The sequence below is a fragment of the Trichodesmium erythraeum IMS101 genome (genome assembly GCF_000014265.1).
Lineage (GTDB): Bacteria > Cyanobacteriota > Cyanobacteriia > Cyanobacteriales > Microcoleaceae > Trichodesmium > Trichodesmium erythraeum.
Map to the genome: position 1 here is coordinate 3,806,319 of NC_008312.1, position 115,343 is coordinate 3,921,661.

Annotated in this window: 73 protein-coding genes and 9 pseudogenes (2 of these 82 cut by a window edge); 37 read left to right on the forward strand and 45 right to left on the reverse strand. The window is 35.5% G+C overall.

Annotated features, from left to right (window positions below; translation table 11 throughout):
• The 8 genes and pseudogenes from TERY_RS11800 to TERY_RS36845 form a co-directional block, all read right to left on the reverse strand.
• On the reverse strand, positions 1 to 876 hold the 5' portion of the coding sequence (locus TERY_RS11800) for a succinate dehydrogenase/fumarate reductase flavoprotein subunit (protein WP_011612047.1). Its footprint begins 852 nt before the window's first position; the window shows 876 of its 1,728 coding nt (coding positions 1–876); the start codon lies at positions 874 to 876; its stop codon lies beyond the left edge, outside the window.
• Positions 877 to 1,950: 1,074 nt separating this feature from the next.
• Positions 1,951 to 2,259 (reverse strand): hypothetical protein, encoded by a 309-nt coding sequence (locus TERY_RS11805; RefSeq protein ID WP_011612048.1) that lies wholly within the window; start codon positions 2,257 to 2,259, stop codon positions 1,951 to 1,953.
• A gap of 212 nt (positions 2,260 to 2,471) precedes the next feature.
• Positions 2,472 to 4,022, reverse strand: a complete 1,551-nt coding sequence (locus TERY_RS11810) for a hypothetical protein (protein ID WP_011612049.1) — start codon at positions 4,020 to 4,022, stop codon at positions 2,472 to 2,474.
• Between the two features lie 616 nt (positions 4,023 to 4,638).
• On the reverse strand, positions 4,639 to 6,006 hold the full coding sequence (locus TERY_RS11815) for a UDP-glucose dehydrogenase family protein (protein WP_044137458.1): 1,368 nt from the start codon (positions 6,004 to 6,006) through the stop codon (positions 4,639 to 4,641).
• 193 nt (positions 6,007 to 6,199) lie between these two features.
• On the reverse strand, positions 6,200 to 6,661 hold the full coding sequence (locus tag TERY_RS35000) for a GDP-mannose 4,6-dehydratase (protein ID WP_370497205.1): 462 nt from the start codon (positions 6,659 to 6,661) through the stop codon (positions 6,200 to 6,202).
• Positions 6,641 to 7,936 (reverse strand): annotated as a pseudogene (locus tag TERY_RS35005) (NAD-dependent dehydratase); the annotation flags it as partial. The gene TERY_RS35000 and the pseudogene TERY_RS35005, both read right to left, overlap by 21 nt.
• A pseudogene (locus TERY_RS36840) lies at positions 7,916 to 8,011 on the reverse strand (SDR family NAD-dependent epimerase/dehydratase); the annotation flags it as partial. The pseudogenes TERY_RS36840 and TERY_RS35005, both read right to left, overlap by 21 nt.
• A gap of 999 nt (positions 8,012 to 9,010) precedes the next feature.
• A pseudogene (locus tag TERY_RS36845) lies at positions 9,011 to 9,442 on the reverse strand (GDP-mannose 4,6-dehydratase); the annotation flags it as partial.
• Between the two features lie 1,140 nt (positions 9,443 to 10,582).
• On the opposite strand from TERY_RS36845, the gene TERY_RS25230 reads away from it, so the two are divergent.
• A complete protein-coding gene (locus TERY_RS25230; protein WP_011612052.1) occupies positions 10,583 to 11,590 on the forward strand; it encodes a hypothetical protein in 1,008 nt (335 codons plus the stop codon).
• A gap of 582 nt (positions 11,591 to 12,172) precedes the next feature.
• On the opposite strand, the gene TERY_RS11830 is transcribed toward TERY_RS25230, so the two are convergent.
• The 3 genes and pseudogenes from TERY_RS11830 to TERY_RS11845 form a co-directional block, all read right to left on the reverse strand.
• Positions 12,173 to 12,652: a hypothetical protein gene (locus TERY_RS11830; RefSeq protein WP_044136754.1), complete on the reverse strand. Its 480-nt coding sequence runs from the start codon at positions 12,650 to 12,652 to the stop codon at positions 12,173 to 12,175.
• Positions 12,653 to 12,830: 178 nt separating this feature from the next.
• Positions 12,831 to 17,274 (reverse strand): annotated as a pseudogene (locus tag TERY_RS25240) (tetratricopeptide repeat protein).
• 1,552 nt (positions 17,275 to 18,826) lie between these two features.
• The gene (locus TERY_RS11845) at positions 18,827 to 19,048 is read right to left on the reverse strand and encodes a hypothetical protein (protein WP_011612054.1); all 222 of its coding nucleotides are present in this window, start codon (positions 19,046 to 19,048) and stop codon (positions 18,827 to 18,829) included.
• Positions 19,049 to 19,733: 685 nt separating this feature from the next.
• Here TERY_RS11845 and TERY_RS11850 point away from each other — a divergent pair.
• The 7 genes and pseudogenes from TERY_RS11850 (at position 19,734) to TERY_RS32940 (ending at position 26,461) form a co-directional block, all read left to right on the forward strand.
• Entirely contained in the window at positions 19,734 to 20,840 is a 1,107-nt protein-coding gene (locus TERY_RS11850) for a chlorophyll a/b binding light-harvesting protein (RefSeq protein ID WP_011612055.1), read from the forward strand.
• 380 nt (positions 20,841 to 21,220) lie between these two features.
• Positions 21,221 to 22,252 (forward strand): chlorophyll a/b binding light-harvesting protein, encoded by a 1,032-nt coding sequence (locus TERY_RS11855; protein WP_011612056.1) that lies wholly within the window; start codon positions 21,221 to 21,223, stop codon positions 22,250 to 22,252.
• Between the two features lie 2 nt (positions 22,253 to 22,254).
• Positions 22,255 to 23,823, forward strand: a complete 1,569-nt coding sequence (locus TERY_RS11860) for a chlorophyll a/b binding light-harvesting protein (RefSeq protein ID WP_011612057.1) — start codon at positions 22,255 to 22,257, stop codon at positions 23,821 to 23,823.
• A 1,230-nt stretch (positions 23,824 to 25,053) separates the two neighbouring features.
• Positions 25,054 to 25,146: pseudogene (locus tag TERY_RS36850) on the forward strand (hypothetical protein); the annotation flags it as partial.
• A 24-nt stretch (positions 25,147 to 25,170) separates the two neighbouring features.
• Positions 25,171 to 25,359 carry a hypothetical protein gene (locus tag TERY_RS36855; RefSeq protein ID WP_370497123.1) on the forward strand — a complete coding sequence of 63 codons (189 nt, stop codon included), beginning with the start codon at positions 25,171 to 25,173 and terminating at the stop codon, positions 25,357 to 25,359.
• A gap of 52 nt (positions 25,360 to 25,411) precedes the next feature.
• Complete coding sequence (locus TERY_RS11870; RefSeq protein ID WP_011612058.1) at positions 25,412 to 26,122, forward strand: phycobilisome rod-core linker polypeptide; 711 nt, start codon at positions 25,412 to 25,414, stop codon at positions 26,120 to 26,122.
• 135 nt (positions 26,123 to 26,257) lie between these two features.
• Positions 26,258 to 26,461 (forward strand): hypothetical protein, encoded by a 204-nt coding sequence (locus tag TERY_RS32940; RefSeq protein WP_155994404.1) that lies wholly within the window; start codon positions 26,258 to 26,260, stop codon positions 26,459 to 26,461.
• A 209-nt stretch (positions 26,462 to 26,670) separates the two neighbouring features.
• Here the strand turns inward: TERY_RS32940 and TERY_RS27895 are convergent, their stop codons facing one another.
• The 10 genes from TERY_RS27895 to sppA all read right to left on the reverse strand — a co-directional run bounded on the left by TERY_RS27895 (position 26,671) and on the right by sppA (position 36,971).
• Positions 26,671 to 26,949 (reverse strand): transposase, encoded by a 279-nt coding sequence (locus TERY_RS27895; protein WP_071820685.1) that lies wholly within the window; start codon positions 26,947 to 26,949, stop codon positions 26,671 to 26,673.
• The gene (locus tag TERY_RS11875; RefSeq protein ID WP_052845783.1) at positions 26,894 to 27,097 is read right to left on the reverse strand and encodes a helix-turn-helix domain-containing protein; all 204 of its coding nucleotides are present in this window, start codon (positions 27,095 to 27,097) and stop codon (positions 26,894 to 26,896) included. Before TERY_RS11875 ends, TERY_RS27895 begins: the two co-directional genes overlap by 56 nt.
• Positions 27,098 to 28,058: 961 nt before the next feature.
• Entirely contained in the window at positions 28,059 to 29,216 is a 1,158-nt protein-coding gene (locus TERY_RS11880; RefSeq protein ID WP_011612059.1) for an alpha-hydroxy-acid oxidizing protein, read from the reverse strand.
• 124 nt (positions 29,217 to 29,340) lie between these two features.
• The gene (locus TERY_RS36860) at positions 29,341 to 29,559 is read right to left on the reverse strand and encodes a hypothetical protein (RefSeq protein WP_370497127.1); all 219 of its coding nucleotides are present in this window, start codon (positions 29,557 to 29,559) and stop codon (positions 29,341 to 29,343) included.
• Positions 29,560 to 29,604: 45 nt separating this feature from the next.
• Positions 29,605 to 29,808, reverse strand: coding sequence for a hypothetical protein (locus TERY_RS36865; RefSeq protein WP_370497129.1), 204 nt, complete (start codon positions 29,806 to 29,808; stop codon positions 29,605 to 29,607).
• A 114-nt stretch (positions 29,809 to 29,922) separates the two neighbouring features.
• Complete coding sequence (gene hisI / locus TERY_RS11890; RefSeq protein ID WP_011612061.1) at positions 29,923 to 30,408, reverse strand: phosphoribosyl-AMP cyclohydrolase; 486 nt, start codon at positions 30,406 to 30,408, stop codon at positions 29,923 to 29,925.
• 312 nt (positions 30,409 to 30,720) lie between these two features.
• The gene (locus tag TERY_RS36870; RefSeq protein WP_011612062.1) at positions 30,721 to 31,200 is read right to left on the reverse strand and encodes a hypothetical protein; all 480 of its coding nucleotides are present in this window, start codon (positions 31,198 to 31,200) and stop codon (positions 30,721 to 30,723) included.
• 128 nt (positions 31,201 to 31,328) lie between these two features.
• Complete coding sequence (gene metH, locus TERY_RS11900; protein ID WP_011612063.1) at positions 31,329 to 35,003, reverse strand: methionine synthase; 3,675 nt, start codon at positions 35,001 to 35,003, stop codon at positions 31,329 to 31,331.
• A gap of 734 nt (positions 35,004 to 35,737) precedes the next feature.
• Positions 35,738 to 36,115, reverse strand: coding sequence for a chorismate mutase (aroH, locus tag TERY_RS11905; RefSeq protein ID WP_011612064.1), 378 nt, complete (start codon positions 36,113 to 36,115; stop codon positions 35,738 to 35,740).
• 37 nt (positions 36,116 to 36,152) lie between these two features.
• Positions 36,153 to 36,971, reverse strand: a complete 819-nt coding sequence (gene sppA, locus TERY_RS11910) for a signal peptide peptidase SppA (protein WP_011612065.1) — start codon at positions 36,969 to 36,971, stop codon at positions 36,153 to 36,155.
• A 257-nt stretch (positions 36,972 to 37,228) separates the two neighbouring features.
• Between sppA and TERY_RS11915 the strand changes: the two genes are divergently transcribed.
• Positions 37,229 to 38,239 carry an EamA family transporter gene (locus TERY_RS11915; RefSeq protein ID WP_011612066.1) on the forward strand — a complete coding sequence of 337 codons (1,011 nt, stop codon included), beginning with the start codon at positions 37,229 to 37,231 and terminating at the stop codon, positions 38,237 to 38,239.
• 241 nt (positions 38,240 to 38,480) lie between these two features.
• On the forward strand, positions 38,481 to 42,500 hold the full coding sequence (locus TERY_RS11920) for a HEAT repeat domain-containing protein (RefSeq protein WP_011612067.1): 4,020 nt from the start codon (positions 38,481 to 38,483) through the stop codon (positions 42,498 to 42,500).
• Here TERY_RS11920 and TERY_RS32945 read toward each other — a convergent pair.
• Both TERY_RS32945 and TERY_RS11925 read right to left on the reverse strand, forming a co-directional pair.
• Complete coding sequence (locus TERY_RS32945) at positions 42,456 to 42,692, reverse strand: hypothetical protein (protein WP_155994405.1); 237 nt, start codon at positions 42,690 to 42,692, stop codon at positions 42,456 to 42,458. The two genes, TERY_RS11920 and TERY_RS32945, sit on opposite strands and share 45 nt — an antisense overlap.
• A gap of 45 nt (positions 42,693 to 42,737) precedes the next feature.
• A complete protein-coding gene (locus tag TERY_RS11925; protein ID WP_011612068.1) occupies positions 42,738 to 43,667 on the reverse strand; it encodes an Rpn family recombination-promoting nuclease/putative transposase in 930 nt (309 codons plus the stop codon).
• 780 nt (positions 43,668 to 44,447) lie between these two features.
• Between TERY_RS11925 and TERY_RS11930 the strand changes: the two genes are divergently transcribed.
• Positions 44,448 to 48,497, forward strand: a complete 4,050-nt coding sequence (locus tag TERY_RS11930) for a HEAT repeat domain-containing protein (RefSeq protein ID WP_011612069.1) — start codon at positions 44,448 to 44,450, stop codon at positions 48,495 to 48,497.
• Positions 48,498 to 48,919: 422 nt separating this feature from the next.
• Here the strand turns inward: TERY_RS11930 and TERY_RS32950 are convergent, their stop codons facing one another.
• The 7 genes from TERY_RS32950 to TERY_RS11955 all read right to left on the reverse strand — a co-directional run bounded on the left by TERY_RS32950 (position 48,920) and on the right by TERY_RS11955 (position 57,960).
• On the reverse strand, positions 48,920 to 49,072 hold the full coding sequence (locus TERY_RS32950) for a hypothetical protein (RefSeq protein ID WP_155994406.1): 153 nt from the start codon (positions 49,070 to 49,072) through the stop codon (positions 48,920 to 48,922).
• A gap of 428 nt (positions 49,073 to 49,500) precedes the next feature.
• Positions 49,501 to 51,105 (reverse strand): putative bifunctional diguanylate cyclase/phosphodiesterase, encoded by a 1,605-nt coding sequence (locus tag TERY_RS11935; RefSeq protein ID WP_196797279.1) that lies wholly within the window; start codon positions 51,103 to 51,105, stop codon positions 49,501 to 49,503.
• 1,589 nt (positions 51,106 to 52,694) lie between these two features.
• A complete protein-coding gene (locus TERY_RS36875) occupies positions 52,695 to 52,820 on the reverse strand; it encodes a hypothetical protein (protein WP_370497134.1) in 126 nt (41 codons plus the stop codon).
• 51 nt (positions 52,821 to 52,871) lie between these two features.
• Entirely contained in the window at positions 52,872 to 53,618 is a 747-nt protein-coding gene (locus TERY_RS11940; RefSeq protein WP_011612071.1) for a hypothetical protein, read from the reverse strand.
• A gap of 455 nt (positions 53,619 to 54,073) precedes the next feature.
• Positions 54,074 to 55,042, reverse strand: a complete 969-nt coding sequence (locus tag TERY_RS11945; RefSeq protein ID WP_011612072.1) for a BadF/BadG/BcrA/BcrD ATPase family protein — start codon at positions 55,040 to 55,042, stop codon at positions 54,074 to 54,076.
• Between the two features lie 437 nt (positions 55,043 to 55,479).
• Entirely contained in the window at positions 55,480 to 56,394 is a 915-nt protein-coding gene (locus TERY_RS11950; RefSeq protein WP_011612073.1) for a S1 RNA-binding domain-containing protein, read from the reverse strand.
• 828 nt (positions 56,395 to 57,222) lie between these two features.
• Positions 57,223 to 57,960, reverse strand: coding sequence for a dienelactone hydrolase family protein (locus TERY_RS11955; RefSeq protein WP_011612074.1), 738 nt, complete (start codon positions 57,958 to 57,960; stop codon positions 57,223 to 57,225).
• Positions 57,961 to 58,798: 838 nt separating this feature from the next.
• Here TERY_RS11955 and TERY_RS11960 point away from each other — a divergent pair.
• The 4 genes and pseudogenes from TERY_RS11960 (at position 58,799) to TERY_RS11975 (ending at position 65,639) form a co-directional block, all read left to right on the forward strand.
• On the forward strand, positions 58,799 to 59,782 hold the full coding sequence (locus TERY_RS11960) for a GntR family transcriptional regulator (protein ID WP_011612075.1): 984 nt from the start codon (positions 58,799 to 58,801) through the stop codon (positions 59,780 to 59,782).
• Positions 59,783 to 60,181: 399 nt separating this feature from the next.
• Positions 60,182 to 62,137 carry a hypothetical protein gene (locus TERY_RS11965; RefSeq protein WP_011612076.1) on the forward strand — a complete coding sequence of 652 codons (1,956 nt, stop codon included), beginning with the start codon at positions 60,182 to 60,184 and terminating at the stop codon, positions 62,135 to 62,137.
• A gap of 1,433 nt (positions 62,138 to 63,570) precedes the next feature.
• Positions 63,571 to 64,840, forward strand: a pseudogene (locus tag TERY_RS11970) (IS701 family transposase).
• A 598-nt stretch (positions 64,841 to 65,438) separates the two neighbouring features.
• Positions 65,439 to 65,639, forward strand: coding sequence for a hypothetical protein (locus tag TERY_RS11975; RefSeq protein WP_044136758.1), 201 nt, complete (start codon positions 65,439 to 65,441; stop codon positions 65,637 to 65,639).
• A 710-nt stretch (positions 65,640 to 66,349) separates the two neighbouring features.
• On the opposite strand, the gene TERY_RS11985 is transcribed toward TERY_RS11975, so the two are convergent.
• A complete protein-coding gene (locus TERY_RS11985) occupies positions 66,350 to 67,288 on the reverse strand; it encodes a hypothetical protein (RefSeq protein ID WP_011612077.1) in 939 nt (312 codons plus the stop codon).
• A gap of 302 nt (positions 67,289 to 67,590) precedes the next feature.
• On the opposite strand from TERY_RS11985, the gene TERY_RS35020 reads away from it, so the two are divergent.
• The gene (locus TERY_RS35020) at positions 67,591 to 68,517 is read left to right on the forward strand and encodes a tetratricopeptide repeat protein (RefSeq protein WP_011612078.1); all 927 of its coding nucleotides are present in this window, start codon (positions 67,591 to 67,593) and stop codon (positions 68,515 to 68,517) included.
• A gap of 664 nt (positions 68,518 to 69,181) precedes the next feature.
• Here the strand turns inward: TERY_RS35020 and fetB are convergent.
• Complete coding sequence (fetB, locus tag TERY_RS11995; protein ID WP_011612079.1) at positions 69,182 to 69,958, reverse strand: ABC transporter permease; 777 nt, start codon at positions 69,956 to 69,958, stop codon at positions 69,182 to 69,184.
• Positions 69,959 to 70,502: 544 nt separating this feature from the next.
• Between fetB and TERY_RS12000 the strand changes: the two genes are divergently transcribed.
• The 4 genes from TERY_RS12000 (at position 70,503) to TERY_RS12015 (ending at position 75,700) form a co-directional block, all read left to right on the forward strand.
• On the forward strand, positions 70,503 to 71,684 hold the full coding sequence (locus tag TERY_RS12000) for a DegT/DnrJ/EryC1/StrS family aminotransferase (RefSeq protein ID WP_011612080.1): 1,182 nt from the start codon (positions 70,503 to 70,505) through the stop codon (positions 71,682 to 71,684).
• Positions 71,685 to 72,247: 563 nt separating this feature from the next.
• Entirely contained in the window at positions 72,248 to 73,957 is a 1,710-nt protein-coding gene (locus TERY_RS12005) for an AarF/UbiB family protein (RefSeq protein WP_011612081.1), read from the forward strand.
• Positions 73,958 to 74,214: 257 nt separating this feature from the next.
• Positions 74,215 to 74,568 (forward strand): hypothetical protein, encoded by a 354-nt coding sequence (locus tag TERY_RS12010; RefSeq protein WP_011612082.1) that lies wholly within the window; start codon positions 74,215 to 74,217, stop codon positions 74,566 to 74,568.
• A gap of 181 nt (positions 74,569 to 74,749) precedes the next feature.
• A complete protein-coding gene (locus TERY_RS12015; protein ID WP_011612083.1) occupies positions 74,750 to 75,700 on the forward strand; it encodes a GDP-mannose 4,6-dehydratase in 951 nt (316 codons plus the stop codon).
• 103 nt (positions 75,701 to 75,803) lie between these two features.
• Here the strand turns inward: TERY_RS12015 and TERY_RS12020 are convergent, their stop codons facing one another.
• Positions 75,804 to 77,288 (reverse strand): asparagine synthase-related protein, encoded by a 1,485-nt coding sequence (locus tag TERY_RS12020; RefSeq protein ID WP_155994408.1) that lies wholly within the window; start codon positions 77,286 to 77,288, stop codon positions 75,804 to 75,806.
• A gap of 24 nt (positions 77,289 to 77,312) precedes the next feature.
• Positions 77,313 to 77,645: a hypothetical protein gene (locus TERY_RS12025; RefSeq protein WP_011612085.1), complete on the reverse strand. Its 333-nt coding sequence runs from the start codon at positions 77,643 to 77,645 to the stop codon at positions 77,313 to 77,315.
• A gap of 787 nt (positions 77,646 to 78,432) precedes the next feature.
• Between TERY_RS12025 and TERY_RS12030 the strand changes: the two genes are divergently transcribed.
• Both TERY_RS12030 and TERY_RS12035 read left to right on the forward strand, forming a co-directional pair.
• Positions 78,433 to 78,720: a hypothetical protein gene (locus TERY_RS12030; RefSeq protein ID WP_370497207.1), complete on the forward strand. Its 288-nt coding sequence runs from the start codon at positions 78,433 to 78,435 to the stop codon at positions 78,718 to 78,720.
• Positions 78,721 to 78,786: 66 nt separating this feature from the next.
• On the forward strand, positions 78,787 to 79,557 hold the full coding sequence (locus TERY_RS12035; protein ID WP_011612087.1) for a class I SAM-dependent methyltransferase: 771 nt from the start codon (positions 78,787 to 78,789) through the stop codon (positions 79,555 to 79,557).
• A gap of 727 nt (positions 79,558 to 80,284) precedes the next feature.
• Here the strand turns inward: TERY_RS12035 and TERY_RS12040 are convergent.
• The 5 genes and pseudogenes from TERY_RS12040 to TERY_RS12060 form a co-directional block, all read right to left on the reverse strand.
• On the reverse strand, positions 80,285 to 81,064 hold the full coding sequence (locus TERY_RS12040; RefSeq protein WP_011612088.1) for a hypothetical protein: 780 nt from the start codon (positions 81,062 to 81,064) through the stop codon (positions 80,285 to 80,287).
• Between the two features lie 111 nt (positions 81,065 to 81,175).
• On the reverse strand, positions 81,176 to 82,102 hold the full coding sequence (locus TERY_RS12045) for an Npun_R2821/Npun_R2822 family protein (protein WP_011612089.1): 927 nt from the start codon (positions 82,100 to 82,102) through the stop codon (positions 81,176 to 81,178).
• 11 nt (positions 82,103 to 82,113) lie between these two features.
• On the reverse strand, positions 82,114 to 83,112 hold the full coding sequence (locus TERY_RS12050; protein WP_011612090.1) for an Npun_R2821/Npun_R2822 family protein: 999 nt from the start codon (positions 83,110 to 83,112) through the stop codon (positions 82,114 to 82,116).
• 302 nt (positions 83,113 to 83,414) lie between these two features.
• Positions 83,415 to 84,314, reverse strand: coding sequence for a hypothetical protein (locus TERY_RS12055; RefSeq protein ID WP_011612091.1), 900 nt, complete (start codon positions 84,312 to 84,314; stop codon positions 83,415 to 83,417).
• 55 nt (positions 84,315 to 84,369) lie between these two features.
• Positions 84,370 to 85,335: pseudogene (locus TERY_RS12060) on the reverse strand (glycosyltransferase family 10 domain-containing protein).
• Between the two features lie 325 nt (positions 85,336 to 85,660).
• Between TERY_RS12060 and TERY_RS12065 the strand changes: the two are divergent.
• On the forward strand, positions 85,661 to 86,839 hold the full coding sequence (locus TERY_RS12065; protein WP_011612092.1) for a glycosyltransferase: 1,179 nt from the start codon (positions 85,661 to 85,663) through the stop codon (positions 86,837 to 86,839).
• 472 nt (positions 86,840 to 87,311) lie between these two features.
• Positions 87,312 to 88,226 (forward strand): hypothetical protein, encoded by a 915-nt coding sequence (locus TERY_RS12070; RefSeq protein WP_370495339.1) that lies wholly within the window; start codon positions 87,312 to 87,314, stop codon positions 88,224 to 88,226.
• Between the two features lie 821 nt (positions 88,227 to 89,047).
• Here TERY_RS12070 and TERY_RS12075 read toward each other — a convergent pair.
• Complete coding sequence (locus TERY_RS12075; RefSeq protein WP_011612094.1) at positions 89,048 to 92,512, reverse strand: tetratricopeptide repeat protein; 3,465 nt, start codon at positions 92,510 to 92,512, stop codon at positions 89,048 to 89,050.
• A gap of 594 nt (positions 92,513 to 93,106) precedes the next feature.
• On the opposite strand from TERY_RS12075, the gene rpiA reads away from it, so the two are divergent.
• Both rpiA and TERY_RS12085 read left to right on the forward strand, forming a co-directional pair.
• On the forward strand, positions 93,107 to 93,820 hold the full coding sequence (gene rpiA, locus TERY_RS12080) for a ribose-5-phosphate isomerase RpiA (protein WP_011612095.1): 714 nt from the start codon (positions 93,107 to 93,109) through the stop codon (positions 93,818 to 93,820).
• Positions 93,821 to 95,182: 1,362 nt separating this feature from the next.
• The gene (locus TERY_RS12085; protein ID WP_044137466.1) at positions 95,183 to 96,760 is read left to right on the forward strand and encodes an NAD(P)H-quinone oxidoreductase subunit N; all 1,578 of its coding nucleotides are present in this window, start codon (positions 95,183 to 95,185) and stop codon (positions 96,758 to 96,760) included.
• 459 nt (positions 96,761 to 97,219) lie between these two features.
• Here the strand turns inward: TERY_RS12085 and TERY_RS12090 are convergent, their stop codons facing one another.
• Positions 97,220 to 97,654 (reverse strand): hypothetical protein, encoded by a 435-nt coding sequence (locus TERY_RS12090; protein WP_011612097.1) that lies wholly within the window; start codon positions 97,652 to 97,654, stop codon positions 97,220 to 97,222.
• A gap of 1,517 nt (positions 97,655 to 99,171) precedes the next feature.
• On the opposite strand from TERY_RS12090, the pseudogene ltrA reads away from it, so the two are divergent.
• Positions 99,172 to 101,077, forward strand: a pseudogene (gene ltrA, locus TERY_RS32955) (group II intron reverse transcriptase/maturase).
• Between the two features lie 23 nt (positions 101,078 to 101,100).
• Here the strand turns inward: ltrA and TERY_RS12105 are convergent.
• Together TERY_RS12105 and TERY_RS12110 are read right to left on the reverse strand one after the other, a co-directional pair.
• On the reverse strand, positions 101,101 to 103,527 hold the full coding sequence (locus tag TERY_RS12105; protein ID WP_011612098.1) for a UvrD-helicase domain-containing protein: 2,427 nt from the start codon (positions 103,525 to 103,527) through the stop codon (positions 101,101 to 101,103).
• 53 nt (positions 103,528 to 103,580) lie between these two features.
• Positions 103,581 to 104,684 (reverse strand): ATP-binding protein, encoded by a 1,104-nt coding sequence (locus TERY_RS12110; protein ID WP_011612099.1) that lies wholly within the window; start codon positions 104,682 to 104,684, stop codon positions 103,581 to 103,583.
• Between the two features lie 1,583 nt (positions 104,685 to 106,267).
• On the opposite strand from TERY_RS12110, the gene ffh reads away from it, so the two are divergent.
• The 8 genes and pseudogenes from ffh (at position 106,268) to TERY_RS27900 (ending at position 112,018) form a co-directional block, all read left to right on the forward strand.
• Positions 106,268 to 107,719, forward strand: coding sequence for a signal recognition particle protein (gene ffh / locus TERY_RS12115; protein ID WP_011612100.1), 1,452 nt, complete (start codon positions 106,268 to 106,270; stop codon positions 107,717 to 107,719).
• A gap of 222 nt (positions 107,720 to 107,941) precedes the next feature.
• Complete coding sequence (locus TERY_RS12120) at positions 107,942 to 108,175, forward strand: hypothetical protein (protein ID WP_044136762.1); 234 nt, start codon at positions 107,942 to 107,944, stop codon at positions 108,173 to 108,175.
• A pseudogene (gene rpsP, locus TERY_RS36880) lies at positions 108,172 to 108,441 on the forward strand (30S ribosomal protein S16); the annotation flags it as partial. The gene TERY_RS12120 and the pseudogene rpsP, both read left to right, overlap by 4 nt.
• A gap of 85 nt (positions 108,442 to 108,526) precedes the next feature.
• Complete coding sequence (locus tag TERY_RS30630; RefSeq protein ID WP_370495345.1) at positions 108,527 to 109,015, forward strand: KH domain-containing protein; 489 nt, start codon at positions 108,527 to 108,529, stop codon at positions 109,013 to 109,015.
• 348 nt (positions 109,016 to 109,363) lie between these two features.
• Positions 109,364 to 110,317 (forward strand): PhoH family protein, encoded by a 954-nt coding sequence (locus TERY_RS12135; RefSeq protein ID WP_011612103.1) that lies wholly within the window; start codon positions 109,364 to 109,366, stop codon positions 110,315 to 110,317.
• 23 nt (positions 110,318 to 110,340) lie between these two features.
• A complete protein-coding gene (locus TERY_RS12140; protein ID WP_011612104.1) occupies positions 110,341 to 110,754 on the forward strand; it encodes a ChuX/HutX family heme-like substrate-binding protein in 414 nt (137 codons plus the stop codon).
• A 296-nt stretch (positions 110,755 to 111,050) separates the two neighbouring features.
• Positions 111,051 to 111,554, forward strand: a complete 504-nt coding sequence (locus TERY_RS12145; RefSeq protein ID WP_011609939.1) for a helix-turn-helix domain-containing protein — start codon at positions 111,051 to 111,053, stop codon at positions 111,552 to 111,554.
• 8 nt (positions 111,555 to 111,562) lie between these two features.
• Positions 111,563 to 112,018 (forward strand): IS630 family transposase, encoded by a 456-nt coding sequence (locus TERY_RS27900; RefSeq protein WP_081432519.1) that lies wholly within the window; start codon positions 111,563 to 111,565, stop codon positions 112,016 to 112,018.
• A gap of 328 nt (positions 112,019 to 112,346) precedes the next feature.
• Here the strand turns inward: TERY_RS27900 and TERY_RS12150 are convergent, their stop codons facing one another.
• Positions 112,347 to 112,784 (reverse strand): hypothetical protein, encoded by a 438-nt coding sequence (locus tag TERY_RS12150; RefSeq protein ID WP_011612105.1) that lies wholly within the window; start codon positions 112,782 to 112,784, stop codon positions 112,347 to 112,349.
• Positions 112,785 to 112,993: 209 nt separating this feature from the next.
• Positions 112,994 to 114,070, reverse strand: coding sequence for a hypothetical protein (locus TERY_RS12155; RefSeq protein WP_011612106.1), 1,077 nt, complete (start codon positions 114,068 to 114,070; stop codon positions 112,994 to 112,996).
• Between the two features lie 282 nt (positions 114,071 to 114,352).
• Between TERY_RS12155 and TERY_RS12160 the strand changes: the two genes are divergently transcribed.
• The gene (locus TERY_RS12160; protein ID WP_011612107.1) at positions 114,353 to 114,988 is read left to right on the forward strand and encodes a hypothetical protein; all 636 of its coding nucleotides are present in this window, start codon (positions 114,353 to 114,355) and stop codon (positions 114,986 to 114,988) included.
• A 153-nt stretch (positions 114,989 to 115,141) separates the two neighbouring features.
• On the forward strand, positions 115,142 to 115,343 hold the 5' portion of the coding sequence (locus TERY_RS12165; protein WP_370495349.1) for a dynamin family protein. The gene runs 1,265 nt beyond the window's last position; only the first 202 of its 1,467 coding nucleotides appear in the window; its start codon is at positions 115,142 to 115,144; the stop codon falls past the right edge of the window.

Here is a 115,343-nt window from a genome sequence, read left to right on the forward strand (position 1 = left end):
CCGACCAGCGCGAATTTCCAAAGTAATAGCACGGGAAGTAATATCACGAGGTGCCAACTCCATACGACTAGGAGCATAATTTGCCATAAAGCGATCGCCCTCGCTATTGATCAGATAAGCACCCTCACCCCGCACTGCCTCCGAAATTAAAACCCCTGCTGGATATAACCCAGTAGGATGAAACTGCACAAACTCCATATCTTGAAGAGGCAACCCAGCCATAGCCGCCATTGCCAAACCATCCCCAGTCGAAGCATAATCATTAGAAGTAGTATTAAATACCCGACCATAACCACCAGTAGCAAACATTACCACCTTAGCCCGAAGTACAACTATGTCCCCATCCCAAATATGATACATAACTACACCCTTCGCCTGAGTATCTTCCAATATCAGGCGCATTACATACCATTCCTCATAAATATGTACTCCATAACGGCGAAGGTTATTAACTAACTCATGAAGAATAGCATGACCAGTTTTATCCGCAGCATAACAGGTACGGTTGTGAGAGTGACCGCCGAAAGCACGTTGAGCGATGCGACCATCTGGCAACCGGGAGAATAACACTCCTAGATGTTCCAAGTCAATAATTACATCTGGTGCCTCCTTCGCTAAAATTTCTACTGCGTCTTGGTCTGCTAAATAGTCCGAACCCTTAACAGTATCAAAAGCATGAGCTTCCCAGCTATCTTTAGTATCTACATTTCTCAGAGACGCCGCTATCCCCCCTTGAGCAGCCACAGAGTGGGAACGAATAGGGTGAGTTTTGGCAACTACTGCCACATTTAAACTAGGATTTTTTCGAGCTATTTCTACAGCAGCGCGACAGCCAGCAAGACCGCCACCAACTATAATTATATCATGTTCTAACATTATAGGTAAATATCAAATAATTTTCAACTTATATTATCTTACATTTATGATAGTAGACTTCTAAAGAACAATTTAGTTTTATATTTTCCCAAAATCAAGTTCCAGTAACGGATGTAGGATTCTTATCATCAATGATTCTACATTCACCCATATGGTTTAAATTAACAATATTTCTATCATCAACCCAGTAAGTAAACTCTCCTGTAGCGCATATAACCTCCTTCCACTATAGGATCAGGCTTTTGACCCCAACTTCCCAATACCCCTCCCCAAGTTTTAACTATTGTTCCCCAGATTTTTAAACTTTAAGCTAAAATATTTCTTGCTCCATTGTCGTCTCTATCAACAATATAACCACAGTGTGGACATTATACGATATCATGGTGCTGGCCTTCTAGTAATTTTAGGTCAAACTTTTACGATACATTAGGATACATATTTACAGCTAAAATTTAGACTAGGAAAAAGATTTAACCTATCCATAACCTAGTGATAGTAAAAATCTTGAATATTTTTCAACAAAAGCTTAACTTACCAAAAATATTATCTACAATTCTATACAAAAAATCTTTTACATGCAGACATCCAAAAACCTACCTGTCATTATCCAGGTAGGTTTTTCACCCTTGTTTGCTGATAAACTCTGAAAGCGTTAACTGATATTGGCAAGTGCATTTTCTTTTTTGTCTTCAAAAAAGTGCCAGCTTTTCAGCTCCACTTAGCTCACCCACAGAACATATTTTAGACTCACCATGCTAGAAGGCAACAAGAGGCAAATATATCCTATCCTACTACCTCCTAATTAATTTCCATTTCTCCTGAGCTTTAAGTTTAACCCCAACCCATCCATACTTTTTCAGCCAGCCCTAACTAGCTATCAACTTTTAGCATTGAGCTAGCTTCCTAATTCGAGCAAACCCCAAGCGCCAAATGCTTGAGTCGGAGTTAAAAAAATACTCTTATAGTATGTTATGAAAATTATCCTACTAATTGCAAACCGCTTTTTTAATACTTTGAGATTCTTGATTAATTGAGAAAATTATTCACTATCACCATCCCAAAGACTCCGAATATTTAACCTAGAAATGTAGCTGTTTGCTGACCAGGTATTAGCATTTGAAGCTGTTCTTCCTCATTAGGCTCTACTGCAGAAAGTTCAACATGATTTAATAGGGTCGTTACAAAAGCAAATAGCAAAAAAGGTAGAGATAGAACTACCACTAGAGCAATAGCCCCCAGAGCATAGGCTTGGCTGCTGCTAGTCCAAAGAGCAACCCCTCCAGCAATACTCAAAAATACTACTATTAACCAAACAATAATTTGGCCATAAATATCACCGAAGGTAAGGGTACAACTAAGCCGATATTTTTTTGTATTATTCATCACTTTACCTCGTTTTTTAATTTATAGGTTAAACTACTTGTTAAACTAGGGTAAGATTGCTTAATATCTTTTATCGTAATTGTTACGATACTTTACATTAATATTCAACAACTTTATGTCTATACTTAAATTATTACATATAAGAAATAGTATAGTTAAGAAAAAAATATTTTATTTTCTCTTGGAAAATAATAAGCATATCCTAAAAATGACTAAGGTGCCCAGTGAGGACTCAAACCAGTCAGAGGTAATTCTTCTGGTTTAAGTTGCCATTTTGAATCATTCTCTAGTATTTTAACGTCTAAAGGTAACATCCATAAACGACTGATTTTTTCCAAATTTTCAGGTCCTTTCCCTTTTATTAATCTAGTCACCATCTGGTCAAATAATAATACTAAGCCATCTGGTGATAAATCCATATTAACTGACCTTTGATTTGGCAAAATAATTAAAGGTATTAAATAATTTTTCTTAAGATCAAATGCTGCAATATAAAGTTGTTTTTTATCTTCCTCTGTATTCTCAATTCCTTCCGTTAATAAGCAATATAAAATAGTTTTCGTCGGGTCAAATTCTGTACTCAGAATATTATCATAAGGACGAGTTCGTAATAGCTCTTTTTCTTCACCTTGATTCGTCACAATATATAGAGATCGTGTACCATCTTGATTATATTTTACCATTGTTGCCATAGAACCATCTTTGCTGAAGCTTAAGACCCTGCCAAACTTTGGTAAAAATATTAAATCTTCTGAATCCGTTTCAGGATTTATAGGTATAATAGACGTACCTTCCCCTTGTAAAATTACTAAACTCTGGCTATCTGGAGTAATTAAAAAGTCTCCACCTTTTTGAACTTCTCCATCTTTATTCGTTAGGGGTCTGACTTTTTTTCCTAATTCTAATACCCAAGGACCAGCATCAAATACATCTTTTCTATTTACTCGTTGAATTACAATTATTTTACCATCAAGAGATAAGTCAAATTTCAAATTTTGGTACTCTGAATTATCCAGAAGTTTTTCAATTTTACCTACCACTTTTTCTGAAGATTCTGATTTTTCTATTGAATATTGATCATTAACACCAGTTGTGACAGTATATATTTTTTGTTCCAAAGAACTTGGGACACCATTGAACTTTTCAACTGCTGAAAACACAACCTTTTTTCCCTCTGGAAAAAACTTAAAATCTAACACTTCTAGATTTTCAGGAGTTAGGAATATTCCCTGTTGCTGTTCAGTTAAATTAACTAAAACTAACCTACCTTTTTCTTTCCCTTCAATACCTATATAAGCAAATGCGCGATCGCGACTTTGAAACGAACCTTCAAAAGGTTCCATTACCTCTCCCTTATCTAACCCATAAAACTTTTCTTTCGCCCCAGATAATTTTAAAGTATATTTATTACCATAGGGAACAGAACTTAAAACAGTATAAGCCATTCTCCGACCTGCCCAACTTACCTTTCCTGGTAAAGGCGGCTCAATTTGTAAATGTTTCTCAACACTAGCATGGTTCATAGGCCGATTAAAATTTAGTATAAAAGCCGTATCTTCAAAACCTATCTTTTGATCTTGCCAACTAAAATCTCTAACTTTTGGAGCTATATTTCCTCCTACTACAAGTACCAGGCAAATTAACAAGGTTATACAAATAATTAAACTAATAGCAACTCGGTCAAGAGGTTCTCGTAATTCCTCTAAAATAATAGTTTGAGCTTCGCGAAATAGGTAGTTGATTTTTTTTCTTAAATTCACCATTAGTTTTACCCTTGTATTTCACAAAAAAATATCCTATTTTTATTGGGAAAATCCTATTTATTATGTTGAACAAAAAAATACATTAAAAAAAATAAAAACAACCATGATCATAGAATATCATAATTGTTTTGTCAATTTTAGGAAATAACCTTTCTCGGGAATTTTTTTGACCAGTAGGTGTAGGCATAAATAAATCAGAACTTACCCAAATATGTGAAATTATACACCATTTGTAGAAGTAGCTTTACTATATAATAGTAAATAAGTAAGTCCTGTAAACATTAAAACAAAAAATATCAAAAAGAAGCCAAAAGTTACCTTTCAAACACTTGGTTTTTATAATTTTTTTAGGCTTCGATAGTATTTAGAGTAAACTTTTGCACTTCCCTTTTCAGGAAAATGCAAAATAGTTTAGATAAAGTTCAATAGCTTTGTGATTCTTTCCATCCCTCCTTATAAGCTCCTTAGCTTTTATAAAATAGTGACTCAATAAAAATCAAACCCCGAAAAATTAGGATTAATTTCTATTGCTTGACTTAACAATAAAATGTAGGGAAATTTATAAAATATTCCTACATTATAGCATGACAAAAATTCTCAAGTTTCAACCACAAAATTAATGCCCAATTCCCACATACTGAAAACCAGCAGCTTCCAACTGTTTACGATCGCAGAAATTCCGACCATCAACAAACAAATTATGCTCCATCGACTTCACCATCTTCCCATAGTCTAACTTTTGAAACTGTGCCCAGTCCGTCACCAAAACCAAAGCATCACAAGTATCAGCAAGCCTTTCTGAGTCAGTCTCCACAAGTACACCTGTTAAACCATCACGTATACCAGACTGAGAAATAATTGGATCATAAGCCTTCACCTTTGCCCCCAACCTATTCAACTCTTGAATCAAATCTAGAGAAGGTGCATCCCGCATATCATCAGTATCAGGTTTAAAAGTCAAACCCAATAACCCAATAGTCTTACCCTTGAGAATTTTCAAATACTGCTGTAACTTATCCACCACTATCATCCGTTGACGCCTGTTCACCTCAACTGCTGCTTTCAACAAATGTGCTTCACAACCATAGTCATCAGCAGTATGAACCAAAGCAGAGATATCTTTCGGGAAACAGGAACCACCCCAACCAAGACCAGCCTGTAAAAACTTATTACCAATACGAGAATCTAATCCGATACCCTTAGCAACCTGAGTCACATCTGCACCTACGCGATCGCATATATTAGCAATCTCATTCACAAAACTAATCTTAGTTGCCAAAAAAGAATTAGCAGCATACTTAATCATTTCTGCAGAGCTCAAATCTGTAATTACCACTGGCACTGGTGGCAGAGACTGTTCATCACCATACTTGCGTGTTACTAAAGGCCTATAAAGTTCCTGCATCATATCTAATGCCTTTTGACTATTACTTCCCAACACAATTCTATCTGGGTTAAAAGTATCAAAGATAGCCGAACCTTCACGCAAAAACTCTGGGTTACTAACTACATCAAACTCTACTTCAATCTCTGTACGAGTTCCCCCTTCTTCTTTTTTATGTTCCTCAACACCATCCAAAACAATTCTCCGTACCCAGTCACCAGATCCAATAGGTACAGTTGATTTATTAACAATTACTTTGTAACCTTTAATCATATGAGCACCTATACCCTTTGCTACTGCCTCCACATAACGAGTATCACTTTCTCCTGTCGGCAGTGGAGGAGTACCAACAGCGATAAATAAAATATCACCATGCTCGACCCCCACTTTCAAGTCAGATGTAAACTCTAGCAAACCAGTTTTAGTACTACTTTGCATCAACTCAGACAGTCCTGGTTCGTATATTGGAGACTGTCCTGATTTTAACAACTTAACTTTTTCTTCATTGTTGTCTATGCAAATTACATGGTGTCCTATATAAGACAAACAAACTCCCGTCACTAAACCAACGTAACCAGTACCAATAACACAAACACGCATATTTATATCCTCTAAAATTTTAACAACAGAAAGAAAAAATATTTTCATAAAGATTAAACTGTAATATTCTTTCTTGTTTATTGAGATCTAACTTAATTTTGCCAACTAGTAGCACAAAAAAGATAACTGAAAATTACTACAGGTAACACTAGATTTAAGCTAACAGTTACAAACTCCTCACACTCTTATCCTTTTAGTTTTTTGGCAATTCATTTTTGAGTCGCTCTCGAAAATCTTCTATAGTCAATTTTAACCCTTCTTCAAGAAAAACAGTTGGCTCCCAACCCAAATATTTTTTCCCACGAGTAATATCTGGTTGTCGTTGTTTTGGATCATCTTGTGGTAGAGGTTTATATATTATCTCTGTACCTGGGTTAACCATTGTTTGAATTTTCTGAGCTAATTCTAATATTGTATATTCTCTTGGGTTTCCCAAGTTAACTGGCCCGATAAAATCCTGATTCATTAACCGAATAAACCCTTCTATCAAATCTGAAACATAACAAAAACTTCTGGTTTGGGAGCCATCACCATAGACTGTTAGAGGTATCCCTTTTAAGGCTTGTACAATAAAATTGCTAACAACTCGACCATCATTTTCTAACATTCTAGGTCCATAAGTATTGTGAGCAAAAACATTGTAGCTTCCCCCTATAAAGTTCTCATAATTTGGCACGGAGAAATCATACACATAATCATCTATTTCAAACTCCTCAATACTTTCTATTTTTCCCCAAGCAATATCACCTGTAGTTAGAGCTGATATTTTCTGCTCAACCTTAGACAAATTATGAATATTTTTATCTTCTAATCCCTCTATTATTATTCGATAAATTTTGGCAATATCTTCCTCATTTACCTCTATTTCTGACACATCTGCTACCAACCCAAATTTAGATAAAATCAATACTAATTTTTCAGCAACTAACTGACTATCAGTTTTAAATTCGAGATAGAAATTTAGTTGATTTTCTAGGTTATTCCCAGCAACGAATCCCTTCAAAAATCTAATTAATTGTTGTTCAGGTAGTTGTAAAATCCAATTAGGAATATCTTTTTCTTGATTCCCAAAATTTAATCCATATCCGATTAAATCAACCAGAATTTTAGACTTAATACTTATATATCCTGAATCATTAATTTCCGACTTATATTCAAAGATTCTTTCTATTAATTCTATAACTTTTTCTAGTTGACTAGGTTCCCCTTTCAACACAACTTCATTTTTGATCAAACTTCCCCGAGCTACATAAAAGCCTAAGAACCATAATAATTCTTCTACATTGTCTATCCAATTTTTAATTGCCTTTTTAGATAAATAGCAAACTTTATCTTTTTCCGATAGAGGAAGTTCTAAATATTTCCATAGATGCCAAGGAATTTGATTTTTTGCTTCATAAGTTTTCAATATCGAATAAAATTGACTAGGGCTTAAACTTTTTGCCAATAAATACTCCCTCATCTTATCTCCATACTTTTCAATATAAGAGATTGTATCTTCACTTTCTACATATATTTCTTCTTGAATTAATATTTTATCTGTAATGTGGAATGGCTCTAAAGGCTGTTCCAAAAAACTGATATAACTAGGAATTCCTATTTCATCTCCTACCTTTATCTCATTTCCGAAAACTGCTTGAGGTTTATTATTTTCATTTCTCGTAAATAGACTATGATCTTCTGTGATTTTTATTTGTTTACCCCAAGTAATTTTTATCTTAAAACCCTTCTTCTTGACATGATGTTTCCAAATTGCAGAAATTGGTTTAATTACCGTTTGATAATTTTCATCAAAACAAGGCACTGATACACTTGATATATCCCCATTAATTCTATCATAGCATTCTGCAAAAGTTTCATAATACAGTTTTTTAGCAATATAATAAAGTACCTTTTGATCTCCAGTCAAACTATTAAAAATTCTAGCCACTCTAATATCAACATTATTTTGGCGATGGTAATCAAAAGCTAAAGTTTCTGCTACTCGCTTCCCCTCATCGTAACATTGACCGCACCAAGCAGCACGCCCATTTCGTCTTACAAAAACCACATGGTTTGTGACATTAACACAATAAACTTTTCCTACATAATGGAACCTTTCTGGCACAACTAAATTTGCATCCTCAGCAGGTCGAATATTAACTTGATAAAGGTCACGCCCCACTGCATGAGAAACTACTGTAGCCGCATAACCACAACGAAGTGCTAACTCTTGTATATCATCAGCTAATCGCTTAGATTTACTATAATAAGTGTAATGATTTTTTTGTTCTGAATTATCACCCATTATCAGTGCTTTAAATAGAATTAATAACTGTCGTTTTGATAGTTTCAATAATTCGCGAGGAATATATTTTTCACCAGACTTACCTAAAGGTAATAACATCTCAGCTAGCTGTTTACTACAAACCCGAAATTGATGTTTATCTGAATCAAATAAAATTTCACTAAAATTAAATCCTAAACGGCGTAAACAACTAGCTATTTTCAAAGCTAATTCAGAGTTTTCTTGACCAATTAATATATTATAGTCTGCTACATAAGCATCATTTCCCCCTACTACTCGCAAGCTTTTTTTTACATCAACTCTACCTTCAGAAATGTAATAACCTAAAAATTCTAGCCAGTCATCCATAAAGATTTTTTCTACTTTTCTATGAGAATTTATAGGGCTTTTTCTTAATTCCAACCATTCTTCTTTTTCTCCCTCAAAATCTCCTCCAGTTAACACCTCTAAACTCTGCCAAAGTTTAGCTTCATCTGCCCTAATAAACTCTAAATTACCAGTTTTATTACGCACATACATCCAGTGATTAGGAGTCACACAAAAATCAAAGTTAGTATTAGCAAAACGGTACATTTCTCCAATATATGATTGTACAATATACTCCTCAGGAATATGATATTCAACTTTACCTTCTGAGTTTAATGTTGCTACTTTAACTTCTGATTGTAGATTTGGAAAAGCTACCCAACCTGCTTCAGTCAAAATTTCAGTTTTAGAATCAAAACAGGAGCGAATTCCAATACAATTAACATTACCTCTATACTCTTCTGTTTGAGGATGTACATCTGGGTCGCCATATACTTCAGATGTAGAAGCCAAAAAGAATTTTGCTTTTACTCTTTTGGCTAAACCTAACATATTTAATGTCCCCATTACATTTGTTTTAATTGTCTTGACGGGGTTGTACTGATAATGTATTGGACTAGCAGGACAAGCTAGATGATAAATTTGATCTACTTCTAACCTAATGGGTTCTGTAATATCGTGGCGAATTAACTCAAAGCTAGGATTATTTAACCAATTATAAATATTATGTTTATTGCCAGTGTAAAAATTATCAAGGCACAGGACTTCATGGCCTTGTTCTATTAATCTATCAATAAGATGAGAGCCCAGAAAACCTGCGCCACCTGTTACTAATATTCTCATAATTTCCACTATTAAAAAATGTAATTTGTTATGGTTTTTAATGGGTGATTAAATAACCATACTAAATTTAATTATACACCAACAAGTACAGCTTCAAAATATAATTCAAAAGATAATTCAAAAGTATTAGATAAACTTATCAAAAACCTTTTATATTTATTGCTTATAGTTTAGTCATAAATTGTATTATCTCTTTGAGGATTATCTACTTTTCTCATGGAGGATTATCTACTTTTCCCATGATAGTTTTTCAACCAATTCTAGTTTCACCTGAACACCAAAATCTAATTCTATTATCATGTTTACCCTAGCCGTTCAATTTTTCAATTACTTTTTCATCCTTTCTGGCATTTTTTAGACTCCTAAACCCCTCTTCAATTTTGCTTCCTACTTACCAGACACCATAATTTTAATTTACCTTTTAAATTGTAATAGACATACCTATGCACCTTTGAATATCCTATATGCTTTAACCATATTTGTAATTCATTATAACTATTGAAGTCTTCTACTTATCTCGTTAGTCTCTGAGTTTTTTTTCCTCTGGAGAATATTTTTTTAGGTCAACTAACAATTTTTTTCTTGTTTAATAAACCTTCAACAGCAAGCTTTCACAACTTTAGCAAACCATAATGATATAGCTATAGGATGACATCCCAATAAAATTGATATATATTTAATAGTATCCCCTGCTCCTATTTTTAGCCTATTAACATACCTCTGCTTTTGGCTTCAGTTGGAATTGCTATCTGTTGAGATAACTTTTATCTCAGTTATTTACCTCATTCAAGAATATCTAGTTTAACAAGACAGACCATAACTATACTATCTACTGTTTTGACATCAGTTTAAATATAACATTCTTTTTCCTAAATTCTATAAGGTTATTTATTAAAAAACTTACCATTAAATGGGTAAGCAAAATAAATTACACACTTTAAAAGCTCAAATCCAACCCTTGCATAAAAATTCTTTGTGCTAATATTTTTTTCTAACTACCTACCAGTTATCTGATAATTACCTCTATTATAGAAGAGTGGATAATTTTTTTATCCACACATCATCTAGAAAAATTATCAGAGTCTCAAAAAAAAATACTTAGAGAAACGCCAGCAATATTTTGTAGAAGAACTAAAAACCATGGCAAATATTACAGAACTCCAAGCAAATCTCTTAAAAATGCAGCAACTACTAAACGCTGCCGACAATGAAACTAAAAAGAAAACTTTTCAAGATATTGTTAATAATTTATCTCAACAATTAGAAAACGAAAAATCTAAATTAAACCCTCTTACAGCAGAGGAATTAAAAGTTAATCAGCCTCCCAAAAGAAAGATAATTAAACAATCAACTCAGCAGGCACAAACTTCAACTCAAAAACCTCAAGAATTACATCCGAAATATAAATCTAAAATTGAACTTAAATCAGAAGTTAAACTAGAAGAAAAATCAGAAAACCAAGAATATGAAAGTTTATTACCAAAGCAGGATTATCTTTTTCAAGGTTTAGGAGTTCTATACGGTAAAATAATTCAAAGATATGAGAACAATGATAATTATTACAACGTAATTATCAACGATAAAACCTATGAATTAATTATTGTTTATCCTAGAGTTAGAGACTTTATTAAAAAACATTATAGCCCTGAAAAAGACAGATACTTAACTGTTTATCCCAACCTGGTACATTATCCACAAACTAGAGAAAAAAATAAGCCTCCTAAAATAAGTTTTACTATTATTGCTGCAAATGACTCACCATACTTAGAGTTGGAGCCCAATGAATTTAAATTATTTGGACTATGGCAATTTATAGCTGTGTCCAAATGTCCTGTAATGAGTATTCATAGAAATCGGGAAAAAGATGGAAACGATCGCGTATGGCCTCTCAAAACAAAATTCAAGGATAATAATAAGTTACACAAAAATCTAACTAGAGCTAATCATGTTCCTTTATTATGGAAAAATGCACCTGTTAAGCCTTTTAGGTTTAACCCTAGACTTGATAAGGATCAACAAGGCGATCGCTATTTCTGCCAAGTGAAAGCTAAATTTCTTGCTGATCGAAGTGTTTGGGGTTTCCACGAGTTACTTGCAGAACCTACTCTCGATATTCCCAAGTTCTATAAGCCTATAAAAGTAGTTTGAACTACCCAAAGTTGACCTAAAAATTTGGTCAATAGCTCACCTTTTCAAGGCTCGATAAAAAAAAATAAACTTTAGTACTTCAAGGCTCTCACTTGAGCCAGAAGTACTTCTAACTAATATACCTATGCTCAACAAGCAGGTAGCCACAGAAGTTGCTTTTTAATTTCAATTTTGTCAAATAACCCCAAGCTTCTCTAGATAGTTTATTTCTTTTTCGCGATCGCTTATTTTCTACTACCATAAGCGATCGCTTTTGAATTTCATTTTCTGAAGCTCAAAAAAAACTGCGGCATTTTCCCTTGCATTCACACAAAAATTTTGATATCATATAATTAGAGTGGAGTAACTCGGGCATTTGCATGATTTTTTCTTCAACCCACTTTTCAGCAACTTAAGAAAATCAAAACATTCAGGAATATGTTCCCGTGGATAATTCATAGTTCATAATTCATCCCCAGAAGTTTAGAGTCTGTTTACCAATAAATCATTGATAACTTCTCATTAGAGATAGTTTTGATTAAACTTTTCCATCTATAAACTCCCTACTGCTGGAAAATCACCAACATTTTCATTTTCTGAAGCTCAAAAAAAACTGCAGCATTTTCCCTTGCATTCACACAAAAATTTTGATATCATATAATTAGAGTGGAGTAACTCGGGCATTTGCATGATTTTTTCTTCAACCCACTTTTCAGCAACTTCAGAGATATTAATAAAAAACTTACTAAAAAAATAGAATAGGTGCAAAAACCGATGAGGAATGAGGAGCAGACGGTTACATTTAATCTTTTGTTTTTTAAAGATGTTATTTATTTGGGTAAGGAGGCGATCTATATTTAGTATCTTAGCTAGACCCTTGAGGTTAGGAGCTAAGTTATTTATCCATTGCTCTTTTTCCTGAAAATATCCTTTTAAATAGTTATTAGTCCAATTGATTAGAGTTTCTAAATCTTCAGCAGATGACTTTTCGACTATAGGATACTGACTATTAGCAGTAATAATAAACGTGATAATTTTGTCTCTGCTGATATACCACTCTATCATAGCAGTATCTTGTTCCATCAGGTTTTGAATATCCCTGAACAGAATAGGTTCTACTCTCTCAGTTAAGGTGAAACTGGGATCTATATCTTTAATTTGATTTAGTACCTCATCTAATTCCTGCCGTGATTTTTGTAATTCTTGCTGTAGGGGTTTTTGTGAAGTTTCAACAGTTGTTGTTCCTGGACTTCTGATTTACTTACCTACCTGATTTTGCTGAACGCTGTTTTATAACTATCTGTAATTGTCTTTCCAGCGATGGAATGTTTCGTCGCAGTCGATCTAGCTCCAGGAGAATTTCTTGAGGAATGTTACCTTTAGGATAGAGTTCGCGTTTGACAAGGAGTTCAACGAGGGTGAGGGCTTTGGTGCGTTCTGCTGTTTCTATGGCTTTATACTATTGCTCTAAATTGATGTATATTTGCACCAGATTTTGATAAACTGATATTACTTCTGCTATAATCTCTTGGTAGCGATCGTCGGTGGTTGCCCAACTGCAGCTGAGTTCCACTACAGTTATGGCTTTTTCATAGTTGTCGGCGGCAAGTTGCCAGTTTTGGTTGTCGAAATATAGGTCGCCTAAGTTGCAGGTAGTGATAAGATGTTGGATAGGGTCTTCTTCTTGGGTGCACACCTGCAAAGTTTGTTCGCATGCAGCAATGGCTGCTTCTATATTTTCAGTTTTGTCTCCCCTTATTCTGTATAAAGTAGGCAATGCCGAGATTATCTTGAGTTCTTGCCCAGTCGATAGGGAAGTCAGTTTGGGTATACACCAGCAAAGCTTGTTGGCATGCAGCAATGGCAGCTTCAATATTTTCGGCTTGGTCTCCCCTTATTCTGTTAATGTAGGCAGCACCGAGATTATTTTGAGTTTGTGCCCAGTCGATAGGGAAGTCAGTTTGGGTGCGCACCAGCAAAGCTTGTTGGAATGCAGCAATGGCAGCTTCAATATTTTCGGCTTGGTCTCCCCTTATTCTGTTAATGTAGGCAGCACCGAGATTATTTTGAGTTTGTGCCCATTCCATGGGGAAGTCAGTTTGGGTAAACACCAGCAAAGTTTGTTGCCATGCAGCAATGGCAGCTTCAATATTTTCGGCTTTGTCTCCCCTCATTCTGTTAATGTAGGCAGCACCGAGATTATTTTGAGTTTGTGCCCAGTCGATAGGGAATTCAGTTTGGGTGTACACCAGCAAAGCTTGTTGCCATGCAGCAATGGTGGCTTCAACATTTTCGGCTTGGTCTCCCCTCATTCTGTTAATGTAGACATTCCCGAGATTATATTGAGTTTGTGCCCATTCCATGGGGAAGTCAGTTTGGGTAAACACCAGCAAAGTTTGTTGCCATGCAGCAATGGCAGCTTCAATATTTTCAGCTTGGTCTCCCCTCATTCTGTTAATGTAGACATTCCCGAGATTATATTGAGTTTGTGCCCAGTCGATAGGGAATTCAGTTTGGGTGTACACCAGCAAAGCTTGTTGCAATGCAGCAATGGTGGCTTCAACATTTTCGGCTTGGTCTCCCCTCATTCTGTTAATGTAGGCAGCACCGAGATTATCTTGAGTTCTGGCCCAGTCGATAGGGAATTCAGTTTGGGTGTACACCAGCAAAGCTTGTTGCAATGCAGCAATGGCAGCTTCAATATTTTCGGCTTTGTCTCCCCTTATTCTGTTAATGTAGGCAGCACCGAGATTATTTTGAGTTCTGGCCCAGTCGATAGGGAATTCAGTTTGGGTGCGCACCAGCAAAGCTTGTTGCAATGCAGCAATGGCAGCTTCAATATTTTCGGCTTTGTCTCCCCTTATTCTGTAAAAGTAGGCAGCCCCGAGATTATATTGAGTTTGTGCCCAGTCGATGGGGAAGTCAGTTTGGGTATACACCAGCAAAGTTTGTTGCCATGCAGCAATGGCAGCTTCAATATTTTCGGCTTTGTCTCCCCTTATTCTGTCTCTGTAGGCAAGGCCGAGATTATTTTGAATAGTTGCCCATTCCATGGGGAAGTCAGTTTGGGTGTGCACCAGCAAAGCTTGTTGGCATGCAGCAATGGCAGCTTCAATATTTTCGGCTTTGTCTCCCCTTATTCTGTAAAAGTAGGCAGCCCCGAGATTATCTTGAGTTCTGGCCCAGTCGATGGGGAAGTCAGTTTGGGTATACACCAGCAAAGCTTGTTGGCATGCAGCAATGGCAGCTTCAATATTTTCGGCTTTGTCTCCCCTCATTCTGTTAATGTAGGCAAGGCCGAGATTATCTTGAGTTCTGGCCCAGTCGATGGGGAAGTCAGTTTGGGTATACACCAGCAAAGCTTGTTGGCATGCAGCAATGGCAGCTTCAATATTTTCGGCTTTGTCTCCCCTCATTCTGTTAATGTAGGCAACGCCGAGATTATTTTGAGTCATTGCCCAGTCGATGGGGAAGTCAGTTTGGGTGCGCACCAGCAAAGCTTGTTCGTATGCAGCAATGGCAGCTTCAATATTTTCGGCTTTGTCTCCCCTCATTCTGTTAATGTAGGCAACGCCGAGATTATTTTGAGTCATTGCCCAGTCGATGGGGAAGTCAGTTTGGGTGCGCACCAGCAAAGCTTGTTCGTATGCAGCAATGGCAGCTTCAATATTTTCGGCTTTGTCTCCCCTCATTCTGTTAATGTAGGCAAGGCCGAGATTATATTGAGTTTTTGCCCAGTCGATAGGGAAGTCAGCTTGGGTGCGCACCAGCAAAGCTTGTTGGCATGCAGCAATGGCAGCTTCAATATTTTCGGCTTTGTCTCCCCTCATTCTGTTAATGTAGGCAAGGCCGAGATTATCTTGAGTTCTGGCCCAGTCGATGGGGAAGTCAGTTTGGGTATACACCAGCAAAGCTTGTTGCAATGCAGCAATGGCAGCTTCAATATTTTCAGCTTTGTCTCCCCTTATTCTATAAATGTAGGCAAGGCCGAGATTATTTTTAGCTTTTGCCCAGTCGATAGGGAATTCAGTTTGGGTGTACACCAGCAAAGCTTGTTGGCATGCAGCAATGGCAGCTTCAATATTTTCAGCTTGGTCTCCCCTTATTCTATAAATGTAGGCAATGCCGAGATTATTTTGAGTCATTGCCCAGTCGATAGGGAAGTCAGTTTGGGTGCGCACCAGCAAAGCTTGTTGGAATGCAGCAATGGCAGCTTCAATATTTTCGGCCTTGTCTCCCCTCATTATGTTAATGTAGGCAGCACCGAGACTATTTTGAGTCATTGCCCAGTCGATAGGGAAGTCAGTTTGGGTGCGCACCAGCAAAGCTTGTTGGAATGCAGCAATGGCAGCTTCAATATTTTCGGCCTTGTCTCCCCTTATTCTGTAAAAGTAGGCAGCCCCGAGATTATATTGAGTTTGTGCCCAGTCGATGGGGAATTCAGTTTGGGTGTGCACCAGCAAAGCTTGTTGGAATGCAGCAATGGCAGCTTCAATATTTTCGGCCTTGTCTCCCCTCATTCTGTTAATGTAGGCAGCACCGAGATTATATTGAGTTTGTGCCCAGTCGATGGGGAAGTCAGTTTGGGTATACACCAGCAAAGCTTGTTGCCATGCAGCAATGGCAGCCTCAACATTTTCGGCTTGGTCTCCCCTCATTCTGTTAATGTAGGCAGCACCGAGATTATTTTCAGTTGCTGCCCATTCCATGGGGAAGTCAGTTTGGGTATACACCAGCAAAGCTTGTTGCCATGCAGCAATGGCAGCCTCAATATTTTCGGCTTTGTCTCCCCTTATTCTCTCAGTGTAGGCAGCGCCGAGACTATTTTGAGCTTTTGCCCAGTCGATGGGGAAGTCAGTTTGGGTATACACCAGCAAAGCTTGTTGCCATGCAGCAATGGCAGCTTCAATATTTTCAGCTTGGTCTCCCCTTATTCTATAAATGTAGGCAATGCCGAGATTAATTTTAGCTCTTGCCCAGTTTATCGGGAAGTCAGTTTGGGTGAACACCAGCAAAGCTTGTTGTAATGCAGCAATGGCAGCTTCAATATTTTCGGCTTTGTCTCCCCTTATTCTGTTAATGTAGGCAGCGCCGAGATTATTTTGAGTTTGTGCCCAATTTTCCCGTTGACTATCAGAGGTAAAGACTTTTAGCATTACTTCATAACCTGCAATACTAATTTCCATTTTGTTTGTTTTGTTACCCAGAGGAAATTGCTGAATGCGGTTACTGAAAATACCAATAGATATAGCTATATCTTCTGCTACATCCGCCTCCACTTCAGAAAATTTAGCAGTCGCCCAGTTTCGCAATATATCAGCAAAGCTATCATCAAGTTTATCTAAGTTTTGCTGTAGGAGTGGGTAGACAACTTTCGAGTCACCCTTGCTTTCTGCAGTTGCCTCCAATACCTCTTCTAAGAAATTCAAATATTCTGCCGATGAGTAATGAGTTGAGGGAGAAAATTCTGAAGTTTCTAGTAACTCTACAAGCTGACTCCTGAGATGGCGTAAAAAATTAGCAGCGTTTTGAGCATTTTCGTCATCATTTTCTGCCAGTTGTTGTGCACAAAGTTCCATTATTTCGAGTAACCCTTCATCTACCAACTCTTGGTTCGTTTGGAGGATTTTTTCTACCTCACTGCCAGGGGAATTTAGCAGTTGGTCGATGAGGTTGATGTATGCTTCTTTGCGTTTGTTGTCCATTTTTAGTTATTGGTTGGTTGATGTCTTTTGTTAGGTTTTAGGCCGCAGGTTTTAGGTAGCAGGTCTTAGGTGGTAGGTTTTAGGTGTTAAGCTTTTGTGCACTTAAATAACTAATTGTTCCATACCTCAGTTCAGAGAAAAAATCCTTCTAAATTCTCAGCTCTAAGTTCTAAGACTTGGCCACCAATATAAAAAACATAGAATTTTATCTCCATATCCTTATGTCCCATTTTGAAGTGAGATAGCTTCCAGAATGTTGATAGCCTTCCTATTAGTTATCTTCAAGATATTTTTTTTTGCAATTATATTATTTTACACAATTAAACAGAAAATATCAATAGTTACCTGCTGTCAAATACCTGTTTGTACATCCCTATAGCAAGAGCAAACTAATTCGTCGCTCTTACCTAAAATCAATATTACTGTTTTCAACCAAGCATTAGCTGACTTAGCTGAAAATTTTGGTGACAGAGAAAATAAGCACATGATATTAGTGCTAGACAGAGCAGGTTAGCACAGTAGTCAAAAACTGAAAAATCCAGAGAGTTTGCACTTGGAGTCAATACCTGCCAATACACCTGAAATACAACCAGCAGAAAGACTCCAGCTAATAATTAATGAACCTATAAGTAATCAAAACGAGTGAAAATTTATCTCAGATAGAAGATATAGTAAATGATCGATGTATCAACCTGATGAAACAGCGATATCGCTCCCAAACAGGTCTCACTTGTTTTCGTTGCTAGCCTACTGATGATTTTTTAAGTGCTTCAAGACTAGCCTTGCCTAGCAATATCGCTCCGGGTAATTATTTTTATTCCTTCCTACTCTATTATACACAAACGATATTACCCGACATGATATTATTTGTTCGGCTATGCCTAAGTTTCAACGTCTTAATGTAGAAGAAATTCCCCTTTTTTTATTAGTTGAGAGTAGAAATTTTAGATACCTTATTACCCCAACGAGTCTCTAAATATAATCTCAGAGTTTTCAGAAAACCTGTATCTAAATTTCGTTCTAAAAAACCAAAACACTGAGGTAATTCTCAGTAGATGGAAACTCCCTCTTTTCCTATTATTAATCATGCTTTGGTAGTGCCTCAGTAAAGCGTGGGAAAAGTAATTAAGTCGTTCCCACTCCAAAAAGCGATCGCGTTCCTCAGCTCTTTGGGCAGCAGTATTTTCTTTGCCACCATGAACCCACATCCAATTAAAGTAGCCATCGCCAACCTTACCGTTACCTCAGTTTGTTGCCAGAGCTTGCCAAATTTATTCTGTCAGCGACGCCACCGACCGAGCTACTGTCTGATAATTCCACTTGTGCGTTCCAATTGCTGTGTATGGTTTTTAGCAATAACGTGTTCTATTACAGAGCAATACTCATTCATACCCTCCCCCATCATCAGTTAGCCATTTTTGACAGCTAGTTTTTCCTTCTGTGTTCACGATCAATTCCTCAATAAACTAGTCAGTATATTTATCTACTCTAGCACTCAGAATTCATCCACTGGATAAAGCTTAGGTCATGCCAACCCAAGAATATCCTTTTATCAATTCCTGATACTGGCACTGTTTTTATTTTTTTGGACGAATGACCAAAACTCATCACTGCTCACTTGTGAAGTATTGATATTCTGGAAATGAGCATTATGGATCATTTGTCCTTTTTCAGAAGTAGCTCTCACCAAACTAACTACGGTATTATAGGCAAAATTCACTGTTCGACTAATCCCTCTTAAACCACAGCCCTCAACGTGAGCCCGTATTTCCATCCGCTGCTTTCAGCCTTAACTGAACCGTATTGACTTATAACAATTAGTAAATTAGACATAAAAATATATATTACATCAACTATTAATAATAATTATCAATAATTTAAATTATTCATACTTAATATTTGTCAAAAACATTGTAGTGTTTATGTTATGCAAAATGTAGGTTTTAATGGTCAACGTGAAATAAATAAATCTGTGAGGTATAAAACAACTTATTTATTTAGGACTTAAAGCACCACAAGGTATTATCCTGATGACTACAGACACCAAGACAATCTAAATCCTAACCTCATGGGTAAGCCCTGTTAGTATTTATTGTCCATTATGCCCTGGAAACAGTTAACTATCAATTGCTTAACCACCAATTTTGATTACTATTTTCTATATTTTTAATAACCTTTTTTTATGCTAATGGACTTTTCCTATGTTTCTTAACAAAAATTAATATTCTAATTATTGATAAAAATTCTGATTTATGTTGAAATAAAATTATTGAAAATAAAAGTCAATATAGTAGTCTAGTTTTAGCTGTGTATAAAAGGTTCTAAAATCAAAAAAAGGTTCATATAAAAGGAATCTAAGATTAAAGCTTAATGCTCTTATTAAGATTCTTTATTAATTGTAGAGGACTACTATTGATACTTTTTAAGTCAATATCCTTCAGATTGAGGATATAATTTATATGCAAACATTAGACAATGAAAACAGAAACACAGTTGAAAAGCCTGAATCTACTAACAGCAGAGGAATCTTCTGGATACCATTATGGCGATCGCTAGGCTGGTCTTTTGAAGCAACAGAAGATGAAGGCGCTCCACTGCTAAGAGGGAATATCAGGTTCAAAGACCTATCCGGGCAATTATTGGGAGCCCACGTAGCACATGCTGGCTTGATAGTGCTATGGGCAGGTGCAATGACCTTGTTTGAACTATCCCACCTTGATCCTAGCTTACCAATGTATGAGCAGAATCTAATTTTACTGCCCCATCTAGCAACATTAGGTATTGGTATAAAAGCAGGTGGGGAAGTAATTGACACCTATCCTTACTATGTTATCGGCATGCTGCATCTCATCAGCTCTGCTGTTTTGGGTGCAGGAGGTATTTATCATGCCGTTTTAGGTCCAAAAAAGCTTGATCCAAAAGGCTTTGGCTACAACTGGGAAGATGGCAATAAGATGACAACAATTCTAGGTATCCATCTAGTGTTGTTAGGACTTGGAGCAGCACTATTAGTGATAAAAGCAACAGCTTTAGGCGGTATTTATGATCCACTAGTAGAAAAGGTACGACTAGTACAGCCAAACCTAAATCCTGTCAGAATTTTCGGCTATCTATTTGGCTATAGCCCTAATGGCTGGACGATCACTGGTATGGCTAGCGTCGATAATCTCGAAGACGTTATCGGTGGTCATGTCTGGGTAAGCCTACTTTGTATTGTTGGCGGTCTATTTCACATTGTCTCCAAGCCTACAAGTTGGGCAAAAAAGATACTAATATGGTCGGGAGAAGCTTACTTATCTTATAGTTTGGGAGCACTAGCGATCGCAGGCTTCAGTGTAGCTGTATTCGTCTCCACAAACGAAATTGTTTATCCTAGCATATTTTATGGCCCTATTGGGGGTAACTATGCCCGGGTTAGTCTAGCCGGTGTTCATGCTACATTAGGTTTTCTAGCTTTACTAGGACATTTATGGCACGCCAACCGAGCTCGTGCTGCTAAACGTGGCGTATCTTATGGAACCTTCTTTAACTATATAGCTCTAAGGGCTCAAGTATCTACAACTTAATAGCTGAAAGTGCAGAAAGTGCAATAAGCGAAAAGGTTATAAAAAATGTGTAAGTATGCCAAAGCACACTTCTATATAGCTAATACCATTTTACTGAAGTCATAGGTTCATGCATTCATGCATGAATACTTTAAAATTTCAAAACTTTGACGCGCTCAATAATTTGAGAGAATTATTTGACACTTAAAATTAGAAACTATTTGTGACATCTTTAAAATGAAAGTGAATTAGTATAAGAAGCTCACACCTAAACCTATGCTGCACGAGCAAAAAGTAGAACTTCCCTCGTTAGTATAATCTAGTTTCAGCTATTCCATAAATACTAACCTTTGTAGTTAAACCAATAAATTCGATGATCTTAAACAAGGAGAAAAATCGCGATGACTGTCGCCACTGATGATAACGTGCAAATTCCTTGGCGAGCAGGTAATGCTCGGCTTGTTAACCTATCAGGAAAACTATTGGGCGCTCATGTAGCCCATGCTGGGTTAATTGTACTTTGGGCTGGTTCTATTACCTTATCTGAAGTCGGGAACTTTGATCCGTCTTTACCAATGTACGAACAAGGATTAATTGTAATACCAAATCTAGCTCGTTTAGGACTTGGAGTTAGTGAAGGGGGTGCGGTTGTAGATACCTATCCCTATTTTGTAATTGGGGTATTGCATTTAATTAGTTCGGCGTTTTTAGGAGCTGGTGGTATTTTCCACGCTCTCAAAGGCCCAGAAAAACTAGAAGAAAAATTTTCCTTTTTTGGTTATAGGTGGGATGATCCAGGCAAAATGACAACTATCCTGGGTATCCATCTCGTATTGTTGGGATTTGGTGCTTTGTTGCTTGTAGCAAAAGCAATGGCATATGGTGGATTATACGATCCAGTCATTCAGAATGTGCGGGTAATTTACGATCCAACTTTGAACCCCACAACCATTTTCGGCTACTTATTTGGTACACAAGGGCGTTTCTGGCTAGCTGGTGTCAACTCTTTAGAAGATGTAGTAGGTGGTCATATATGGATTGGTGCTATATGCATTGTGGGTGGTATCTGGCATATGAGAACCGTACCATTTAATTGGGCAAAAGGGTTATTTGTATGGTCAGGAGAAGCCTATCTATCTTATAGCATTGGAGCAGTAAGTTTAATGGCATTTATAGCCACACTATTTGTATCTGTTAACTCCCTAGTATTTCCTACAGAATTTTACGGACCCACCTTAACTCTAGTCTTTGATCGCTTTCCTGTATTTGTTAGTTCTGATGGAGCCTTAACTGCAAGGGTATGGTTAGCTAATGCCCACTTCTGGTTAGGCTTTTTCTTCCTACAAGGACACATATTCCATGCCTTACGAGCAGCAGGATATAGCTTTATCGAAGGCAGAGTCATTAATTCTACAAGAGGTCAAGTAAGTTAGTTATGAGTGTAACTCAATCAACAAATCCATTAAGGTTTTTAGGATTTTCCACAGACAATAATGTTGATGTTACGAACTATGTTGGTAATTCCCAAGAACCCTATTCCTGGTGGGCAGGTAATTTTCGCTTTGTTGACCTATCTGGGAAATTATTAGGCGCTCACATTGCCCATGCCGGCTTAATTGTACTCTGGGCCGGTGCTATGACTCTATTTGAGTTATCCAGATTCGACCCTAGTTTACCTATGTACAACCAGGGGCTAATTTTGCTTCCCCACATGGCTACTCTGGGTTTAGGAGTTGGAGCAAATGGGGAAATTATCGATACCTATCCTTATTTTGCTATTGGTGTTGTTCACCTAGTTAGTTCAGCAATTTTAGGAGCTGGTGGGATTTACCATGCCGTACTTGGACCTGAGAAACTCGACGAAAAAGGATTTGGCTATCAGTGGAATGATGGTAACAAAATGACTACTATTCTTGGCATTCATCTAGTACTACTAGGGATTGGAGCATTGATGCTGGTAGTCAAAGCCGTTTATGGTAGTGGTTTGTACGATCCGGCGATCGCCAATGTACGAGTGATTACTGAACCAACTCTGAATCCACAAACTATCTTCGGGTACCTGGTAGGTATCACTCCTGATGGCTGGACATTGAAGGGAATGGCTGCAGTCAATTCTTTAGAAGATGTAGTAGGCGGTCATATATGGATTGGCGTCATCTGCATTTTAGGAGGTTTGTGGCATATTAATACTGCCCCTACTAAATGGGCTAAAGGGTTATTTGTTTGGTCCGGAGAAGCATATCTTGCCTACAGTCAGGCAGCTCTAGCTTACATGGGCTTTTTCGCAGCTTACTTTGTCTGGGTAAATGATACAGTTTATCCCTCAGTATTTTATGGTCCTGTGGGAGTGACTAACGTTGATGGAACTATTACTCCTCGTACCTGGTTAATGTTGTTCCAACTTATTTTTGCCTGTCTGCTACTGGCGGGTCACTTTTGGCATGGCCTCAGATCCAGAGCGATCGCTAGTGGATTTGTCTTCAGTAGTCTGAAATTCAATCCCGGTGCTCTCTATGGAGACGCTCAATTCAATAACGAATCCCTAGTTACAGGTATTGTGCAGCCGTACCAAAACAACCCCCAGTTGGGTAACCTGGCAACCCCAATTAACTCCAGTCAGCTAACTCTAACTTGGGTCAGAAACTTGCCAATTTATCGCAATGGTTTATCTCCCATTGCACGAGGGTTAGAAATTGGCATGGCTCATGGATACCTGTTATTAGGACCGTTCTTGAAACTCGGACCATTGCGCAATACTGACCAAGCTCTTTTAGCTGGAGGTGGTAGTGCATCAGGATTAGTAGTAATTTTAAGTATCTGTCTGTTCGTTTATGGGATGGCAGTGTTTCAAGGTTCAAGTAAGCCAGTGGGTGTTTTACCAGAAAACCTACAAACTTATGGGCATTGGAGCATGTTTACATCTGGTTTCTTGATAGGCGGAATAGGTGGTGTAATTTTTGCCTGCTTTATTCTGTTAGAAATTGGCCGAGCAGGAATTGTTTGAGCAAAGAAAACATCAGCTAGAAGACAGGAAGCAGTAAGGGTTTATCCTGACACCGGAGGTACAATATCCTGACGAGCAAACATAGCAGGGTTTGAAATGAAATTTCCCCAAGCTCACTCCACTTCAGTGGCTCCCGTTCAGGAGGGCTCACCTTCTGCGTTTTGTCTCTTATCTCCCGCCTTTTCAATATATTTCTAAGAGTTCCTATGAGGTATGATATTAAATCTGGGTAGAAAAGCAAGCTTGTCACATCGCCTAATTCCTTATTTAGTAACAGTTGTAACTTTAAAAAATACCTTCTCACACTAGACGGGTTTGGTATGAATTGTATCTATACTACCGGAATTGATATTATTTCTGATATCAAATCCCTTGAGTTTAGAGTAGTATAATTTCTTTGCTACTCATACAATGTGTATAGACAAATTGCTATTTAACCCCCCTCTACGATAAAATATGGACTCTTTTCTTTAATAGAGTTGTTTGGTGTTGGAAAAATTAAAATCCTGAAAAGCTTACTATATAAGTTTTTCAGGATTTTTTTATCAAAAATACCCTTAAACTTGGACCTGTTTTGGGTTTTAGCCATGTTTTTAATTCCCAACAACTCTATTATATGCCGACCAATTGCTAAGACGGTACTTGGAGTTATATTTGGAATTGGACTGACTCATCTCTAATTTTGTGTAGGCTACCTAGCTACTTTATGGTGTCATTAGCTACAAGTTTCATTCACCAGTTCCTGTTAACATTAGTTTGTTATCAAAATTATCCTTAGCAAATAAAGGACTAAATGTTGAAATGCGAAATGTGTGTTCATTCGTCGGAGATAAACAAACAACTCTGTGTTAAGAAAGGTCAAAAGAAAGCTAATTTTTCTGTTACAAGTCTTTTCGCAATACTTATAAAACTTTATATATACCCAATTAGTTTTGGTATAAGATAAGTATTAGGACTTCTTGCTTTAATATTTAATCACATTAAAATCCTTGCAAAAGTGAAGGGTTAACAGTTATTAAAGATCCTGGGGAGCGCTGAAATGGTGTCAACTAGTTTCAAAACGAGAATTACTGAAAAGAAAGTAAATTTTTATCTAAATGTCTGCAGAAGACCCGTGCTCTCCCGTACGGAAGTTTCCGGATAAATACCAATCAATCTTGCGGTTTGAAAAATATCTGTTATGGTGTAAACATTGAAAATTAGGCAGCAAATGAATGTTGCTCTAATTGTAGTCATATAATAATAAAATTACCTTTAAATATTAGAAAGTGGAATTGCCTTGAATATCGTAATTACCATGACAGGGATATAAACCCAAGTATAAACATTTTGGCTGCAGGACTCGCAGTGTCAGTCTGGGTCGCGGTCTTTATCCCCGAAGAGAAAAAATCTTTGAAGGCGGGTGCTATGAAGCAGAAAACCCCTAACAGCAATAAAACGGGAATCCCTCGCTGTCTAAAATATAGCAGCGTCGGGAGGATGTCAACTGATGGCAGTATAAATAATAAGCCACTAGCCAAAATTGAGCAGTTTTAGTTTTCATTTTTCGCTAACATTAAGTTATTTTCCAACAACTCTACTAACTAAAATGACAATTCCTTTACTTTACTATCCACTCTCTAGTCAAAATCATCGGGTTCAAGGATTTGAGGTTCCAGGAGATGAACATCCCAGACAGCAAACTCTGGACAAGCTACCAACTGGTACAGAGATAGATGAAATCATCGGGGCAGCCTATCGGCAAATTTTCAACGAGCAGCAAACAATTACAGCTCATCAACAGCTTTATTTAGAGTCTCAACTTCGCAATGGTCAGATTACAATTAAGGATTTCATGCGAGGTTTACTGCTTTCAGACTCATTCCGGCGACTGATTTATGATACTAATAGTAACTATCGTTGTGTTGAACTATGTATTCAAAGAGTTTTAGGACGTCCCGTCTATAACAATAAAGAGAAACTTAGTTGGTCTATTATATTGGCAACGAAAGGACTCCAAGGTTTTGTTAATGCCTTGTTAGACAGCGAAGAATATGAAAAACACTTTGGCTATAATTGTGTTCCTTACCAACGTCGGCGGATTTTGCCCCAGCGCATTAAAGGGGAGTTACCCTTTGCTCGGATGGCTCGTTATGATAGTAATTATCTCAAACAGTTATATCGAACAGGGCAACTACGGAAGTTTAGTGAAGTAGTTGATGAAAGTGTTTATGTTTATCGCAAAGCCCTCATCTTTTTGTCTATATTATCTTTAGCAGTCTTATCTATTACTCTGGTTTTAGTTTTTTCAGCTAAATAATATCAACATGACTTACCCATTGGCATATCCTGACCGTGAGGGCGAATGCCATAAAGCCCCTACGGTTGAAGCTAGGTCAAGCATGGGTAAGTTTTAATAAATTTCCCTATTATAGAAAAGGAATTAGAGCAATGAATGCAAGGATGTGTCAACCGTACGAAAAAAACTGTAGAAAATCGTAACAGCTTTTATCAAGATAATTGGATTAACCTATACAGGCTCTACCGCACAGCTAACTATTCCCTCGGCAGTAAATGCCTCTGGGAATTTCTTGTCTTAAATTTGAAGACTGCCATTGATATCGGCATTAATGACTATACCAGTTGCACTCCTGAATAAACCACGTTTGATTTATTTACCCCCATAAGTTTCATGTTTAATTGGTAGCTCTTGCTCAAGTGCAGAAGTTTGACTGGTGTAACAATATCCGTTTCAATGACTTTGAGCCCAGCTAGTTGACATTTATAAGTTATCTGTTGAATTAGCTTATAGTGAGGTATTTGGGTAAAGTTTTGATGTTTTTTTTGACCGATGTTTGCACCTTGTTTCTAATTATCATTTTTGCCTATGACTACAGTACCAATATTATTTGTGGTTAAAGACTCAACGACTAAGGAATTGGTATTATGCAGATAATTCTCCACAAAACGATTTCGGTAATAGGTTAACGCTTCAAGCTTACGGCTAGTTTTTTTTCTGGCCTTTGAGCTTTGGTACTTAGCTTTACGCTTTTTATATAAGAAGCGCCTTTTTTTCTCCCAGGGCTGCTTCTCAAATAGGTTGTAAGGGATAAACCCAGTAATGTGACTGGCTACGGTCGATATCAAACAAGATACCAGCTAAATCAAAAGCCGGGTAACACTTAAAGTAGAAAAGAATGTAGAACAATTTCTCTTGATTGTTGCGTAAACGAGCCAACAGGCCTCCTCTAACAGAGCGTTGACAAGGTTTTAAGTGCAATGTTTGCTTATACATTTGATCAAAGGACTCCAACAAAAATTCAAATGCTTTACGGTTTAATCAGTGTTAATGCTCTGGGTAACCTATCTTGTTTTAAGGCTCGTTCAATATTTAGCATTTTTATGGCTAATTTATTCTTGAATGATTTTACCTGATTTCCCAACAACTCTAATATAAATGGGAGCCAAAAGTACCAGGTCGCCCCAATGAGAGACACTTAACATTAAGAATTACTTCCGATACTCTCTCTGGAGTAAAACAACTTACCAACTGGCAAGATCAGGCATGAGCCAAGTTAAAGGAATTGTTAGAAGAGAAAAGCGCGATCATCACTTCCACAGAAACATATCCATTAGGTGGCGGGGCAGTTACTGAAGCTAATTGTTAGAGGGGTACTCATACTATAAGTATTCTTTTTGTGTAGCAGCTGCTCCTAATGTTTCTACAGATCTATCCTTGGATCAGAAATATAGAAATTGATGGATCGATGGATCAGAATCTGTGGATCATGTACGATAAGGCTGAAAATCAGCTAGGGTTTCCCAACTATGGGTTTGTTTCTTAGAGAGCGATCGCTATTAAAAATCAAATCTATATCACGATGCCTGAATGCTTGAGTTATGCAATACTTCTTTACTAATGTTCACATTGCCGTTTGACTGCCCTCCCCAAACTTCCTTCAAAGAATTGGTTTTGAATGATTCTCCGACAACCCTCACTGTTGGAGAATTTGTTCTACAAACAATCACGGCACACTTCTTAATGAGATTCTCAGCCCAAGTATTATAGCCAATAACCAACAAATTACTGGCAATAAAATATTGATGCAAATTAGAGAGCTACTGGATTTAAGTGCCAGTCCATTGCTGATAGATTGTTGGGAAGATGGCTCTTTCTCGGTAGATTTATAGGGTAGGTAAGCCTATGGAGGAAAATTCTCAATTCTTTCATTATATCTTGCCCACCCTACGCAGCCTCATCGTGAGTGATGAAAGCGTAGATTATCTCTACTCAATTGATCCAGCTTGGTCACTCCCATCAATTTCATATCACGCTCAATTTCAGTGCGCATATTACCTAAAACACGCTCAACTCCTGCCCTCCCAGCAGCAGCCAATGCATAAAGATATAATCGCCCACCTGAACATGCTTTAGCTCCAACAGATAGAGCCTTGAGCACATGCGTACCGCGCTGAATACCACCTTCGCAAATGACATCAATTTTATCCCCAACAGCATCACAAATTTCTGCGAGTTGATCGAAGGGGCTACGGGAACCATCAAGCTGACGGCCACCGTGGTTAGAAACTATAATACCCGTACAACCAATATCAATAGCACGCTTGGCATCTTCCACACTCATTATCCCTTTCAGTGCAAACTGCCCGTTCCACTGTGCGCAGAGTTTTTCAGCATCATTCCAATTCATGGATTGATCTAGCATCGTTGAAAAATAATCACCAACAGAGACTGCTAAATTCGTTCCCTGGGAGACATACCCAGACAAATGCGGCATATCGAACTTTTCTTTTGTCAAAAAGTTCCAAGCCCATGCAGGGTGAGTCGCAAAACTCATAAAGGAGCCTAGTGTTAATTTTGGTGGTGAGGTAAATCCTGTACGTAAATCACGTTCGCGATTACCACCAGTAATCGTATCGACGGTTAATGCCAACACATTAAAGTTCGCAGCTCGTGCACGTTCAAGCAACGCATCATTTAAGCCGCGGTCTTTATGGAAGTAGAACTGAAACATCTTTGGAGTGTTTGTAATCTCTGCGATCTCTTCAACAGTTACTGTCGCCAGTGAAGACACTCCAAACATTGTGCCATATTTTGCAGCAGCTCTCGCAACCGCACGCTCTCCTTCGTGATGAAAAAGGCGTTGCAATGCTGTCGGAGCACAGTAGATAGGCATGTCTAGTTTTTGCCCCATCACTTCAACTGACATATCCACATTCTCCACACCGACAAGCACGTTCGGAATAAGATCGCATTCTCCATAGGCTTCAGTGTTACGCCGATAGCTCTGTTCATCATCGGCAGCTCCATCAATGTAATCAAAAATTGGTCCTGGTAATCTGCGTTTTGCTAATTTTCGGAAATCCTGAAAATTGTGACAGTCATTCAATTTCATAAAATACCTCAGTGAGATTTATGTTTACTAAGCAGTTCATACTATTCCATTTTGAGAAATATTCAACCTTCATCGCCAGTCTCTAGAGAATGAACTGTTCCAAAATCACCAGTTTATTCAGAACTCAGTTCTGACAGGTTATTGGAAGTTGTTCGTCTTGCCAAGTACTAACTCCTAGCTGGAATTCATCCCAGGTTTTATGTACTTGCTCGTAGCATTGAGATGGTGTAATGGGTAGGTTTTTCAAGTAAAAGAACATTGCTCCATAGAAAGACTCCAGCAACAATAAAATCTCTGTTGTTGGATAATAATTATCGACAGCTTCCAAGATGTAAGCAATCATAATCATGGGGCAAAATTGCAGTGTCAGGAGCCGCTAACCAGGCATTCAGGAATGGCAAAGGCGAGAACGTCTGACAAAATGGATTTTAAATGATTCTCTGCCAACTCCCACTGTTGTATAATTTGTGCTACAAACTATTGCGCTCTGCTTTTGACTGAGATAACTAGCCCAAGCATTATAGCCAATGACTAGCAAATTACTGGCAATAAAATCTTGATGCAAATTCGATCTATCGTTTATTTCACTCATTAGAGACCTCTATAGCTGAAAAAAAAAGTAGCGATCGCCCTGTTAATAATGCACTATATGTTATATATAGTGCATTTGCGTAATTCCTATAGGTGTTAAAGGATTGAAGTAAATTTACAATTGTGTTGGGTTGGGAGCATTACCATACACTGTTTTCGGGTCAAAAGTTTTCTCCGTTTCGGTAAAAGTTAACTGAATTGGTTCTTGGGAATCAATAGCACTTTTTCCCGTAGGAATACAGCGATAAAAACAAGAACGATAACCCACGTGACAACTAGCTCCCGAACCAGCTACTTCAACCTGCATCCACAGACAATCTTGGTCGTCATCAATAGCTAACTGCTGTACTTTTTGCACCAGTCCACTAGATTGACCTTTATGCCATAGTTGCTGACGACTGCGACTGTAATAGTGACCTTCTCCCGTTTCAATGGTTTTAACTAAAGCCTCTTCGTTCATATAAGCGTGCATCAGCACTTCACCCGTGTTGGCATCGGTGGTAACGACTGGAATCAAACCATTGCAGTCAAATTTGGGAGCAAGGAGCAAACCTTCTTCTACTTGTTCTACTGAATTTCTGGTACTAAATAGGGGATTCATATTAGCTCAACTTTTCAATTTTAATAATCATTATCCTGTGAAGTATCCCAACTAATTGTAAAGCAATATAGTTAGACGGTCATAGATCGCTCAAATCATTCTGAGAACACCTTAAAAGGTACGACCTTGGCTTCCTACCCTGAAAAACTACTGCTCCTGATACAGGATATTTCAGGATATTTCAATCATCTGCTTATGCGTAGATTTGGACACTTCCTACCCTACTATATCCGTCGGAAAATTGTAGCAGACTTTCACAAGCATTGATATCTCTGTCTTAATTTACTTGAGTTGGAACAAATAATAGTGACACTAACTAATGTGCTTGAGATCGATCTTTGGAAGGTGTTCATCTTGCAAATTACTAACTCCTAGCTGGAATTCATCCCAGGTTTTACGGACTTGCTCGTAGCATTGAGGTGGTGTTATGGGTAGATTTTTCAAGTAAAAGAACATTGCTCCATCGAAAGACTCCAGCAACAATACAACCTCTTTTGTTGGATAATAATTATCGACAACTTCCAAGATGTGAGCAATCATAAAATCATGGGGCAAAATTGCCGTGTCAGGAGCTGCTAACCAAGCATTCAGGAAAGGCGTAAGGCGAGAACGTCCGACAAAATGGGTTTTGAATGATTCTCCGCCAACCCCTACTGTTGGAGAATTTGTGCTACAAACTATCGCGCCGCGCTTATGACTAAGATGACCAGCCCAAGCATTATAGCCAATAACCAGCAAATTACTGGCAATAAAATCTTGGTGCCAATTCGATCTATCATTTATTTCACTCATTAGAGACCTCTATTTTGAAAGCAAATCCAGTTGAAGCTTAGGCTACAATAGCTATGCTGATGCCTAGCAATTATCAAGAAAAATTAGAGGCCGCCTAGATAGGGCGACCCCATTCCCAATTGATCTAACTAAGCACTAAAATATCTAGCAACAGGATGATAGATAACAAAAGCAGTAGTTGTTTGCTCTGGATAAAGCTGTTCGCTCTCATCAATTGATACCCCAATGCGATCAGCTCCCAATAATTGCAACTGTGGCACTTGATCGATAACTACCGGACAAGCTGGATAGCCAAAACTATACCGAGAACCCTGATACCTTTGAGCTAATATATCGCGAATGTTATCTGGCTCTAAATCCCCATAACCTAACTCCCGCCGAATCCTGGCGTGACTCCATTCTGCTAAGGCTTCCGCCAACTGCACCGCCATACCGTGGAAATAGAGATAATTGGTGTACTCGTTCCCTTGATAAAGTTCCTGTGCTTTCTGAGTAGCAATTTCTCCCATAGTTACTGCCTGCATAGGCAAAACATCAAATTGATCATGCTCAAGGGGGCGGATGAAATCAGCAATACACAGGCGACGCATGGATTTCTGACGGGGGAATGTCCAAGTGACAAACGGGGTTGCTGTTGTAGGTGTTAAGCCCTGCTCAATAACACTCGGATCGTAAACATGAACGGAATTGCCGATGGCTGCACAAGGGAAATAACCATAAACTAGAGTCGGCTCCAACCATTGTTCAGTGCGAACTTTTTGCTTCCATTCTTCCAAGATCGGATAAACCTTTGATGCCAGGAACCAATCATATTCCTCACGAGGTTGGCCTTTCGGTTTACGGAATTGCCATTGACCAGCGAACAGTGCCTGTAAATCCATGTACCAGAACAGTTCTTCTAGCTTTAGATCACCACTCTGAAGAATTTTCGTGCCCCAGAAAGGTGGTGCAGGACGTTCGATATCAATCGCTACGTCTGTCGAACGTTTAGTATCAATTACAGTGGGTTTATTGGGTTTCTTTCCATTACCATTGACTTCTCCATCGGATTTCTCCCCATCACCGTTGAGTTCTCGTTCTAAATCTTTGATTGCTTTGCGTCCCCTTTGGTTAAACTGAGCAAACTCCCCTGTAAAGCCTTCGGTATCGACCCAGCAATCCTTATCTTTGGCGGGCATCAGCCGATCCATAAAGGTCAAATCTGCAAAAGCATCTTTACCGTAAATGACCTGCCCTTGGTAAGTATCTTGACAATCACCATAAACAAATTTTGGTGTGAGTGCAGCACCACCTAAAATCACTGGTACTGTAATACCTTTAGCATTAAATGCTGCAAGATTTTCTTTCATGAATGCTGTAGATTTCACCAGCAAGCCACTCATAGCAATACAATCAGGTTTATGCTGCTCATAAGCTTCGACAATTGCCTCAATTGCTTGTTTAATGCCCAGATTGATGACCTTATAGCCATTATTGGTCAATATGATATCCACCAGATTTTTCCCGATATCATGGACATCGCCTTTAACCGTAGCAATCAGGAATTTACCTTTACCGCGATCTTCGTCCTCTCCTTCTATTTTTTCCATGTAGGGTTCAAGGAAAGCTACCGCAGATTTCATTGTTTCGGCTGACTGCAACACGAAGGGTAATTGCATTTGACCAGAGCCAAACAGTTCCCCTACAACCTTCATCCCATCCAGCAAGAAAGTATTGATAATCTCCAGGGCTTTATGACCGGCATCTAAAGCTACCTTTAACGCATCTTCCAATCCAATGCGCTCGCCATCAATAATATGTTGCTTCAAGCGTTGGTCGATGGGCAAATCTGCTAAGGAAGGGCCAGATCTAGCATCTTTTGCACTCACTCCCGCAAAAATTTCCGTTAGCTTCGTCAACGGATCGTAGGTGCAAATATCCCCTTCAAATTTGCGATTATCATAAATCAAATCGCAACAGATCTGTTGATGTTCTTCATCAATCTTTGATAACGGTAAAATCTTGGCAGCCGAGACAATTGCCCCATCCATCCCTGCTTTCATCGCTTCATTGAGGAAGATCGAATTTAAGGTGATGCGAGTGGCTGGACTCAAGCCAAAAGAAATGTTAGAGACCCCTAACATAAAATGGACACCGGGCAGATTTTCCCGAATCAGTCGAATTGATTCGATCGTTGCTTTAGCATTTTCCCGATCCTCCTCAATTCCAGTTGAAATTGGTAGAGCTAAGGTATCATAGAAAATTTCATGGGGTGGAATTCCAAACTTGAGGGCATCCTTATAAGCCCGTTGGGCAATCTCAAATTTTTTCTTGGCAGTTCTAGCCATTCCCTCTTCATCGATACAGCCGATGACAACTCCTGCACCATATTCTTTGGCCAATTCCAACACTTTAAAAAATCGCTCTTCTCCATCTTCATAGTTGGTGGAATTGAGCAAACATTTACCCCCAGCGACCTTAAGGCCTGCTTCCATTTTGGTCCATTCGGTGGAGTCAAGCATCAGTGGGAGGGTCGTATTAGTCACCAGTCGCGATACCAGTTCTCGCATATCCCGTTCTCCATCACGCCCGACGTAATCCACGTTTACATCTAGCATATGGGCGCCTTCTTTGACCTGGGATTTAGCGATCGCCAATAACCCATCCCAATCATCTTCATTCAAAAGCTTGCGGACTTTCTTAGAACCACTGGCATTTAATCGCTCGCCAACGATTAAAAAAGAATTATCCTGCTCATAGGTTTGGGCAGAATAAATGGAAGCTGCTGCTGGGGTATAGGAGAGAGGCGTTCTAACCTTACCCACAGCATTTTTTCGTACCGATCGCTCTTTTAGTGGGGTTTCTTCCACAGCATCGGCTAATGCTTGAATATGTGCTGGACGGGTACCGCAGCAGCCACCGACAATTTGAACTCCATACTGACCAATGAACTCAGACATGGACGTTTTAAATTCTAGCGGGGTCATTTTATAATGAGCCTGACCGCCAATATTTTCTGGTAGCCCCGCATTGGGAATACAAGAAATGGGGAATGGTGAATTTTCTGATAGATATTTGATATGAGAGGTCATCAAATTTGGACCTGTCGCACAATTTAGACCCAAAATATCAATGGGGAAAGGCTCCAGAATTGCTAACACCCCAGAGATATCTGTTCCCACCAACATAGTTCCCTGAATTTCCATGGTCACGGATACCATTAAGGGGAGTCTGGATCCTTTTTTGGCAAATACCGCCTCAAAGGCACTCAATGCTGCCTTAATTTGCAGAACATCTTGACAGGTTTCCACTATGAAAAGATCGGCTCCCCCGTCATAAAGACCTTCTGCTTGCACCATGAAGCTCGCTTTTAATTCATCATAGGTAATATGACCGAGGGTGGGTAGCTTGGTTCCTGGACCGATGGAACCTGCGACGAATCTAGGTTTTTCGGGACTCGTAAACTCATCCGCACAACTACGCGCCAATTCTGCTGCCTTTCTACTTAGCTCGTAGGCGCGATCGGCTAGATTGTACTCGGCGAGGACTAAGGGGCTAGATCCAAAGCTATCAGTCTCGACAACATCTGCCCCTGCTGCCAGAAAATCACGATGGACTTTCGCCACTGCTTCTGGCTTCGTGACGACTAAATATTCATTACAACCTTCATATTCCGCTCCACCAAAATCCTCGGCGGTCAAGTTTTGAGATTGGATGTTAGTTCCCATCGCACCATCAAAGATCAGTACTGGGCGATCTGGACTCTGGAGCCGTTGGAGAAATGAAGTCTTTAACTGAGGTTTTGGAATTTCAACACTTAGCATAGGCGTAATGGTTATAGTTGGTCTCAGACTTCTCCTGCAACCTTTTTATTTTTTACCCCAAAGCAAGTCAAAGAATTGCAGATTGCATTCTCGCAGATTACAGATTTACCCCTACTTAAAAGACGGTGGCAAGGGAAGTGTAGATTGTAATTTTTTGGTTAATTGTTAATTTTTGAGGGTAGATTTTAGATTTACCAATGCTTGAACGCAAAGGAACCTTTATCTACTCAATCTCCAATCTCCAATCTCCAATCTCCAATCTCCAATCTCCAATCTCCAATCTCCAATCTTCGGTCAGTTTGGAAGGCTGAGGAGAATATTTTTAAGAATAATAATCATTCTCAAACTTAATATAACATAAAAATACTTTATTATTCATTTACAATTATTTCTAGTTAGGAGCACCACAACCAATATTCATTGAAAAAAAATTTATATGATCAGGTCTCCAATAGTGAAAAGGTCAGAGGTGAGAGTTTGTCCCTTAACTTTTGGCTTTCTTCCTGTAATTGTTTAACTTTCGAGTTGAGTTATTTTACCAGATTTAGTATACTTTTAATTCTTGAAATACTCCGGCCTCTGCAATGTTTGCTGAGTAAAATGTGGGTAAAATGATTGCAGTAATTTGGCCGTTAATTTTTCTGATGATAGTTTTTGTGTCATGGTTTATCTTCTACAACACTAGCTGCACTCCTTCTCTTCTTACTCCGGTTTACGGAGGGGATATTTTTTTCTTATCCATTTACCAAGTCAGGTCTCAAATTTTTTGCCTCTCGTAAATAGGTATGCACAATTTTTTTTGGGTTAGCTTCCGGCATGTTGATATAAATTAAAAATCTAATACAACGTTTTAAACTACCTTTAACATACATTTGCTGCACATCTAATAAAGGTATATTATTCCAGTTGGGACGTTGGCGGGCGATCGCTGCTGGAAAAATAGCATCTAAGTCATGAGTCACAGAGAAAGTTGCACTAATAACTTGCTCTAGATCAAAATCATTCTTTTTTTCTAGCTCATTTAGTAATTCATTCACTGCCTCTCGAATTGCCTCTACAGAATTTTCTGAGACTGTAGTTGCTCCACGAATTGCTTGAACTCGCCACACCACACTAAAATCCTCCCCATTAAAAGCTTTATAGTTAAATTTAAGGTCGATACAGCCACAAAGGTAAGCCACTGGTAGAAACTTCAAATTCCACCCAGCTTTGAGCAGCCGATAATTTTGATGATACCTGATTATTGTTCAAAACTTTATTTAAGAAAGTTTTGGGTTTTTCTAGAGTAAAACTCTCGGTTTTTTCTGGGTCTAAGTCCACCAGATTACAGGCCCATTTCCTAGCATCTTCTTCTGTACCTAAACGGTCTACTACCCCTAATTCTAATGCTTGTTGTCCAGTAAAGATACGACCATCTGCAAAACTTTTAACAGTTTCTACAGCTAAATTTCGCGCTTCAGCCACTGTTTGGACAAATTGCTGATAACTAAAATCTATTAGATCTTGGAGAATTTGCTTTTCTGGAGCAGTCATTTCCCGGTCAAAGGCTAATATATCTTTATAAGGCCCAGATTTTACTACCTTAAAAGAAACCCCTACTTTTTCTAATAGACGTTCTATATTATTGCCTCGCAAAATTACCCCAATACTACCAGTTATCGTCCCCGGATTGGACATTATGTTTTGAGCACCCATACCAATATAAACACCACCAGAGGCAGAAATATTGCCGAAGCTCGCGACAATTTTTACTTTCTCTTGCAGCTTTTTCAGGGCATTGTAGATTTCTTGAGAGTCCGCTACAGTACCTCCGGGACTATCTATCCTAAGTAATAGGGCCGGAAATTTTCTTTCTTCTACTGTTTTAAGTGCTTCTAACACTTGTTTTCGGGTCTCGCTGGCAATGACACCATTAATCTCTATTCGGGCAATTTGTTTACGATATCGGGGCTTAAATGGCCAAATCATCCTGTTTTTTTTCTCTTAAGTCAAAATACAAAAGGCAAAAATAATAAGCAATAAGCAATAAATTTTTTTAGCTCATAGCATATTCAAGTGAAATTGTCAATCAAAATAGTACTAACGAATATTTTGAAATTATTAATATATCTTACTTTATAATTTAACAAATAAGTAACAATATATGTTTTTGCTTAAAGATTGTTATAATTTGTAAAAATATTTTAAGTAATTTAAAATACTAAACTTATAAATTATATAAACTTATGCAGCTAAAACTGACTAACTCAAAACTACCCTTAGCTCCACTTTTGCTAATTGCTCCCTTCTTCTTTTGGGGAACTGCAATGGTAGCAATGAAAGGTGTTATCCCTCAAACAACACCATTTTTTATGGCAGCAATACGTATATTGCCAGCAGGTATATTATTGTTACTTATAGGAATGCTTCAGGGAAGACCTCAACCACAAAATAAATTAGCTTGGTTGTGGATATTATTGTTTGCTTTAATAGATGGTGCTTTGTTTCAAGGGTTTTTGGCGCAAGGGTTAGTCAAAACAGGTGCTGGGTTGGGCTCAGTAATGATTGACTCTCAACCTCTAGCGGTAGCTATTTTATCATTGTGGTTATTTCAAGAGAGAATTAGATTTTGGGGTTGGCTAGGGTTAGGTATTGGTGTTTTTGGCATTAGCTTAATTGGTTTACCTGATGAATGGATATCAAGTTTACTGCACCCGGAAACAATACAAATATCTCTGGGTATGGATACTTTTTCTCAAAGTGGAGAATGGTTAATGTTATTAGCATCTCTGTCTATGGCAGTAGGAACAGTATTAGTGCGTTGGGTTTGCAAATACAACGACCCAGTTATGGCAACTGGTTGGCATTTAATTTTAGGTGGTATTCCATTGCTTGCTATTTCAGCAGGGGTTGAGTCTCAGCAATGGGTTAATATTGATCAGTATGGTTGGATAGCTATGGGTTATGCCGCTGTTTTTGGGAGCGCGATCGCTTATGGTTTATTTTTTTACTTTGCTTCTTCAGGAAATCTTACCAGTTTGAGTGCTTTAACTTTTCTCACACCAATTTTTGCTTTGTTATTTGGCAATTTATTTTTAGGAGAAATATTGAGTCGGCTACAGTCAATAGGAGTTGGTTTAACTTTAGTAAGTATTTATTTAATTAATCAGCGGGATGTATTAGCTGAGAGGTTAAATTTTAGTAGTTCAAGACAAGAAGTTTTTTCCAATATTACTACACGCAATTTATTAAAATAGTCTCAAAAGTAAGCAGTTGAATTGAGGCTACAACTTGAAGTTGAGATATTAGAAAAAAAGTTAACTAACAGAAAATTGGCAAAGCTAAAATGTAGCTACCGATTAGATTTGCCATAACTGAGTCTTTTCAGAGCTGTTCCCATCTCGATAATGAGAATAAACTACAACCAGATTTAGTTTGGCGACAACAGCGCTATGTTTTTTATTGGTAAGTTTTAATAATATCAAAGGTAAAATAATTATGCTTGAGTCTTTTGCAATAGTAGCCAGTGGACAATTAGTAGGTTTTCTCGCTAAAGAAGTTCTGGGAAAATTGGCTAAAGAAGCACTTGAAGATTATGTTAAAGATTTTTTTAAGCAATGTATTACTGATTTTAAAGATAGGATAAGCAATACCAAAAAAAAGCATTTAGAAAAAGCTACTGCAGAAGCTCTGAAAGAATTTTTAGAATTAGTACAGCAAGAGTTAGAAGATGCAGATTTAGAGGAAAATCAGTTACAAGAATATAATCAACCTTTGGAACAGTTTCTCAAAAATAAGTTAGTTAGAGAAACTTTGGGGAGTGCTTTTGATAATAATAGAAAAATTGTAGATACTAAGATATTAGCTAATATTGCTAAAGACATTGTTCCAGATTTGCCACCTAATTTTGACTGGCAAAGAGTCGCAAGAAGATATGGCAAAAAAGTTAAAAATATTAGGAATAATTATGATGAATTACGGAAAATATTAGATTCAGAAAACCTCGCTCAAATAGCAAATCAAAATTATAAAATTACACCAGAATTTGACCTCAGAAAATATCAAGAAGGTATCCAAGAACAATATGGAAAACTCAAATTAGAAAGTTTAGATACCAGTGGTTATGGTTATAATGAACTGAAATTATGGGGAATGTTTATTCCTCAAAATGTTCGAGAATCTCAAGAATTTAGGCCTCAATTATATGAGGTTCCTAAAGAATATCTCCAACAATTAAAAGAGACGGGGCAGTTAGAGGCAGAATTTTCTCTAGAACAATTGGAAACTGTCCGACGCAGATATTTAGAACAGCCGGCTCGCTCGGTTTTAGAACTAATAGAAAATACCAACTATAAATATTTAGTTATTCTGGGAGACCCTGGTTCTGGCAAGTCTACCTTATTACAATATATCGCTTTGGAATGGGCAGAATTACCTCTGAAAGATTTGCCTTTAAAACCAATTCCTCTATTAATTGAACTACGGACTTATGTGAGAAATCATGAGACTAATAAATGCCAAAGTTTTCTAGATTTTCTGGAAAAAGGTAGCGGTTTAAATTGCCATTTTCCTCAAAAAGAACTTCATGCAAAACTACAAAATGGTGATGCTATTGTGATGTTTGATGGGTTGGATGAAGTTTTTGAACCTGCTAAAAGAAAGGAAATAATTACTGATATTCATCGGTTTACAAATGATTATAAAAATGTCCGGGTTATTGTTACTTCTAGAGTAATTGGTTATCAGCCACAACAACTCCGGGATGCTGAATTTTATCATTTTATGTTGCAAGATTTGGGGTCGGAACAAGTTGAGGATTTTATTCAACGTTGGCATGATTTAACTTATCAAGATGAGCGGGAAAAAGAGCGGAAAAGGGAAAGGTTGAAACGGGCAATTAATGATTCTTCAGCTATTAAGCAATTGTCGGGAAATCCTTTGTTATTAACTATGATGGCTATTTTAAATCGTCATCAAGAATTACCGAGAGATAGGGCAGAACTTTATAATCAAGCTTCTCGGGTTTTATTACAGCAATGGGATATGGAAAGGGCTTTAGTTGATGCTAAGATTGACCCGATAACTATTGACTATAAAGATAAGCAAGAAATTTTGCGCCGAGTTGCTGATTTTATGCAACAAAATAAAGAAGGTTTGGCTGGTAATTTGATTGATGAAAGCAGCTTAGAAAGTATTATTAAAAAGTATCTAAAAAGTGTAGATATTAATGATGTGAGATTTGTGGCTAGGGCGTTGATGGAACAGTTGCGGGTTAGGAATTTTATTTTGTGTTTTGTTGGGGGTGGATATTATGCTTTTGTGCATCGAACTTTTTTAGAATATTTCTGTGCTTGGAGTTTTGTTTGGCAGTTTACGGTAACACAAACTCTGGGAAAAGATGGGTTGATAAATGATGTTTTTGGTGGTCATTGGCGGGATGAAAAATGGCATGAAGTATTACGGTTAATTTCTGGGATGATAGATGCTAAGTTTGTGGGAGATATTATTAGTTATTTGATGGAACAAGATGGGGAAGAGGAAAAGTTTCAGAATTTATTTTTGGCGGGCAAGTGTTTGTCTGAAGTTAGGAGTAGTCAGGGTATTGGTGATGTGGAAACTCGGTTATTAAATAGGTTAAAAGATTTGACTGGGTATGACCTTGGTTATTTTTATGAATCTTATGATGAAGATGATGAAGATGCAGAGTTAGTTCGTGAAATTCGTACTCAAGCTGTGGAAATAGTGGCTACATCCTGGAGGGATGACTCTTCAACTTATGCTTGGCTTAAAGAAAGGGTTGTGTCTGATGAAAGTTCGTTTGTGCGACGTGAAGCCGTCGGACAAATAGCTACTGGTTGGAAACACGAGCCCGGAATTTTAGAATTACTCAAACAAAGGGTTGTGTCTGATGAAAGTGAGGATGTGCGAGCTGAAGCCCTCCGACAAATAGCTACTGGTTGGAAACACGAGCCCGGAATTTTAGAATTACTCAAACAATGGGTTGTGTCTGATGAAAGTGAGTCTGTGCGAGCTGAAGCCCTCCGACAAATAGCAACTGGTTGGAAACACGAGCCGGGAATTTTAGAATTACTCAAACAATGGGTTGTGTCTGATGAAAGTCAGCTTGTGCGAGGTGAAGCCCTCCGACAAATAGCTACTGGTTGGAAACACGAGCCCGGAATTTTTGAATTACTCAAACAAAGGGTTGTGTCTGATGAAAGTTGGCTTGTGCGAGGTGTAGCCCTCCGACAAATAGCAACTGGTTGGAAACACGAGCCCGGAATTTTAGAATTACTCAAACAATGGGTTGTGTCTGATGAAAGTGAGGATGTGCGAGCTGAAGCCCTCCGACAAATAGCTACTGGTTGGAAACACGAGCCCGGAATTTTAGAATTACTCAAACAATGGGTTGTGTCTGATGAAAGTCAGCTTGTGCGACGTGAAGCCGTCCGACAAATAGCTACTGGTTGGAAACACGAGCCCGGAATTTTAGATTTACTCAAACAAAGGGTTGTGTCTGATGAAAGTTGGCAGGTGCGAACTGAAGCCGTCCGACAAATAGCTACTGGTTGGAAACACGAGCCCGGAATTTTAGAATTACTCAAACAAAGGGTTGTGTCTGATGAAGACTTGAATGTGCGAACTGAAGCCGTCCGACAAATAGCTACTGGTTGGAAACACGAGCCCGGAATTTTAGAATTACTCAAACAAAGGGTTGTGTCTGATGAAAGTCAGCTTGTGCGAACTGAAGCCGTCGGACAAATAGCTACTGGTTGGAAACACGAGCCCGGAATTTTAGAATTACTCAAACAAAGGGTTGTGTCTGATGAAAGTGAGGATGTGCGAGCTGAAGCCCTCCGACAAATAGCAACTGGTTGGAAACACGAGCCCGGAATTTTAGAATTACTCAAACAAAGGGTTGTGTCTGATGAAAGTGTGCGTGTGCGAACTGAAGCCCTCCGACAAATAGCAACTGGTTGGAAACACGAGCCCGGAATTTTTGAATTACTCAAACAAAGGGTTGTGTCTGATGAAAGTGAGGATGTGCGAACTGAAGCCCTCCGACAAATAGCAACTGGTTGGAAACACGAGCCCGGAATTTTAGAATTACTCAAAGAAAGGGTTGTGTCTGATGAAAGTGAGGATGTGCGACGTGAAGCCCTCCGACAAATAGCTACTGGTTGGAAACACGAGCCCGGAATTTTTGAATTACTCAAACAAAGGGTTGTGTCTGATGAAAGTTGGGATGTGCGACGTGAGGCAGTCAAACAAATAGCAACTGGTTGGAAACAGGAGCCCGGAACTTTTGAAATATTTTATGACAACGCCCTCAACGATCCCTTTGAACGTAAACATGAATTTCAAGACAACCCTCGACAAACAGCACTAGAAGCAATAGTCAAACAATACCCAGACCATCCCCAAACCCTCCCACTATTACAAGACAGAGCCGAAAACGACCCAGACAAAAAACTACAGAAATGGGCAAAAAGGATATTGCAGCAATATACAACATAGCCATTCCCACAGTTCTGATACACATTTACGATCGCCCTCAAAATGCCACTCAGCTCTCAGCAGGAGACAGGACGATAAAATTGGCACTTCAGTGTCATCTAGGGAAATTCCTGCATTACCTAACTCTTGTCTGAGGTCTTCTATTGCTTTAATTACTTCTTCCTTGAAACTACTACAGTAACAAAAAGTCACCTGAAACTTTGTATCTATCTCAAACTTTTTAGCTCTTGACTTATATTAAAAATCCTCAAATAAATGCAACCAACTCAACAAATCTTCCAAATTATTAAAATCTAAAGAGTCTTCCCCTAAATTATCCAAATGTGCAACTGATAAACCCTCAATTTGACTAGTTATTGCCTCCGGAACTTCTCCAAAACGCTTTTTAAGTTGACGTATTATTAATTGCCCTCTCCCTTTTTGTTCGCCTTTTTGTTCCCCTCTTCGCTCTCCTTGTTGTTCCGCATAAGTTATCCGTCCTCTTTCATCTTGCATTGCTATTCCTCGACGCTCAACTATGTCTAACTCTTCCGCTGTCATGTTAATTTTATTAGCAATATTTAAAGCCTTTTCTATTTCCGAAACTTCTCTTAAATTCTCCGGTATCTCATCTAAACGGCTAGCACTTTTGAGAAAATAAATCCACTTATCACTTAAAGTATGTAACTCAGACAAATTTTTCTTAAACTTGGGTAATTCTACAAAAAATAGTTGTAATTCTTGTTCCAGAAACTTAAATTTTTTAGTCTCTTGTTGAAAGACAAACTTATTAATTATATCCTCATTATTTTCAAACAAAATAAAGTCTGTAATTGTTACCCCTATAGCTGGATTCAGCAAGAGATAATCTTCTCCTGTTTCTAATTGATTTGCATAAGCTTTAGCTAGGTTATAAGCTACTCGTTTATTAAAACCAGTCATTCTAGCAACCTGCATTTCAATCACTACAATAGAACCATCTACTAAAACAGCTTTGATATCTAAATATGTATCTTTTAAACTCAGCAATTGACCAGGATTAAAAGGATTAGCAATTGTCAAAGACTGAATAATTTTTTTCCCCCCATAAATTATGGCATTGAGAAAGCTAATCAAGATATCTTGACTTTGTTGCGAACCGAAGATTTTTTTAAAAGCATAATCTATTTTAGGACTAACAAATTTCATGATTTTTTTCTCCTAATTAATAATTAAAATTGTCAAATAGTTATCTACAGACTTTATATTTACTAACATTTTTATGATTCTCGTGTACACCATAATTATAACATTTATAGCTGGAATATGTCACAATTTTTTAGAGACAACTTGAGGATATAATCTCCTAAAATATCAATTAGGTAATTAACAATTAATAGTACACTTTCTCTCGATATATCTACTACTAAATTATCAATTAAAATCATTAATAGTTAATGTGAATATGAAGTATACGTAGATTTACAAAAGGTGCAATATATGTCTAGAGTGTTCAAGAAATCTTCACTTTTATTGGATTAGTTATGAGACTTTTTGTGATATTATATAAATCTTATAAAATCGAACCATTCTTATTATAAATAGGATGGATGGTACTATTAGTAGTTAAATCTAATGGTGTGTGCGATCGCCTTATATTTGGGAGGTAAATAATATGGTAAAAAAAGTAATAGATCGAGAGGTTTATTATACTCAGAAACAATTACAGGACTTACCCATTTATCATAGGCTATATATAGTGTATTTGCGTAAGTCCTGATACTAAAATCTCAAGTTATCTGAGTTTAAATTTTGAATGTTTTATATTTTCCTATTGACGCGATCGCCCTCAAAATGCCACTCAGCTCTCAGCAGGAGACAGGAGGATAAAATTGGCACTTACAGGACTAGGGTAGAACGCTAGATATTGACTAAATACAATACCCTTATATTATAATACATAACTAACATATAAAGGATAAAATAATTATGATTGAATGGTTAGTTGCTTGGGGAAGTAGTGAAGCGGTTAAATTTATTGCTCAGGAAGTTGTTGGAAAGTTAGGGAAGGGTGCTGTTGAAGATTATGTTAAGGATTTTTTGAAGCAAAACATCTCTAATGCTGTTGCCAGAATAGCAAATGGAGAACCTTTAAAAAAAGCTACTAAACAAGCAATTAAAGATTTTGAGAATTTGGGATATAAAGAGTTAAAAAATACTGATTTGAGTGAAAGTAAATTAAAGGAATATGATAAATATTTCAAGTCTTTTATTCAAGAGGGGTCTGTTTTAGAGGTTTTAATTAGTGCCTTCGATAATGATGTGAAAATTTTAGATATTAATAAATTGGCTACTGCCTGGAACAAAATAAATCCACCTTTACCAGATAACTTTGACTGGGATTTTTTGGCAAAGCAACATCAGAGAAGTGTTAAAGATATTATCCGGAGTTTCCCAGAATTACGGATAATATTAGATTCTAAAAACCTCGATCAAATAGCAAATCAAAATTATAAAATTACACCAGAATTTGACCTCAGAAAATATCAAGAAGGTATCCAAGAACAATATGGAAATCTCAAACTAGAAAGTTTAGATACCAGTGGTTATGGTTATAATGAACTGAAATTATGGGGAATGTTTATTCCTCAAAATGTTCGAGAATCTCAAGAATTTAGGCCTCAATTATATGAGGTTCCTAAAGAATATCTCCAACAATTAAAAGAGACGGGGCAGTTAGAGGCAGAATTTTCTCCAGAACAATTGGAAACTGTCCGACGCAGATATTTAGAACAGCCGGTTCGCTCGGTTTTAGAACTAATAGAAAATACCAACTATAAATATTTAGTTATTCTGGGAGACCCTGGTTCTGGCAAGTCTACCTTATTACAATATATCGCTTTGGAATGGGCAGAATTACCTCTGAAAGATTTGCCTTTAAAACCAATTCCTCTATTAATTGAACTACGGACTTATGTGAGAAATCATGAGACTAATAACTGCCAAAATTTTCTAGATTTTCTCGAAAAAGGTAGCGGTTTAAATTGCCATTTTCCTCAAAAAGAACTTCATGCAAAATTACAAAATGGTGATGCTATTGTGATGTTTGATGGATTAGATGAAGTTTTTGAACCTGCTAAAAGAAAAGAAATAATTACTGATATTCATCGGTTTACAAATGATTATAAAAATGTCCGGGTTATTGTTACTTCTAGAGTAATTGGTTATCAGCCACAACAACTCCGGGATGCTGAATTTTATCATTTTATGTTGCAAGATTTGGGGTCGGAACAAGTTGATAATTTTATTCAACTTTGGCATGATTTAACTTATCAAGATGAGGGGGAAAAAGAGCGGAAAAGGGAAAGGTTGAAACGGGCAATTAATGATTCTTCAGCTATTAAGCAGTTGTCGGGAAATCCTTTGTTATTAACTATGATGGCTATTTTAAATCGTCATCAAGAATTACCGAGAGATAGGGCAGAACTTTATAATCAAGCTTCTCGGGTTTTATTACAGCAATGGGATATGGAAAGGGCTTTAGTTGATGCTAAGATTGACCCGATAACTATTGACTATAAAGATAAGCAAGAAATTTTGCGCCGAGTTGCTGATTTTATGCAACAAAATAAAGAGGGTTTGGCTGGTAATTTGATTGATGAAAGCAGCTTAGAAAATATTATTAAAGATTATCTAAAAAGTGTAGATATTAATGATGTGAGAGTTGTGGCTAGGGCGTTGATGGAACAGTTGCGGGTTCGTAATTTTATTTTGTGTTTTGTTGGGGGTGGATATTATGCTTTTGTGCATCGAACTTTTTTAGAATATTTCTGTGCTTGGAGTTTTGTTTGGCAGTTTACGGTAACACAAACTCTGGGAAAAGATGGGTTGATAAATGATGTTTTTGGTGGTCATTGGCGGGATGAAAAATGGCATGAGGTATTACGGTTAATTTCTGGGATGATAGATGCTAAGTTTGTGGGAGATATTATTAGTTATTTGATGGAACAAGATGGGGAAGAGGAAAAGTTTCAGAATTTATTTTTGGCGGGCAAGTGTTTGTCTGAAGTTAGGAGTAGTCAGGGTATTGATGATGTGGAAAATCGGTTATTAAATAGGTTAAAAGAGTTGACTGGGTATGACCTTGGTTATTTTTATCAACCATTGTACTTAAGCTTTAGTTCTATTTCTAGGGAAATTTATAGGAAAAATTTAGACTTAGTTCGTGAAATTCGTACTCAAGCTGTGGAAATAGTGGCTACAACCTGGAGGGACGACCCTTCAACTTATGCTTGGCTCAAACAAAGGGTTGTGTCTGATGAAGACTCGGATGTGCGACGTGAAGCCGTCCGACAAATAGCTACTGGTTGGAAACACGAGCCGGGAATTTTAGAATTACTCAAACAATGGGTTGTGTCTGATGAAGACTCGGATGTGCGACGTGAAGCCCTCCGACAAATAGCTACTGGTTGGAAACACGAGCCCGGAATTTTAGAATTACTCAAACAATGGGTTGTGTCTGATGAAAGTGAGTATGTGCGAACTGAAGCCGTCCGACAAATAGCTACTGGTTGGAAACACGAGCCCGGAATTTTAGAATTACTCAAACAATGGGTTGTGTCTGATGAAAGTGAGGATGTGCGAGGTGAAGCCCTCGGACAAATAGCAACTGGTTGGAAACACGAGCCGGGAATTTTAGAATTACTCAAACAATGGGTTGTGTCTGATGAAAATTGGCATGTGCGAACTGAAGCCCTCCGACAAATAGTAACTGGTTGGAAACACGAGCCCGGAATTTTAGAACTACTCAAACAATGGGTTGTGTCTGATGAAAGTGAGCTTGTGCGAGGTGAAGCCCTCCGACAAATAGCTACTGGTTGGAAACACGAGCCGGGAATTTTAGATTTACTCAAACAAAGGGTTGTGTCTGATGAAAGTGAGTATGTGCGAACTGAAGCCGTCGGACAAATAGCTACTGGTTGGAAACACGAGCCCGGAATTTTAGAATTACTCAAACAAAGGGTTGTGTCTGATGATAGTGAGTCTGTGCGAGCTGAAGCCCTCCGACAAATAGCTACTGGTTGGAAACACGAGCCCGGAATTTTAGAATTACTCAAACAAAGGGTTGTGTCTGATGATAGTGAGTCTGTGCGAGCTGAAGCCCTCCGACAAATAGCTACTGGTTGGAAACACGAGCCCGGAATTTTAGAATTACTCAAACAAAGGGTTGTGTCTGATGATAGTGAGTCTGTGCGAGCTGAAGCCCTCCGACAAATAGCTACTGGTTGGAAACACGAGCCCGGAATTTTAGAATTACTCAAACAAAGGGTTGTGTCTGATGATAGTGAGGATGTGCGACGTGAAGCCGTCCGACAAATAGCTACTGGTTGGAAACACGAGCCCGGAATTTTAGAATTACTCAAACAATGGGTTGTGTCTGATGAAAGTGAGTATGTGCGACGTGAAGCCCTCGGACAAATAGCTACTGGTTGGAAACACGAGCCCGGAATTTTAGAATTACTCAAACAATGGGTTGTGTCTGATGAAAGTGAGTATGTGCGACGTGAAGCCCTCCGACAAATAGCTACTGGTTGGAAACACGAGCCCGGAATTTTTGAATTACTCAAACAAAGGGTTGTGTCTCATGAAAGTTCGTCTGTGCGAACTGAAGCCGTCCGACAAATAGCTACTGGTTGGAAACACGAGCCCGGAATTTTAGAATTACTCAAACAAAAGGTTGTGTCTGATGAAAGTTGGGATGTGCGACGTGAGGCAGTCAAACAAATAGCAACTGGTTGGAAACAGGAGCCGGGAACTTTTGAAATATTTTATGACAACGCCCTCAACGATCCCTTTGAACGTATACATGAAATTCAAGACAACCCTCGACAAACAGCACTAGAAGCAATAGTCAAACAATACCCAGACCATCCCCAAACCCTCCCACTATTACAAGACAGAGCCGAAAACGACCCAGACGAACAACTACAGAATTGGGCAAAAAGGAAATTGCGATCGCTAAAAAATAACCAGCGCTAGCATCTATGGCGCCATACCCAAGTCAAACAAGAGAGCCGTCGGGCTGAAGATCCAAAGAAACCAGAAATCAGATCATATCAACTGAATTCGGCATCAAAAAACACTTCATTTTCAGCCCCTATGCAAACCCTCCTAACACCCAATTCCTCATACTATTCCTCAAAAACTTTCCTACATTTTCTTAACTAGGAAAAGCAAAAAGTAGGGCAATAAACTTAGGAACTTTGCATAAAAGCATCCCGAAAACATAATAAGAATTAACATTAACCTAGCCAAACACAGCAAAAAAAACATTATATTTATGCAAAATATTTAATAACTAAAATCTTCCCAAACAAAGCATTAACCCACAAGAATTAGTATTACTCCTGGTTTATTATTTTTGATTTATTACCTGTAAACTTTTACCCTTAATTATATCATTATTCTTTGATTAAATCAATCCTCTCTCCCCTCTCCAGACACAGCAACCTTCCCTGTCCCTGAAGTACAGTAACAAAAGTTAGTAAACCAGTTTTTTTAAACATTGAATATTCATTAAAACCAGCATCACCACAGATAATTGTATCAACCATTTTAGTCTTCTGTCAGACAAAAACCCCCTCAAAAACACCTCAACTGTAACCACCATAATTCTATAGAATTAAAATATCGCGAGTAAGGGAATAAACTTATAAACACTGATCCTAGGAACTCTATTCTATCTTCAATTAATATTAGTTAATCTCCAACTAAATCATCCATCAAAACCACCCCTTATATTCATAAATCAGACAGAAAAAAAAACCTCAATAAATACCTTAAACATAAGCCTTAACATTGAATTATTGATAAACATTAACCCTACCACCCCTTTAATACTTATTCCACCAATTATCCTAGCCTTCTAACCTCTAATCAGCACCAACAAAAAATTATTTACCCCTCTAATTTTATCTAAGACATACAGCAGAAAAACCTCAATCTGACAAATAAACATAATTCATTTTATATTCCTGCTGCTTTAAAGAAAAGGACTAGTTAGTGAGGTAAACTGAAGTAGTTCATTTACACTGGAAGTTGTCAATGGCTTTGAGAAAAAATACCCCTGTCCTTTGCGACACTTAAGTTGCTTGAGCTGATTCATTTGAGCCTTAGTTTCTATTCCTTCTGCAATTATTTCTAAATCTAAATTATTAGCCAATGCAATAACAGCACTCACAATTTTTAAAGTTTGACCGCTTGTATCCGAATCTAATTGACTCACAAAAGAACGGTCAATTTTAATAGTATTAATAGGAAACTGATGTAAATAACTTAACGACGAATAACCAGTACCAAAATCATCTATTGATAATCTAATATTTTGATTTTTCAGTTTCTCAAAAACTGCAGTAGCTAAATCAACATTTGTCATAATTAAACTTTCAGTAATTTCTAGATTCAAACAATGAGGTTGACAATTTGTTGCCGCCAAAATTTCATTAACTTGTTCCAAAAAATTTGGTTGTGAGATATTCTTGCTAGAAATATTGACACTCATAGTAAAATTATGAGCAATAAAATTACAGTCAGAATATGCCAAACCAGAGCAAACATGTCTCCCTGTCAACCTTTTCTGCCAAACAGCCAACTGATGACAAGCCGTTCGCAATATCCACATTCCTAGAGGAATAATTAAACCCGTTTCTTCTGCCAATGGGATAAACTTTCCTGGTTGAATTAAGCCTTTAGTAGGATGAGCCCAGCGTACCAAACATTCAAAACCAGTAATTTTATTTGTAGTTAAACAAATAATTGGTTGGTAACTTAAAAAAAACTGAGAATTTACTGGATTTTGTTTAATCATTTCTACAGCTCGTCGTAGATCATTTTCCAATTCTAATAAAGATACAACTTCTCTGTGCATTGTCAAATCAAACACCTCATACCTTGCCTTACCTAAATCTTTAGCCCGATACATCGCAATATCTGCAGCTCGCAGTACATCTTCTGGGTGGTTGTAAATAGGACAAATAGGAAAACTATTTTCACCGAGCTGATCACTAAACTGTTTACAATTAGTAACAATGCCAATACTTACTGTAGTAAATATTTCATGTCCTTCAACATAAATTGGTTGAGCAAGTTCTTGATTAATTTTCATAGCTACTTTAGTAGCATAGTCAGCATCGGGTAGAGACCTTAGTAAGATAGTGAACTCATCCCCTCCTAACCTCGCCACAGTATCTGAAGCTTTGATATAATTCTGTAGTCGCCTGCTGATGATGACTAATACTTGATCTCCAATAACATGCCCCAAACTATCATTAATTACTTTAAAGCGATCTAGATCTAAAAACAGAACCCCATACTTATAACTTAGGTCTTTTCTAGACTGATGTAAAACTAGTTTTAGTTCATTAAAAAACAAATTACGGTTTGGTAAACCCGTCAGCCCATCGTGAAATGCCTTATATAAAAGTGTAGCTTGTTTTTGTCTGTGTTTCTTGAGCTTTTTAACAATTACCTGCTTTGCTACCTCATTATTATCATTATTATCATTATAATAAATTTGCATAGAAGAATCTATAGCTTGTTCATTTAGTTTAATCAACTTTTTTCGACCACTAGATAAAACATCATCCACCTTAGACTTGAGCTTTTTCCAAAAGGCAGAGTTGAGCTGAAGTAATTTATAAATATAATGAATAAGCTGATAAATTTTATTAGTAAACTGCTTAAAGCTCTTCCAAATTGATAAATAATCACAGGTTAATAGCAAGGACGTTAACCCTTTCAATAGATGAAAAGTATGAATTCTCGAAATAGTAGCTATTAAATTTAATATCAGTCTCAATGAACAAACCCCTGGTATTTGTGTAACAATCATTATATATAAAGTTTTGAAACAATATTGTAAATAAAGAATACAAATAGACCCTCATAAAAAATGTATTCAAACAAGTCGAGATTATTATATATATTGTGGTTTTTACCTAAAAATTCTACCCGATGAAATCAACAACCTTATCTGTGTGTCTTACCAGATTTTAATACGATATTATGTCAAAGTAAACGGAAAAATATAGATCAAATTACTAACAATTTTATTAAGAAAAATTTACAAAAAAAAGTAACACTAAACCCAGAGCTAAAATCAGATTGATTCCATTACTCAGTATCCTATTTAGCAACACGATAATCTAAAAAAAATACCCTCTCACACTAGGAAGATTTATATTAGATGAAATTATATTTTATTGGGAGCAAGAAGACCTTTAATAAGTTACCTGAAAACAAGATATATTTAGCCTAATAGTTTTATTAAAAACTTTTTGTGTTTCTGGTCTAAGACTACTGTTAATACTTTACCCTCCCAGAATCTTTTATACACGAGCGTGAATATAGCTAGTAAAATAAATACAATCATAAAAGCCAAATATCCGCTATTTATTTATTTTTACTATACTTTAACAATTCTTAACTTATTATATTATAAATTTCAAACTTTTGTTTCATATATTTAGATAAATACGATTAATAGTTTTTATCAAAAAAAAAATAATTATTATATATATTTATGAAAATACTATATTTATCTTAAGTATGATACTATTATTCATTTTTAAAATAGTATGTCACTATAAAATGAAATGTAAAAAAAAAACTAACTGAAAAGAAACTGTTAGTTATCTTGCTACCAACAAAAAGATCAAAAAAAAGGGGCTAGTTTTAGTGACGAATGCTTCCAGTTGAGGTGAGACCTTAACCCATTTGGTGATAGGCAGGGTTAATGTATTGCAGTTGTATAATTAAGATACCAATGAAAATCTTACCCGCAAATCAAAAAAGCTCCTAGAAACTTAATTAATTAGAGTTATGCCCACAGAACCAAGTCCCAAAAATTAATTGGTGCTGCTGAAAACAGGCCAAGGCTTGTATGCTCTTGCTCCATAGTTGTATAAAGCCATACTCAAATAGCCCATTTATAGAAATTAATACCCTAGGTTATTGATGACACCATAGACATTAGAAGCCTCTTGAAAGTCTAATTAATTATTGGGCCTATGATCCTTTCAAGGATAAATCTCCTAATTATGCATCTTCAGAAAAGATTCTCAAGCCCTTACCCCGCCATTCCCAAATCAGCATTTTTAGAGATATCTATTAAAGCTCTATTCAAGCAAATCAAAAATCTGTATAACTTACCAGCACATTGTTAATACACTAGTATTATTAACATAGCTGATGAGGTGCTCTGGATTTCATTTCAACTACAGCAGAAACACCATATCCTTCAGCCTCTTCAATACCTTGAGACGCGATATCCACTCCCATAACCCAAGCAATATATACGCTCAAGGCAGCAATTCTTACAAGAATTCATTTCACAGCTAACTTCTGAACCCAAAACTAGCGCAACGCAAAATCAGAACGCAACCTCAATTCTAAATCATCCTCTGGATAAATAACAACTACCTCCCCTTCTTCCCGACCCAATAACACTCCACCTAAAGCACCTAAACCCGCACCTATTAATATCCTTTCCGTAGCCAGAACCCGATCTCCAAGAACCGCAGATAATAAAGCAGCAGCACCACCACCCACAGCAGCACCCTTCAAGATATCCCCAGCGCTTGCACCTTTTGTTATTTCTTCAGTCTCAGTAATTACTTGAGAAACAGCATTAATAGGAAACCTACGGCGATCGCCAATAATTAATTGTTCAGCAAAAAACTGAGTCCCATTTGAAACAGGTCGTAGTTCACCTTCTATCTCACCACCAAAAGGTATAACCACTCTTCCTTGAGCATCCCTAATATCTTTAGTCACCCTCAACCTTAACCTCATCGACTCATCTGGAGTTATCACAACCTTTTCTGCTTCCTTATATTCTATAGGAATAAGCTTTCCTGCTCGTATCCTTGCTACAGACAACGGCCCTCTTGGGTTACCTGGATATCGTCTGTGTTGGTAGCCTGGATATCGTCTTTGTTGGTAGCCTGGGTATTGTCTTTGTTGGTAGCCTGGGTATTGTCTTGGTCCGTTAAATTGAGCCATAGCTTGTTTTGACATTAAACCAGGAGTTGCTGTAGCTAATGTCATGCCTAAAGTCAACAACAAAGACGTTCCAGAATGCCAGTTTTTTGAATTAACCATAAGTAATATCTATCCTCCAATATTCAGTTATCAGTACAGACGCCTAAGGTCATTAGTTATCAGTTAAGCTCTCGTGCATCTAAATTTTTATTTCCTTTTGCCCGTTTTTTTTCACAAAAATTGAATGTATGATTATTAAGACCAAACCATTTATTAATTATCAGTTCTTGCTTTTCTAGTCTTAAGTTTGAGACCTGATTTTTTGTTCACAAACTGCTTTTAACCTCCCCCTTTAGGAGCTATCCTTAATCAACATTGAAAATCCAACTTTATTAAATAAAAAAGTTATAAATTTTCCATCAAATTGATATTTCTAAACAGTAAATATATTTAAAAATACGTTTTTTTTCTGCCACAGGAAAGAGCAGCGATCGCTATTTCCCCCAGCCCCATTTTCCCATCACCCTCAGCAAGAAAAGAGTTTTAGGAATTGCTACAGGCCCAATAGCTACATGTTAACTTTGAGCTTTTATCGCTTTTATAGCTTTTAAAGCTAAAATAGCTGCCCCATAAACAGGCTCATGTTTAGGCCAAATAACTTGAGCAGTAGGAGCGATCGCTGCTATAGAATCTTCAAACTGACCGCGAAAGTTAATCATACTATTCCAGACACTTCCAATAGTAACCACTTCAAAAATTTCGTGAACCTGAAATAAGGTAGATATCACAATTTTTGTAGCTTTACTTAACTCCTCCACAGCACCCTGAATAATTTTTTTAGCTACCTTATCTTCCTTATCTGCGGCAGCCGAGACAATGGGAGCAAGTGCAGCTATCCGTGTTACATCCCATCTACGGCGATATATTATTTCTATAATACCCTCAATATTTTTCAGGCCTAAGTATCTAGTAAAATCTGTAACCAAAATAGTCGGAGACTCACGTCCATCATAACTTTTCAAAGCCGCCTGTAAACCTCTAATAGCTATATTATAACCACTACCTTCATCTCCCAAAAGATAACCCCAACCACCAACCCGCTTAGTTAAGCCATGACTATTCTGGCCAAATACTAGGGAACCCGTACCAGCGATCGCCACAATACCTACAGAACATCCAAGACCTCCCACCAAAGCGATATTGCTGTCGCTACAAATAACTACAGTATTTGGCTGTAAATCCCATTTGATCGGAATATCCATCATAATTTCTTTGAGAAGACTTTCTACCACTAAAAAATCTTCAGGTCTTCCCACTCCTGCTAAACCCAGGCAAATTCCAGAGATTGGTTGATAACTATTACTATTAGCAACTGCTTGAGTAATAGCAGTTTGAATCGAATTTTTTGCTACTTCAATTCCTACACTGTGATAATTTGACGGACCGCTTTTGCCACTACCAAGAACTTGACAATTTTCATCCATTAAAACCGCTTCTGTTTTCGTTCCGCCGCCATCAATTCCTAAAACATTTAATTTTTTCATATTCTACAATTATTATCTACCCATCCACTTTATAGACAGGAAGAACTTTAGTATAAAACTAACTCTTGACAAAAATCATACTTTACTATTCAGTAGGGTTAGGGAGGTTCTATAAAGACATCATTTCTTTGCCTTTACCTATGCTAATAATTGGTTTAGATAATTATTTTTTTATTTCATATATCATTTTTTTATTAGTTAAATATTTCAAGTAAAAACCCATTATTTTCAAGAACATTAAAAACGAATTTTTCATCATTTATTCTCTTGTGTTGATAATTATTTTATAGTTAACATTCTCAACCATAAACCATATTTAGTACATAGTAAATTTGTATCAGTTTTTTTTTGACCTATAAAAATTGCTGAATAAGCGCTCAAACCTATTCAGCCTTCAAAAGTAAGTTAATAGAAAAAAATCAACCTAAAAACCAAAATTATTGTAGTTGAGGTAAAGCTTTTCTTGCCCTTTCTGCACGAGCATCTGCCGACTCCATCACTTCATCAATTTTTTCCAACATTTCCCCTGGATAATTTTCTAACACCTTAGTAGAGAGAGAAATTCGCTTTCTACCTTCATCTAAATCAACAATCATCGCCTTAACCAAATTACCCTGGGAAAAAATTGTAGATAAAGAATCAACCCGTTTTTGACTAACTTGAGTAATATGTAGCAAACCAGTTAAACCCTCTAAATCTACAAAAACACCAAAAGGCTTTACTCCAACAACTTTTCCTTCAAGTAATTGACCAACAGCTAACTTACTAAAACCAGCAGATTGAGTGGCCAAACGTTGAGACATCACAATCTTCTTTTTTTCTTGGTCTAATTCCAAAAAATTGACAGTTAATACCTGGTCTATCAATGACTCCAAATTATCCCTTGCCAGAAGATGGGAGCGTGGAACAAAACCCCGCAAAGATTGTATATCCACTGTTACCCCACCCTTATTAGTACCAATCACCCGAACTTGAAAAGACTGACCACCTGCTTCTAATTCAGCCAATCTCTCCCATATTTGATTAATTTCTAGCTGCTTAATAGAAAGAAGCACTTCACCGTCTGCATCTTGCTCACGAATAATTAGAAATTCTCTTTCTTGCTGGAGTGGTAGTGCTTCAGATAAATCTTCTATATCCCCCAAAGAAGCTTCTGGAAAAGGTAAGAGAGCTAAAGACTTTCCCCCTACATCAACGTAGATACCTTCAGACTCATAACTATTAACTTTTCCAGTTACTATTTGTCCTTTTTTAAATTCATAATTATACTGAGGTTGTTCGAGAGCTTTGGCAAAATCATCCATTGTAAAGGATTGTTTACTTCCTTGAGAGCTAATTGATTCCGAATTCATATGGAGTAAAAAAAACACTAAGTTACTCAAATATAACTAATCTTGAGGGCATAGTTATAAAAAATCACCAATTCATAGCATAATTCAGAAGTTTGGAGTTAAATTCTTGCTATGACTATTTGAGAGGTGCGAGAATGTCCTAACAAAAATAATGGCTTTTATCATGAGAGTATTATTATTATAATACTACAGTTATATAATCAAATTTTTCATTGCGTTGTTTATTTGCCCTTAACAGCTAAAGAAGATGTTAATCATGATTGCTCTATAATCAAATTATCTGATATAATCCAAAACAAAAAAGTGAGCGATCGCACTATTTATAGAAGCAAGATGGCATAGCATATAGCCACTGGAGTTGTTTCTTTCATGATACTTTCCCAGTTCTAGTAATTAACTTCAAATACTTGACATCTATATATTTTACCCCTTTTTTTACCATTTTTTTTCCCAAAGTCCTGCTCAACCACATATTATTATCAAACAGTAATTCTAATAAGATAAACATTAATTTTAGTACAAAAATGTAAGTACCTCAGCAAAATTATTTACCTATTTTAATTATCTATTCTTTTTATAAGGCCAATCATTCAGCTTGTATAAACGTGTAATTAATTTTGCAAGGCCACTTACTACTTAAAGACAAAAAAGAAATAAGTAAGTAATCAAACATTAACCCATTAACAAGAAATACCTAAAAGACTAATAATAGTGTAGAAATAACAAAATTCCTTGACAATTATCTTGAATATCTAGTCTTTCTTAGAGAAAGACTTGAGGAATTTTTGGAGATGTCTAATAGTCAGTGCTAGATATAACTTTTTTTCCTTATAAATTTTGAAGAAAAAGTTGTTTGGTCAATTCCCAAGCATCAGCAGCAGCTTGAGCATTATAACTACTACGGTGGTCACAGAAGAAACCGTGGTCTGCTTGATAACGAAATACTTGATGTTTAATTTTATGTTTCTGTAATTCTGCTTCTATTTTTTCTACCTCTTCTATGGGAATTAAAGGATCTTCTGTGCCAAAAAAGCAATATATCGTACCACTAATTTTAGGAGTGAGAGTAATAGTAGGCTCACCACCACCAGGAGTACCAACAGCAATACCAGCCCCATAGAAAGAAGCAGTTGCTTGAATTTCTCGCAAAGTAGCTGCTAGATAAGTTACATGGCCTCCAAAACAGAAACCCATACAACCGAACTTATCTGGTTTAACAGTAGGTAAATTTTTGAGATAATTAATAGTAGCTTGAATATCGCTGAGTAGTTCTGAAGCTCGAGTTTGTTCTTTGTACTTGCGACCTAATATTACATCCTCCTCAGTGTAGCCCACTTCAAAACCAGGAGCTTGACGTTGGTAAATTGAGGGAGCGATCGCCACATAACCTTCTTTAGCAATTTTTTCTGTTACTTCCCGAATATGGTTATTAACCCCAAATATTTCTTGAACAACCACCACCCCTGGAAATGGACCAGTTCCTAATGGTTGTACTAAATAGGAATCTATTTGAAGGTCTCCATTAGGGACTTGAATATGAGTTTTATGGATTTCTAATTGTGTCATATACTCGTTAAACTCAGAAGCTTTAAAGTTTTTAGTAATCTTATAGTTAAAGCATTTTCATTTTGATCAACTTACAACTATCTACATAAATCTTTGAATAGCCTTCATTATATCAATTCTATTCAGTAGTTCTACCTGGCCACATCAGTGTGATCCAACTTCCCTGGCGCAGACTTGAGAACTCAACTCCATTGTTAGATTTCAACTAGCATTTAAGTCTCCCTTCACAAGTCAAACCAAAATGTTCACAATTGAATAACCCATACTACTAAACAGATCATCATATCTCAAGCAGGCCAGCAGTTTTGCGGTTGAATCTCAACCAAAAGCTTATGTAGCTCAATGGCAGTGAGAAATTACATCTTAATACTCGCTGAGATTTTTAGAGATGAAAAAAGAATGTTTTTCCTTAAGCACAAATCTCAACTTATTTGTATGACCAGCTACAAAATTTTGTGTTTGGCCAGCAATGTTTTTCACTGGTTATTTGGGTGCTGTTCAATTTTGAATCCAATTAGCATGAATAAAGATAATTACAGCTAAACAAAAATAATACCAGATTATAGAACCAACAGCTTATCTGCCTCCTGCCCCTTGATAGCTGCTACATATTTACCGACTCAGATGATCGCCATACAAGAGTTTGATTATTAACGCCTTCCCCGTAAAATTCCTATGCCATGCTGTAATTTTTGTCAAGCAAAAACTCATATTAAATTTATATCATAATCATATATGTAGCATTACACTTAACAAGCCAAGATAAATTATTAGCTTTTAAATTTTGAGTTTTGACTTAAGCGTAGCGCTATTATTGCTATCCACTGGAGCTTAGGTAATGATTGATTTTCAAATTCAAGCAGATAATGATATTCCCGCATCAAAGCAATTATATAGTCAAATTAGGTTAGCAATTGCTTCCCGTAAATTTCCTCCTGGCCATCGATTACCTAGTACCCGTCAACTTGCGATGCAAACTGGGTTACATCGCAACACTATAAGTAAAGTATACCGTCAACTAGAAGATACCGGTCTAGTAGAAGCTCAAGCAGGTTCTGGTATTTATGTGAGAAGTCAAGGAAATGAGGGAGGGTCAAACTTAAAGTCTCTCACCTTCGATAAATATCCAAATGCCAGTAACATAGTCAAGAGTAGCTTAGATGAATTATTATCCCAAGGTTCTAGTTTAAATGAAGCTAGGGAAATGCTCCTGAGTGAGATTGACTGGCGATATCGTTGTAGTGCTAGAGTATTAGTCACAGCTCCGTTTCATGACATTGGCATTGGAAAGTTGATGACCAAAGAGTTAGAACAAGCTCTGAATATTGCTGTAGAGTTGGTTCCCATCGAAGAACTAAATGAGGTTATAAACCAAATATCTGCTGGCACAATTATCACAAGTCGTTATTTTATTAAGGAAGCTGAAGAAATAGCTGTTCTGAAACCTGTCAGGGTTATACCAATTGATACATATGATTATGCTCAAGAACTTCAATTGCTAAATACATTACCCAAAGGAAGTTACTGTGGTTTTGTTAGTCTCAGTTCAGGTGTTTTAAGAGCTGCAGAATTAATTATTCATGGTTGGCGCGGAAATGATATAGTTTTTATGCCGGCTATACATACAGAAATCGATAAAATAAATGCTATAGTGCGGGTAGCTAGAATAATTGTCTGTGATAGATTTAGCTTTGATATACTTAAAGATGTCTTACAAAAAAATAGGGAAGATATTATTCGCCCACCAGAAATTATATGTATTGAAAATTATATTGTTATAAATTCAATTAATCTATTGAAACGGGAGTTAGGTTTAGGTTAACTGCAAGTATTCAACAGTCAGCTATCAGCTATTAATTAAGGTCTGCTAAAAAAGTTTTATGAGTGAGGCTAGGAGTTAAGGGTAGGTAAGGACTTTGTCTGGAACAGACTTAGGTCTAAATGAGAATTATAGAGTAGGTAGTCAGGCATGTTTATACCTTAATTTTTAAGCTGTTATTTACTTAAAATCCTTGGTGGTAATTTTACAATTTATTATTTTCTATAAATATAAATTCTAATTACAATTAGAGTTAATTTGACCTAAGTTAGGTATGCTAATAGCTGGCAATATACCTGGGATAAATATGTTTTAAGGTTAAATTTGTACATCAGATAATTTGAAATTTAATTACATAATTACCAAAAAATATAAATAAACTAATCAAGTATCAATATAAAAATGAAAACAGAAGTCAGAAACATTAATACAGAAATATTAGAACATAATTTACAACGAAACTGGCAAGATTTAAAAAAATCTAATGATGTTTGTGAAATTAAATGCGACTTAAAGGTAGGAACATTATTGGTTATTTTTCAACATCCAGCAAATGTAGTGATAGATAAGCAAAAAACAATTGCAGAGTTAAAAACTCTAGTTCAAAAACAGGAGTTAGAATATATAGAAAAAGTAGGTATTTGCTTGAATATAATAGGTCATACATATCCTTATGCTTATCATTCATTTTTTACCAAGGATACCTCAGAAGAATCTATGTTCACTTTTCTGCCCAAATGGGTAGATAGAAATATAGATTCTGAAATAAAAATTACACCAGAATTACTAGATTCCTTAGATAATCCATTTAGTTTAAAAGATTTAGAAGCAATATCTATGAGACTAGAATCTGAGGGTATGTCTGATACAAATCCTCATCTAATCAATCAGCATATCTCTCAGGATAAAAGTCAAAATTCAGAAATTAAAATCACTTCAAAAATACTGGATGATTTAGATAATCCTTTTGATATGGAAGGATTAGATTTATCCCCAAAAAAAATTAATAGAAAAACTAGGAATTATGTAGAAAAAACATCGCCTATAATCAAAGAATCAACTATTAATTTAGCTGCCTTTTCTCAAGTAGAATTGATTAGCGCTAGTTTAAGTTTAGCAATTTTAATAGGCTGTTTTTTTGCAATAACTCAACCCTGTGTGATTGGAAAATGTATGATAATATCAACGGCAAAAGAATTAAATCAACAATCACTAGAAACAATTAAAAATGTCAAAAATTCTTTGGCTCCAAAGTGGGCACAAGAAAATTTAGAAACAGCAATTAAAAATTTAGAAAAGATTCCATTTTGGTCAATACATTACTTAGAATCACAAAATTTAAAGTCTACTTACAAAACAGAAAATGAGCATTTGGAAACAATTAGACAAGCTTTGCGTAATGGTGCACAAGCAGCTCAAAAAAGCAAAGGTTTACCACTACCAATAGAAGAATGGATAGAAATTCAATCACTTTGGCAAGAAGCGATCGCTCTATTAGAAAAAGTACCAGAAGATAGTAGAGCTTATCCTTTTGCTAAAAATAAACTACAGCAATATCGCAAGTATTTAGTTGCTATTAAAGGAAGATTAACTAGTGAAGAAGAAGCTAATCAAAAGTTAATAGCGGCGAAAAAATTAGCTCAGTTAGCAGAGACCAGAGAGGTAATAGCTCAATTTCCTGAAAGCTGGAAAAGTGTACATTCAAACTGGAAAGATGCCTTAGATAAAGTATCTAAGATTCCTCAACAAACAACTGCTTATTTAAAAGCCAAAAATTTACTTTCTCAGTATAAACAAAAACTTCAGCAAGCAGAGGAACGTAGAATCGTAGAAGAAATTGGTCAAGAGGCTTATAATCAAGCTATTAGTTACTCTAAACAAGCTGAAGTGTTTGAGGCAAAAGATAATTGGAGAGATGCTGCAAAATATTGGCAAAAAGCTCTAAATTATGCTGAAGACATACCAACTAATTCAAGTTATTTTATTTCAGCAAAACCTCTGATTAAATCTTATGATACTTTGCTAAAAGTAGCACAATCAAACCAAAGGTTATTAGATACTTTAGCAAAAGCTAATCAGGACTTAAATAAGACTTGCAAGGGAAAACAAAAAATTTGTCAATATAGTGTTACTAAGGATTTAATTACTGTACGTTTGACTTTTGATTATGTAGATAAAATCAAAAAAACAGCTAAAGCAGTGAAAAATAGTAAAGACAAAAAGAGTCGTACTGAACTCGAAAAACATTTGAAAACTTTAGAGGTTGCTTTAAAGGCTATTAGTAATAATTCTAAGATTCCTTTAGAACTTTATAACCCACAAGGTTTAAAAATTGCTTCTCATTTTCCCAATAGTTAAAGGAAGAAAAATATCTGAGTATAGTTTTTATAGTGCTTCTCAAATTTAGGTTGTGGAGTCTGTATTTAACTGAGATATAAGGTTGATAATTTCCGAGCCAAACTTATTACTATTTAAACCTATATTTTACACTATAAATGTAGCATGAAAATATAATTCAAAAGTCATGCATTCAAGGCACCCTCTTGATCTTCTCCACACCCCCATGGGGTAAGTTACCTCAATTTGAAAAAAATTATAGTGGTCAATAGGATTTAAGGATTCACTAAGTATTTGTACTTAATATATTCCTAAAAACTTTACTCCTGATCAAGGTAAATGAAAATAATTTTTATAGTATAAATATTTAACCAAGTTACAGATTTTATACTGATTTTTATGTTACAAATTGAGTTGCAGAATGTGAGTTTCAAAATTGAAAACTCCAGAGTTTTAGTTAGGGATACTGGCTCTAGACCACTATGAGTCAGAGAATTCCTGAGCACTCAACTTCATTTTCTGAAGCTCAAAAAAAACTGCGGTATTTTGCCTTGCATTCACACAAAAATTTTGATATCATAAAATTACAGTGGAGTAATTCGGGCATTTGCATGATTTTTTCTTCAACCCACTTTTAAGCAACTTAAGAGATATTACTAAAAAACTTACTAAAAAACTTACTAAAAAAATAGAATAGGTGCAAAAGCCGAACTAACCTGGGTATTGCCAATTAAGAACTTCTGTGGATATATAGGTAATAAGTGATAAATCATGATTCAATTATGAGTCAGAGAATTCCTAAGCACTCAACTTCATTTTCTGAAGCTCAAAAAAAAACCGCGGCATTTTCCCTTGCATTCACACAAAAATTTTGATATCATAAAATTAGAGTGGAGTAACTCGGGCATTTGCATGATTTTTTCTTCAACCCACTTTTAAGCAACTTAAGAGATATTACTAAAAAACTTACTAAAAAAATAGAATAGGTGCAAAAACCGAACTAACCTGGGTATTGCCAATTAAGAACTTCTGAATGGCTATATAGGTAATAAGTGATAAATCATGATTCAATTATGAGTCAGAGAATTCCTGAGCACTCACCTTCATTTTCTGAAGCTTAAAAAAAACCGCGGCATTTTCCCTTGCATTCACACAAAAATTTTGATATCATAAAATTAGAGTGGAGTAACTCGGGCATTTGCATGATTTTTTCTTCAACCCACTTTTAAGCAACTTAAGAGATATTACTAAAAAACTTACTAAAAAAATAGAATAGGTGCAAAAACCGAACTAACCTGGGTATTGCCAATTAAGAACTTCTGAATGGCTATATAGGTAATAAGTGATAAATCATGATTCAATTATCGGGACTTTAGTGAAAAAATAGTAAAAAAAAGGGTATAATGTATACCTGATATGTATTTTACGTTAATTACTGGCCTGGGAAAAGTTTGATGAAAGAAACAACTTCAGTGGCCATGCCCTCTTGTTTCCATCGATGGTGCGATCGCTTTAACAATGTCTTTAAAACAAAAGCCCAAAAAACAGGGTTTAGGGAATATATAGGAGGATTACTCTTGAGAAAGCGATCGAAAAAACTTGTCTCAAATTGCCAACAACACTGTAGGTCACACGTACCACAAATTACGGCATTTTCTAGTTCGAGCAAATTGGTCTGTAGATGCTGTGAATGAGCGTCGTCTTCAAGTAATGTGGGAACGTCGCCAAACAAAACCTTCTCGATCCTATTGCTTTAATTATAGACGATTCAGGCCACAGAAAAAGTGGTAATTTTACTGCAGGAGTAGGGCGGCAATATATAGGAGAAATAGGAAAAACAGATAATGGTGTAGTCGTGGTGACAACTCATCTTTATGATGGAGTTAAAAGTCTACCTTTAGACATAGCTTTGTATCAGAAAGCTGATTCTTTTCCAAAAGGAAAAAAAGACCCAGAATTTGTCAAGAAACCAGACGAGTGCAATGTCTCTAGTAGATCAATGTTTGTCCAGAGGACACCAACCAGAAATTGTGTTAATTGAAATTTGGCTATGGTAACAATACATCATTCTTAAATCAACTAGAGAAAAGAAGTTTAACTTATATAGGAGGATTAGCTAAAAATCGAAAAGTCATCATTAAAAAACAAGATGACATTAAAGAGGAAATTAGATTAGACAAGCTGGCAGAAAGTATACCTCAGAAAGCTTTCAACTTAGTTCAACTAAGTACAAAAAATGCTAGAGAAGTTTGGGTAGCTACATTAGAAGTAGAAATATCTAGGATGTCAGGTCAAAAAACTATAGCTATCGTTATGAATGCTAAAAGTTTTTCTGAGGCCACTGATATTAACTATTATATCACTAATAGAGAAGACAAATATGTAACTCCTGAGTGGATATATTCTACTTATTCTCAAAGAAATTGGGTGGAAGTTTTCTACAGGGAAGCCAAAGGATGGTTAGGATTAAGAGAATATCAAGTCAGAGATAAAATCAGCCTTAAAAGGCATTTTATTTTAGTATTTTGTGCTTATACATTTATTATCTGGCATCAGTTAACAGGAGGTATAAGAAGGCGTTGGGCTAACAAACCATTAAATACGTTTACTGATACTTTAGAAGCATTTCGTACCGCAATATCTTATCGTTTTGTTGAGTGGTTAGATGAAAACATCGACGTATTTACCGCTCATAAAGAGAGTTTAGGGTTTGTTTGGGCTTGAAATTTGCTAAAGTCCCGTTATGAGTCAGAGAATTCCTGAGCACTCACCTTCATTTTCTGAAGCTCAAAAAAAACCGCGGCATTTTCCCTTGCATTCACACAAAAATTTTGATATCATAAAATTAGAGTGGAGTAACTCGGGCGTTTGTATGATTTTTTCTTCAACCCACTTTTAAGCAACTTAAGAGATATTACTAAAAAACTTACTAAAAAAATAGAATAGGTGCAAAAACCGAACTAACCTGGGTATTGCCAATTAAGAACTTTAGATTGTTATTATCAAACTTTATCTACTTGGATAGATAAATTTTTAGAAGGAGGATTAAAGAATTTAGTAGAAACAATCATTCACCAAATATCATCAAGATTAAATATAGAGCAGAAACAGGAATTAAAAACAATGATACTGAAAGAATTACCCAGAGATTATGGGGTAGATATAAACAAATGGAGCTGGTAAAATTATTAGTAATGTTATTGAATTAAGATGGGTAGTAAAACTGAAAACAACAAGAATATATGAAATTTTAAATTAATTAAATTTATCAGCTCAAAAAGCCCATAGGAATTATGCTAAATTTATTTTAAGTCTAAAAAAATTGGCATCTAAAAAAGAGAAGGAAAAAATAGTATTTTTTGATGAATTTGCTGTTTATGAGCGCCCAAGCATTTTTTACGGATGGGCAAAAAAAAATACAGGTCCTGAAGTAACCAGTAATGAGAAGAGAGGTAGAAATAAATTGAATGGAATGATTTCAGTTAATGCCTTTACAGCTCAAGAGTATTTAAAATTAAAATAAAAATCTAAAATAGAGGAAGTTTCGGATTACTTTTTACAATGAGCTTAAGATTTTTTAACAGAAGGATTTGATAAGTTGACTATTATTTTAGATCAGGACTCGACAGATAAAAAGAAAATGAAATCTCAATTAAAATTTCATCTCACTAATGCTCAAATATTCAGATCAAATTGTTGTAGATTTTATTCATACTCCAATATATTCTCCTAAACTTAATTTAGTTGAATATATTATTCATCTTTCAAGACTTAAACCGTTGCATCACCTTTCCTGGGATGTAAAAATTCAAGAAATTCAAGGGTATATTAGAAAAAAAATTCCAATTTAATCAACTTCAGACACCTGAACAAATCAAAAATATAATTCGGCATATTTGTACTTTAGCGTAGCTAGATTAAAGTACAAATAACTACTAATAATTGTTCTAATAAATATTCTTTTTGAGGTTTGTATTATAGTTTTTGCCGTAATTCAGTATCTAAGATCGCGATCGCGATCATTGAACCATTCTATTGGATAAAGGTTTTATCCTTTTGCTGCTCTAATTAGCTTCTGTAATATTTATACTACATAATAGGTAATCTTCTAGCGGGAAAGGAGTAATATATTTCAAGCTAGACATTAGAGGATACTTCCTCGGTAGATAACCCTCTACTGTCCATTGTTAAATATTTGGAAGGCACTCATATATCGGCATCAATGTAACGATCCTAGCTCAAATGACTTACAACTTCGTGGTAATACCATTGACTACGATCACGGTAGGCTTGGAGCAAGTTGGAATAGACTTGACAACCCACTAATGCATCATGCCATCCTTTTGTGTTACAGCTAAAGTGCTTGCTATAGCCAAAGTCGTAGAGTTGCTTACCCAAAACCTTTAGTTCTCGTCTGGATGTCTGCCAACTGTCTATTACAAAGTTAACAGCAGGATGCTTCAGAGTATAAAACTTGCTACTGAAAGGAAAGGCCAGAACTTTACGACCTAATAAGGTGCCCCAGTAGGCTCCATGGTAAGAACTAGTTAAAATAGTTTCCCCTGATCCTAAAAAGTCTAAAACTTTACTAAATTTATGGGTGCCATTAGTCATACGAGGGAACTTATCTAATTTAATCTCAAATTTTTTGTGGGAAAAGATCACAAATTCATGCTGCACCGAACGAGGTTTATCAAACTGATCACTCATACAACTAGCACAGGGAACCCAATGATAATTAGGGTTTGGATGCTCGAAATCACGTATTCCACACAGGTCAAACCCTTGCAAATATTCTGAGTAGTCAAAGTCTTGATAGTAATGCTGACGATCAAGGCCTGTGCGATAAATTTGTTGGCCAATACCCCAGGTTATGATCTTAATAGGGATCTGATTTTGATACTGGGCTTTAAATTGCTGCAAGGCCACAAAATTGTTGACAAAACGGGGGAACAGGACTCCACCTCCACCTACAATAAAGCAAAGACAATTGTAGTCTCCTAGACTACCATTCTGAAGCTGTTGTGCAATTTTTGCTAATTCTTGATCAAGATAACGAATATCAATAGTGATTGTGGTAGATTGAGGAAACTCGAAATATTTCAATGGAGAAGAGAATAAATCTCCTACATTAGTGTCATCAACTACATGAACGTTTATAAGCAGATTCATGGTACTACTTGCTTGTGTTTTTATATTTAAACAACTTTAATTTCATTTGGCCAGTTATTATTTCGCCAGTTGTTTTAAAGTATATCAAGCTCTTCCTTTTGATGCTACTTGATTATTAACAATGACTTTGACAAAAAAGCGATCGCTTAATTATATAACTTTTTTAATTTTATTTTGTAATTATGATCATATCCCACAAATATAAATTTATTTTCCTAAAAACTAAAAAAACTGCTGGTACATCAGTTTAAATATCTTTATCTAGATTTTGTGGTAATGATGACATAATAACTCCTATTAGTTTGCAAGATGAAGCTATCAGAAAACTTCTCGGAAAAAAACCACAAAATCATTTAGATTTTGATGCTCAGGGAAATGTATATCAAAAATATTTTAATCACATTACTTCTCAAGAAGTTCTAAAAATAGAACCTTATATTTGGAATACCTACTATAAGTTTTGTTTTGAAAGAAATCCTTTTGATAGAGCTATATCTGTTTACTATTTTAGTAAACAAAACAAACCTATTAAATTTGATAACTGGCTGAAAAATAACTATTATCCTAATTCATCTACAAACAATAACTGGCACATTTACACAATCAACGATAAAGCAGTAGTTGGTTTTGTTGGTAAGTATGAAAGTCTTCTCTCAGATTTAACTTTTATATGTGATAAATTAAATATACCATTCGATGGATATTTACCAAAAGCCAAAATATTTTTCAGAGATAATCAACGCCCTTATTCTGAGTTTTTAAACGCTGAACAAATGGAAATTATCCGCGAATGTAACTCAAGTATTATTGATTTCTTAGGTTATAACAATGAGAATCAAAATAATCACAATATTTCAGTTGTAGGCAAATCAAAAAAACAACCAGAAAATTATACAGAAGAATATTATAATCAAAGAGGATATCTATTACAAAAGCAAGGAAAATTAGATAGAGCTTTGATTAATTATGCTCAAGCAATTGGAATTAATCCTCAAAAATATTGGGCTTATTATCATACCCTAGGTAGTATTTTTGCAGAAAATAATCTCTACAAAGAAGCAGTAGAAGCTTACTATCAAGCTATCAAAATCAAACCTGATTTTTCCTGGACTCACTATCACTTAGCAGTGCTTTTAGAGAAACAAGGAAAATTAGATGAAGCTTCCACTTATTATCAAAATGCTTTTCAACTTTATCCAAATTTATCCTATTACAAAAATAAGTCATAGCAGTTCTTTAATATATGAGGTACAGTTTTAGAACACCCATCCTTAAAAAGCTATCCATTATCACGAACTCTTCAAGCTTTTTGTCCCTTAATTATCCTTGATGCAAAATTTCCCTCGAAACACTTAATTGAAGAGTTTAGGATCCACAAGTTGCACTTAATATTAGAGTAGGGTAGGTAAATGATCGTAGGTAAATTTCCTTTACCACCACCACTGCTCAAATGTACTCATGGTAAAATTCCCATCTCCCCCATCTGAGTTAAATTAGGTAACTTGTTTGACAAAAAAGACTGCTAGACTACAGACACTTTACCAGTTTACGGTATAATTATATCTCTTAGATATAGCTATATAGACTTACATTAGGACTATCCCATTCAAACAGTGCGCTTCGTATTAATTGTATATTTGGAGGGAAAACAAATAATTCTGCTTTTAACTGATATCACTTTATCTGTAGCAGAAATTTGAATTGCTTACAGTTGGCGTTTCAAAATTGAAGTCACTTTCAGGAACTTGATGCGACTCTTGTCTGGTTTTAGCTATCAGTTTTAGATGAAAGATATAACCTCAACTCAGGGGTGGCCGAAAGACCTAATTCTGAGTCAATATTTGAATAAATATTAACAATACATTGTTTATACTTATTAATAATTCCTCAAACTTATAAATTTTTAAGTTGGGCATCTTGATTAAAAAATTGTCTACATAAACCGTAAGTAACTAATAAAGTTGTAACTAAATTTGCAAAAGTCAAAAGAAACATAATTAACATTTGATATGCTACAGCATCCAGAGGATTAATACCACTTAATAACTGACCAGTAACAATACCAGGAAGGGTGACAATTCCAATTACCATCATTGAATTTAAAGTAGGTATTAATGCAGCACGAATAGCATCTTTTCTGTATTTAACAATTGCTTGTTCAGGGGTTGATCCTAAGCTTAAATAAGTTTCAATTTCTACAGAATTAGAGTTAATTGTACTGACAAGTCTTTCTCCAGCGATCGCTGCTGCATTCATCCCATTTCCTAATACTATTCCCACTAAAGGAATTAAATATTGAGGTTCATACCAATTTTCAGGTTTAATTACCAATAAATTTGTATAGCTAATACTTAAAGTTGTACTCGTTAAAATAGAACTCCAAACTAAAAGTAATAATTGAGGTATTTTTTGACTAATTCTATTTCTAGAAACTACAGAAGCAACTGTTAACATAACTATTAAAACAGCAAGAATTAACCAAGGTTGTTTAATTGTAAATACTATTGTTAATACATAGCCAACAAATATTAATTGTACAATAGTACGAATTGTGGCTATTAATAGTTGCCATTCTAATCCTAATTTTTGCCAAGCTGATAGACCCATAGTTATAGCAATAAGTCCTAAAGCCATAGCTACATCACTAAGTGTTAATCTAATTATATCCATAACAAAATTTCATACAGTTGAAATCAACTATCACTGAACAAAAACTTTTACCAAAAACTTGGGTCTGATATCTTACCCTTATAATAACCTTGAGCAAAATTCTGATACAATCAGATCAAAAAAAACTCCACTTCCATAGATGTGATATTAATATCCGCACCATTTGAGAGAGTATTTTCAAAAGTTATACCTGTTGCAATAAGGTATAGGACGATGGGACAGGCCTGCTTTATATCCAGATTTTAGTATGAGGTTTGTAACATAGAGGATGAAGTTTGAAAAATGTGTAATTAATTTTGTGTACTTACTCAATTATTAATTAATACTAACAATGCACAGTAATATCGACTAAACTCGGGAGTATCTCCAAAGTAATACGAAAATTTTTATGCCACGTTTTTTTTGAGAAAAACCTCTAGATCCTTTAAGATAAAGGTTGAATCGAAAATTATCTTTCCCCGTTACTACTTTATTTAAAACTTAGATTATTGATAATTTCGCCAATTATTACTATAATTTAATACTATAATTCATTACTTTTGATATGGCTAATGTTCCCCCCCTAGATTTAACACAACAGTATGAAATAATCAAAGAACAAGTAAATACTAGAGTTCAAGAGGTACTTAGCTCTGGTCGTTATATTGGCGGTTCTATTGTTGATGAGTTTGAACAAGAATTTGCTAAATACATAGATGTATCTCATTGTGTATCCTGTAACTCTGGCACTGATGCTCTGTTTCTAGCTTTACGAGCTATGAATATTGGGCTTGGGGATGAAGTAATTACTACTCCTTTCACTTTTTTTGCTACTGCTGAAGTCATTAGTGCAGTAGGAGCAACTCCAATTTTTATTGACATTGACCCCCAGACTTTTAACTTAGATCTTCAAAAACTTGAGCTAGCGATAACTGAAAAAACAAAAGCTATTTTGCCAGTACATTTATTTGGTCAACCTTTAGATATGACACAGTTAATGGCGATCGCTCGTGCCCACAATTTAATAGTTATTGAAGACTGTGCCCAAGCTACAGGAGCAGAATGGCACCAGAAAAAAGTCGGGAGTTTTGGTGATGTTGGTTGTTTTAGTTTTTTTCCTACTAAAAATTTAGGAGCTTTTGGAGATGGGGGAGCTCTGACCACAAATAATGCAGCGATCGCTTCTCAAGCGCGAATACTAAAAAATCATGGACAGTCTGCCAAATATTTTTCTCAAGACATTGGTATTAACAGTCGTCTAGATACCATACAAGCTGCAATTCTGCAAATAAAATTACCATTATTAGATAGTTGGAACGAACAACGTCGTAAATTAGCAAATCATTACCATAAATTTTTTAGTACTATAACTGCTGTAGTTCCTCCTCAAGAGTTATCTGGAAGTAGATGTGTTTGGAATCAATACACAATTATGCTTAAAAGTAAACAGTTAGAAACTACGACAAAATCTCATTTTTCTAATTATTTGCGTGATTTAGTTCATGATAATTTACAAAATAGGGGAATAGGTTCAGCGGTTTACTATCCTACACCTTTACATTTACAACCTGTTTACAAATCTTTGGTAAACTATCAATTGCCAGTAGTAGAACAAGTGTGCCATCAGGTTTTGTCCTTGCCTATTTTTCCTGAACTTTCCACTCCACAACAAGAGCAAGTTATATATGCTTTGAAAGATTGTTTGCAAGAACTAATGCCGAATCCACCAAGAAGTCATAAATTATAAGTTGTTTTTATTATGTGTATATTGAGCAACTTTTGTGATCATAGTTTTAAATTTAATATTTACTTGAGTACCATTACAAAATTATTTTACTTTAAAAATTATCCACCCTTGTGATTAAGGGAAAAAAATCAGTTTGTATAGATGTTTAATTAATTTTGCACAACTACTTAAATAAATATTTATTTGGGAAATTTGTAGTTTTGTATACTATACTCAATAAAAATAAATAAAAGTTAATTTAGGAAAAATGGATCAAATTTTTTTACATATAGAACTAACCATTAAAAGCGCCGACATTGGTAAATCGCGTTAGAAGAAGAATTTTGGCAACTAAAACTTAGTAATTTCAGTAATTAGCGCCGGCCTGTGAAGTCAAAAGCTTTAAATATTGAAGTAGATTTTTTTGAAGCCTTTAAAAAGTTTAGGAGACCTAATTTTTTGCTCAAATATAACTTTTGAGCTTTGAGTTTTCAGTGTTGAGTTTTACAAATGGCTATACCTTCTGAATTACTGAAAATTTACCATTAAAAAAAATATAAAATTATAAGAGGAAAATATTAAAAGTGGGGCAAAATCACCTTAGTTCAACAAGACGGTACGATCCAGAAGCGATCGCTAAGTACTATTATTATCGTCTTTGGTTAGTAATGTGGAGATTTCTGGTTATCTTCTTTTCTTTTACCAGTTTTGTTTTAGGAATTTTGTGGGACAAATGGCGATATAAAAAAGTTGAAGATACCCCTGAGAGAGCAACTCAACTGCGAAAAATACTAACCAACTTAGGACCAACATTTATTAAAGTAGGTCAAGCACTATCCACAAGACCAGATTTAATTCGTAAGGACTTCTTAGAAGAACTAACAAAACTGCAAGATCAGTTACCAGCTTTTGATAATCAGATAGCCATCTCAATTATAGAGACAGAACTAGGCCAAAATATTAACGATATATATAGAGAAGTTTCTCCCAGACCAGTTGCAGCAGCTAGTCTAGGTCAAGTTTATAAGGCACGCCTTCAGAGCGGCGAAAGTGTAGCAATAAAAGTTCAACGACCCAACTTACTGCCAATTATAACTCTTGATTTATTCTTAATGCGGTGGGGAGCAAGTTGGTTATCTCCCTGGTTGCCTTTAAATCTCGGCCATGATTTATCCCTAATTGTAGATGAATTTGGCACAAAACTATTTGAAGAAATTGACTATATAAACGAAGGGCATAACGCAGAAAGATTTGCTACCTATTTCGCAGATGACCCAAGTGTCAAAGTACCATCAATATATTGGCATTATACTACTACCAATGTTTTGACCCTAGAATGGATTGATGGTCTAAAATTATTAGATACAAAACAAATTCAAGGAGCAGGTCTTAATACTGATACCCTAATCACAGCAGGTGTAACTAGCGGTTTACGTCAATTACTAGAGTTTGGCTTTTTTCATGCAGATCCCCATCCCGGTAACTTATTTGCCTTAACAGATGGTCGAATGGCCTACATTGATTTTGGCATGATGGATCAATTGGAGCAAGATATTAAAGAAACCTTGGTTGACTCAGTAATTCATTTAATCAATAAAGACTATCAGGAGTTGGCTAAAGATTTTGTCAAGCTTGGTTTTTTGGCACCTGATGCAGATATTCAGCCAATTATACCAGCTCTAGAAATGGTGCTGGGCAATATTATGGGTGAGAAAGTTAAAGATTTTAACTTTAAGACAATTACAGATAAGTTCTCAGAGTTAATGTATGAATATCCTTTCCGGGTACCTGCTAAGTTTGCTCTAATTATTCGTTCTCTAGTTACTGAAGAGGGATTAGCTCTTTCCCTAAATCCAAATTTCAAAATTGTAGATGTCGCTTATCCTTATGTAGCGAGAAGGTTATTAAAAGGTGAGTCCCCTGGCTTACGTCGGCGTTTGATTGAGGTATTGTTTAAAGATGGAAAGTTTCAGTGGCAAAGGTTAGAAAACTTGATTGGCATAGCTCGAACAGACCAAAATTTTGATATATTACCTACTGCCCAATTAGGTTTACAATATCTTTTGAGCGAAGAAGGTGAATTTCTCCGAAAACAATTAATACTAGCAATAATAGAAGATGATCGGATTCACACAGAAGAAGTTAGTCGTTTGTGGGATTTAATTCAAGATGATTTACAACCAAGTCGTTTGTTTAATTTTGCCCTGGGCGCTCTAGCAGAGTTTTCTACACAGAGAGCAGCGGCAATTTTACCCTCTGTCATGGCCACAACAAATTCTCAAGCAAAGAATTAGGACTCAAAACATAGAAACTGGGGAAAGTATTAGATACTCTATCATACCGATATTTATTTGTATCTCACAAACCCAGTTTCTGATAAAATCCTACTTACAAAGGGGTTTGATATTACAGATAAATATTAATTTAGCTATTTTTGTAGTCAACTCTAGAAAATCAATAAAACACTTTTCTACCTACTAACTCTCTTATTCAGCAGTCTTAATTACTACATAAATAATTAGTATAAATCAAGGAAACAAAGGAAACATTAGTGTACAATTTACCTCAACCTCCCTATCTTTTAATTGCAGTTGGTTTGCTGATGAGCTTGTCTTCAGGAGTAGTATTTGCTAGATTAATTAAGAAATTGGTTCAAGATTGGTCAGAAAATCCTGCTACTTGCAATATAGTTACCATGAGAGGATTAACATTACAAATTCCTTATTTAGGTATTGCTAGTGGAGCATTAATTTTTTTATCCTCAAGCTTGCAGTTATTTGGATTTACTAATTTAGTTGCTTATTCTATCTGTTTACCTTTAACTATAGGAACTGGGTTAGTTGTTTGGATTCAACTTACTAAAATTTTAGATAAGATGGAACAGGGTATAAACGACAAGAATTGAAATTTTCCCATCAACATTAGAATATTTTGAACATATATAGTACCCCTAAAATGGTTAGGAAATTCTTATCACTCTTAAGTTTAGTCCTTGCTCAAATGTACTAAAAAAATTCTGTTAGTACCTAATTATAAGTTATGATCCATCTCAATGTGAATAAAAATAATAATATACCCAAACAAAAATGAGTAATACTATAGTTACAGGAGTAGGTGGATTTATTGGATCTCATTTAGCAGAAACTCTATTAAATCAAGATAACAAAGTAATAGGAATAGATGAGTTTAATAATTACTATAACCCTACTTTGAAGCGTCAGAATATTTCTCAATTTCAAGACCATCCCGCTTTTCAATTAATAGAAAATGATATTCAGTCTTTAAATTGGTCAGAATTACTTGTAGATGTAGACATAATTTATCATCAAGCTGCTCAAGCTGGAGTTCGTGCTAGTTGGGGTGGAGGTTTTTTTGATTATACAGAACGTAATATAGATGCGACTCAAATAATTTTAGAAGCTGCTAAAGATGCTCCTAATTTGAAAAGATTAGTTTATGCTTCTAGTTCTTCTGTATATGGTAATGCTGAAACTTTCCCCACCCCAGAAACTGTTTGTCCTCAACCAGTATCTCCTTATGGAATTACTAAGTTAGCAGCAGAACAATTAGGCAAGTTATATCATCATAATTTTGGTGTGCCCTGCGTCTATTTACGCTACTTTACAGTATATGGTCCCCGGCAAAGACCTGACATGGCATTTCATAAATTTTTTAAGTGGATTTTACAAGATGAACCTATTTCTATTTATGGAGATGCTCAGCAAACTAGAGACTTTACCTTTATCAGCGATGCAGTCGCAGCTAACTTATTAGCCGCTACAGTACCATTAGCAGTAGGTGAGGTATTTAATATAGGTGGGGGTAGTCGGGTAGTATTAGCAGAAGTTATTAATATCATGGAGCAAATAGTAGGACGTCCAATTAAAAAAAATTTTGTAGAAAAAGCTAGGGGAGATGCTCGTCATACTAGTGCCGATGTTTCTAAAGCACAGAAAATTTTGGGCTATCAACCCCAGATTTCTTTGGCCGAAGGTTTGAAGCGAGAGTGGGAGTGGATACGATCGCTTTATTCATAAAAAAATTGCCAACTGCTACAACAAAAAGCAGGGCATCTCATCCTCGAACATAATCGAAAATTCCTTGCACAGATACTTTCAGAGTTTGATAGGGAGAATATCATCACTCCCCAGTACGATATTTTTGATTAAAAACCTGTTGCAGCCATAGTTCAAGTGTTAAGGCCAGACTGACGCTATCGCCTAAGTCTTCGCCGTTTAAATGACGTTGCCAGTTTTGTTTGATTTTTTTGGTTTCTTCAGGAGATAAATATTCAGGATAAAGGGCATTGGGATTTTCTAAAATTGTTTGATAGAGGGAATAAGCGGGATTTTGACGCATCCATTCCGCATAATTGGCATAGTCTTTGTCAGGTTTTCGTTTTTTCGAGGAATTTGCTTGAGGGAAGGATAATCCAAATTGGTTTAATTTGCCAGTGACTTTGGTTTGGAATTGCACTAATTTTTTTTGAACCTGACGTGTGAAATTTGGGGGACTAATCGGTTCTCCAGTACTTTGCCAAGGAATGGTTTGATAGTATTTCGGAAAAAACTGACAAAGCATAGGTTTATAAAGATTAGAATCTTCGGAAAAAGTAGAACTTAGAGTAAATAAAAAGTCCTGTAAAGAGCAATCTATAAAAGGAGCTCTTGTTTCTATACCCTGTACTAAGCTAACATTAATATCTTTGAAAATAAAGCGACGAATGCGATGGTCCATCCAAATAATATGAGGAGAAGAATGGCACAATTTAAAATAATTATTCATTCTCTCAAAAACTGAATTTTTATGCTGTAAAGAAAGAGCAAATTTTTCTAATCCTAAGCGTTTGTTAACTACATCAGGAAATTTTAGACCATCAAAAATATTCATTGCAGTTACATCTCCCCATGCTCCATGTAAATTTATGTTAAATAAGTCTTGAGTTTTAATTTGGGTTAATGATGACAAAAAGTGAAAATGAATAAAGCTACCGTAGGCATCGGTTTCCCAGATGGTTTTTACCCTAGAAAATAGCCAATTTTCAGCATTCATTTCGGCAAAATAACTGTTATCTCCTGCAATTGCAGCAACTTGGGCAGCAATGCGATAATCTTCACAGTCTTTACGACCATGGGTAATAGTATTAACGGGATGACTATGATCGGGCATGGCCGCTAAAATAGCACGGGAGTCTAGTCCTCCACTAAGGGTAAGTCCTACTCTTTCTCCAGGATAAACCCGACTTTGTACAGCATCAACGAATAAATGTCCGAGGGTTTCCACGGCTTCGCTTTCTGGGGGAGGAGTAGTGAGGGGAGTAAGTTCATCCCATCCCCAATAACGATTTCGAGAGAGGGTTTTTCCTGGGATGTCCCAGGTAAAAACGGTTGCTGCAGGGAGGAGTTCGACATTTTCAAACCAAGAGCGATCTCCAATCATATATCGTAGCCCCAAAAAGTCTTCCATCGGAGCGCGGTCGATTTTGGGTTGGTAGTTAGGAAGAGACAAAAGGGACTTCAGTTCCCCCGTCCAAACAAGGGCATTTTGGTACACTGTCCAGTAGAGACGACCCATCCCGTAGCGATCGCTTATTAAATAGAGTTTTTGTTTTCTGCGATCGTACAAACAAGCGACATAAACCCCTTCAACCTATCGCAAAAAGTTTAAACCCTCAGTTTGTCGATACAAAGATGCCAGTAAAACGGGATCTGTTTGTTGAGATAAGTTATACTGACTAAAGAGCTTATCCTGCTTGTAAAACTCCCCATCCAACCAGACTAAAACCTCTCCATCTTGGTATGGTTGGTCATCTGTTTGAATTACATTCACATGGGAACGAGTCGCACAAACTGCTTCATCAGAGAATAACTCATCCTGCCGATAAAAAGAGCCATGGATGGTCATCTCTACCATTTTTTTTAAATAAGTTGGAGAAAAATCGTAAAGCGCATCAGACCGAGTAAAACCAATTAAACCTGGCATAGTATTTTAGAACTTAAAAAAACAACAGTGAAGATCCCAGATGAAAGGGCGACAAGAAAGAAAGAAAAAAAGAAAACATCCTCAACCCGTTCCCTGTTCTTTAAACTCCTCTAAGGAACGAGGATTTATTAACCTCCAGATTTCCTGTACAGGAACCTTTTAGTGAAATACTCAAGGGCCAATATTTGTGGATCATATTTGATCCTTATTCCTAAATATAATTTTGAACGAGTATAATCCACATTCCCCACTTCTTAACATTGAATTTATAAGTTTTATTAATCTATCGCCCTGAATGCTCTCCCTGAAAGCCTTATAGCTATGGGCATTAATTTTAACTATTATAAAGAATTGTAACTAATTTTTTCTGAGAAAATTAGTTATTGATAAATTTTATTGATATTCAGTTCTAGAATGAAGGTTTTTCCTATAAGTTTCTTTGAAAATGTAAATATACATAAAGATGTATGAAGATCTGCGGAATGTCGGTTATAAAGGAATCATACCTTTTTGACGTAAAAGCCTCTGGCTATCTATATTTGAGTCTATTTTTTACTATTTTTTTGTATAAGTACCATTAAGAAGTTCCAAACTTATGTCTTCCTAACACAATAAACCCATTTGCATTTAAAAAATCACTTAAATTTATTTGCTCAATTTCCATAGATATAGATGAATAATTAGTTATCTCTTGATGTAGCCTTTCATAATTTTTTTTCAGTGAATTTTACAAGATAGACCAATTTCTATTTATGGAGATGGTCAGCAAACTAGAGACTTTACCTTTATTGGTGATGCAGTAGCAGCTAATTTATTAGCAGCTATAGTACCATCAGCAATAGGTGAGATATTTAATATAGGTGGGGGTAGTCGGGTTGTATTAGCAGAAGTTATTAATATAATGGAGGGAATAGTAGGACGTCCAATTAAGAAAAATTTTGTGGAAAAAGCTAGGGGAGATGCTCGTCATACTAGTGCAGATATTTCTTCATATAGGAAAATTTTGGGTTATCAACCGCAGGTTTCTTTGACTGAAGGTTTGAGGCAAGAGTGGGAGTGGATGAAGTCGTTATAAACTCAAGAAAATGAATATTTTTAAATCAGTTGTTAAGACAATTATTCCTGAAAAAAACGTGACTCTTTGAGACACATAAAAAATAAATACACCAAACAATTACAAAAAGCTATTTCCCCCCAGTCTTTAGAGATAAATTGGATTAAGAAAGAAGATAGCTGGCTTTTAGATAACTTCAAAGGACCAATTGTCCCCATTCCCAAAGCTTTGATGAGGGAAAAAATAGAAGAATTAGCACATCTTGCTAACCAACTCGGTCCTAAACCGCTTTGGGAAGGATATGAAAATCTGCAAAATTACCCCAGGGATGTGAAAGAAGCAACTCGTACAGCAAATCAAGTGCGAACTCAAGCCAAAGTAGGTGATTTTTATGCTCACCTGGTGCAAAAAAGAAAACCTTCCGTTGTGGTAGAATTTGGTACGGCATTTGGTGTTTCAGGAATGTATTGGCTTTCAGGATTAGAAGGTAATAATTTTGGAGAATTACTGAGTTTCGATCCTAATGAGGTTTGGGCAGAAATTGCTAGGAAAAACTTATCTGGAATTAGCAATAGATTTCAGTTAGTTAATGGAACTTTTGAAGATAATATAGATGCTTATCTGGGGAGCGATCGCCAAATAGATATGGCGTTTATTGACGCGATACATACCAGTGAATTTGTTTTTTCGCAGTTTGAAATTGTTGTTGCTAGGCTAGCTCCTAATGGAATTGTTTTATTAGATGATATTTATTTTTCCGAAGATATGAAGTATGCTTGGAAAACTATTGCACTTAGCGATCGTGTTAAAGCTAGTGCTGCTATTGAAAGAGTTGGTATTGTTGAACTTAAAGGATAATAATAATTGAGGATGGAGTTAGAAAAAATTTCTCTCTCCAATACAAAATTACTATTTATAGTTGTTTTAATTAAGAATAAAACAATTATTCCCCTGAAAGACTTTCAGAGCAATAAAAACTTGTCTCAATTTTAATTGAAACGACTATATCTGTAATTTTAACAAAAATAAAAATTAAATTTCATAGATTCTACCAACTACTAGCCCTAAGTAGTCTAAATTTTTAATTTCCACTGATATTAATAGACCAAAGTATTTATCAAGTTAAGCACGGATTATTGTCAAAATATCTAACCGACCAATTGAAACATCCTTCATTTTAATTGAAGGTTATTTGACTTGAATTACTATTGGTTTTTTGAATAAAATAGTTAGGCGATTGCTAACGCAAAGCTGGGCTAAAGCATGAGACAAAGCGTGAAGTTCGTCGAAATTGTCATGCGCTATATATAGTGTCTTTGCATAAGTCCTGTTTGAGTAAGATTGATAATTACCTACAAGTAAAAATAGTATTGCCTTTTTTAAATCTAGTTTTTTTTATTGAGGTTGATACAAATATTTATTGCTATAACTGAGTTTCAGAAGAAAAAGTATTTCATTCTTATTTTAAATAACTATAAGTCATATACACAACTATCAATATTAAGGGAAGAGAGTTATTTGGGCATATATTTTACAACCTACCTTAGTCTAATCTGGATTTAAACTATGAGTAATCAAAAAATCCTCATTTATAATAAAATTCAAAATCTCTTAAAGCCATTATTCTAGATTTATTTAAACGATAATGATAACCGATTCTTTTTTGTAACCTATCCCAATAAGTTGCTTTTGGTTTACTACGAGAAGCATCCCAGTGCTGAGTCACCCTACTAATTTTTTGCCATGCTTCACTATTAATAACCCATCCAACTTTTGTAGCAGCTAATCCCATTAAACTACCTTCTCCAGCGTGCATTCCTCTCAATTCTGCATACTTAGAAATCTTCCCCCAAGTTTCCAAAAATTCTATTTCTTTACCATTATCTCTAACGATAATAAATAAAGCTTCCCCTATCCATCTACTACTATTAAATGACTCATCATAAATATTTAGCTTATCTGCCAACTTTTGCAATATTGGTAAACTAGAAGCACGATATTTTGAAACATGTTCTACTAAATTTTTATGCCGTCCAGTAATTCCTGGTTTCCATTCAATATCTTCTGGTAGTGATTCTAAAATTCTAGTATCAGCATCTATATATATAGCTACTGGAAATAATGATATTGCTTTTTGGCAGACAACTCTTTTATCGTTATAACAATGTAGAATACCTTGTTGATGATGTTTAAAAGCTATTACATTTTTATGGCTACTAAAATCATTAGGTTTCTCTGTATAAATTACCAGTGAAATTCCTGGAGCATTTGTTTCTAAATCTTTAACTAACTCCTTTGTTATATCGCGATATCTTTGCCCTAGTGCTAAAGTACAAAAACAAAAGTTTTTTTGTTTCTGAGTCATATTTTTACCTGGAAATTTTATAACAACAAGAAATGCTTAAAGTTATTTGGGTTGAATAAGTGGAACAATTAGGAAGTAATTTTAAGTATAACACTGATAACTGAAATGACCTTAACTTCTCTTGATATGCCGAGCTATATTTTTGAGTTTATCAATAAATTTTTCTCCTAGACTTTTATTCTTTTCAGTTGTCTGAGGATAGTAAGTAGGTTTAGCTTCCCCCAAATATCTATAATACTCCCAAATATCCCAATAAGGACAACCTGGTTGAATCCGAATTCCTGCCCAATGTAGATATTCTAAAGGTTGATTCACATTTGAATCTATCAGTCGATCACCTTCTCGATAAAAATGCGATGTACCTGCCCAACTTCCAGGTGCTTTTTCTGGTCTATTAATAATATTGAAACGCTTTTTAATTCGCTTCAATATCATATAATTAATAATTGGTTGATCGGAAGTTTTCTGAGAAAAATCAAAGTATTCTGGATGAGCTGCACATTCAGTAAACGTCTCATACAAATCTTGTTCTGAAATCAAATTTTTTTTGGATGCCCACCATCCTCCGTTAAAAGTTTCCAGAAGTTCTTCTTTGCTAAAAACTTGATAAATCTCTGGAGTAAAGATATTCTTAATCCCTCCTAAATGTTGATAATCAAAACACAAGAAATCATACTCATTTAGATAGTTAAGATTATCAATAATTCTATCAAAAACTACAATATCTGTATCTATATATAAAAACTCATCAAATTCTCCAAACCAACAAACCTGCTTACGAAACTGATTTGGTCGAGCAAAGAATTTATTTCCAAAAATTTGTTGTAGTTTGTTTGATAATCTCTCAATAAATTCTAAATCTTGATAAATTGTAACTCCATAATCTTTTGAAAAAAGTTCTGCGACTATTTGATAATTATCATCATAGGGAATCAAAATAATTGGTGTATCCCTATCATATTTACGGATGCTATTTAATAGGGCAATACCCTGTTCGAGGGCTTTGTCATTTGCAGTAATATATATGCCACGACTCATCAGATTTTTCTCTATTTGTGAGTTAATTTTAGTTTCTTTAAAACACGCTGAAAAAGATTAGGTGTAGTTTTATATGGTTTTGGTTTAGTCGTAAATACTGGGCGTTTTTCTGGTTCATGGAGATATCGATAATGCAAAAATATATCCCGATAAGGAATATCTATATTTTCCCCAGCACAAATTTTTGCAAATGCTTTTGATGAAACTCCAATATAGTGGAGATATGTTAACCGCTTACCACGATCATAAACAATATGGTCTTGCTCTTCAAAATGTTTTGAAGTAACACTGTTACCTGTTCTTTCATTTGGAGACAGACTAATAGCCAAATTATTTACTTTCAAATTTAACCGCATAACCATATAATTGAGAATTGTTTGGTCAGGAGCCATTGGATATAAAACTTCAGCCTCACCATCTTGGAATTTACTCAGTAACCAATCTCTTTTTTCTGCATCAAATATATCTTTTTTACTACCATAAAATCCAGAACAAAATACCTCAGATGCAAGACGTTCTGAAGTAAATAATTTTTTCATTTTAGTAGAAGAGACATCATAAACATGAGTTAAATCTTTATATTGAAAATCATAAATAACCCAATCATTTTGATTAAGTTGCTGAAAAATTCTATCTAAGGGAGACATTAATATAGTGTCAGCATCCATATAAATGAAGCGCTCAAAAGGTCCATCAAATGCAGCGTAACGACGATGAGTACCAATTCGATGATAAGATCTACTACCTACTTCACTCCAACGTTGACGAGCGGTGGGATGAGTGTCCCAAACATCACGAACAAATTTATCCCACTTTTCAATTGACTTGCGATCGCTATACAACTCTACATTAGGTCTCTTAGCAATTTCAGCCTTAATTTTTTCAGTATTGTCATTATAGGGATAAACACATACTGGTACTTCAGGCCCTTGAATTGCTTCTATGCTGTTTAGCAGTGCCACAAGTTGGTCATAAACAACATCATTTCCAAGAGTACAAATACCATCCATTTTTTTGACTCATTCTAGATAATTTTTTTCGGTACGATATGCTTAAATTATACTCCAATATTAAATCTTAATACCATCTGTTTGATTCATTTTTAACAATCAAAAAGTAAATTCTTTGATGGAGTTTAGGTATTCTTTGTTCATTAATAATAGAAAACTCATTTCAATACGCCAATCTCAAGCTATTAAAAACTATGATGGGAAATAAATTTTTCATTAAAAGTAAGTAATTAAGGATCTTGTCAATTTTGAATTATAACTTACTTTTTAAGTTCTCAGACATATTGCCAAAAGTCTCTTGTTTAACTACTAGGATAATCTTTAAGTATAGAAGAATTAAGGTAATATATAAGCCTAACACCGATGAAATTGTATTTTAAAGATAACCAACTAAAAATCCGTTTTATGAGACGTTCTAGAATTGTTTGAGATTTTTTTTCTATGTTATATTGTTGAGCAAAGTATTTTTGCCTAGCCTCTGGTACAGATTGTCCTTTACTGATTTTAACTTTTTCTATTCTATCGTCAAAGAAATCAAGACCATTCATTTCACTGTAGTAAATAGGGAAACCTGTTTTGAACGCTGCTAGAGCCATAGCATAAGTAGGGTGTTTATGCATTCCTAAGATACCAGCATAAATAGCAAGTTCTCCCCACAATTTCAAAAAATCAAGTTCTCGTCCTTCATAAGCTGTAACCACAAACAAAAATTCGTTAATAAATTTCACTTGTTGAGAATAAAGGTCTACACCCACCTGCTCCGCCATTTTATCTATTACAGCTTTTTTCTTGGCCTTAGAAGCTGAAAATAATGGTCTATCAAACTGCGTCTTTAAGTGCTTCTCCATACTTCCACAGCTACGTGCAGTTAAACCTGGATAAAAATCTAACTCAACTGTAAGAGGGGAAAAAATTCTCACGTCGGCATCCAAGTAAATTACAGAATTAAAAATCGAAAGACTATAATAAATAGCAAATCTTCTTTCATTATATGGAAGGACTCCTCTGCACCAGTGCTTAATTGCTTGAACGTTAGATTTATCCTTAAATTCCAATGGATTATCAGTGAAGATAATAAAATTGCGACCTAGTGCAAATTTATGTAAATCATCGGCCAGTAGTTTAGACAAATGTATATAATTTTTTCCAAAGGCTACAGTACAAAAACAAAAAGAGTTATTCTTTTGACTTCCCTGACTCATCTTTTCAGTTACTCCTTTGTTTGAAGTAAGTTTATACTAAATAAGAATAACTTCATTAGGAAAATTTTGTGACCAATTCAGATAACCAATTGAGTAGATTAAGTTTGTGAAGAATAATCTGCCTAGCCTCGGCAATTGCATGTTTAGCCTCATGCCAAGCATCAGGAGTAGAAGTCACATCTTTTATGTATGATAGTCCTTTTTCATCCATACTTGGTAGCCTCAAAAAACTACCAGGCGGCAATAACTTATCTGCTGCTGAACCACCGTAATAAATTGGCAAACACCAAGATAGTAAAGCATCCCATAATTTCTCACTGACATACAAATCACTATCAGCATAATTTTCTATAGAGAGATTATAATAATAAGGGGCCATTGCGTGCCATTTATTTTGAACCTCTCCTGAAGCTTTAGCCCAGTCTGGTAAACCACGACCATACAAATCAAACTTAAACCCACTCTCCTGCAAAAATTTCAGAAATGCCAGACGTTGACGATGGTTAATTGTACGACTAATACCAGAAGTAATCAAACTACAAGTTTTCAATTTTTCTGGCACTCCCATCTCATTCAATTCTCGAAATGAATTACCTACATATCAAATAGCAGGCATATAATCTGGAACTGGTGCAAAATTATCTGGTCCAGAAACATAACTACAATAAATTTTTGCTTGTTCATAATTGAATTTATTGTATTCTACTACTTTATCTAGAGGTGGTTCTCTAAGTGAATAAATAGTTTTTTCCTTAGAGACTCCACGCAATTTTTCTCTAATATCTGGTTCTGTTTTTTGAGGTTTATATAAATGCTTTATATATTCCCGCCATGATAATCCTTGTTTTGTTTTACGGGGAAAATCAAACTGATACATTAGGAGGAAATCTGGTTGGGGATGATTTGCATCCATAATTATATTTCCCCACCTACCAAAACTATGGGGAGTTTGTTTCCATAGCCAGTCACTTTGATTTAAACCTCGGTAACTTGTCAGCATTCCCACAATTTTTTCACTCATTTTTTGCCTATTAAATTATTTTTTCTGAACTTTAATATGTAATATTTTTTTTTCAACTTTAATTTAGATAAATTTTATCTATCTTGGGAAAAATTAAACCTGAAAAAGCTCTATAGCAGTATGAAATAATTCGTCAAAATGCATGTAATAAATAAAAAGGTACCCAACTTTTTCTCATGCCCTATTCACATTTCTGATTTCCTAAAAAGCTCAGATATTTCTTACACAGCTCAAATAAGATTGCTATAGTTAAAAATATTGACACAATACCGAAAAAAATGATACTTTATCAGCATATTATTAAGTAAGCATTATAATTAAACTAATGAGTATTGAGAGCTTAGAAAAAAATCCTACAAAAAAGTCAGTTGCTGTCTTTTATCCCTTGTTTTCTGGTGGAGGTGCAGAAGCAGTTTGTCTTTGGATATTAGAAGCTTTAAAAGAAACATATGATCTGACACTATTTACTGTATTTGATGTAGATTTTGACAAACTCAATTCCATGTATGGAACTCAAATTTCCCAGGAAATGGTAAAGATTAGAGCAATCTTTCCTACAGTAACTAAAACTTTGTTAAGATTTTTATTTGCCAATAATAGAGATTTAGCAATCTTAGTAATGCATCTTCTACTGCGCCATCTGAAAGCTCATAATCAGGAATATGATTTATTATTATCAGGTTACAATGCTGTAGACTTTGGTCGTGTCGGAATTCAATATGTTCATTGGATTAATGTGATTCCTAATGATGGATTGTATGGTAAAATTTCTAACTCTTCCTTGGAGAATGTCAAACTTAATATATCAATTACAAATTCCTTTGCAGTATCTAAAGTTTTAAAAGATACATATGCTATTGATGCTAAAGTTGTGTATCCACCTGTTTTACTTAACGATCAAAATATATCTTGGGAACAAAAAGAAAATGCTTTTATTTGCAGCGGAAGATTGACAGAAGCTAAAGCTCCTCATAAAGCTATTCAAATCTTGAAAAAAGTTCGTCAAAAAGGATTTGATGTTAAGCTTTACATTACAGGAGGGGGAGCCGGAATATATGGGTGGAAATATAAACGAACATTAACAAAAATGGCCAATGAAAATAGTGAATGGGTAAAATTGTATGAAAATCTGCCTTATAAAGAATATGTTAACATTCTAGCCAAGTGTAGATATGGTATTCACTACAAATCAGAACCATTTGGCATTTCAATAGCAGAAATGATGAAAGCAGGTGCAATACCTATTGTCAGAAATAAACGAGGACACTCAGCAGCAGGACAAGTGGAGATACTTGGAGAAGAAAATCAAGAGTTATTTTTTGAGAATCAAGATGAAGCAGTAGAAAAAATCACTAATATTCTCCAAAATTCAGAAATACAGGAAAAACTTCAAGCATCTCTACTTAAGAGAAAAGATATTTTTTCCACTGGTAGATTTATGACTGGTATTCGTCAGGTTGTAAAAAATTATTTTGAACAATATGATGCTTCTGTTATAAGTTAAATATTTAAATTAGATTTTTGAAGCTCAAGTATTCTTAATAGTAGGTTTAAACTGTATAAATAAAACCGAAAAAATATAGCCTATAACAATTATTATAATACTGAAATGCAGCCAATTTTTGCTGATTCTAGCTAGGTCAAAATTTAACTAAGACTTTAGGTTGAAGCAATGAGTTATATCAAAAGGCGATCGCTCATAGTTTTATCTATAATCTTAGAACTAAGAAGTTGTAGTTAAATCAAATATAATATAGCAATCCTATTTTATTCATGTCAAAAATCTTGCCTCTTTTTGAGAATAGATTTGGAGTATTAGTTACATGGCTGAGACTTTCGGAGTTTATTTCTAGTTTTTCAATTGTTAAGCCTAATGGGAGGATTGCTATATTTATAAGGAGATGTTCTCTGTGAATTCTATATGGCAGTTTTAATAAGAAAGCATAATGTTATCTAACACCTGTTCACTCTCAATTTTGGTAGCAAGAACAGACATACCTTTTATGATGCATACAATTCCTCATCTAGTTAGAATGAGTAATTTTAATTTTATTCAAAGAGTGTTGTTTGTGGATACAGCACCTCTATCTGGAGATAAAGTTATGCGTCCTGGTGTTGGTAGTCTAAGTGAACTCAGAGATTGCTGCAGTGCACTCCAAAGTGAAGGTATTGTAGATCGAGTTGTGGATATTAACTATGACCAAACTTATCAACAACAAATGTACCTAAAGCATTTTGGTACTCCGATTAAGCCCACCCATAACTATAAAGGTTATCCGATATTAGGGTCAATTTTTCACATAGAATCTGTACCAGGAAATTATGTGTTGCATTATGATAGTGATATGCTTCTACATCAGCAAAAAGATTATAGTTGGGTAGACGAAGGTATCAAGCTAATGGAGGAACATCCGGAAATAATGGCCATCAGACCATTAACTGGGCCACCAACTAAGGATGGTACTATGTACAAACAAAATAAGTCGCTAAAAACAGAACCAGGGGGATTCTACAAATTCAAATTTTTCAGCAGTAGGGTGTATCTAATTAACCATAAACGCTTTGACAAGTTACTACCATTACCTATTTTGTGGCGTTCTTACAAGAAAAAATTTCTTAATCGACTGCCACTAAGTCTAAAAAACCTCTTAAACTACTATACTGACAAAGGCAAGCTGGATTCTTGGGAGGTTATGGTATCTATGCAATTAGAGAAAACTAATTATGTACGAGCAACTATGAGTTCCCCCAGGGCGTGGACTATTCATCCTAAAGACCGAAGTGCAGAATTTATCGGAGCTTTGCCAAATATTATCGAAAAAATAGAGGCAGGATACTACCCACTTGAGCAAGCTGGACACTATGACTTTATTTCAAAATATTGGCTTTGAGGGAACAAAGTTAACCGAAAATTTGAGTTTTTGCCGCGTTTTGCTAAGGGAACCTTATTTTATGTAACTTAAACGAAAATAGAAATTTAGCTCCCCTTCAAACTCTATGATCAGAAATTTACTATTTAAAAGATATTTTGGTAAAACGTCATAATAATTAGTTAAGTTACTAATCAATTTGGGGTAGAACAAAGATTAAACTTACACTATTAATCAGCAAGCCCTAATTAATAGTGTAAGTTTAATGTTAAAAAGCAATTAATATTAAGTGATTGAGCTCAACTGTTAATCAATTGATATTTGCTCAGGAGGCGATCGCTCAAGCCTGTATCTAAAATCTATAGCAATCCTATTTTATTTGTGTCAAAAATTTTGTCGCTTTTTGGTATGGGGATTTGGGGTAGTGGTCAATGGGCAATAGTTTCGGAGTTTCTTTCTAGTTTTTGAATTGTGGCAACCTATTTCGGATTGCTATAGTAACTAAGACGTTGTAGTTAAGTCTCAATAATATTTAGTAAATTATTTATCTGTATAAATTTTCAGGTTTTATAGGACAGTTTTGTATATGACAATAGCCAACCAAAAAGAATTAAGAAAATAGGAATATCTTCAAAGTCAAAAATTAAATATTCATGCAAGTCAAATTCAATCAGTATATCTAACCTTAGGCCCCTATAGAAATCTTACTACACTGAAACTTAAGGATATTTAATTCTAGAATCAAGTGAATATTTGACTAGCTTTTATAGATTAATTGATATAACTCTCCAATATTTGAAAATGCATATTTTCATTAATCCACAAAAAGTCATAAACTAGAATTAAATATCCCTAAGAGAACCCAAAAGTTCAGCAAATATCTGATACATCTCTTTTGCCAATTTTTTAGGATTCCATAAAGGCGCTAAATTATCTAGATCTTTTGACTTTTGCAAATGCTCCCGCACCGAATTTCTTAAACCATTATCTTGACCCAATTTAATTCCCCATTCAGTATATTCTTCCCAACTCCAAGCAACCCCTACATCTAAATTTACATTCTGCAAAAATGAATAACCCATCCGAGATAAATATTGCTTACCAGCTCTAGTTATTATCGGTAAATTTGACCATAAAGCCTCTAAATTATGAGTACCACCATTATAAGGATAAGAATCTAACAAAACATCAGCTATCTGATAAATTGCTCGATGTTCTTCTTCTGTTTGAGTTTGCCCTAAAAACATAATTCGATTAAAGTCTATACCTAAATTTTCAGATTCTTCAAGGTAACTTTGATAAATGACATCTACATCTCCCTGACCTTTCCGAATTAATATACTTTTTGGGGTATGTTGCAAAATTTTCAGTTGAGCCCTTACCATTTTTGGATTAGTTTTTCGTCCGGGCGCTATACACAAATAAACCATTTGATCTGAATCAATTCCGAGACTATTTCTAGTTGAATTTCTATCAACCGAACAACTATTAAACCCACCCACAGCTACAGATGTTTCTGGTAATCTCACTAACTTTTCTAAATAATATTTTTCTCTTCCTTGAGGATGGGTATGCCAGTCACATAAAAAGTAATTACTTTCAGAAATATAGGGCGCATCAAAACCTAACCAAGAAACACAAACTGGTGCAGGTTTTTCATAGAGAACATGAACATTGACTGGCAATGTAGTTGAATCTAAATCCACCACTACATCTAACTTATCCTCTAATATTTGTTCAACAATTTCTGTATAACATGGAAACCCATTAGGATACTTTTTAGGCCAGTAAGTTTGAACAGACATTTTTTCAAATCTTTGAGTAACATCATCTCTCTTCAACGGACCTGTAATATAAAGATAAACGTTTGGTGTAATTTGAGATAATTCTTTGATTAAATACTCACTACACCAACCCACAGAATGACGGCGAAAATGTTTAGAAAGGAATCCTATTTTTAATGATTGGGAACTAGAAATATAAGTTTTTGTAGTTTGATAAATTTTAGGTCGATTTTGATAATATTGCTGTGCGATTAACTTATAAAAATTTGAATTGTTTTCTAAGTCATCCCGAAGATGATAAACGGCAAACAAGAAAATTTCATAAAGTAGCTTAATTTCTAGTTCGCTGAAATTTTTATAACTCTGATAACAGATTTTTTCGACCTCTAAAAGTTTAGCATTTGCTACCTCACTTACTCCCGATTGAAAGTAGGAAAATAAAAAGGCAGTTCCTGAAAGAATAGGAGCTATTTCTCCACAAGAATTACAGAAATTATCTGCAGCTTTTCTAGCTACAGCAAGTTTAGTTGTATGACTAAGTAAATCACATAATTGTTGATGAGCTTCAACAAACTGTGGTTTAAGTTCAATTGCTTTTTCAAATAAAGCGATCGCCTCTTCCATTTTTTCTTGTTTAATAATATGTCCGATGCGAGAGTATACTTCTGCCCAGCTTGGTTTAAGTTCTAATGCTTTATAATATTTTTCTAGTGCTAATGCTAATAATCCTTTATTAGAAAGTGCTGTTCCTAAGTTAGCATAAGCATCATAAGACTTAGGGTTATATTTGATAGCTTCTTGATAATGAATTATTGCTTGATCATAGTCACCTTTCAGCAATAAATTATTAGCTAGCTTTTCATGTAAAAATTTTAATTCTGGATTGATTTTCAGTGCTTGATTATAATAATTAACCGCTGCTTCTCTATCCCCTTTTTCACCTAAAATATTAGCTAGATTACTATAAGCTTCAGTATAATCTTGCTTCAGATTAATTGCTCTCTCATAACTCTTAATTGCATCATTAATTCTACTCAATTTAACAAGAGTATTACCTAATTTAAAGTGAAAGTCAGCCTCCACAATATCCGGTTGAATTTCTAATGCTTTTGACCAAGCATTAATAGCTTCATCAACCTTTCCTAAACATTGAAATAGTTTGCCAATATTCCAATAAATACCAGCCAAACCAGGTTTTAAGTCAATAGCCTTTTGATAATGAAAAAGTGCTTGTTTATATTGACCTAACTGCAAATAGACACTACCAATATTTCCCTGAACTTCAGCCAATTCTGGGTCAATTTCTAACCCCTGACGATAAGCATGCAAAGCAGCTTCTAAATTATTTTGTTGGTAAAAAGCATTCCCTAAAATTACATAAGATGGAGAATGATCTGGTTGAATTTTTAAAGCTTGTTTACAGGAGGCGATCGCTGATGCTAAATTTCCTTGTTTCAAAGCCAAATTAGCTTGATTTATATAAGCTTCTGCTGCTGGCAATTTTAATATTTGTGAAGTTAACCCTGACTCTAGTTTTTGATATTCAAAAGTCGTAAATTTACCGTTTTTTTTCAAGTTTTCTTCTACGTCATCATGGACAGAAAAATTATCATAAGTATTCTCAAAATTATCTAATTTTTGTTCTGAAATCAAATTGATAGTAGCAAGTTCAATTCCATTTTCCCCATCAGAAATAATAGCTTCTTTATATTGTTTTACTGTCAATTTTTCCTGATCTTTAAAATTCGTTGATTGTTTCTGAATTACTGACTCAACATATTCCTTTATATTATGATTATTTTCCCGCGCAAATTTTTGCCATTGAGTGAATAATTTATCCAATTCCTGATCAGTAATTTCAGGTTTGATTAATTGAGATAATTTCAAAAAAGCTTCCCAATAATTTGGTTTAATAGATAAAGATTTTTGATAATAATTAATAGCTAATTCAATATTTGAATATAAAGCAAATACCTCAGCTAACTTAAAATAAGCTTGAGCATCCTTTGGCTTAATTTGTAGTAATTTTTGATAACAATAAATTGCTTGTTCAAATTCCCCTATCAAAGAAAATACATTCCCTAACATCAACTGCACAGATGCTAAATTTGAATTAATCTCTAAAGCTTTTTGATAATTAGAAATAGCTAAATTAAACTCGCCCAATTTATAATAAACACTACCAATATTAGCATATACTTGTGCAAAATTTGGTTCAATACTTAACGCCTCATAATAAGTATTAATTGCTTTTTCAAGTAAATTCTGACTTTGAAAAATATTTCCTAAAGTCAAATAAGCAGAAGCAAAATGTGGTTGAATTTTAACTGCTTCTTTGCAAGCAGAAATCCCGGCATCAAAATTGCCTTGCATTAAGTATACTTCAGCTAGCTTCTTGTAAGCTTCGACATAATCTGGTTTAATAGCCAAAGCTTTTTGATAAGCAATCATCGCTGTATAAAGTTGTCCTGAATCTTTTAGTTGATTTGCTGTATTGAAATAACTTTTAGCTAACATTTTCATGGTTAACCCTTATAGGTATAATACTTGAGACTGCACTTAACTTTTTGTTAACTATTGGCGACAACTATAATAAATTTATTTGGGCATTACCTAATGTAATTAGTGCTTTTGTTTAGGATGTTTTTTTGCTGGTTTTTCTAATTTTATAAACATCAAAACTATACACTGAAAGCGAATGGAGGATATATGCTTACGTCGCGTCAACTGCATATTATCTACAGTCTAACAAAGAGTAATCTTCCATCCAAAATTATGTCCTAAACTGAGATTCAGTTTCCTGCAATAAAACTTGAAAAATAGACTTCTATTGCTCCCAAATCTCCCAATAAACAAACATAATAACTTCATTACTTTTATAGCTATCAAGCCAGACTTCTTTTTTGAAAAAACCTATTTGTCGGGCTAAGAAGGATGTCCAAATTTATCGTACCCTGAAGATAAATTCTTCTTTTAAACTCTCTTCAATTTTGAATTGTAGCCATTCAATTATCATGATATTTATAGTAATAGACCAAAAGCATACTTAACTTTAACCTGCAAAATAGCTTAGATAAATTAGGTAGTGCTGATAATTCGATCTGGAGTATTAAAGTTATGGTAACAGAACAAGACCCGACCACGTTAATGAAACAGCAAGTCGGCAAAGCTGCTGCTGAGGAAGTAAAATCTGGTATGATAGTAGGTTTAGGCACAGGTTCAACTACTGCCTACATGATTCAATTTTTAGGAGAACTCCTCCAAAGAGGTGAACTCAAAGATATCAAAGGTATCCCTACCTCCTTCCAGTCAACCGTATTAGCTAAAAAGTATGGTGTACCATTAACAACCCTTGATGAAGTTGATTATATGGATATTGCCATTGATGGGGCAGATGAAGTTGACCCACAAAAAAATCTGATTAAAGGTGGTGGAGCCGCTCATACTCGTGAGAAAATTGTAGACTGTTTAGCAGAAAAGTTTGTTGTCGTAGTAGATAGTTCTAAACTAGTAGATAAATTGGGTTCTACTTTTTTATTGCCCGTAGAAGTTATACCCATGGCAATGAATCCTGTAATTCGGGCGATCGAAAAATTGGGTGGTCAACCAGAAGTACGGATGGGAGTGAAAAAGGCCGGACCTATAGTCACAGATCAAGGTAATTTGGTTATTGATGTCAAGTTTGATTCCATTGATAACCCTGGGGAGCTAGAAAAAAGTTTAAATAATATTCCTGGAGTTTTGGAAAATGGCTTATTTGTAGGGGTTGCAGATGTAATTTTAGTAGGAGAAATTGACAATGGAAAACCAATAGTTAGGACAATTTCTTAACAAAAAATATTGAGCCAGACTCTAGAAAATCATATCAACTCTAGGAAGAACAACCGAAGTTTAAAAATTATTGGCAAACCTTTTCCAAGTTGCCAATATATAATTAGTTAACTTTGAAAGGAAAAAAGTTCAAAAAAGTTAGTAAGGAATGAGAATTTTATTATTTACAAAAATTAAATTCCCCAAACTTCATTAGATATGAGTTCTTTCACAAAAATTCAGAATTTTATTTAATTCTCATTCCTGACTTGTTTAACAAGGAAAAACTGCCTCCCCAGTTAGAACTACTATTTTTATTCTCGTCAATAGTGGTATATTGAAGCGACGTTAAATAAATAATTGACCTCTAAAAATTAGGAAAATTACTTCTTTTTTTAAGAAAACTATTGACATCCTCCCCTGCTGTTCTGTTAGGGACAGCAGGAACTCTACCGATACGAAGTACCGACTTTGGTTGAGGCTTCACACACAGTGCACAAAGAGAGCGCTGAGTCCTCCGGGTCTATGTTTTGTCTGGTCACTGCCCCCCACAACTAATTAATTGATTAATTAATTAATTAATGCATGAATAACACAATGTAAAAAAAACAGTTAAAAAGTCGTCTGAGGAGTAGGAAAGGCTTTAAACACAATTTTTCGGAATTGCCTTTACTGTAAAGGTAAGTCATTTATGCTGAAGGTAAAGAGAGAAACTGGAAAAATGCAATACATTTATAACCGGATTTGGTATCATTTGTCCAATACAATACTCTAAAGGGTTATGGCTGCCCTACTTGTTCAAAGTAATAAATTAGACAGATTTTTTCCATTTTTTAGTCGTGTAATGGATATGGCATGAATTCTTTTAACCAATGATAAATGTGATAAACATGAAATATAGATCGCATCTGATATGCAAGTTAAAACTTGAAAAATTCCTGAGTCTGTAGAGGTTTTGCTCCCCACAGTGACCGTAGGAGCACAAAGTAAAAATTGAAATGTTTAAACTTATGAAGTTTTATATCAGCTTCATAGAGTGGTAAAGACATATAGAACAAACCCCGGTGCGAGCCTACCTAGTGGATAAATTCTTGTTTTTAACCATAGACATCTACAAAAAAACCTGGTTTCTGGGTTTGTCTACCCAGTTTGAAAAATAGATATTCCTATATTATTTTCCAGCCTACGAAAAATTCTGAGAAACTCCACACTAAATTCAATAGCTTTTCTCCAGAAAATAAAATTGGCCAGGGAATGATTAATGATAATTAGCTAATAAAAAACCAAAAAATATCTAGATCCAGGGTAAAATCCTCTACTGTAAAGGATTATGAATCATCCAAAATTCTTAATTACACAAAAAATTTCAAATTATTTAACATGATAGATTTATCTACCATTGCAGCTCAACTTAATGCCCGCACCATTCTCCCAGAAGGAATAGTCGTGATCACCCTGCTGGTAGTTCTCGTCGGAGACCTAATACTGGGGCGTAGTTCTACTAAATGGACTCCTTATGCCGCCATTGTTGGTCTCTTAGGAGCAATTGTAGCCTTATATACTCAATGGGATAGTAGCAATACCATAGGTTTTTTAGGAGCCTTTAATGCCGATGCCCTGAGTATAGCATTTAGAGGCATTATTGCTATATCAGCGATTACTACTATATTAATGTCAGTAGCATACATAGAACAAACTGGAACTCCACTAGGAGAATTTATCTGTATTCTGCTAACCGCTACCTTGGGAGCAATGTTCCTATCTGGAGCAGATGAGTTGGTAATGATTTTCATTTCTCTAGAAACTCTAAGTATCTCCTCTTATTTATTAACCGGTTATACAAAACGTGATCCTCGTTCTAATGAAGCAGCATTAAAATATTTACTCATAGGAGCCGCTAGCTCCGCAATTTTTCTTTATGGCATTTCCCTGCTTTATGGTTTATCCGGTGGAGAAACCAGGTTAACAGCGATCGCTTCTAGTATGGCAAATGCTGGTAGTGCTAATATTTCACTAGCCCTCGTCATTGCCTTAGTATTTGCTATTGCAGGTATTTCTTTCAAAATTTCTGCTGTTCCTTTTCATCAATGGACTCCAGATGTTTACGAAGGTTCTCCTACTCCAGTTGTGGCCTTTCTTTCAGTGGGTTCTAAAGCAGCAGGTTTTGCCCTAGCCATTCGTCTTTTAGTAACAGCTTTCCCATTAGTTTCAGAACAATGGCATTTTGTATTTACTGCCCTAGCTATTCTAAGTATGGTATTAGGTAATGTAGTTGCTCTTGCCCAAACCAGCATGAAACGTCTACTTGCTTACTCATCTATTGGACAAGCTGGTTTTGTGATGATCGGTCTTTTGGCCAATACGGAAGCAGGTTACGCTAGCATGATATTTTATCTGCTGGTTTATTTATTTATGAACTTGGGTGGTTTTACCTGTGTGATTTTATTTTCTCTACGTACAGGTACAGACCAAATTAGTGAATATGCAGGTCTATACCAAAAAGACCCACTGTTAACATTAGGATTAAGTCTTTGTTTGTTGTCTTTAGGTGGTATACCACCACTTGCAGGTTTCTTTGGTAAAATTTATCTGTTTTGGGCAGGCTGGCAAGCTGGATTATATTGGTTAGTTTTATTAGGATTAATTACCAGTGTGGCTTCTATTTACTATTACATTCGTGTGGTTAAAATGATGGTAGTAAAAGAACCACAAGAAATGTCTGATGTAATTAAAAATTATCCTCCCATTAGCTGGAAACTCCCTGGTATGCGTCCTTTACAAGTAGGATTAATTTTGTCAGTTCTAGCAACATCTTTAGCTGGAATTTTATCTAACCCTTTATTTACTTTAGCTAATAGTTCTATTGCTAAAACTCCTATGTTAAATTCAGCTTTAGTCAAGACTGTTGAAGCTAATTCAGTAGCCAGTCAACTAGATTTTTCTTTGCCGTCAAAGAACTAGTTGAAGTTGTTTGGAGTAAATAAACTAAGTTCAGAACGAGAAATGTTCGACTTAATTTTAGTCGAGCATTTTTTATTTACCTAGTTTTAATTGAGCAATTTAGGATAGGGTCGCGCAACAGCGGCAATAATAAGGCTTTTTGATTTTGGAGGGTTCTTTAAAGTTACCATTAAAATAACTTGGTGCCTTCTGAGTTATGAGTTCTGAGTTCCTTAAAACACCACTGTATTTTTTGTAGCGAATATCTCAGATAATCACAAATAAATTATAAATTAATAAATAGGATTTAGATAGAGATCTGATTTATCAACAAAATTTCGTGATTTTAATAATAATAATCAGGACGATCAACCTTTTTTTTGTTTAGGTGTGTAAGTCCTGAGAAATTTAATTGTTTATGGCGACCTATACTAACTGAATTTACAAATAATCAGATTAATTAATCGAAACTAAGAAATACTATGCTAAAACTTTGAGAGCTTCTGGTTTAACAATAACTTTAACTCCTGATTTGACTTTAATATGCCACGTACCATTAGGTAATTGATTTAGTAATTCTACAGGTTTACCTTGATCTGCTTCTAATTGTTGGTTGGGAGAATTAACTAAAACAACAGTGCTTGATGATTGATTTAGAGATGTTAGGTTGTTAGGTACAGGAGAAGTTAGACTAGAAGAGTAATCTGAAAGATTTGCTAACTGCATCCTTAGTTGGGTGAGTTTTTTTTGTAGTTCTTGATTTTCTTGTTGATACTCTTGTGCTTTCACTGTTAGTTCTTGATTTTCCTGAGTTAATCTTTGAACTTCTAATTTTAATCTCTGAACTTCTACACATTCATTAATACTAACATTACAAGCTTTTGCTATAACTTTTTTAATTAGAGGACTATACATAATCTTTCAAAAACCAATTAGAGTTAATTCTTTTCATTGATACAGAAGTTATCCTTTTCTTCGACTTCCCTTACCTTTTCTTAATAATATTCTATTTTTCCTATAGAGTAGGTTACCCCTTATAAGATTTTAATGTGATTCAAATCACTCTAAAAATTATGGGTCGGTTTGGAGATAACTTTTTTTGATGATATTACTTTTAGGGACAATCAATAGACCTTTTTTGATATTAATTAATTCATACTTAGATATATTTATAAAGGCTTAAGTTAATTTATAGGTACTTCTACCTGTTATTACCTAATTAATCCGGAAAAAAAAATTAATTTCAACAAGTTAAAAGAGTTAATATAAATTAATAATTTGTATATCCCCTTCATTTCTTATATTTTATATAATCTTTGCATATTATATCTGTTTTGTCAACCTAATTTTGGGGAGATAGTTTTTCTTTTTAGTGCAATATAACTCATTAACCCTTATAGTTGATTATACTACTGTGCATAGTAAATACGATTGATTTTAATATTATTTAGCATTTCGTTAAAGCTATTCTTTTTATATATATGATTCAAAGAATCGACTATTTTTTCTGAAATAAATAAGATGAGGTAAGTTTTGATGTTTACCCTCAAAAGCAAGGAAAATTAACTTTTTTTAAAATAATTTAAATTATATATAATCAAAATTTTTATTTTCGGTTTTGTAGTAAATGTTTATTAAGCTGAGAATTATACTAATTCTCAAAAATAATGCAAGACCCTCCTCAAGGCTTCAGTCCGGTAAACAAGAGTAATCTTTTTAAAGATTCGTTTGTCAAAAGCAACCGTTACTAATTCCATTAGTCAAACCAACCATATCTAAGAACTTTTTGTAGAATGCCCTACCTGCTCTCAAGAAAATACAGCAAGACTTTTGAGATTGAAGTGCGACTCGTTGGCCACTAAGCCTTTAATTAGGATATAAATGGCCGTTTTAAATCAATACATGGGATACCCCGATTTGGAATAACTCTTATTACCTTGATGGTGAAATTCCATCCACCTTGTTGTTAGGTTGACAGCGTAGACCACAGGGTAGCGACTGAACATCAATCCCTGAAGCTGGTTTAAAAGCGGGAAAATACTAGTTACCAAAGGACGATACCGCGAGCAAAGGTTGACAAGTGGACGAACAGGAAGGTAATCAAACTCTCGTGACAAACAACCATTCCAAAGGTAGCTAAGGGATGTAGGACGAAAGTCAGAGGGTTAATGGGCATAGATATTTCGTTGTTTATGTCAACAACCATGTCAAACCCTCCGGGAGAATTTACCCCACTAAATCAATCGCAATAAAGGGATAAGGGAACGAGGAAACCTCTTTAAGACACCTAAGTAAATAGGTCGAAAGCTTAGGAAGCCATTCAAGGTCAATCTACACAAAAGTTGTAGGTCTTAAGGAGAATAGGATTGAGTAAGAAGCATATTAATGCAGACGTACTCACTGTTAGACGTAATGTAAAGTAATGACTAGCTATGAACAAAGCTAAAACCCTAAAAAGAAATTTAGAAAATCCTAAACCATTTTTAAGCGTAGTATGGGATACAAACGATATACCAGACCTATGTAGTGTCAATCCCAATCTCAAATGGAAAGACATTAACTGGAAGAAGGTAGAAAAGTATGTATTTAAGTTGCAAAAGTTAATTTACAGAGCATCCAGCCGTGGCGAAATCCGCAAAATGCATAAATACCAAAAACTTCTGACCAAAAGTTACTATGCCTTGTTGCTAGCTGTTAGGCGTGTGACTCAGGACAACCAGGGAAAGAAAACTGCTGGTATAGATGGCATAAAAAGCCTTCCCCCAATGCAGAGATTTAACTTGGTAGAAATGTTAAGGTCACGACATCTTAAAGCAAGCCCAACCCGTAGAGTCTGGATACCAAAACCAGGTAGAGAAGAAAAACGCCCATTAGGCATACCCACTATGTACGATAGAGCACTTCAAGCACTGGTAAAGTTAGGCATGGAACCAGAATGGGAGGCACTTTTTGAGCCTAATAGTTATGGTATTTTCCGGAGGTCAACACATGATGCTATTGCAGCAATCTATGTCAGCATTAACCAAAAAACAAAATATGTTTTAGATGCTGACATATCCAAATGTTTTGACCGAATTAACCATGATGTACTGATGGGAAAAATTGGAAAATCTCCATACAGACGATTAATCAAACAATGGTTAAAGTCTGGAGTATTCGACAATAAACAATTCTCAAACACTGTGGAAGGTACACCACAGGGAGGGGTAATATCACCTTTGCTAGCAAACATCGCCCTACACGGGGAAAGAAAAATGCCTAGAAGATTACGCTGAAACCCTCCCAGGGACAAAACGCGATAATAAAAGAGGATTATCCATAATACGATATGCTGATGACTTTGTAATCTTACACAAAGACATCAAAGTACTGTTACAAGCAAAAACCGTAATACAGGAATGGTTAAACCAGGTAGGATTAGAACTAAAACCAGAAAAGACCAAAATTGCCCACACCTTAGAGGAATATGAAGGGAATAAACCTGGATTTGACTTTTTAGGATTTAATGTTAGGCAATATAAGGTTAAGACAACCAAAAAAGGGTTCAAAACACTGATTAAGCCGTCCTCTAAGAGTATAAAAACTCATTACCGGAAGCTGGCGTATATATGTGACATATACAAAACCGCTCCTACAAAAGTTTTAATAGCTAAACTTAATCCGGTAATCAGAGGATGGGCCAATTACTTTTCCACCGTAGTCAGTAAAGAGGTATATAGTAAATTAGATTGCCTCCTATGGAAAAGACTAGGTCAATGGGCAAGTAGACGGCATCCAAACAAGTCAGCCAAATGGGTTAAAAATAAGTATTTTCCTCGCTACAAAGTCACCAGAAACTGGTTACTTAACGACGGCGAATATATACTTAACCAACACTCAGATGTTGCCATAGAAAGACACATCAAGGTAAAAGGTAATAAATCCCCATTAGACGGCGATTGGACTTATTGGAGCAGTAGAATCGGTAAACACCCAGGTGTTAGGAAAGAAGTTACAACGCTGTTAAAACGGCAAAAGAATAAATGCGCATTTTGTGGGTTAACCTTCAGATCAAACGACCTCATGGAAGTTGACCATATAAAACCAAGATCTGAAGACGGTGATAACTCAATTAAAAACAAGCAACTGTTACACCGACATTGCCATGATACTAAAACTGCTTTAGATAATAAAACATACACAAGACCTAAGTTACAGGACTTACCTGATGAATACCTATGGGTGAATGATATGTTAATTCTAAAACAGGGATGTACCTATGAAAAAGGACGTCTAAGAGAGGAGCCGGATGAGGTGAAAGTCTCACGTCCGGTTTTGAAGACGAGCCGGGTAAGGTAACTTACCTGGCGAATGTTTAACTATTACCTAACACTATCTGGAAACTCAGCCTTTAAGTTAGGTAAAACTGAACAAGGTTTTTGTTGTTGTAAATTTTCTGGTTTGTTCCAGGTAAAAGGTGCTTGTTTGGCAGCAGACATCCACAACAGCTGTTTTGCTCTAGTCATTGCCACATATAATAACCGAAATTCCTCAGCCATTTTCAAATATCCTGCTTGTTCCCAAGCTTTAGAAATATCTGGAAAATTTTCCTGTTGCAAGCTTGCGCGAATTTGTGCCCTTGCCACTTCAGTTAAGTCAAAATCTCCCAAAAATTTAGCCTGAGGCAATACTCGTAAATTACCAGGAATTATATTTTCATGCAAAAAAGGTAAAAATACAAAATCCCAATCTAAACCCTTAGCTTTGTGCATAGTAATAATAGTAATTTGTTCAGAACGAGTATAATATTTATCTGCATTTTCCCCAACTTCTACAGATTCAAATCTCTCAGAACTTACAATTTCATTTAACACTTCTAAAATAGCATTCATCGAACTATTACCAGCAGTTTGTTTAGCAACTCTTTCTGCTAACTTATCTGCAGTTGCCAAATCTGACTGTTCATAGTTTAATACTAAGGCTAGAAAAGAAATTAAATTATATAAAGGCAATTCAGATTTTGCTCTGAGTAAACTACGACAAAAATTACGACATTCACGTACTTTTTCTGATTGATATGGGTCGAGAGGACCTGGATAAAGAAATTTTTCTAATTGAGAGGCAAAAGAATTATAATCTTGCTGAGGAATTAACTTATGATTGCCCAAAACTTTCAAAGCCGACTTTAAATAATCTGGAGAATGGGGGCGGTGAATAAATTGTATTAATGCTAATATTTCTTCCGGAATTTGAGAGGGACGTGCCCCTTGAGAAACATCATGTATTTTAATACCATATTTTCCTAAATCAATATCTACTCCATATTTTCCAGGATTACTAAAAGTATCTGCGATAAATTTGCCTTGTTTATTTTCCCGTACTAATACAGCAAATTTACCTTGAGGATTTTCTTTAAACAAACTAATTATACGTTTACCCATCAACTCAAGTGTTTGATAAATATTATCAGGTTCATGTATTTCTAAACCACCACCAATAGCTGGAGGGTTATTATTATTATTATTTCCTGATTCTTTCTCTTCTACAGGCTGAATATTTTGGTCTCGAAATGGTTTTTCATTTCCTGCTAATTTTAAATTATTTACCCATTTCAAAACAAAATTAGCTGCATCTATAATAATTTTACAACTGCGGCCTGCTTGTTCCATAACTGCCATTTTTTTTAACTGTTCACAGTCTTCACAAAATCGCCGAAAGTATATTGGATCTGCTGGGGTAAATGTCGAATTAATTGCTTGGTTTGGATCTCCCACACGCATCAGATTTAGATGACTTAATTTTGATAATCTTTGATATTGGGAAATTAAATTACAATTTAAGTTACTATCATTATATTCACTAGATGTAGCGAGTATTTCTAATAATTTTGTTTGCAAAGGTGTAGAATCTTGAGCTTCATCTTCAAACACGGCAAATACTCTATTTTGCCACATTTTTCTAGCACTTTCATTTTGCAATACTCGTAAAGCTGCTAAAATCATTTCATCGTAGTCAATTAATTGATGTTCCTTTAATATTTTCTGATATGTTTGATATAAACTAGCAGCAATAGTCAAAACTTGATAATTATCATTCTTTTGGCTTTGTAGTTGCCATAAATCTTCAGGTTTAAGACCAGAACTTTTAGCCTGTTGAATTGCTTTCCAAGCTAATTGAGGTAAAACTTCAGTACGTAAAACTGACTGCCTTCTTAAACATTCCGTTTCTTCTCCATCAAATTTAATTCCTTTAATTAAAAGTTGATAATGTTTCGGATTATTGGCTATCCAATTTTCTACACAAGCACGAGTTATTTTATTGCTAGGAGTAGGCATAATTAAATTATAATTTTCTAAATCTAACTCAGATAATTCAGGATGACCTACGGCAATACTTAAAGCTAAACCGTGCAAAGTATGAACAATAAAACTACTTTCAAAACTGCCTTTAGGTAAAGATAATTCCTCTAAACATTGTTTGTTAATTTGAGCTTTAATATTAGTAGCTGCCGAACGGGTAAAAGTAACAATAATTAATTGATGGTGGCTATGTAATTGATAACGGGCGATCGTTAAAGCTGCTGCTATTGCCATACCATAGGATTTTCCGGATCCAGGAACTGCCGATACTGCCAAAGGTCCCCCTTGCCAGTTGGCCATTTGTTGTTGTCCTGGTCGCAAATAAGAACAAACTTTTGGAATTACTTGTTTTCTTAAAGTTGCTATAGATAAGTCATTTTCTGTGCTTGTAGCACTCGTTTTAATATCAGCAGATGGAGGTGTAAAATTATCGTTAAAATTGTCAGTCACTTTATTCTCAATCGAAATTTAGCAATAAATATTAATGTTTCTTTTTTTATAATTTAATCTATTTTAGCTACAGGAAAACGAAGGTAAAAAGTTGTACCTTTGCCTATAATTGATTCAAAACAAATCTCTCCCCCGTGGGCATCAACAATTGTTTTCACAATAGCAGTTCCTAATCCTATACCACCCTGTTTTCCATAACTTACAAAAGGTTTAAATAAACTATTCTTAATTTCCTCAGGAATACCAGATCCATTATCCGAGAATGTAATTTCAACCCATGGCTCTTTTCTTTTAGCTTTAATTTCTATCTGGCCTTTATCTTTATTTACAGCTTCTACAGCATTAGCTAATAAATTTTGTAGGGCACGGTTAATTTTGTTTTCATCAGCATTTATGATCAAACTCTCTTCAAAAGAAACTATTAACTCTACAAAAGTCGAATCAATATAAACCTGGTTTAATTTTTGAAAGTTTTGTAATAGCTTGGCTATGTCAACTTGCCGAGAGTATAGTTTTGTATTTCCCTGAGAAAAAGCAAGCACTTCTTCTGCCATATTTAACATCCTCTGAACTTGCATAGAAATTAAATCGCACCACTCTTGACTTTCTTGATCTGGATGGAGTTCTTTTAACATGGAACTTGATAGTTGAATGCCAGTAAAAGGGCTTCTAAAATCATGAATAATAGTGTTGACCATCTCTCCAATTAAAGTCATTTTTTCTTTATAAGCTAATTGGTTGACATATTCCGTTGTTATGCTGCGCAGCCTTTGAGATAAAATACTTAATATCTTTAAAACAACATCCCCTTGTGTTTCAGCTAATATATCGATTATATGGTCATAGTAAATTTGAGCTACAGTTGTTTCCCTAAGTGCAACTACCCTACAACTCCTTGGCTGTCTATCTATAATTCCCAATTCGCCAAAAAAATCATTTGATTTAATTGATGTAATTATAATATAATTATCACATTCCTCACTTTTTTTACTGACTAGAGCTTCACCTTCGAGAATTAAGAATAAGGCATCTGAATTATTGCCTTGGTCAACAAGAATATCCTGGGGACTAAATTTTTTAATAATAGCAAATTGGGAAATTTTGGCAACTTTATCTTTCCCAAAATAGCGAATAAATTGATGTTCTTCTAGTTTCATTAGTAGTGAGATATAGTATATTTTTAGGTTGACTATTATTACTTGTAATAGATTAATCTACAGTCAAAAATATCTGTTGTCAAAAAAAACATTTTTATGATAAAAAAAATTGAGACTAGCAATTGAAGAGTAAATTAGTATGAAAATCAATTAAATTATGATAAAATATTACAAGTGAATTAGAGTATATAAATCATAACAATTGAATTAATATTTGGTAAAATAGTTATACTGTTTTTCATGGCCGTTAGTTATTTAAATACTATTTATTAATATTTATATTTTATGTTTATTCAAAAGGAAATTTCATATAAAATATTTCAATCACCTGTATTCTGGTAACACTTTTTTGATTTGTATTAATGTGTTTATACAGTGATTTCTGCTCGTTATGAGATACATATATTGATAGTTTTAGGGGTTAGGTATTAAGGAATATGACGAGTAGGACACGCAAAAGCAAAAAATATTTATCCTGCCAGTTGTAGGATGTTAGTCCAGAGTCTGCTGTATATTCTGCCCTTAGTAAGTAGATAGGCGTGTTTCCCGCTTGTAAAAAAATGTAAATTTTCTATCAAATCTACTGTCTAGAGAAGTTGAGAGTTAACTTTACAAAATCTAATATAGTTAAGCAATTTCTGTGGGTACCTACTGATAAGTACTGACACAAAATTATTTGCCAAGGGCGATATTTACGCAAGGATTGGATTTAAGCTAATCAATGTGTTTAATTTATGTTGCCCTTTACTTATAGCAGTTCTTATTATCTGTATGTATAAAATATTTGGGGATAAGAATTACTGAAGAAATTAAGTAGAAACGTGGAATTAAGCTAAGAGATTCATATTCTTGCCCATCGGGTGGCCTTTTTGTTGTTTTTTTTGAATACACAAAACGAATCCTATTAAAATATCGTCACCTGAGCTCAGGAAAATTGTCCAAGTATCCTAGTCAAACGGTACGGTTTGTTTGCCCCTGAGTATTTCAACATTACTTGTGGATATTATTGGTCATCCTAGGCAGTATGGGGATTTTTAAAGATTAGAAATGATTTTTGTTCACAGCACCTGACGGATAGTTATTCATTGTATATAGGCCAATATTTGAAACTAGGCAATAAATAATATTGATATCCTTCCCAGGTAGTGCCTTGAACTCGGGGCTAATATTAATTCATGATAAATGGCAGACTTAAGTTGAAAAATTGTTTTGATTGTGTTAAAGTTGATACTAATATAGTAAAAGTAGTGAAATTTATTGTTGTATGCCTTGACCTAGAGTCTATATATATCCGCTCAAAATTTCAACTGTAAACTTAAGGCTCAAAATTGAAGATGTAAAAATGTAAGTTCACAGATAGATATTAACTATGGGGAAACAAGAGAGAGAAATGAATAAAAACAAATATTGTTAAAGTTTGAGACCAAGAATACACAAAAAATCAAAGGTAGTTAACCCAGAGAAAAAACTAGGTAATTGTCAAATGCAAAGATAAACAATAAAAATAATATGAAAAAAACATAGAAAAAGTTTTCCCAATGATATATAATAAAGATTTACTACTAGCTAGCTGAAATTGCTCTATGTTTGAAGCTCTTGCTGACCGCTTAGAAGTGGCCTGGAAAAAACTAAGGGGTCAAGACAAAATAACAGATTCTAATATCCAACAAGCCCTGGGAGAAGTACGTCGAGCCCTGTTAGAGGCAGACGTCAACTTACAAGTTGTGAAAGGCTTTATAGCGGAAGTCAGCAGTAAGGCAAAAGGAGCAGATGTATTAACAGGAGTAAGACCAGACCAACAGTTCATAAAAATCGTCCATGATGAACTAGCGCAGATAATGGGAGAAAGTAATGCTCCCCTAGCGAAAGCCGACCAACCGCCAACTATTGTCCTGATGGCAGGTTTACAGGGAACAGGAAAAACCACAGCCTCAGCTAAGTTAGCCTTACATTTAAGGAAAGAGAACCGGAGTGCTTTACTGGTAGCTACTGATGTCTATAGACCGGCTGCTATTGACCAGTTAGTTACCTTAGGAAAACAGATAGATGTACCCGTATTTGAATTAGGTACAGATATAGACCCTGTAGAAATTGCTCAGAAAGGGTTGGAAAAGGCCAAGGCAGATGGTATAGATATAGTAATTATAGATACAGCAGGTCGGCTACAGATAGACCAAGATATGATGGCAGAACTTGCTAGAATTAAAGCAGCAGTTAAGCCTCAAGAAACCTTGCTAGTAGTAGATGCAATGACAGGTCAAGAGGCTGCAACATTGACCCGTACCTTCAATGATCAAATTGGGATAACAGGGGCGATCCTAACTAAAATGGACGGAGATACAAGAGGAGGGGCAGCTTTATCAGTCCGTAGAATTTCTGGTCAACCGATAAAATTTATAGGGGTGGGAGAAAAAGTAGAAGCCCTACAACCTTTCTACCCAGAAAGGATGGCTTCTAGGATTTTGGGAATGGGAGATGTACTTACCCTGGTAGAAAAGGCTCAGGAAGAGTTTGACATAGCTGATGCAGAAAAAATGCAGGAAAAAATCCTCTCAGCTAAGTTTGACTTTACTGACTTCCTCAAGCAAACGCGACTGATGAAGAATATGGGTTCCTTGGGAGGAATTATGAAATTAATTCCAGGAATGAATAAAATAAGTGATGATAAGTTGCAGCAGGGAGAAACTCAGCTAAAACGTTGTGAGTCTATGATTAATTCTATGACGCGCCAAGAGCGCCAAAATCCCGAACTTTTAGCGAAATCTCCTTCCCGACGACGACGCATTGCTGGTGGTTCAGGTTATGCTGAGAAAGATGTGAGTAAACTAGTGAGTGACTTCCAAAGAATGCGATCGCTGATGCAGAAAATGGGCCAAGGCGATCTATCAGGGATGGGGATGCCTGGAATGCCTGGTATGGGAATGCCTGGTATGCTAGGAGGTAAAGCACCTCCTGGTTGGCGTAACCAGCAAAGTACGGGTAGCGGTAAAAAGAAAAAGAAGCAGAAAAAGAAAAAAGGCTTTGGGCAGCTTTAAAAGAGGAGCAAAAACAAAAGCTGAAGTATCACCCAGATATGCTTAAAACATACATGCTTTTTTCAAAATTTCTTATGGTAGATGTTCAAGAAGCATTTTATCTAAGCTCTATCCAGTCTAGTGAGGTCTTAAAAAAAATAGGTGGAGTTACTGGGGATTTTTAAGTATGTCATTAAGTATGAGAATCTTTGATTACTAAATAGGTTTGTCTATAGACTTTGTATGATATGTAAGTATGAGATAGTAACAGATGCGGTTAGCTTCATCGTTGATGCCTGTGGAGGTCGTGCTGCCGACAGTGACCAAGGGAAGCAGGAAGTAAACATTAAAATATCACTAAATGTGAGGTTTTATATCAGTTTTATAAAGCAGTTAGTAAAAAAATCAAAACGCTATCTAGGTTACCATGAGATAATAGCTTATAATTCTAAACAGGAGTACAATTACTCGAAATGATCAAACTGCGATTAAAGCGATATGGAAAAAAACGGGAAAGTAGCTACCGGATAGTAGCAATGAACAGCGATTCTCGTCGTGATGGCCGTCCATTAGAAGAACTCGGCTTTTATAATCCTAGAACAGATGAAACAAGATTAGATGTGCCAGGAATTACAAGACGCCTTGAACAAGGTGCCCAGCCAACAGATACAGTGCGTGACATATTGAAAAAAGCTAATGTCCTTGAATTATCCAGAACCGGAGTTAACACCCAAGCAAACGTATCAGTTTCCCATGCAGAATCGACCGAAGCCATTACCAATGCTGAACCGATCCAAGCAACTGCCAATACTGAAAGCAACGAAGTCAGTGACAGTGAGTCAACTGCAACAGCAACAATTAGGGAGTCTGAGGAACAACCGCCAATCAGTGAATCCTGATTATGCTGAAATAGTCAGATCTTTAATTGAGCCATTTCTAGAGTCACCAGAGTCTTTACGAGTGGACTGTGAAGTGAACCCCCGGCAAGCAAAAGCATGGATTCGTCTGGCTTTTGATGAACCGGAAAAAGGGCGAGTATATGGTCGTGGAGGACGTAATATCCAAGCAATTCGTACTGTATTAGCAGCAGTAGCTCAAGCAGCAGGTCAATCTGTACATTTGGAAATATACGAAGACCAGTCAGAGATACAACAGTCTTATTCTTCTGAGTATCCAAGTCATCGAGAAGAGGGAGTATACAACCGAAGGACTATATCAAGTAGTCGCCTATATGACAACAGACACAGACTATCTCGTCATCGTGGTACAACTCCAAGTCCAATTAGATACAAAAGAGATGGACATGGAATGACATAAAAATCATAACTAATGCCACCATTAATCTTTATAAGGAATAGTGGGGGCATTTTATTTATTAGTATGGACTTCCCAAGACTATTCGGGATCAGAAACTTCTGAAAACTGGAGACTAACCCCGAAGCTGGAGGGAGAGAGAGGAAGTGGGGGAGAAGAGAGAAAGATTATGGTGGCTAGGGAGGTTAAACTATTTAAGTTCTCTTAAGTGCTCAAAAAAATATATTTTTTCTCATGAAAAAACTTCTTAAACAGATATGTATAACTTGTATATTTTTTCAAATTTTTGGTGAAGAAACTAGCTAATTCCTATAATTATAGAATGAGAATGAGACAAAGAAATATGTTGGTATGACAGAGGCACTGAAAATAGAATTGCCTAATATTGATAGTGCGATCGCTCTTTCTGGTTATCAGGAAGAAAATATTAAATTTCTGGCAAAGCACACAGGGGCAAATGTCGTACTAAGGGGACAAGAATTATTAATAACTGGCACTGCAACTCAAATTGAGAGATGCCAGAAGATTATATGTTCTTTAGAAAAACTTTGGAAACATGGTAAAACTATAACTGGAGTAGAAATTCTTACTGCTCGCCATGCTATTGAGACAAACCGTCAGGATGACCTGGAAGAACTTCAGCAAGATGTTCTGGCAAAAACTCGTCGTGGGCTAGAAATTAGGGCTAAAACTTTTCGCCAAAGAAAATATGTACAGGCCATTCGCCGTCACGATATGACTTTTTGTGTGGGCCCGGCAGGAACGGGGAAAACTTTTTTAGGAGCTATTATAGCAGTCAAAGCACTTTTAGACAATGAATATGAACGCCTAATTTTAACGAGACCTGCGGTGGAAGCCGGAGAAAAATTAGGGTTTTTACCAGGAGATTTGCAACAAAAAATAAATCCCTATTTGCGACCTTTGTATGATGCTCTTTATGAATTAATTGAACCAGAAAAAGTGAATACTTTGATGGAAAAGGGAGTTATTGAAGTTGCACCTCTAGCTTATATGAGAGGTCGGACTTTGAATAACTCTTTTGTGATTCTTGATGAAGCTCAAAATACTACTCCTGCTCAGATGAAAATGGTATTAACTCGCTTGGGTTTCCGTTCAAAAATGATAGTGACAGGAGATATTACTCAAACAGATTTGCCTCTAACTCAAAGGTCAGGATTACTTGTTGCGATGAAGATTCTACGGAATGTCGAAGGTATTTCGATTTGTGAACTATCTCAAGGGGATGTGGTAAGACATCCTTTAGTAAAGAGAATAGTTGCTGCTTATGAAGACTATGAAAAATAAATAATAAAAATAAGTATCTACCTATGAATACTAACTTGAAAGATTTTTTAGAAGTTTGTGAACAACTTGGAACTTTACGTTTAATTGTGACAAGTAATGCTGCGGTATTGGAAGTTAAGGGAAAAATTCAAAAGTTATTTTATGCTGAACTTCCCAAGGGTAAATATGCTAATATGCATAGTGATATTTTTGAGTTCCATCTGAATATGGATCAGATTAAACGGGTAAAGTTTGAAACTGGGGAAGCCAAACGGGGAAATTTTACTACTTATGCAATTCGTTTTTTAGATGGTCAAGGTGAAGTGGCTTTGAGTGCATTTTTGCAGTGGGGAAAACCAGGAGAGTATGAGCCTGGGCAGGTGGAAGCTTGGCAAGGGTTGAAGGAAAAATATGGTGAGATTTGGGAACCTGTGTCAGTGGAAAGTTTAGAGTCTTGAGTTAGTTTTTTGGCGTTGCATACAATATGAGCACTATGATCATCTGCAATGAGGGAGCTTGCATGTAACGTTCCTATATTAGTTGTTAGGTGTTAGTTTGAAAAATTAACAAATTGATAACACCTTACTACCAAGTTCATTGATTTTGGCTTTGGTTTTTTATTGATGGCTTTTTATTTTAATCATTTTCTATCTTTGCTATCTACCAAAAAACCTAAAACTACCAAATCTACTAATACTAATTTCATAAACTTAAGCTACACTTTTAGAAGTAACCTATTATAGAAAATGTCCCCATGTCAGGAGTAGTAAAAATTGAGATAAATGAATCGGTAGAAACTCTCAAAAAACTTTTAAAAAGTGCGAGTACAGCTCAAGAAAAGGAAAGACTTCAAACTATTTACTGGTTGAAAACTCAAACAGTAGAAACAGTAAAAGAAATTGCGATAATGTTAGGACGCAATCGAGTCACAGTACAAAAATGGTTAGGGAAATATCGTACAGGTGGACTGAATCTTTTACTAGAACCAAAGAAAAATCTAGGAGGGAGGCCAAGTTCAATTCCACCAAATGTAATCGAGAAATTAGAAGCAGAATTGCAAAACCCGGAAGGTTTCCAAAGCTATGGTGAAATTCAACAGTGGTTAACGACTTGTTTTGACATCGAGCTGTCTTATCGAACAGTTCATCAATTAGTCAGATATAAATTAAAAAGTAAATTAAAAGTTCCACGTCCAAATCACATAAAACAAAATAAAGAAGCTCAAGAAAACTTTAAAAAAAACTCTCATCTCAACTAGAAGAGAAAATTAAGTTAATTAATAAATATTCGGAAAATCAACTGCCAATTCGCTATTGGTGTCAAGACGAGACTAGAATTGGATTAAAAACTATAACAGGTAAAGTCATTACTGCTTGCGGTGTTAAGCCCATTGGTTTATATCAATGGCTATTTAAATATCTATGGCTTTATGGTTTAGTAGAACCAAAAACAGGAGATTCCTTTTTTTATGAATTTAGTCATCTAGATACTCCTTGCTTTGAAAGATTTTTAGAGCTTTTTTCTCAAACATATCCTGAAGAGATTCATATTATTCAACTAGATAACGGGCGAGGGCATCTAGGGAATGATTTATCTATCCCTGATCACATCATTTTATTATTTCAACCTCCTTATTGTCCCGAAGTTAATCCCATTGAAAGACTGTGGAAAGAGGTGAAAAAATTCTTGAAAAATCGAGTTTTCGATTCCTTAGATTTCTGACGCAGAATCCTGAGAAATATATTAACTGGATTTAGTCAAAAAGATATTGCTTCTTGTACAGGATATGATTTTATTCTTGAAGCATTATGTGTAGTCGGACTTTAGGAAATTGGTATAACTATCTTTGCTCTCTACTACTAAACCACTAAATTTACTAAAACTTAATATATTTGGGAGTGCTAATGGTCAGTTATTAAGTTAAAATTTTAGAACTCAGCAGTTAGAAAAAAGTTTGCTTGACAATTGAAGCGATCGCTAAGTGATAACTGTTGCGCTACGGAATATGAAAAACGCAGTTCCTCGGAAGGAGGTTAACTGATAACTGATTTTATGCTTGAGTCCAACCTTGAAAAGCTGCCACTAAAACATTAGCAATTGGATGATCGAGAGCTTCTTTGAATGCTTCTGTTCCTGCTGATTTTAATACTCCTATTACTCGCTGTTTTAATGTGGGGTGATTTTCAACAACTTCAACGGCTTTAGCAACAACTGCCATTTGCCCTGCGGTAGTTTCCGTAGGGTTTGATAGCTCTAATTGTTGAAGAAGCTGTTGAATTTCTGCTGCGGTTTCAGCTAAAGTTCTTTGTTGAGCTTCATTAATGTTTCCAGCTAGTTTCTCAACCTTGATTTTTCCGTTGTTATAACCTACAGCTATATTAGTGTTTTGATTTTCAACTTCTCCTTTATTAACACCTATACTAAAAGCACCTTGTTGTTTGATATTGTCACCGTATATACTGGTTTTTTTTGAATTATCGTTTTCCATAATGCTTGTCTCTAGATATGTACTACTTAATTTTCTACTGATGTTCTCTCAAGTAGAACAGCTATATACGACTTTTATGTTTCTAATTTGTGGATAAATTCTACAGAACCTCTCTAAATTGTAGAAGATTTACTGGAAAAAATACTGCCTTGGAGATTCCAATATCAATATTGACAAGTATGCTCATTGTCGTTGGAGGATCTTAGATATCATTTGCTAAATAAGTGGTTACCAAATAGTGGTTTTCCAATTCTGATAATTGGTTCTCTTGGCGCGAAATTGTTTTTCATCATTTCGATGTGTTCAGGAAGTGTCAAGTTAGGTATCTTGATTTCTATAGGGTTTAAATTTTCTAATTGTGGAATAAGTTGGTTAATTTTTGGTAATGTTTCACCTCTAGTTTTTTCTTGAAGTTCGTTAATGCTTCCAAGTGTATCAGCTGTGATTTTTCTGTTATCAAAACCTACATCTACATTAGTGTTTTGATTTTCAACTTCTCCTACATTAATACCTGTACCAAAACTTCCTTGTTGTTCTATTTTGTCACCGTGTATGTCAGTGTTTCCCTCTATGTAAAAATGTGTGTTACTTGATATATGATGATGTATAACGTTTGATTCTCCATTCATCATGGAGAGTCCTAATGACCAAAGAGAAAATTCAACACCAGACCCTATTATGTTTGCAGCAAAAGTCTGGGTACTATTTGGGGTTCCGTTTTGATACCCATTCTGGTTTCCATTTTGAGATAGATTACTATTTTCCCTATTGTTATCGTCTTCCTCGCTGTCTTCTAAACTCGAATTCTTCTGAAGTTGCGGTTCATTCATTAAGGGGTTTTGGAAAGAACTTAAACTATATTGATTGGAATATTCCCAACTATACTCATTATTTCCTTGTCTACTATTGATAGAGTAAGAGGAAAAGTTCTCTGAATGGTTTTCCACTCCAGAATTTAGGTTTTGTGTTTCGGTTTCTGGTCTATTGCTAGTAGGAACGGAGTAGGAAGCCTGATTTTCTGGATAATTAGGAGAGTTGTAGTCATGATCAAATGCTGTTGTTTCATAATTATTCCATTCATTGTCAAAGGAATACGGTGACTGATTTTCATAAATATTCTCCCTTGTGGGTATATCGTGCTCTAGGCGATGGGGATCTCCTGAGTTCGGGAAAGATAAATGATCATGTTGATATGACAAGTAGTCACATTCACTTGATATTATATCTGAATATTCATCAGATTCACCAGGCATAGAAGCTGGGTTCTGCGAATTAGGAATGTTCATGGTGACAAAACTTCATTCCATATTAAGTATTATGGAAGGCCAAAATATCTCTGGACTTCCTTCTGGCCACTACATCAAGTTATATCCTTTGATATGTTTGCCTCAATTGTTTGTTTTAATTATAATCAAAGATATTATAGCATTATAAGTACTGAGTTAGTCAAAAAAAAATTATACTTGCTCAAAATTATTGTTGGCTTTTTACTAAGATATTGGAGTCTTAAGGTTCAGATTTTTATGGCTTCCTCAGAGTAAACTTCTATAAATCAAAATGAGAGTTAGATGAATCTTTTACTAGGATGTTTAGCTTATCCTGTTGGCATTGCTGTAAGTAACGTCATAGGAAAATGTATTGACTACAAACTTGCACAGCCCCAAGCTCATGGTTTTCGAGAACAGGAACTAGAAGCACAGCATCAGTTTCGTTTAAAAGAACTAAAACAACAATACGAGCAGAGTATAACTAAGTCTTTTGTAGATTCTGAGATTAGGATAAATGAACAAAAAATCATTGAATATTTAAAGTCAAGTTATTCTATTTCAACAAAAAAAGCTTTGATAAATTTAGCGAGAGAAGATGCAAATAGTCCCTTTTTTGATGGGGTAGAGACGACTTACAAATTTGTAAAGGGTTTGCATGAAAAGACTGGTTTACCAATCATTTTGGTGTCTCCTTTTTGGGATGATACTAGACCTAAAGATAAAAATGACCCAGGTGGCTATGTTGATTTTCGCACGGCTTTTAATAGTTCTTATAGTTGGCATAATTTAGCTTCTAAGCAAGATGGTTATTTTAAGAGGCCTTTATATCAAACAGATCGGGATATAAATTACGTTTATAGTGTGCTTTATGATGTTCCTATTATTTTAGTTCATGGAACAATTCAAGGGGTTCATTCACCTCAACAATTTGTGTAAAGAATTCACCCTCATATTACTTTTTGGAATTTATTACCGGATCAACAGGATAGTTATACAAGTCTAGATTTAAGGTTTTTCCCTTTTCAACTTCCCCTGGGAAATATTCAGAATCCTCATGCTTATCGGGAGATGGGTGAATATAGTCTAAATTTGCAAGATACTGTCAGTAAGTATTTGGCTAAAGCTATTGGTTTGTTAAGTTCTTTTTATCATTTATATCGTTTTGAAACTCGTCCTAATCTACAACAATTTGAGTTAGAAAATGAACAGGAATTAGAGATTTTATTACTTCAGGTAAATAAGATTTATGATTTTCTATCCCAAAAGAATCCTAACAAAGTCAATTATTATA

Excerpts from the sequence above, each read along its gene's own strand:
- TERY_RS11950 (WP_011612073.1), bottom strand. The coding sequence starts at position 56,394 with ATGAATTCGGAATCAATTAGCTCTCAAGGAAGTAAACAATCCTTTACA.
- TERY_RS11940 (WP_011612071.1), bottom strand. The coding sequence starts at position 53,618 with ATGGTTAATTCAAAAAACTGGCATTCTGGAACGTCTTTGTTGTTGACT.
- TERY_RS12045 (WP_011612089.1), bottom strand. The coding sequence starts at position 82,102 with ATGAGTCGTGGCATATATATTACTGCAAATGACAAAGCCCTCGAACAG.
- TERY_RS11930 (WP_011612069.1), top strand. The coding sequence starts at position 44,448 with ATGATTGAATGGTTAGTTGCTTGGGGAAGTAGTGAAGCGGTTAAATTT.
- TERY_RS12120 (WP_044136762.1), top strand. The coding sequence starts at position 107,942 with ATGATATGTAAGTATGAGATAGTAACAGATGCGGTTAGCTTCATCGTT.
- TERY_RS12140 (WP_011612104.1), top strand. The coding sequence starts at position 110,341 with ATGAATACTAACTTGAAAGATTTTTTAGAAGTTTGTGAACAACTTGGA.
- TERY_RS12000 (WP_011612080.1), top strand. The coding sequence starts at position 70,503 with ATGGCTAATGTTCCCCCCCTAGATTTAACACAACAGTATGAAATAATC.
- TERY_RS12160 (WP_011612107.1), top strand. The coding sequence starts at position 114,353 with ATGAATCTTTTACTAGGATGTTTAGCTTATCCTGTTGGCATTGCTGTA.
- TERY_RS12055 (WP_011612091.1), bottom strand. The coding sequence starts at position 84,314 with ATGAGTCAGGGAAGTCAAAAGAATAACTCTTTTTGTTTTTGTACTGTA.
- TERY_RS11810 (WP_011612049.1), bottom strand. The coding sequence starts at position 4,022 with ATGGTGAATTTAAGAAAAAAAATCAACTACCTATTTCGCGAAGCTCAA.
- TERY_RS11815 (WP_044137458.1), bottom strand. The coding sequence starts at position 6,006 with ATGCGTGTTTGTGTTATTGGTACTGGTTACGTTGGTTTAGTGACGGGA.
- TERY_RS11925 (WP_011612068.1), bottom strand. The coding sequence starts at position 43,667 with ATGAAATTTGTTAGTCCTAAAATAGATTATGCTTTTAAAAAAATCTTC.
- fetB (WP_011612079.1), bottom strand. The coding sequence starts at position 69,958 with ATGGATATAATTAGATTAACACTTAGTGATGTAGCTATGGCTTTAGGA.
- TERY_RS11870 (WP_011612058.1), top strand. The coding sequence starts at position 25,412 with ATGACAATTCCTTTACTTTACTATCCACTCTCTAGTCAAAATCATCGG.
- rpiA (WP_011612095.1), top strand. The coding sequence starts at position 93,107 with ATGGTAACAGAACAAGACCCGACCACGTTAATGAAACAGCAAGTCGGC.
- TERY_RS11915 (WP_011612066.1), top strand. The coding sequence starts at position 37,229 with ATGCAGCTAAAACTGACTAACTCAAAACTACCCTTAGCTCCACTTTTG.
- hisI (WP_011612061.1), bottom strand. The coding sequence starts at position 30,408 with ATGAATCCCCTATTTAGTACCAGAAATTCAGTAGAACAAGTAGAAGAA.
- TERY_RS12015 (WP_011612083.1), top strand. The coding sequence starts at position 74,750 with ATGAGTAATACTATAGTTACAGGAGTAGGTGGATTTATTGGATCTCAT.
- metH (WP_011612063.1), bottom strand. The coding sequence starts at position 35,003 with ATGCTAAGTGTTGAAATTCCAAAACCTCAGTTAAAGACTTCATTTCTC.
- TERY_RS11855 (WP_011612056.1), top strand. The coding sequence starts at position 21,221 with ATGACTGTCGCCACTGATGATAACGTGCAAATTCCTTGGCGAGCAGGT.
- TERY_RS11850 (WP_011612055.1), top strand. The coding sequence starts at position 19,734 with ATGCAAACATTAGACAATGAAAACAGAAACACAGTTGAAAAGCCTGAA.
- TERY_RS12040 (WP_011612088.1), bottom strand. The coding sequence starts at position 81,064 with ATGACTCAGAAACAAAAAAACTTTTGTTTTTGTACTTTAGCACTAGGG.
- TERY_RS11945 (WP_011612072.1), bottom strand. The coding sequence starts at position 55,042 with ATGAAAAAATTAAATGTTTTAGGAATTGATGGCGGCGGAACGAAAACA.
- TERY_RS11920 (WP_011612067.1), top strand. The coding sequence starts at position 38,481 with ATGCTTGAGTCTTTTGCAATAGTAGCCAGTGGACAATTAGTAGGTTTT.
- TERY_RS36865 (WP_370497129.1), bottom strand. The coding sequence starts at position 29,808 with ATGAGTGAAATAAACGATAGATCGAATTTGCATCAAGATTTTATTGCC.
- TERY_RS11830 (WP_044136754.1), bottom strand. The coding sequence starts at position 12,652 with ATGGAACAAGATACTGCTATGATAGAGTGGTATATCAGCAGAGACAAA.
- TERY_RS12150 (WP_011612105.1), bottom strand. The coding sequence starts at position 112,784 with ATGGAAAACGATAATTCAAAAAAAACCAGTATATACGGTGACAATATC.
- TERY_RS11955 (WP_011612074.1), bottom strand. The coding sequence starts at position 57,960 with ATGACACAATTAGAAATCCATAAAACTCATATTCAAGTCCCTAATGGA.
- TERY_RS12075 (WP_011612094.1), bottom strand. The coding sequence starts at position 92,512 with ATGAAAATGTTAGCTAAAAGTTATTTCAATACAGCAAATCAACTAAAA.
- TERY_RS32940 (WP_155994404.1), top strand. The coding sequence starts at position 26,258 with ATGCAAGGATGTGTCAACCGTACGAAAAAAACTGTAGAAAATCGTAAC.
- TERY_RS11880 (WP_011612059.1), bottom strand. The coding sequence starts at position 29,216 with ATGAAATTGAATGACTGTCACAATTTTCAGGATTTCCGAAAATTAGCA.
- TERY_RS12145 (WP_011609939.1), top strand. The coding sequence starts at position 111,051 with ATGTCAGGAGTAGTAAAAATTGAGATAAATGAATCGGTAGAAACTCTC.
- TERY_RS12090 (WP_011612097.1), bottom strand. The coding sequence starts at position 97,654 with ATGTATAGTCCTCTAATTAAAAAAGTTATAGCAAAAGCTTGTAATGTT.
- sppA (WP_011612065.1), bottom strand. The coding sequence starts at position 36,971 with ATGATTTGGCCATTTAAGCCCCGATATCGTAAACAAATTGCCCGAATA.
- TERY_RS11965 (WP_011612076.1), top strand. The coding sequence starts at position 60,182 with ATGAAAACAGAAGTCAGAAACATTAATACAGAAATATTAGAACATAAT.
- ffh (WP_011612100.1), top strand. The coding sequence starts at position 106,268 with ATGTTTGAAGCTCTTGCTGACCGCTTAGAAGTGGCCTGGAAAAAACTA.
- TERY_RS12110 (WP_011612099.1), bottom strand. The coding sequence starts at position 104,684 with ATGAAACTAGAAGAACATCAATTTATTCGCTATTTTGGGAAAGATAAA.
- TERY_RS11985 (WP_011612077.1), bottom strand. The coding sequence starts at position 67,288 with ATGAATCTGCTTATAAACGTTCATGTAGTTGATGACACTAATGTAGGA.
- TERY_RS12135 (WP_011612103.1), top strand. The coding sequence starts at position 109,364 with ATGACAGAGGCACTGAAAATAGAATTGCCTAATATTGATAGTGCGATC.
- TERY_RS12065 (WP_011612092.1), top strand. The coding sequence starts at position 85,661 with ATGAGTATTGAGAGCTTAGAAAAAAATCCTACAAAAAAGTCAGTTGCT.
- TERY_RS11860 (WP_011612057.1), top strand. The coding sequence starts at position 22,255 with ATGAGTGTAACTCAATCAACAAATCCATTAAGGTTTTTAGGATTTTCC.
- TERY_RS12050 (WP_011612090.1), bottom strand. The coding sequence starts at position 83,112 with ATGGATGGTATTTGTACTCTTGGAAATGATGTTGTTTATGACCAACTT.
- TERY_RS11960 (WP_011612075.1), top strand. The coding sequence starts at position 58,799 with ATGATTGATTTTCAAATTCAAGCAGATAATGATATTCCCGCATCAAAG.
- TERY_RS11875 (WP_052845783.1), bottom strand. The coding sequence starts at position 27,097 with ATGTATAAGCAAACATTGCACTTAAAACCTTGTCAACGCTCTGTTAGA.
- TERY_RS11845 (WP_011612054.1), bottom strand. The coding sequence starts at position 19,048 with ATGGAAATACGGGCTCACGTTGAGGGCTGTGGTTTAAGAGGGATTAGT.
- TERY_RS32950 (WP_155994406.1), bottom strand. The coding sequence starts at position 49,072 with ATGGTTGATACAATTATCTGTGGTGATGCTGGTTTTAATGAATATTCA.
- TERY_RS36860 (WP_370497127.1), bottom strand. The coding sequence starts at position 29,559 with ATGATTGCTTACATCTTGGAAGCTGTCGATAATTATTATCCAACAACA.
- TERY_RS25230 (WP_011612052.1), top strand. The coding sequence starts at position 10,583 with ATGGCAAATATTACAGAACTCCAAGCAAATCTCTTAAAAATGCAGCAA.
- TERY_RS12025 (WP_011612085.1), bottom strand. The coding sequence starts at position 77,645 with ATGCCAGGTTTAATTGGTTTTACTCGGTCTGATGCGCTTTACGATTTT.
- TERY_RS11805 (WP_011612048.1), bottom strand. The coding sequence starts at position 2,259 with ATGAATAATACAAAAAAATATCGGCTTAGTTGTACCCTTACCTTCGGT.
- TERY_RS12155 (WP_011612106.1), bottom strand. The coding sequence starts at position 114,070 with ATGAACATTCCTAATTCGCAGAACCCAGCTTCTATGCCTGGTGAATCT.
- TERY_RS36870 (WP_011612062.1), bottom strand. The coding sequence starts at position 31,200 with ATGAGTGAAATAAATGATAGATCGAATTGGCACCAAGATTTTATTGCC.